Here is a 109098-nt window from a genome sequence, read left to right as displayed (position 1 = left end):
GCTTCATGCCGCTGCCTCTCCGCTCGGTGCCACCGGATCTCCACCGACGGCGAGGACGATCCGGCCGGAGGTGCGTTGCTCCTCCATGTCGCGATGCGCGTCCCGGACGGAGTCGAGCGGGATGGTCCGGTTGATGTCGACCGAGAGCTCGCCAGCGGCCACGAGCTCCATCACCTCGCCGAGCTCCGCATTGGAGCACGACTTCGTGCCCAGCAGACTGATCTCCTTCATGACCAGGTGGGCGATCCTGACCTCCGACGGCTTGCCGCTGACATTTCCGATGACGACGACGCGACCGCCGGTGCGCACCGCGTGCAACGACTGTGCGAGGGTGGGGTCACCGGCGACCTCGAGCACGAGATCGGCGCCGATGCCGCCCGTCAGCCCCTTCACCGCGTGGGCGAACTTCAGCTCGGGATCGGCGACGACCTCGTCCGCTCCATGCTCCAGAAGCATTCCGGTCTGGCCAGGACGGGAGGTGATCGCGATCACGCGTGCTCCGGCCTGTTTCACGACCGAGATCGCGTGCAGGCCGATCCCGCCGCTCGCGCCGGTGATGACGACATCCTGGCCCGCCGCCAGCCGCCCGCGTGTGTGCGCTGCGTGGTAGGCGGTGCCGAGGGTGCAGTTGACGACGGCGGCGACCTCGAGCGAGAGCGTGTCGGGCACGCGGATGAACGCGCGCGACGGGGCCCCCAGATATTCGGCGTACCCGCCGTCGAAGTCATCGCCCATGAATTGGGCGCGGACCGTCAGGCATACCGCCTGGTCGCCGGAGCGGCAGGCGGAGCAGTGCCCGCACCCCATGAAGATCGTCGACATGACGCGCGTTCCCGGCGCCCACGTCGCCGTCGGACCTGCCGCCACGACGGTGCCGCTCACCTGATGGCCCAGGGTGAGCGGGAGCGGCACGTTGGGGAAGGCGCCGGATCGTGTGAGGAGATCGTGGCGGCATACGCCGCAGTAGGCGACCTCGACGAGCACCTCGTCGCCGTCGACCGAGGGGACGGGCTCTCGACGGCGCTGGAGCACGTCGGGCGCGCCGAAGCCGTCGATCCGCCATGCGGTCATCGTGTCCGGGATCACATGTACCTCCCGCCGCCGATCTCGAGAACCGCACCCGTCATATAACTGGAAAGTTCGCTCGACAGGAACAACACGACCTTCGCCACCTCATCCGGCTCGCCGGCGCGACCCAGCGGGATCTCGGCGAGTTTCTGGTTCCAGATCTCCGGGGAGAGGGCTTCCGTCATGGCGGTACGGATCAGGCCGGGCTGAACCGCGTTGGCGCGCACGCCGAACCGGGCGTACTCCTTCGCCGTGACCTTGGTGAGCCCGATGAGACCGGACTTCGCCGTGCTGTAGTTGGCCTGCCCGAAGTTGCCGACCTTGCCCGATAGCGACGAGATGTTCACGATCGCCCCGCTCCGCTGCTCGCGCATGACCTCCGCCGCCGCCTTTGTCGCGAGGAACGCTCCCCGCAGATGCACGGACTGCACGAGGTCCCACTGCTCGATCGTCATCTTGCGGATCGACGCGTCGCGGGTGATGCCCGCGTTGTTCACGAGCACATCCAACGAGCCGGTGGCCTCGACCGTCGTCGACACCAGCCGCGCCACGTCATCGGGATCGCTGATGTCGGTGCGCACGGCGAGCGCCTCGCCGGAGAGTTCGCCGGCGACCGACTCGGCCGCCGCGAGGTCGAGATCGGCGATCACGACGCGTGCGCCCTCGGAAGCGAAGCGCGTGGCCATCGCCTGTCCAAGGCCTCCGGCGCCGCCCGTGATGACGACCGTCTTCCCGGGGAGGAGGAGTTCAGAGGGCATCGTCGGCCTTTCCGTCTGCGCGTTCCGAAGCGCGCGCGATCAATATGGGGCTGAGCGTTTCGAGCACCACGTCACCTCGTTGGTTGACGAGCTCGAGCCGGCGCGTGACGAGTCCGCGACCCGTGCTCGTGATCCGCAACTCGGCGACGGTGAACCGGCATCGCACGGTGTCGCCGACGAACAGGGGGTGCGGAAGCGCATCTCGTCGAAGCCGAGCAACGCCTCGACGGTCGTCGAGAACCATCCGGCCGAGAAGATCAGCCCACCCATGATCGCGAGCCCGCACACTCCGTGGACGACGCGCCGACCGAACACCGAGTCGCGGGCGAACTCCTCGTCCACGTGGATCGGGTTCCAATCGCCGGAGAGCATCGCGAACTGGACGAGGTCGGTCTCGGTCACCGTGCGGGCGCCCGACACGAGCTCCAGCCCGGTGGCGAGGTCCTCGAAGTGAAGGGGAACGGCCCTGTGCCCGCCGTGGTCATCGCACCGGGCCCTTTCCGGCGGTCCAGGCGGCCACGGCGGTCTCGACGACATGTGGCGCTTCGCCGACATAGGCGGCCGGGTCGATCGAATGCACGGCGTCGAGCTGATCTCGGGGAACGGTGCGTACGAGCGCGTCGAGCAGCCCGATGTTCTCGGAACGCGAGGTCTGGGCGGCCTCATACACCACGTCGTGCGCCCGCTCGCGGCCGAAGGCGGGCGCCAGACCGATCATGTACGCCTCGGCCATGATCAGCCCGTGGTCCAAGTCGAGATCCGCGCGCATCCGGTCGGCGTCGATCTGCATCCCGGTGACCAAGTCGACCATGCCGCTCAGCGAGGCACCCGCCAGCGACGCGAGCGTCGGCAGCACGAACCACTCCGCGTGCCACTCGCCGGCTGCGCGTTCATGACCCGGTTCCATGATGCGCGCGACGGCCGCGCTCAGCGCGCCTGCGATGATCGAGCACCCCACGATCGTCTCCGAAGTGATCGGGTTGCGCTTCTGCGGCATCGTGGAGGAGGCCCCGCGGTGATGACCCTGGCGCTCAGAGACCTCGGCGATCTCGTTCCGGGACAGGTCGATCACCTCGCGCGCGAATCGCGCCGCGGTGCCGATCGTGAGGATCCAGGACTGCGCCCATTCGGCAAGGCGTCCCCTCGAGACGTGCCAGGGCACGTCTCCGGCTTCGAGGCCGAGCTCGGCGGCGGCGAGTCGACGGATCTGCTGCGATTGCTCGCCGTACGCGGCCGATGTGCCTCCGGCGCCGTACAGAGAGATGGTCGCCACCCCGCGCCGGGTCTGGATCGCTCGCGCCCTGTGGTGGGTGAAGTCGTCGAGATACCCCGCGAGCTTCGCGCCGAAGGTGGTCGGGACCGCATGCATCGCATGGGTGCGGCCGGGCATGATGTCGCGGACATGCTCGACCGCCCGCTGCGCCAGCAGGTCGCCGATCCGGTCGAGCAGGCCGATGAGGTGGTCCGATGCGGCTGTCAGCTGCAGCACGAGCCCGGTGTCCATGACGTCCTGGGTGGTGGCGCCGAGATGCGTCGTGCCGCGAGAGGCCGGTGGCAACAGCGCGTCGAGCTGCCGGACGAGGGGAGGATCGGGTAGCCGACGACGCGGGTCTCGTCCCACAGCCGCTCCCGGTCGATCCGATCGGCGTCGGCGGCCGCCGCGAGGGCGTCACGTACGTGGCGGGGCAGGATGCCGAGTTCGGCCTGAGCGGAGGCCAGCGCCACCTCGGTGCGAAGCCACCCGTCGATCACCGCGCGCTCGGAGAAGATCGCCTGGATCTCGGAGTCCCCCGCGATCTGCGACAGCAGATCGAAGGGTGCAGGGGCCTGTCCCAGGTCATGACGAACTCCTCGTACAGTTTCGGTTGTCTCAGGAATCCACGCGGAAGTGTGCGAGCTTGTCCTCGTCGATCTCGACCCCGTTGCCGGCGACGGTCGGATCGACGTGCACCCGACCGGCCCGGATCACGGGTGCGCTCGTCACGATCTGGTCGCCGAGCCCGAGGAAGTAGTCCAGCTCGGCCGGCTCCCTGGCGGTCCACTCGAACGCGGCGCCGAAGGTGGCGGAGGTGATGGTGCCGATGGCCGAATCACCCTGACTGCCGATGATGGCCCTCGCGTGGAGCCCGCGCGCCAGGCCGAGGATCCGCGAGCTGGTGGTGTAGCCGGTGCGAGCGGGCTTGATGCTCAGCGCACGCGCGGAGCCGGTCGTGAGCTGCACCGCGGCCGTCTCGAGAGTCGTCGCGCTCTCATCGGCCATGATGGCGACCCCACCCGCAGCGGCGATGCGCGCCTTGCCGACGAGATCGGTGGACGGCACGGGCTCTTCGACGAGGTGGACGCCGAGCTCGGCCAAGCGGCCGAGGGATGCGACCGTCTCCTCGGCGCTCAGGCTCTGGTTGGCGTCGATGTAGAGCAGGGCGTCATCGCCCAGCTCGCGACGCAGTGCGGCGAGCAGCGCAAGGCTCGAGCTCATCCGGGTGTCGACCTTGACCTTGAACGCGTCGATGCCCGAGTCCTGTCGGGCGGCGGCGGCCTCGGCCACGACATCGGCGACCGAGCCGGTGCCGAGCATGTGCGTCACCCGGAGCGAGGTCGACGCCGCGCCGAGCAGTCGCCAGGTGGACTCGCCGACAGCCTTACCACGCAGATCGTGGAGGGCGATGTCGATCGCCCCCTTGGTGGTGTCGTTGGCGACGACCGAGCGCAGCACCTTCTGCGCGCTCTCCACCTCGAACGGGTCGAGACCCGCGAGCGCGGGCGCGAACCACGATCTCACCGCCTCGACGATGGAGGCCTGCGATTCGCCGTAGATCATCGACCGCGACACCGCCTCGGCGACACCCATCGGCCCCTCGTCCGTCTCGATCCGGATGAGGACATGCGCGGCCTCGAGGACGGTGCCGCTCGCCATATGGAACGGACGACGGTACGGAAGCACGAAGGGGACGGCCGTCACGGCGGTGATCCTCATTCAACTCCCATCAATCGGTTGATTTAGTGACACTCTAACCGCACTTGATCGGTGAGCCCACCTAAAATCTGTGTGGCACCGTATCGTAAGGCGGGCCCATCGCTCACAACAATCATGGAAATCAATCCTTTGATTTCTCGGCACGGGCGGGTTAGGCTCCCCGACGTATCGGATGTCCTCGGCGGCTCATAGCGGCGTCGCGGGAACAGAGGAGATGTGCAATGAAGCGAGAAGGGCTCCGCGTCGCCGGCATCGGCCATGCAGCTGCGTGGGTGGGACTGACGTGACGGCGCTCCCGGAGACGTTGCCCGCGGGCGCGGCACCCGGCACGCAGCCGGCGGCCGGCAGATCCGATGGCAGCCGCTTCACGCTGTTCAGCGGCATCAGCCTCGCCCTTGCGATCGTCTTCATGCTCCTCGCGATGTACCCGATCCTGTCGGTGATCGCCGGGCTCTTCTTCACGGACGGCACGTTCAACCCCGGTGCGGTATTCAGCCATGTTCTCGGTCTGCCCGGTCTCTGGCAGATGCTTCTCAACACCCTCGTGATCGTGGTGGTCAGCGGCGCGATCGCGGTCGTCTGCGGCTCGGTGCTGGCGTGGCTCGTCGTTCGCACCGACGCGAGGATCCGCTGGCTTGGAGGGATCCTCCCGCTGCTCCCGTTCGTCCTGCCCGCGCTCGTCGGCACCATGGGGTGGGCCATGCTGCTCTCGCCCAAGACGGGCCTCGTCAACATCCTGATCCGCAACATCCTCAGCCCCCTCGGCGTCCATCTCGACCAGGGCCCGCTGGACGTCTACAGCTACGGCGGCATGATCTTCGTCTACACGATCTACATGATCCCGTTCACCTTCCTCCTCGTCTCGGCCGGCCTGGAGAACTCGGATGCTCAGCTCGAGGAGCAGTCCAGGGTGAGCGGCGGCGGGGTGCTCCGCACGCTCTTCCGGGTCACCATCCCGTCCGTCCGGCCGAGTCTCGGCGCCGCGATGCTGCTGACCGTGTTCTTCGGTTTCGCCTTCTTCGCGGGCCCGGCGGTGCTCAGCACGACGTCGGGAATCGACATCCTCTCGGTGCGCATCGCCAACATCCTGAGCTTCAGCTACCCGGCCGACACGGCGGGCGCAGTCGGCCTGAGCACCTTCATGCTCGTCGCAGTCGCGATCGTCTGGTGGATCCAGACGAGGGTGCTGCGCCGGTCCAACTACGCGACGATCAACGGACGGGGCAAGGCCACCGAGATCCACCTCGGCAAGCTGAGGTGGCTGGGGCGACTGGTCATCATCCTGTACGCCTTGATCGCGGTGGTGCTGCCATTCCTCGCGCTGCTGTGGGTGTCGTTCCGCGGGTTCTGGTCGTTCGACTGGGACTTCACCACGTTGTCGCTCACGCAGTACACGACAGTGCTGTTCGGCGATGCGTTCTCGAGCACCGCCCTCATAACCAGCCTGCTGCTCGCCCTTCTCGGCGCGACTGTCGGCATGTTCGTCGCTGCGATCATCGCCCGCTTCGTGCGGAGCTCGCCCGGCCGCGTCGGTCGCGCGGTCGACATCCTGATCAAGGTCGGTGCGCCCATTCCGGCGGTCGTCCTGGGTGTCGGCGTACTGCTCGCGTTCGGCGGCGCCCCGTGGCACCTCGGCGGGACATTTGGAATCCTCCTGCTTGCCTACCTCGTGCACTTCATGCCGCAGGCGACGGTGAACGCCGACGCCGCGGCGGCTCAGGTCGGTCCGCAGCTCATGGAGGCCTCGCACATCTCGGGAGGCGGCGACGGCAGGACGTTCCTGCGGATCAGCTTGCCGCTGATGCTCCCCGACCTGATCGCCGGGTGGTCGCTGCTGTTCCTGTGGATGCTCGGCGAGCTCAACGCCTCGATCATTCTGGCCGGGACCTCCAACCCCGTGCTGGGCGAGCAGATGTACTTGCTCTACTTCCAGGGCTACTTCGGCAAGCTCGCCGCGCTGGCGATCATCGTCACCATCATCAGCGTCATCGTCCTGCTCGGTGCCAACCTCCTCGCGCGACGGCTCCGGGGTGGGCGACTCCGTCCGGGAGCCGTGTGACCATGACCGCACCGATGGAGGGTGCCCGCTGATGTCAGATCAATTGCTGGTGGAGAGGAATTCGATGGCTGCAGAGACCGCGCAGGCGGCTGACGCTCCGATGGTGAAGGTGTCGAACCTCGTCAAGCACTTCCGTCGTGCCGACGGCACGACGGTGAACGCCGTCGATGACGTCTCCATCGAGGTCATGCCGGGGCAGTTCACCGTGCTGCTGGGCCCGAGCGGGTGCGGGAAGACCACCCTGCTGCGCTGCGTGGCCGGCCTGGAGCACCCCGTCGGTGGACGAGTGGAGATCCGTGGTCGCACCGTGTTCGATGCGGCGACGAAGGTGAACCTCGCTCCCGAGAAGCGCGGACTGAACATGATCTTCCAGTCCTATGCGCTCTGGCCGCACATGACGGTGGCGGCGAACATCGCCTACCCGCTCGTCTGCAAGAAGGTGAAGAAGAGCGAGCACGCCGGACGCGTGGCGCGTGCGCTGGAGATGGTGGGCATCCCCGAGCTCGGCAAGCAGTACCCCAGCCAGCTGAGCGGTGGCCAGCAGCAGCGCGTGGCGCTCGCCAGGGCACTCGTCTCCAACAGCGACCTCGTTCTCTTCGACGAGCCACTGTCCAACGTCGACGCCAAGGTGCGAGAGCAGCTCCGCTTCGAGCTGCTCTCGATGCAGCGCGAGCTCGGATTCGCCGCCCTCTACGTCACCCACGATCAGTCGGAGGCGATGGAGCTCGCGCATTCGATCGCCGTGTTGGAGAAGGGCAAGGTCGCCCAGTCCGGCGGCCCCCAGGAGATCTACCGGAAGCCGTCGTCGCGCTACGTCGGCGGCTTCGTCGGGACGCTCAACGAGATCGATGGCACGGTGAGGCGGATCGACCCCGACGGAACGGCGGTCGTCGACACCGAGGTGGGCGAACTCTCGGCCGGTTCCGTCGCCGATGGGGTGAAGCAGGGCGATCTCGTCGTCGTCTCCTGCCGCCCGGAACGCGTCGAGCTCAACCTGGTGGAGCCGAACGACATCGCGAACCGCTGGCAGGTCACGGTCACGGCGAGCGTCTTCAGCGGCTCTCGCACCGAGCATGTCGTGACCTTCGCGGACCGCGACTTTCGCCTCTGGCGATCGGACTCGGTGCTCTTCGAGACCGGGACCGCGGCGTGGGTCGGAGTCGCGACCGAGGACCTCCGGGTCCTTCCGTTCTGATCCGCAACATACTCGTTGATTCGACAGGAGAACACAATGGCGCTCGCCGACACCATGGCCGCTTTCGTCGCCGACCTCAGCCTCGACACCATTCCCAGCAGCATCCTCGACAGTGCTCGTGATCGCGTGCTCGACGCCGTCAGCACGGCGGTCGGCGGCCACGACATGCCGGTCACAAAGGCGATCCTGGCAACGGTGGCGGCGGGCGGCGACGCCGGCGGCAGCACCGTGCTGCCGACCGGAGGCACCGCGGCGCCGCGTGACGCCGCGCTCGTGAACGGCACGGCCGTCCACTCTCTGCTCTTCGAGGACTACAACGCCCCGAGCGGCGACCATCCCGGCGCGGCCGTCGTGCCCGCGGCTCTCGCGGCCGCGGAGTCCGGGACTGCGCTGCGCGGTCGTCCGGGCACGGTCGGCGACCTCCTCGTCGCGGTCGTGGCCGGCTACGAGATCCAGGTCCGGCTCGGATTCATGTCGGGCAAGCGCATCTGGCTCCGCGGGTTCCGCACGACCCCGGTCGTGGGCGCCGTGGCCGCGAGCGCCGCGTCGGCCAGCGCCTTCGGCCTGTCCGCGCAGCGCACCGCTGTCGCGCTCTCGATGGGTGCGAATCTCTCGTCGGGCTTCCTCGAGGGCTTCGGCCACGGGACCATGGAGCCCTACATCCACGGCGGCATCGCCGCGCAGAACGGCCTGCTCGCCGGGTGGATGGGCTACGGCGGCGTGGAGGCGGCATCGCCGACGTTCGAGGGCGGTTCCGGCTGGTTCTCGGTCTTCGGCGACGGGGACCTCGCTCGGGAGACGTTCCCCGACGACTGGGCGCTGCCCACGGTGATCGCCAAGACGTATCCCGCGGCGGGGGCAAGACCAACATGATGGAGAGCGCTGCGGCGGTCTTCGAGCAGGGCGTCGACCCGTCGCAGATCGACCACGTGCTGGTGCGCGAGCCGGCGGAGGTGCATGCGTTCCCGGGCGGCGACAACACGGGCCCGTTCGAGAACATGTACGAGGCACAGGACAGCACGCAGTTCCTGGTGGCCGCCGGCCTACTGGGGCGTCCGCTCACGTCGCTGGCGACGATGCGGAACTTCAACGACCCCGAGGTTCTCGAGCTCGCCCAACGGATCTCCTCGGTCGGTGAGGAGGGGCGCTATGCCACCGGCACCGCGGTCGCGACGATCGAGGTGACCCTGCGCGATGGGTCGACGATCGTGAGTGAGCGGGACAATCCAGCCGCGCACGCGCCATCGATCGCGACGATGTCCGCCAAGGTGCGCGAACTCGCCGACAGGACATGGTCGGCTGAGCGGATCGAGAAGGTCATCGGCTTGATCGTGGGCGACCCGCAGACCCCGATCACCGAGCTCAGCTCGGCCCTGCAGGGCGTGTAGGCCCGGCGCGGCACTGTCGCCGACTGCCGCTCATAATTCAATCGTTTGATTCTTCTCAACCGAAGAGCAAGCTACGGACGTGGAGGGACAGAGAACCTGGCCCACCCCGCTTCGAGGAAGGCCAATGGAAAGAACCTTGCGAACAACGCGACGCTCAAGTCAATCCATTGACATACCAAGGGCGAAGATCATACGCTCGAACCCGAGCCCGCAGTGTCTTATTGCCCACCGGAGTGCAGCAACACACCTAAGGAGAGATTCACATGACCCATCATTTGCATTGGGCAATCGCATTGCCGGTGATCGCCGTGATCGCCCTGGCAGGCTGTTCCGCGCCCGGCGGAACCACGCCGTCCAGCTCGTCAGGGTCGAAGGCGACCGGCGATCAGGGCGACATCACGGCCCTCGAGGCGGCGGCGAAGAAGGAGGGGAGCGTGGTCTGGTACACCGAGGAGCCCCGGCTCTCGATGATCAGACCGTGGCGGCCTTCAAGGCGAAATTCGGGATCAACGTGCAGTACGTCGCCCTCAACAGTGGCCCCCTGACGCAGCGATATGAGGCCGAAGCACAGTCGGGCAGCCCTGCCGCAGACGTCGTCACGATGTCCGCAGACACGGAATTCATGAACAAGATGGTGTCCAAGAACTATGCGATGAACTTGAGCTCGGCGAAGCTGCCGGTCTTCAAGCTGAATACCTACCCGAAGGCGTACAAGCAGGCGACCCCCGACGGCAAGGGCTTCGTCTCCGCCACCATGGGCATCGGCGCGTTCGAGATCATCTACGACACGAAGACGATCTCCGGGTCGATGATCCCGAAGACGTTCAAGGACCTCACGAAGTCGAAGTACAAGGGACTGCTCACACTGCCGGATCCGACGGCTTCGGCGACGATCATGTCGTTCTTCGTCAACCAGGCCAAGCAGTACGGCGACTCCGTGCTGACAGGAATCGCTGCCAACAAGCCGCAGTACTTCAACACGATCTCCGCCGCCGGCCAGGCCATGGTCGCCGGACAAGGGGGATCACCGTCCCGGCACTGCCGGCCGTGATGGCCGCTCTCAAGAGCTCGGGAGCGCCGGTGGACGGTGTCCTGCCTCCGATCACATCGGGTCCGGCGTTCAACGTCATGCTGACCGCCACCAAGAAGTCGCCGCACCCGAACGCGGGCAAGCTGTTCGCGAACTGGCTGCTCAGCAAATCCGGTCAGGACTCCTCGCAGGGCTCGATCGGCATTTCGGTCTACAGCCCGTCGATCCCGAAGGGCTACACCCCGGCGTGGACACCTACGGCGGCGGAAAGTGCGAAGGTCCTGAAGTTGCTGGGCCGCTCGGCCGGCTGATCTGTGCAGAGGCGGCGGGTTCGGCTCCTGGGAAGGGGTCGGGTCCGCTGCCCTCTTCGCCACGAACATCGACACGCCACCGAAGAGAAAGGCGCCGACATCAATGTCCCACCACACCGCTCAGCCAGGGTTCGTGATGATCGCCATCGACCCGGGGGATGACCTCGCTGCTCTGCGCCAGTGGTGCGCGACCGTCAGGACCCCGGCGGTGCTCGCCGTCCCAGGGGTATCGAGCGCGACCGAATGGGAGGTCGTGGTGTCGTTCAGGAACCGGGAGGGCGGCGGCAAGATCGCAGGCCCTCCGTACCCCGGCTACATCGTCCGTTACGAGCTCGAGGACATCGCCGTCGCGCACACCGATGCATTCCTCGATGCCGTCGGCCGCGGCTTCGGGCTGGAGATCGAGGTCAACGGCGCCCCCGTTGTCTTCGACCAGTTCATGCGGGTCACGGCGGTTCAGATCAGGGATCACGTGAACCCGGAGGCCGCCACCACCCCGGTCGGCGGGATGCTCGTGGTCTCCCACAGCCCTGAGCGGGAGTACATCGATCTCTACAACGACTGGATGGACGAGGAGCACGTTGACGAGCTCATGTCGTGCCCCGGCTACCTCCGCACCCGGCGTTTCAAGGCCGTGGACGGCATCCCGAACTTCTTCGCGATGTACGAGATCGACAGCCCCGATGCGCTGAACAGCCCGCGCATGCTGTCTTTCTCCACGCGCCGCGACGACCAGAAGCCTCCGCTGCATCAGAAGATCGCCAAGCACATGGTCGAGTCAATCTGCGACGTCTACCAGTTGCTCGCCTGATCGCAGACACCGAGAGAAAGGGCTGCACCCCGTGAACGACGCATCTCGCCGAATGGCGCTCACGCTCTACAACGCCCCGAGCGGCATCAGCATCGGGTCGTGGCGGCGCGACGACAGCACCTCCGATCGGGTCCTCACGCTCCGGCTGTTCGCGGACATCGCCATCCAGTGCGAGCGAGCCGGCATCGATGCCTTCTTCCTCGCCGACAACGTCTCAACCGGACCCGACGACTTCCGCCAGGCGCTCAACTACCCTCTCGAGCCCATGACGGTGCTCGGCGCACTGTCCGCGGTGACGAGCAAGATCGGGCTGATCGCGACCGGGTCGACCTCGTACATCGAGCCGTACAACCTCGCACGGTTCATGGCGTCGATCGATCATCTGAGCAATGGGCGCGCCGGGTGGAACATCGTGACCTCGGTGTCGGGAGCTCACAACTTCTCCGCGCCGAACCTCGACCACGACGAGAGGTACCGGCAGGCGCACGAGTACATGGACGTCGTCACCCAGCTCTGGGACAGTTGGCAGGACGACGCGATCGTCGACGACAAGGCGGCGGGGATGTGGGCGGACCCCGCCAGGATCCACCGGATCGATTTCGAGGGCGAGTACTACAAGGTCGCCGGACCTCAGAACATCCCCCGGTCGCCCCAGGGCTGGCCCGTGTTCGCGCAGGCCGGGTCCTCGCCGGCGGGGCTCGGCCTCGCCGTGAAGTGGGCCGACATCATCTTCACGCCACAGCCGACGCTCGACGGCGCGCAGCGGTTCTACGCCGACGTCCGCGAGAGGGCTGCCGCAGCCGGACGCGATCCGGACTCCGTGCGAGTGCTCCCGGGTTTCGTGCCGATCATCGGCGAGACCCAGCGCGAGGCGGAGCAGCTCGCGAGCGACCTTCTCGATCTGATCGACTACGACGCCGGACGGGCCGACCTCCAGCGGTTCCTCTCGCCGGTCGACATCAGCGACCTCGAATTGGACGAGCCGATCCCGACCGAACGCCTGCTGCCGCCGGACCAGGTGCAGACGGGGCGGACGAAGTACGCACAGTACTACGAGCCGGCGGCAGCTGGTGCGCCGCTGCGCGAGCTCATCCGCATCAAGTCGAGTCTCAATGACCACGCACACGTGACGGGCACCGTGGAGCAGGCCGCCGACCTCATGGAGGCCTACTTCACGCAAGGGGTAGCGACGGATTCATGCTGATCCCGCCCTACATGCCGGGCGGGCTCGATGCGATCACCGAGCGGCTGGTCCCAGAGCTGAAGGACCGTGGTCTGTTCGACACGGAGTACATCGGCACGACCTTCCGTGAGCATCTCGGACTGGCGCGCCCCCGCGGCCGAGCGAGCTGAACGTACGCCACGAAGGAAGGAAGGAGCACCCGGATGGCCGTGCGCCCCCGCCAGATGAACCTCGCCCTCTACAACGCCTCGGGCGGCCTCAGTGTCGGATCGTGGAGGCGAGCCGGCTCGACGTCGGAGCGGCTGCTCGGACTGCCGTTGCTGGCGGAGATCGCCCAGCAGTGCGAACGCGCCTGCATGGACGCGCTCTTCCTGGCCGACAACGTGTCGACGGGGCCGTCGGACTTCCGACAGGCCCTCAACTACCCGCAGGAGCCTATGACGGCCCTCGGGGCCCTCTCGGCGCTGACCGACCGGATCGGTCTGATCGCGACCGGATCGACGACCTTCACCCAGCCCTACAACCTCGCCAGGTACATGGCCTCCATCGACCATCTCAGCGGGGGAAGGGCGGGCTGGAACATCGTGACCTCCTTCCTCGGCGCGGACAACTTCTCGGCAGCGGCGATCGATCACGACGAGCGGTACCGGATGGCCGACGAGTACATGGCGGTCGTCACGCAGCTATGGGACAGCTGGCAGGACGACGCGATCGTCGACGACAAGTCGACGGGCATGTGGGCGGATCCCGCCCGGATCCACCCCATCGATTTCGCTGGTGAGTACTTCACGGTGCGCGGACCCCTCAACGTTCCGCGGCCGCCGCAGGGCTGGCCGGTCTTCGCGCAGGCCGGCTCCTCGGCTGCGGGACTCGCGTTCGCCTCGAAGTGGGCCGACCTCATCTTCACGCCCCAGCCCGCGCTCGAGGGCGCGCAGCGGTTCTACTCGGATGTGAAGAAGCGCGCCGTCGACGCCGGCCGCGACCCCGACGCCGTGCGTATCCTGCCCGCTCTCGTCGTGATCATCGGTGACACCGAGACAGAAGCGAAGCGAATCGCGGAGGAGCTGCTCGACCTCATCGACTTCGAGGCGGGGCGGGCCGACGTGCAGCGCTTCATCACGCCCGTCGACATCAGCGACCTCGACCTCGACGAGCCGATCCCGGCCGAGCGCCTGCTGCCGCCGGAGCAGGTGCAGGCGGCGCAGACCCGGTATCGGCAGATCTACGACCGCGCCATCACCGGGGCGACCGTGCGCGAGCTCATCCGCTTCAAAGCCGGGGTCTCCGACGCGCTCCGGCTCGTCGGAACCGCCGAGCAGGTCGCCGACGTCATGGAGTCCTTCTTCACGCACGGCGCGGCCGACGGGTTCATGTTCCAGCCGTCTTACATGCCGGGAGGCCTCGACGGAATCACCGACCGGCTGATCCCCGTGCTCCGGGAGCGCGGGCTGTTCCGCACCGAGTACACGGGCACGACGCTGCGCGAGAATCTCGGGCTGGAGCGCCCGGGTGCTGGGGCCTCATGATCACGGAGCAGCGCTCGGAGATGTCGGTCGGCACGGGCGGCAACGAGACGGCTCCGGTCGATCCCGGCTCGTACTACCGGCAGGTGATCGGCCACTACCCGACCGGGGTCTCCATCATCACCGCCGACGTCGATGGGGACCTCCTGGGGATGGTGGTCGGCTCCTTCAGCTCGGTCTCGGTCGATCCCCCGCTCGTCTCGTTCTTCGGGGACGACCGCTCGCAGACCTTCGCCACGCTGAGTCGCTCCGCGTCGTTCTGCGTCAACGTGCTGAGCCGCACCCAGGAGCCCTTGGTCCGCCAATTCGTGAAGAGCGGCGCGGATAGGTTCGCCGATGTCGAGTGGCGCCGGGCGGCGTCCGGGTCGCCGATCCTCGACGGTGTCGTCGCATGGATCGACTGCGACATCGAGTCGATCTCGCGCATCGGAGATCACCAGATGGTCGTCGGCCGTGTGCGCGAGCTCGGGACCGACGATCCCGCGCCGCCGCTCATCTTCCACCGCCGGGGCTACGGCGAGTTCAACCCCGGGCTCTCTACTCGTGGCCGGACCGCGATCTGCTCGACGCGCTCAAGCTCGTCGACCTCTCGCACGACGTCATCACCGACCTCACGGCCGAACTCGGGCTGGAGTGCACCGTCACGGCGGCGATCGGCGACGCCTCGGTGGTGCTCGCCAGGGTCGCCCCCAGTCGACGGAACTGGTCGGTTCGCCGGTCGGGTACCGCATCCCGCTCGTCCCGCCCATCGGGCCGGCCCTGATGGCGTGGGCCACGGAGTCCGAGCTCGCTGCGTGGTTTGCGCGTTCCCCGGCGCCGCTGACCGACGAGGTCCGCCAGGGCTACCTCGCGATGCTCGGCCGCCTGCGGGAGGACGGCTGGACGTGGTTCACCAAGGACACCGACTTCATGCGGATTCAGGATCTGCTCGACAGCGCGGCGAACGAGGCGATGCCCGGCGAGGAGGTGCTGCGGGGCGCGCAAGGGATCGTGGGCGACCCGGAGTTCAACTTCATGCCCATCCCGCTCCAGCCGGGCGGCCGGTATGAGGTGTACAGCGTCGTCGCGCCCGTGGTGCTCCCGGGCCGTGACACCGTCATCGGGATGAACGTGCTCGGCGGCGGGGCGGAGTTCACGGCTGAGGAGATCGCCCACATCGGCGAACGGCTCCGTGCGGCGGCCGACGCGGCTGCTCGGCGCGGGACCACGAGCCACACGTAGCCGGGCCCCCGATCGTGCCGCGCAGGCTGGCCGGATCGCAGGCGACGGCGCGAGGACAAGGGCGACAACACGACCGTGCACACCGTGACCAGAAGCAGCCGGCCGGTCGGTGCGCTCGGGTCCCCCTCGAACGGCTCCCCGACGACCGCCGCACCGGAGCGCGTAGCGTGATGACATGGCCACACGCGTCATGGTCACCTCGGCCGAAGGCGGCTCGGGCAAGTCGACGATCGCCGCCGGTCTGCTGGAGGCGTTGACGGGGACGGTCGGCTCGGTCGGCGTGTTCCGGCCGATCGGGCGCGGCGGCGTCGACTACGTGCTCGACATGCTGCGCTCCCATGCCGGCGCCTCGGAGGGCGACGGCGTCGGCGTCGACTATGCGGCCGTTCACGCCGACCGGGATGCGGCGCTCGCGCGCATCCTGGAGCGCTGCGCGGAGGCGGAGCGCGGTCACGATGCCGTGCTCATCGTCGGGTCCGATTACACCGACGTCGGCACGCCGACCGAGTTCGCGATGAACGCCCGGGTGGCCGCGACCCTCGCGGCCTCGGTCGTGCTCGTGCTGAACGCGCGGAACCCGGATGGCTCGCCGCGCACGGCCGACCAGATCGCGGAGATCGGCCTCACCGCGATGGCGGAGCTGCGGGCCGAGCACGCCCACCTCGTGGCACTCGTGGTCAACCGGGTCGATCCGGGCGAGCTGGATGCCGTCACCCGCGCGGTGCGGGAACGCTGCGGGATGCCCGCGTGGGGCGTTCCCGACGATGCCGCGCTCACGGCGCCGCTGCTCGGGTCCGTCCTCGCGGCGACCGATGCGGAGCTCGTCCGGGGACAGCAGGAGCTGCTGGACCGTCCGGTGTCGGGCACGGTCATCGCCGCCATGACCCTGGAGAACGTGCTGCCGCGCCTGCAGGAGGGCGCCGTCGTCATCGTCCCCGGGGATCGCGTCGACGTGCTGATCGGCAGCGTCATCGCCCATGCCTCGGCGACCTTCCCCACGGTCGCGGGCGTCATCCTGAACGGCGGGTTCGAACTCTCCGAGCCCGTCATGCGCCTGCTCGACGGGATGGGCACGTCGCTCCCGATCGCGCGTACCCGGCTGGGAACCTTCGACACCGCGATCCGCGCGACCCGGGCGCACAGCCGGCTGGCCGCGGACTCGCCCGCCCGGCACGCGAGAGCGGTCGGCCTCGTCGAGCGGCACGTCGACCTGCCGGAGCTGATCCGGCTCCTGCGCATCGAGGTCGACCCGACGATGACCCCGCTGCGGTTCGAGCAGACGCTCGTGGAGCGCGCCCGCGCGCACCGACGCCGGATCGTGCTGCCCGAGGCCGACGACGACCGGATCCTGCGCGCCGCCGCGATCGTGCTCCAACGCGGGATCGCCGACATCACGCTGCTCGGCGACGAGGTGCGCGTGCGCTCCCGCGCCGCCGAGCTCGGGCTGGACATCGACGCCGCGTCGGTCGTATCGCCCCGCGACCCCGAACTGGTGGCCCGGTTCGCGGCGGAGTACCGCAGCCGTCGGGCGCACAAGGGGTCTCCCTGGAGCGGGCGGCGGAGCTCGTGACCGACGTCGCCTATTTCGGCACGATGATGGTGCTGCTCGGCCTGGCGGACGGCATGGTGTCCGGTGCGACGCACACCACCGCGCACACCATCCGGCCGGCCTTCGAGGTGGTGAAGACGCGGCCGGGGGTCTCGGCCGTGTCGAGCGTCTTCCTGATGGCGCTCGCCGACCGGGTGCTCGTGTACGGCGACTGCGCGGTGATCCCGGAGCCGACCGTCGAGCAGCTGGCCGACATCGCCATCTCGTCCTCGGCGACGGCGCGGCTGTTCGGGATCGAGCCGCGGGTCGCGATGCTCAGCTACTCGACGGGCGAGTCCGGCACGGGGACCGAGGTCGATCGGGTGCGGGCCGCGACGGCGCTGGTGCGGCAGAGGGCTCCGGAGTTGCCGGTGGCGGGGCCGATCCAGTACGACGCCGCCGCCGACCCCGAGGTCGGGAAGGCCAAGCTGCCCGGTTCGGATGTCGCGGGCCGCGCGACGGTGTTCGTCTTCCCCGATCTGGATGCCGGCAACACCACGTACAAGGCCGTCCAGCGCAGTGCCGGTGCGGTCGCCATCGGGCCGATCCTGCAGGGCCTGGCGAAGCCGATCAACGACCTCTCGCGCGGGGCGCTGGTGCGCGACATCGTCAACACGATCGCCATCACCGCGATCCAGGCGCAGGGCGACGAGCCGGCATGACCTCACCGGAGGTCTTCGTCCTCAACACCGGGTCGTCCTCGGTCAAGTACCGGCTGCTGAACGCCGACTCCGGCCAGACGCGTGCGCAGGGCCTGGTGGAGCGCATCGGCCCCTCCGGGACGGACGCGCCGGATCACGCCCATGCCGTCGACGGCATACTCGCCGAACTGGGGGCCCCGGATCGACGCCGTCGGTCACCGCGTCGTGCACGGCGGCGATCGGTTCCGCGCGGCGACCATCATCGACGACGCGGTGGAGCAGGCGATCGAGGAGCTGTCGCCGCTGGCTCCGCTGCACAACCCCGCGGCGCTCGCCGGCATCCGGGCGGCGCGGCGCGCGTTGCCGGACGTGCCGCACGTCGCGGTCTTCGACACGGCCTTCCACCACACGCTCCCGCCCGCGGCGTTCACCTATGCGATCGATGCGGAGCTCGCGGCGGCGCACCACATCCGTCGCTACGGGTTCCACGGCACCTCGTACCGGATCGTCGGCGAGCGTGCGGCGCAGCTGCTCGAGCGCCCGCTCGCCGACCTGCGGATGGTCGTGCTGCATCTGGGGAACGGCGCCTCGGTCGCGGCCGTCTCCGGCGGGCGCTCCGTCGACACGTCCATGGGCCTGACCCCGCTCGAGGGGCTCGTGATGGGCACCCGGTCCGGCGACATCGATCCGGCCGTGCTCATCTACCTCGCCCGGAACGCGGGCATGACGACCGACGAGCTCGACGACCTCCTGAACCGCCGAAGCGGCCTCCTCGGGCTGGCCGGCCGAGCGGACATGCGGGAGCTGGTCGACGCCGCGGAGAGCGGCGACCCCGCCGCCCGCCTGGCTCTGGACGTCTACCTGCACCGCATCCGGCACTACATCGGCGCCTACGCCGCCGAGATGGGCGGGCTGGACGCGGTGGTGTTCACCGCCGGCGTCGGGGAGAACAGCGCGGTCGTGCGCGCCGGTTCCGTCGCGGGGCTGGAGTTCCTGGGCATCCGCCTGGACGCGGCTGCGAACCAGTCCCCGTCGCGCGCACCCCGCAGCGTCGCCGCGGCGGGCTCCCGCGTCGAGGTGCTGGTGGTTCCGACGGACGAGGAGCGTCAGATCGCCCGGGAGACGGTCGCCGCCATCCTGGTGGGCGCCTGACCCGGATCGCCGATCCCGACTGCGCGTCCTCTCAGGATCGCACCCCGCGGCGGCCCGGGCGCTGTACCGTCGGGACATGTCGATCGCCACCGCCGTCCGTGCCCGTGTCGGCGGACTCCGTGCTCCCCGTCCTGTTCCCCGGGCGCGCGAGGTCGTCGTCTCCCGTCTCGTCGCGGCGCCCCTCCCGGTCGTCCGCGAGTGCTGCTGGGACGCGGTGCGCCACCACGTCGTGCACGGTCTCGGCACCGCGAAGGTGCGCATGGACTCGGTGAGCGGCACGATCGCGATCGGCCCCTTCCGCCACGAGTACCGGGCGGCCCTGGCGGCAGGACCCGGTGCCTTCCGCTGGCGCGGCAGCGCGTCGAGCGGCGAGATCCGGTTCGCGCCGATCGATCAGGACCACACGCGTGTCGACGTGGTCCTCCGATGGACTCCGCGAGCGGCCTGGGCGCAGGCGGCGGTTCGCGTCGACCTGGACCGCCGGCAGATCGAGGCGGACCTGCATCGGTTGGCGTTGATCGCGGAGAGCCAGGCGGCCGAGGACCGCCTGGGCCCCATCGCCGTCTGACCCGATCGGCTCACGGCCGCTCGGGCGCGCCGAGCAGTTCGAGGACGCCGTCGAGCGCGGCCTCGAGCGGGGCGGTGCTGCGGCGCAGCTGAGCCAGCAGGAGCCCGCCCTCCAGGGCGGCGAGCACCGTCGTGGCCAGTCGGCCCGGTGCGCCGCCGGTCGCGAGCGCGCCGCGGCGCGCCATCGCCTCCAGCCCGCGGCGGAACCGGCGCTCCCACTCGTCGAACGTCACGCCGAGGGCGCGGCGCGCCCGGTCGTCGATGTCGGACAGCTCGCTCGCGAGCGAGCCGAGGGGCATCCGCCGACGCACGCCTGCGCCTCCTGGCCGGCCACGACCGCGTCGCGCCAGGCCCGCCAGGCCTCCCAGTCGTCGAGCCGCACGAGCTCGTCGCCGCCCAGGACGGACTCCGCGTGGTGCGCGATCACCGCCTCGACCAGCCGCGCCTTGTCGTCGAAGTAGTGATAGAGCTGCGACCGGCCCACGCGCGCCTCGGCGCCGACGTCGTCGAGCGTCGTGCGGGCGACGCCGTCGACGAGCATCAGCCGCGCCGCCGCCGAGACGATGCGCTCGCGCGTCGCGCGGCCCTTCGCGGTCGCCGGGAGCGCGGGGGCTGAGGTGCTCATTCGACGATTGTACTCGCCAGTACATTCTGTCGCGGCTGGGATGGAGCTCCGACCCCCTGGAGGAGACATGACCAGCACCCCCATCGCCGACGAGGTGAGCGCCCCGCACGCCGGCCGCCCGGAGAGCGCGTACTCCCGCGAGCAGGTCGCGCTGGCGATCCTGCCGCGGCCCGACCTCAGCGGTCGGATCGGGCAGCCCTTCCCCGACGCCGCCCTCCTCGACGTGCACCGCGAGCCGACCTCGCTCGCCGCCGCGGCCGCCGGCTCGCCGATCGTCGTGGTGCTGTACCGCGGCGCCTGGTGCCCATACTGCAACGTCGCGCTGCGGGTGTACCAGCAGCAGCTCGTCGAGCCGCTCGCCGCCCGGGGCATCCGGCTCGTCGCGATCAGCCCCCAGCACCCGGACGGCTCGCTCACGATGCAGGAGAAGCACGCGCTGACCTTCACGGTGCTCTCCGACCCGGGCAACCGGATCGCCGAGGATCTGGGCGTCGTGACCCAGCCCGGTGATGAGTCCCGCGCGCTGCAGCTCGAGAACGGGCTCGACGTGGCGGCCACCAACGCGGACGGCACACCGCGGCTGCCGATGCCGACGACGGCGATCCTGGATGCGGACGGCGTGCTGCGCTGGATCGAGGCGCGGCCGGATCACACGACCCGCACCGAGCCCGCGGAGGTGCTCGCGCAGCTGGACGCGCTCGGTCTCTGACCCGGCGGCGTCAGGCTCCGGCCGGCTCGCCGATCGCGCGGCTCGGCAGGTGGATGTCGAACCGGCTACCGCCGGCCACGTTGCTCGCCTCGATGCGGCCGTCGTGGGCGGACACGATGCCCCGGGCGATCGCGAGCCCGAGCCCGGCGCCGGCGCTGCGGCCGACCAGCGGCTCCGGCGTGCGCGAGGGATCGCCGCGCCAGCCGGCGTCGAAGATCCGCTCGAGCTGCTCGGCGGCGATGCCCCCGGCCGTGTCCTGCACGGTCAGGTGCGCGCGGCCGTCGTCGCGCCGTCGCGCGGTGACGCGCACCACGGAATCGTCGGGGGAGTGCTGCACGGCATTGACCACGAGGTTCGCGATCACGCGCGAGAGCAGACGCGCGTCGGCGACGATCTCGGCGTCGTCGGCGTCGACCTCGATCCGGATGCCACGGGGCAGGCCGATCGGGGCGAGTTCGGCGGCGGCCTGCGTCAGCAGCGCTCGCAGCGGAACCGGCGCCGCCGCCACGCGCAGCACACCGGCCTGGATCTGCGAGAGCTCGAACAGGTCGTCGACGAGCGCGCTCAAGCGGTCGACCTGGTCGCGCATCTGCCGGTAGTAGTTCGCCGGGTCGCGAGCGACCCCGTCCTCCAGCGCCTCGGACATCGCGCGGAGGCCGGCGAGCGGCGTGCGGAGGTCGTGCGAGATCCACGCCATGAGCTCGCGCCGCGAGGCATCGATCCGCGCGATCTCCTCCCGCGCGCTCGCGAGCCGCTCGCTCGTCGAGGTGAGCTCGGCGGCGAGTGCCGACAGCTCCGACCCCGACGACGACGCCACCGGCACCAGCTCCCCGTCGCCCACGGCGCGCACGGCGGTGCGCAGCCGTCCTGCCGAGCGGCGCAGCACGACGCCGAGCCCCGTGGCCATCGCGAGCGAGACGACGGCGGCGACGCCGCTGACCCAGAGCGAGACCAGCAGGTCGTGGGACGAGAGGTACATCGCCAGCGAGACGGTGGCGATCCCGGCGACCATCGCCACGACCCCCGCCGCCGAGACCACCTGCAGCTGCAGGGTGAGGGTGCGACGACGCAGCACCAGGAGGAGGAGATCGCGACCAGGCCGACGACGCCCGCCGCGGAGGCGGCCATGCCGACGATGGCCAGGATGTCGCCGATCGTCACGCGGCGACCTCCGAGACGAAGCGGTACCCGACGCCCCACACCGTCTGCAGCGTCGTCGGGTTCGAGGGATCGGCCTCGACCTTCTCCCGTAGCCGCCGCACGTGCACGGTCACGGTGGATCGGTCGCCGAATTCCCAGCCCCAGACGGCCCGCAGCAGCTGGTCGCGACTCAGCACCCGATCCGGGTGCTTCAGCAGGTACGCGAGCAGGTCGAACTCGCGCATCGACAGCACGAGCGGCTCGCCGTCGAGGGTCACGAGGTGGTTCGAGGCGTCGAGCCAGAAGCGGCCGAGCCGGAAGGGCGCCTCGGGTGTCGTGTCGTCGACGCTGCGGCGCAGCAGCGCCGAGACCCGCAGCACGAGCTCGCGCGGCGAGAACGGCTTGGGCAGGTAGTCGTCGATGCCGAGCTCGAGGCCGTCGATGCGCTGATCGGTCGCGCCGAGCGCGCTCAGCATCACGACGGGGATCGGGCCGACCTCGGCACGGAGCCGGCGATACACCTCGAGGCCGTCGATCCCGGGCAGCATCCGGTCGAGCACGATCGCGTCCGGCCGGGTGCGGCGCACCGCCTCGACCGCCGAGAACCCGTCGGCGGCGCGGTCGACGATGAGGCCCGCAGCGTCGAGGTAGTCGCACACCACGTCGCGCACCGCGGGGTCATCGTCGACGACCAGCACCCGGCGGTCGGTGATGTCGGCGGTCGCGGAATTCATGGTGACGCCATTCTCGCGCGCCCGGCCGGCGCCGAGCCGGTGGAGACGGCGCCGCAGGGCGTCCGTCTCCACTTCGTAAGGGTTCGGCGGCCCGCCCGCGCTGTGCCCTCCTTAGCGTGGCGGCGTGAGCGCCTGCGTGGATGTCGTCCTGCCCTGCCTCGACGAGGCGGCGGCACTGCCCGGCGTGCTCGCGGCGCTGCCGCGGGGATACCGGGCGATCGTCGTCGACAACGGCTCGCGCGACTCATCGGTCGAGGTGGCGGCGGCCGCCGGCGCGGTCGTGGTGCGGGAGGAGCGTCGCGGCTACGGCGCCGCCGTGCACGCCGGCCTGGTCGCGGCGACCGCCGAGGTCGTGGCCGTGCTCGATGCCGACGGCTCGCTCGACCCCGGGCTGCTGCCCGCCGCGGTCGCGTTGCTCGACACCGCCGATCTGGTTCTCGGTCGCCGCCGGCCCGTGTCCCGTGCCGCGTGGCCGGCACCGCAACGGCTCTCGAACGAGCTGCTCGCCTGGCGGCTGCGCCGCCGGCTCGGCATCGCCGTGCACGACGTGCCGCCGTTCCGAGTGTTCCGGCGGGAGCCGATGCTGGGCCTGGGCCTGACCGATCGGCGCAGCGGCTACCCGCTCGAGACACTGGTCGCGGCGACGCGCGCGGGGTGGCGGATCGCCGAGCTCGACGTGCCGTACCGTCCGCGGATCGGGCGCTCCAAGGTGTCGGGCGACCTGCGCGGGGCGATCAGCGCCGTGCGCGACATGACGGCCCAGCTGCGGGCGGCCGGCGCATGACCGCCGTGGTCGTCGTCGCCAAGCACCCGGCGCCGGGTCGCGTGAAGACGCGCCTGCATCCGCCCTCAGCCTCGCGGCCGCGGCCGCCGTCGCCGCGGCGAGCCTCGACGACACCCTGGCGGCTCTCGAGGGGTTCGGAAGCCGCCGGATCCTGTACAGCGACGCCGGGCATCCGCCGCCATCGGCGTCGGGCTGGGAGCTCTTGCGCCAGCCCGGGGAACGCTCGACGAGCGCCTCGCGGCTCTGCTCGACCGGCTCGACGAGCCCATGGTGCTGGTGGGGATGGACACCCCGCAGCTCGGCCCCGCCATCCGGCCGGTGCTGCGGCCGTGGCCGGACGACGTCGACGCGTGGTTCGGTCCGGCGCTTGACGGCGGGTTCTGGGCGCTCGGGGTGCGCCGACCGGACGGGTCGCTCGTGCGCGGCATCCCGATGTCGCGCAACGACACCGGTGAGCGCACCGTCGGTCGGTTGCGGAGCGCCGGTCTGCGGGTGCGGCCGCTGCCCACCCTGAGCGACATCGACGGCATCGCCGATCTGGTCGCCGTGGCGCGGGCGATCCCGGCCAGTCGCACGGCCGCCGCGTTCGCCGCGGCCGCGCGCTCCGCGGCGCCGGCCGCATCGTGATCCGGCACAGCGTCGTCGTCGGCGAGCGTCGCGAGCCGGCGGCGTTCGGGGGCGATCCGTACGAGGCGGCCCTCGAGCGGGGCGGCGGCCTGCTGCGGGTGCAGGTGCTGACCGGCGGTCGCGCCGACGCGCTGGAGGTGGGGCGGTGGATGCGGCACGACGACGTCGATGCGGCCCTCGTCCGCCGAACGTGCGGCTCGCTGCTCGACGTCGGATGCGGTCCGGGTCGCCTGGTGCGGGCCGCCGTGCTGGCGGGGCGCATCGCCCTCGGCGTCGACGTCTCGCCGGCCGCGGTCCGCCACGCGATCAGACAGGGCCTGCCCGTGCTGCGCCGCTCGGTGTTCGGCGCCGTGCCGCGCGACGGGGAATGGGGCGCGGTGCTGCTCGCCGACGGCAACATCGGCATCGGCGGCGACCCGTGCGCGCTGCTCCGGCGCTGCGGCGAGCTGATGGCCCCCGACGGGCGGATCCACGTCGAGACCCACGTCGATGCCGGCCGCAATCGGCGCTATCTGGCGCGATTGAGCGACGACACCGGACGCCGGGGTCCGGTGTTCCCGTGGGCGGAGCTGGGCGCGGCCCGGCTCGCGGCCGTGGCGGCGGAGGCGGGGCTGAGCCTCGACGAGCAGTGGACCCGGGGCGGACGCAGCTTCAGCGTGCTGCGAAGGAGCGCCGGCGCACGCGCAGCGTGATGAGCACGATGCCCGCCGCGCAGAGCACGGCGAGCAGCCCCCAGACCAGCAGCAGGCGCGGCCCGTAGTCGCCGGGCAGCACCGTCGGGTTGGCCGGTCCGAGGTGCTGAGCCCAGAGCTCGGGGATCACCGCGAGCGTCAGCAGGGCGCCGATCGCGAGTGCGCCGCTCACCAGCTGCACCGCCGCGGATGGAATCCCGATCCGGCGGCCCGCGGCGTCGCGCACCCGGCCGACCAGCGTGAGCGTCGGCACCAGGATCGCGTCGTGCAGCACGATCGCGCAGCCCAGCCACAGCACGATCCCGGTCAGCCGCGGTCCGGTCGGCCGCCCGAACAGGAGCACCGCTCCGGTCACCAGCAGCGCGACGCCGATCCCGTACAGCGTGAGCCGGATCGCCCAGAACGCCCCGGCGGACAGCTCCCGCGGCGCCGCGCTCACAGCGCCTCCAGGCGGGCCAGCCACTTGGTCTGCAGCACCCCGGGACGCCCGGGCGCGATGATGCGCGCGGGGTAGCCGTGGTCGAGGTCGAGGGCCTCGCCGTTCAGCTCGAGCGCGACGAGGGCCGTGGGATCGCGCGCGAATTCGGTCTCCATCGTCGTCACCCGGTACGCGCCGTGGGTCTCCAGACTGCGCACCCGGATGCCCCGCGGCGTCGTCGACCCGACGTGCGCGAACAGCTCGGCGAGCCGCACACCCCGCCAGTGCGCGGACGTGCTCCACCCCTCCACGCACGCGATCGGCAGCACGGCCTCCGTCTGCGGCAGGCGACGCAACTGGGCGCGGCTGAACGCGGCGGTGCGCCCGTCCGCCTCCACCTCGAGCCGCCAGCCGGGGTCGAGGGCGGCATCCCGCACGCCCGCCTTGCGCGCCGTCCGGTTGATCGGAAGGCTCTGCGGCCCGGCTCCGTACCGCCGCGGCGCGAAGAGGTTGAACCCGTCGAACGGTGCGAAGCTCTGGCCCGCGGTGAGCAGAACGAGGGCGCCGGATGCCGCCGCGATCGTCCCGAAGAACGCCCGGCGGGTCAGGAGGTCGCGCCGCGGTTCAGGCGCTGATGTCGGCATCCCGACCCTCCGTTCCGTGGCGCTCGATCGGCGGCCGGTCGGGCCGCGGGCGCTCGCGCCGCGACCAGTGCTGCACGATGATCGGCAGCTTCACGCCCACGTGCACCGCGAGCGCGCCCACGAGCACCCAGGCCAGGGCGAAGTGCGTCTGCCGGAACGGGAACGGCCACGGGTACCACTGGTACGTGTTGATCAGACCGATCGCCGGCTCGAGCAGGGCCGTCGCGACGAGCACGCCGACCAGTCCGCGCTCGATCAGGTGCAGCACCCCGCGCAGCGGCGGCCATTCGAACAGCCGGCCGTAGACCGACCAGAGCTTGCCGAGCAGCAGCGGCACGAGCGCCAGGCCGGCCGTGACGTGCACGCCCTGGGTGAGCTGGTAGATCCACGCCGGCCGGGTCGGGAACACCATGCCGGGCAGCGGATCCTGCAGGAAGTGGCTGTACAGCCCGGTCAGGAAGCAGATCAGGAACGCGGGCCCGAGCAGCCGGCCGAGCACGACCGCGGAGCGGGGCGGCGCACCGGGGAGCCGAGCCCGCCCTGCGCACGTCGCATCCGGGCCTCGAGGGCATCGCCCAGGCGCTCGGTCAGCTGCGTCACGAGTCGATGCTCGCCGGTGCCGGCCCGAGCGGGGCGCGGCAGTTCTTACGGTCCGCGAACGGATGCCGCGTTCGGGCCGGATGGCCGCGACCCGCAGGCGAGCATCGAGGGATGCGCGTGGTGCTGCCGATCGTGGGCGCCGCGGCGGCGCTCGCGGTGGCCGTCGCGGCGGTCGTCGTCGGGCACGCCTTCCAGCTGTTCGACCGCTCCGGCGCCTGGCCGCTGACGGCGGTCGGCGCCATCGCGCTCGCGGGGTTCGCGGTGGCCGTCACGCTGCTGTTCCGGGTGCGCGGGCGCGCCGCGCTCGTGCTCGTGGTCGTCGGCGCGGCGGTGCTGGGCGGTGCCGCGCTCGCGGGGCCCCCGCACCTGAGCACCGACTCGGCGCGCTACGCCTGGGACGGCATCGTGCAGGATGCCGGCGTCTCGCCCTACGAGCACGTGCCCGCCTCGTCGGCGCTGGCCGGGCTGCGGCCGGGGTGGTTGTACCCGGCGCCCGTGGACGGGCGCTGCGCCGGCCAGCGGATCATGAGCACCCGCGAGGAGCCCGGCGGCGCCCTGCTGTGCACCGCGCTGAACCGGCCCCGGGTGCCGACGATCTATCCCCCGGTGAGCGAGGCGTACTTCGCGGCGGTGCGCGCGCTGGTGCCGACGACCGCCGCGTACGCGCCGCTCCAGGTCGGCGGGCTCCTGCTGGTCGGCGCGGTCGGCGCGCTGCTCGCCCTCCTCCTGCGCCGCGGCGGGCGCGATCCGCGGTGGAGCGCCCTGTGGCTGTGGTGCCCGTTCGTGCTCGACCAGGCGGTGACCGACTCGCACGTCGACGTGCTGGGCGTGCTGTTCGCGGTCGCCGCCACCGGGGTGCTCGCGGTGCCGGTGCTCCGCCGTCGCCGTGCCGTCGTGGGCGGCGTGCTGCTCGGACTCGGCGTCGCGACGAAGTTCATCCCCGGTCTGGTCGCTCCACCCCTGCTGCGCCGGCGTCCGGTGGCGGTGGTGCTGGCCGCGGCGGGCGCCGTCGCCGCCGTCTACGCGCCCTACCTGCTGGCGAGCGGTCCGAAGGTGATCGGATACCTGCCGGGGTACTTCTCCGAGGAGGGGTACGAGTCGGGATCGCGCTCGGCCCTGCTCTCGCTCGTGCTGCCCGGATCGTGGTCGACCGTCGGCGCGGCGGTCCTGGTCGCGGTGGTGGCGGCGTTCGCGGTCTGGCGTGCCGATCCGGAGCGCCCGTGGGGCGTGCAGGCGGCGGTCGTCGGCGCGACGCTGCTGATCGTCACCCCCGCCTACCCCTGGTACGCGCTTCTGCTCGTGCCGTTCGCGGCGATGGCGGGCAGGCCGGAATGGCTCGTCGTGACCGTCGCGATGACGGTGCGGCAGCTGCATCCGGGCCTCGCGACCAGTCGCGCCGCCTTCGGAGCGGCCGTGATCGTGCTGCTGGTCGCGCTCGCCGTCCGGCACCGGGCCGAGATCCCGGCGGTCGTCTCCCGCCTTCGACTCCCGTTCGGCGCCCGCGCGCCCCTGCCCGAGAGGACCTCCCGATGAGCGCCACCGCGTCCGTCGCCATCGCCGTGATCGGCGGTTCCGGACTGTACCGGCTGTTCGACGATCCGGAGCGGATCGACCTGCAGACGCCGTACGGGTCGCCGTCGGATGCCGTCACGATCGGCGAGCTGGCCGGCCGGCGGGTCGCGTTCCTGCCCCGGCACGGGGAGGGCACCGGCTCGCGCCGCATCGCATCAACGCCCGCGCCAACATCTGGGCGCTCGCCCGCCTGGGTGTGCGGGCCATCGTGTCGTCGTCGGCGGTCGGCGCCGTGGATCCGGCGCTGCGCCCCGGCGACCTGGTGCTCCCGTCGCAGCTCATCGACCGCACCTGGGGGCGTGCCGACACCTACTTCGACGACGACGTGCAGCACCTGCCGGCGGCCGATCCGTTCGATCCGGAGCTCCGGCGCCTCGCCGCGGCGGCCCTGCGCGCCGCGGGGAGAGCCCGGTCGACGGCGTCACGAGCGTCGTCGTGCAGGGTCCGAGGTTCTCCACACGCGCCGAGTCCCGCTGGTTCCGTGCGGCCGGCGCGCAGATCGTCAACATGACCCAGTACCCGGAGGCCGTGCTCGCGGCCGAGCTCGGCGTCGGCCTCGTCGCGCTCTCGTTCGTGACCGACATCGATGCCGACATCGATGCCGAACGCGACGGCGCGGCGACGGGCGACGGCGCCGACGCGGAGCTCGTGCTGCGCCGGATGGCCCAGGCGGCTCCGCGCATCCGCGCCGCGATCGCGGCGATCGTGGCGGCGATCCCCGACGACTACGCGGGTCGCCGCCTGCTGCCGGCCGCCGCGATCGATGCGGTGCTCGCCCGATGAGCCGCATCCTGGTGACCGGCGGCCTCGGGTTCATCGGATCGCACGTCGTCGAGCGGGCGATCCGGAGCGGGCACACGGTGCGCGTGCTCGATCGCGCGATCGGCCGGGTGCCGGCCGGCGTGGAGCTGATGCACGACGACCTGACCCGTCCGGGCGCCGCCGACTCCGCGCTGCGCGGGATGGACGCGGTCGTGCACCTCGCGGCGAAGGTCGGGCTCGGGGTCGACTTCGACGACGCGCCCGAGTACACGAGCGTCAACGTCACGGGAATGGCGCTGCTGCTGGCGGCGATGGCGCGCGCGGAGGTGCGCCGGCTGGTGCTGTCGTCGTCGATGGTCGTCTACGGCGAGGGCGCGTACCGCGACGCCCGCGGCCCGGTCGCGGTGCCCCCGCGATCCGTCGCGGATCTGGAGGCGGGGCGCTTCGACCCGATCGGCGACGACGGGCACGCTCTCGTGCCGCAGGTCGTCGACGAGTCGGCCGTGCCGGATCCCCGCAACGTGTACGCCGTCAGCAAGCTGTCGCAGGAGCAGCTCGCGAGCGCGTGGGCGCGGGCGGTCGACGGACGCGTAGCGGCCCTGCGCTATCACAATGTCTACGGCCCCCGGATGCCACGCGACACCCCCTATGCCGGTGTCGCCGCGCTGTTCCGGTCAGAGCTGGCGCACGGCCGGGCGCCGCGGGTCTTCGAGGACGGCGGTCAGCGCCGCGACTTCGTGCACGTGCGCGACGTGGCGGCCGCGAACCTGGCCGCCCTCGACTGGGCATCCGCGATCGCCGATCCGGGGCTGCGCGCGTTCAACATCGGCAGCGGTGTCGTGCGAACGGTGGGCGAGCTGGCATCGTCGCTGGCGGCGGCCGTCGGGGGCCCGCGCCCGTGGTGACCGGGCAGTACCGCCTGGGCGACGTGCGACACATCACCGCGTCGTCCGATCGGGCGCGACGGGAGCTCGGCTGGAGCGCGGTCGTCGCCTTCGAGGACGGCATGCGGGAGTTCGCCGCCGAGGCGGCCGCGTGACGACCCTCGTCGCGGTGCCGGTCGACGCGCCCCCGGCATCCCGGCGGCCCGCGATCGCCGCGGCCTGCGGTGTCGGCGTGGTCGGCGCCGCCGTCGCGCTCGCCGGCGCCGGCATCCCGTCGCTGTGGGGCGACGAGGTGGTCAGCATCATGTCGGCGCGGCGCTCCTGGGGGTCGCTCGCGGACGAGCTCGGCTCGATCGACGCCGTGCACGGGCTGTACTACGCGATCCTGCACGTCTGGGTCGTCGTCACGGGCTCCGACGCCGTCGCGGTGCGCGCCCTCTCGGCGCTCGCCGTCGCGCTCGCGGCCGCGGGCATGGTGCCCCTGGTGCGCTCGCTCGGCGGCGGACTCCGTCCGGCGCTCGTCGCCGGCCTCGTGTTCGCGGTGCTGCCCCGCGTCGCGTACGCGGGCAGCGACGCGCGGTCCGCGGCGCTCGAGATGGCGGGCGTGGTCGCCCTGAGCCTGCTCCTGGCGCGCGGCGCCGTCGCGCGGCCCGGATGGCGCTGGCTCGGCTACGGAGTCGGGCTCGGCGTGCTCGTCACGCTCTTCCTCGACACGGCGCTCGTCGTCGCGGCTCATCTCGTGCTCGTCGTGCTGCTCACCCGGGCCCCCGAGCGCCGCGCCGCGCTGCGCCGGTTCGCCGCGGCCGTGGGGATCGCCCTCGTCCTGAGCGCGCCCGTCGTGATCGCGGGATGGCGTCAGCGCTCCCAGGTCGGCTTCCTCGCCGACCGCGCCCCGACGCCGCGCACAGTGCTCGTGACGCCGTGGTTCGGCGACGCCGCGCTCGCGATCGCGGCGGGCGGGTCCCTGCTGCTCGCCGTCGTCGCAGTCCTCAGGCGGGCGCCGCTCGCCCGGGCGGGGATCGTGGCACTGGTGGGCGCGCTCGTGCCGTCGGTCGTGATCCTGACCCTCGGCGCGGCGCTCGGCGGGTTCTACGCCGCGCGCTACGTCGGCTTCACCGCTCCGTGGGTCGCGCTCCTGCTCGCCGTCGGGGTCGAGGAGGCCGTGCGCCGGCTCCCGGCGGTCGGACGGGCACCGGCCTCGGCGGTCGCGATCGCGCTCGTGGCGGCCCTGGCCGCGCCGACGGTCGTGTCGCAGCGCGCACCGACCGCGCGCAACGCCGGCACGGACTGGAACGAGGTCGCCGCGCTGATCGCGGCCCGATCGCACCCCGGCGACGGGATCGCGTTCGACGACGGCGTGCGGCACTCCCGTCGTCCGCGCCTCGCCCTGCACGCCTACCCCGACGCGTTCCGCGGGGTCACCGACCTCGGACTCGTCACGCCGTACGAGCGCACCGATGGCCTCTGGGACCTCACCCGACCGCTCACCCCGGGGCTCATCGGTCGTTCCGACCGGGTCTGGCTGGTCACCCGCAGCCGGCACGGCGCCGCGCAGGTCGAGGCCCTGCGTCTGGCGGGGCTGCATCCCGAGCGTGCGTGGTCCCTGGATGCGGACGTCGTCACGCTCTGGGGGCGGCCGTGACCCGCGGCGAACGCGACGGGACATCGACGGCTACGCTGCACGCATGCCGGAGGCCGCGAGCAGCGCGCCGGTCGAGATGCTCGCGCGCGCCGGGATCGATCTGCACCTGGAGCTCCGGGGCTCGCGAATCCGGGCGTCGCTGACCGACGCGCTCCGCGAGGCGATCCGCACCGGCCGGCTCGCGCCCGGGACGCGGCTGCCGGCCTCGCGGGCGCTCGCCGCGGACCTCGGCATCGCGCGCGCGACGGTGACGGACTGCTACGCCGACCTCGTCGAGGAGGGCTGGCTGACGGCCCGGCACGGATCGGCGACGCACGTCGCCGATCGGGTCCCGTGGTCGGCCGAACCGGATCCGGCGCCCCCGGCGGCACCGGCGCCCTCGCGAACCCTCAGCCCCGGTGCCGCCGACTTCGCGGACTTCCCGCACGGTCCGTGGCTGGCCGCCGCCCGTCGGGCACTGCCCGCAGCCCCCTACAGCGCCTTCGGCTACGGTGACCCCCTCGGGAGCAGGGAACTGCGCACGACGTTGGCCGAGTACCTCGGGCGCGCTCGCGGCGTGATCGCCCGGCCCGAGACGGTCGTGATCACCTCCGGGTTCCATCACGGACTGACGCTCCTGGCGCGAGGGCTGGCCCGCTCCGGAACCGGAGCCATCGCCGTCGAGGGCTACGGCCTCGACATCTACCGCCTCACCCTCAACGACGAGGGACTGACCACGCCGCCGCTCACGGTGGATGACGAGGGCGCGCGGATCGGGGAACTGGACGCCCGCCCCGACATCGGCGGCGTGCTCCTGACCCCGGCGCACCAGTTCCCGCTGGGCGTCGCGCTCTCCGCGGAGCGGCGGATCGCCGCGCTCGAGTGGGCGCGCAGGACGGGCGGGCTGATCCTCGAGGACGACTACGACGGCGAGTTCCGCTACGACCGCAAGCCGATCGGCGCGATGCAGGGCCGGGATCCCGATCACGTCGTCTACCTGGGCACGGCCAGCAAATCGCTGGGTCCGGCACTGCGCCTGGCCTGGATGGTCGTGCCCGAACGCTTGATCGCCATGGTCGGCGAGGGCAAGGGCCGGGTCGAGACCGTGAGCGTCACCGATCAGCTCACCCTGGCCGAGTTCATCCGGTCGGGAGCATTCGACCGCCACGTGCGGGCGCGGCGGCAGAAGTACCGGCGCCGCCGGGAGGAGCTGATCCAGGCGCTCGCACGGTCGGCGCCGCGCGTCCGCGTGCTCGGGATGAGCGCCGGCCTCCAGGTGGTGCTGGAGCTTCCGCCGGGCGGGGAGGCCGCGACCGTGCGGGCGGCGGAGGCCCGGGGCCTCGTCGTGAGCGGGATGGCCGAGTTCCGCCATCCCGACCAGTCCGCGTCGGTGCCGCTCGACGCGCTCGTGGTCAACTTCTCGGCGCTCTCGGACAGCGCCTGGCCCGCCGCGCTGGAGTCGCTCTGCGAGGTCGTGGGGGACAGCCCGATCCTGACACCGGAAGTGGTCTGTAATCCCGGCGAGTGAGTGGTCCGTAAATCCAGTCCACATCTGACTAGCTTGGCAGTCGTCGGCACGAAATCCCTCGGTGTCGTCGTCCACGTCGAGGAGTCCCGATGACCTCCGCATCTTCCGCTCGGTTCCTGCCCGCGGGTGTCGCCACGGCCGGTTCGGCGGTCGCCTTCTCCAGCCTCTATCTCGGCGCGGGGGCCCTGACGCCGCTGCTCGTGGCCTATCAGACGCGATGGGACTTCCCGCCCGCGATGCTGAACGTCGCCTTCGCCGTCTACGCGGTCGGCTTCCTCGTCGCCGCGCTGACGCTGGGCTCCCTCTCGGATCACGTCGGCCGTCGACCCGTGCTCGCCGGTGCGCTTGTCGTGCAGCTCGCATCCGACGTGCTGTTCCTGGTCGGCACCGACATCGGCTGGGTCATCGCCGGCCGCGTGGTGCAGGGCGTCGCGAGCGGGGCCGCGACGTCGGCCTTCACCGCAGCGCTCGTTGAGCTCGCGCCGCGGGGCCGGAAGAACCTCGGCGCCGTCCTCGGCAACGTCAGCCTGACGGGAGGGCTCGCGCTCGGCTCGCTGCTCGCCGGCCTCGCGCTCCAGTTCAGTCCCGACGCGAACGAGATCGTCTTCGTCGTCCTCATCGTGCTCACCGTCGTCGGCGGCGTCGCCGTGATCGCCTCGCCCGAGACCGCCGGCGGGCAGGGCGGCACGGCGCGGTCCCTCGTCCCTCGCGTCACCGTTCCCGCCCCGGCGCGCGCCCAGTTCGCGGCGCTCGCGCCCGTGATCGCCGCAGTCTGGATGCTGGCCGGCCTCTCCGGCGGGCTGGCGCCCGCCATGGTCCGGAGCGTCTTCGCGCTCGACAGCGGCTTCGTCAACGGCTTCACGGGATTCGTGGCTCCAGCCGTGGCGACGCTCGTCGCGCTGCTGTTAACGCGCATGAGCGCCGGACGGGCGACGGGGATCGGCATCGCCGCGTCCCTGATCGGCTCCCTCGGCATCGTCGCGGGCATCTCCGCGGACAGCCTGGCGATCGTGCTCGCGGGTCAGGCGATCGCGGGTCTCGCGTTCGGCGCGTCGTTCAGCGGTGCGATCCGGCTCATCCTGCCGCTCGCCCCCGCGCATCAGCGTGCGGCCGTGGTCGCGGCCGTCTATGTCGTCTCGTACCTCGCGTTCGGCGTGCCGATCGTGGTCGAGGGCGTCCTCGCCACCCCGTTCGGGACCGTGCCCGCGGTGGTCGGCTACACGATCGTCACCATCCTCCTCACGCTCGTCAGCCTCCTGGCGCAGCTGCGACTCCGGCGCACCGTGTGAGCCGGTCCGTGATCCATCCAGAAGAGAGCAGGTACCCCCGAATGTCCAGAATCTTCCTTGCCGGAGCCTCCGGTGTGATCGGCCGCCGGCTGATCCCGCTGCTCGTCGAGGGCGGACACACCGTCGCCGGGATGACGCGGTCCTCGAGCAACGCGGCGCTTCTCGCCGACCTCGGCGCCGAACCCGTCGTGGTCGACGTCTTCGATCGCGACGCGCTGATCGAGGCGGTCGCCGCCTTCCGGCCGGACGTGGTCCTGAACGAGCTCACCGACCTCCCCGACGACGTGACGCGGATTCCCGAGCACGCCGAACGCAACGCCCGGATCCGGACGGTCGGCAACCGGAACATCATCGACGCGGCCCGCGCGAGCGGGTCGCCGAAGATCCTCGCCCAGACAGTGGCCTGGCAGCTTCCGGACGGCCCGGATGCGCTGGCCGTCCGGGAGCTGGAGTCGAGCGTGCTCGCGGAGGGCGGCGTGCTCCTCAGCTACGGGCAGTTCTACGGTCCCGGCACCTACAACGAGGCGCAGCTCCCGGCCGCGCCCCGCGTGCAGATCGACACGGCGGCGGAGAAGACCGTCGCCCTGCTGGATGCGCCGAGCGGGGTCGTCGTCGTCACCGACGAGCCGGTCGCGGCGGCCTAGTCCCCGTCCCTGATCCGGCGCAGGAACGCGCCGACGTGCTCCCGCAGCGCGTCGATCCGGCGCAGGCGCTCGGCCTCCCGGTCGAACCCCGGGTAGGCGAGCACCGGCATCCGGCGCACGTTGCGCGAGCACTCGAAGCCGGCGCAGGCGAGCGTGCCGACCGTGTCGCCGCGACGCCCGGCGTGCCCGGCGCGCCGGGCGCTGAAGAAGGCGACGTCGTTGGGCAGCTGCACGTCGTCGCACCACGAGCACTGCGCCCGGGCGCGTGGTGCGCGTTCCGCCTGCCGGAGCAGCACGCCCGCCGGCTCGTCGTCGACCAGCGCGACGACGTAGCCGGTGAGCGGCTGCTTCGGATCGCGCCAGCCGAGGTAGTCGAGGTCGGGCCAGGGCAGCTCGGCGAATCCGGGCGGGAGCGCGAGCGCCGTGTGCTCGCGCAGGCTCGCGTTGAGAAGGGACGCGCGGACGGCGTCCTCGGAGAGGGCGTGCATGAAGGGATGTCCTGTCGAGAGAAGAAGAAAAAGGGAACGCGGGTCGACAGGACCTACCTCGGGTCGGCGCAGGCGCCGAGGACCTCCATCCGGATCGCGTTCACCCCTCGATCGTACGACTCGGCCGGGGCCGGACGTCAGGACCGGCGCCGGCGTGGCCCGACGAGGGCGTCCCGGTTCACGGCGATCGTGCGGACCCCCGCCCGATGCGCAGCGCCATCCCGAGCGGCGTCCGCAGCGGCCGCGACGAGATGTGCAGGGCCAGCCCCGGCTCGTAGCGCACGCGCGAGCCGCGGGGCAGCGCGAAGCTCAGGTCGAGATCGTCGTGGACGCGCGGGTCGGTGCGATGCACGCGCGAGCGGGCCGACGCCCAGACGTCCCGCGTCATTGCGAAGTTCGAGCCGAACAGCGCAGGGCGACCGAGCAGCACGACCGACAGCGCGAAGTACGACCGCATGTACAGCAGCGTCGCGATCGGCCGGAGCAGCCGCGGCACGGAGTCCAGCCGGCCCGGGCCGGTGATCGCGTCCAGGCCGGGCTCCGCGTCCCAGGCGGCGTGGATGCGAGCTGTCCAGCCGGGCGGCGGCACGGAGTCGGCGTCGAGCCGCGCGATGATCTCGCCGGAGGCCGCGTCGTACCCGGCGGACGCGGCGGGCGGGATCCCGAGCATCGGCTCCTCGAGAAGCCGCACCCGCCGGCGCCGCGCGATGGTCGGCGTGCGGTCGCTGCTCCGGTTGTCGACCACGACGATCTCGTCGGGCGCGACGGTCTGCCGGTCGAGCGCCTCGAGGCAGCGCTCGAGGAAGTCGGCGTCGTCGCGGACCGGGATGACGACCGACACCGTGCGCCGCACGCCCTCGGAGCTCATCCGGCATTCAACCGCGTCGAGCGCCCTGGTAGGCGGCGCGCTGCGTCTCCTCGTCGGCGACCCGCACGCCGTACCGGTACGCCAGCTCTCCGCCCAGGAACCCCGAGACGCCCAACAGCACCACGGCGATGATGTCGAGCGTCAGCGGGCCGGCGATGCCGTCGGTGTTCACGCGCACGATGAGGTTCACGATGAACAGCACCACCACGACGAGGTTGATGGTCATGTGGATCAGTGCGACGCGCTGCGCCCGGGTGCCCGAGCGGAGCCGGCTGAGGTCCATGAGGCCGAGGACGGCGGCCAGCACCGCGCCGATCAGGCCGATCAGGATCAACCAGCCGGCGGCGTCCCGGTACCCGTGGTCGGCACCCGCCGCCCTGGCGATATCGAAGATGAGCGCCCCGATCCAGGTGCCGATCGGCACCGTGACCAGGAGCGAGTGGAACGGATGGCCGTAGGGCCCGGCGAGCGGGGTCAGCGGTCGCTTCGCGCGGCGGAGGGCTTCGTCGTTCATCTGTTGTCCTTCAGAGCCGGACATCGTGGCATCTCCCTTTCGTTGGATGCGCTCCACTCTGTCCCCGCTGCCCGCGCGATCGCAGAGGCTTGCGGAATCACCGGCCGTGCGCAAGACGGTCGGCGTACACTGGACGTCATAGCCTGCGCGGTCCGGTCCGCGGGGTGAACCGGATGGCCCGAGGGTGCGCTGTTCCCCGAGAGATACCGTTCGGTAGACGTCTCGCATCTTCCGATCACGACATCGTCGTCTCGGAACGAGTGAGAGGTCCATCGTGACCGGATTCAGCTTCCTCAGCACCTATCCCCCGACGCGATGCGGCCTTGCGACCTTCACCGAGGCGCTCGCGATGGCGATCACGCGCGACGGCGAGCCGGACGCACGGATCGTGCGCATGATGGATGAGCTCGCGCAGCCGGCGGTCGCGGCGATCCGGACCCGCTCGCGGATCGTGGCGGAACTCGCGTCCGTGGGAGCCGCCGATGAGTCGGCGATCCGTGCCGCGGCGCGGGCGCTGAGCGCGAGCGATGTGGCCATCGTCCAGCACGAGTACGGCATCTTCGGCGGCGAGGACGGATCGGATGCCGTGCGGGTGCTCGAGCTGCTGACCGTGCCGAGCATCGTCGTCCTGCACACGGTGCTCGATGCGCCCACGGCCGGCCAGCGCGCGGTCCTCGAGCGGGTCGCGGGGTCGGCGAGCGCCCTGGTCGTGATGACCGCGGCGGCGCTCAGCCGGCTCCGCGAGCACTACGCGATCGACCTCCGCAAGGTCAGCGTGATCCCTCACGGCGTCCCCGCATGGGCGGCGGCACCGCGTGAAGCGGGCGACCATCGTTCCGTCTTGACCTGGGGCCTCATCGGACCCGGCAAGGGCATCGAGCACGGCATCCGCGCGATCGCCGCGCTGGCCGGCAGTGAGCCCGACGTTCGCTACATCGTGTCGGGTCAGACCCATCCGAAGGTCGTCGCGCACGAGGGCGAGACATACCGCGAGAGCCTGCATGCCCTCGTGGCCGAGCTGGGACTGGAGGATCGGGTCGTCCTCGAGGACCGCTACCTGGATGCCGCACAACTCGCGGCGCGGGTGGGCTCCGCAGACCTGGTGCTGCTTCCCTACGACTCCCGCACGCAGGTCACATCCGGCGTCCTGGTCGAGGCGATCGCCGCGGGCAAGCCCGTGGTGGCCACCGCCTTCCCCCATGCGGTGGAGCTTCTCGGCGACGGCGTCGGCACCGTCGTGCCCCATGAGGATCCGGCTGCCATCGCGGACGGCGTGCGGGCGGCGCTGGGCCGGCTCGATTCTCCGAATCGGTCGGTCGCCGCCGCGATCACCGGGACGAGTTGGGCGGACATCGCGCCGAGGTATCGCACTCTCGCCGACGACCTCATCGCACACGCCGCCGTGCTCACCGCATGATCGCACTCGATGAACGTCGTCTCGTCGAACAGACCACCGAGCTGCCCCTGACGCATCTGGCGTCCATGAGCGACCACCTGGGCCTCTTCGAGCACGCCGATCACTCGACGCCTCGCCGGGAGCACGGCTACTGCCTCGACGATGTCGCCCGGGGGTTGATGGTGGTGGTCGGCTCGAAGGATGATTCCGCCACGGCGGCCGACCTCCTGGAGACCTACCTGCGATTCAGTGAGGCCGCCATCGCCTTCAACGGACGGGCGCACAACCGGCTGAGCCGGATGGGCGCCTGGACCGATGAGCAGGGCCTCGGCGACTGGTGGGGGCGTGCGATCCGAGCCCTCGGCGTCACGGCCGCCTCCGCGGTCGATCCTTCCGTGCGACAGCGCGCGCGGGTGGCGTTCGAGCGGGCCGCCCGACAGCGATCCCCCATCTGCGCGCCATGGCGTCGGCCGTGATCGGTGCGGCGTCGGTGCTGGCGATCGATCCGCGCTCGGAGACGGCACGACGGCTGCTGATCGACGGCGTCGCGGCGATCCCGGAGTCCGAGGATGCGACCTGGCCGTGGCCGGAGCCCCGCCTGCGCTACGGCAACGGCACGATCCCGCACGCGCTGCTCGTCGCGGGCGCGGCACTCGGCGACCGGCGCCTGACCGAGCGCGGACTCGCGGCGCTCTCCTTCCTGGTGCTCGTGCAGACCCGTCGAGGACACCTTTCCGTCACGGGCGCGCTCGGCCGGGGGCGCGGCGACGACGGCCCGCAGTTCGACCAGCAGCCGATCGAGGCCGGCGACATCGCCGATGCGGCCGCATGCGCTCATCGCCTGGGACATGGGGAACGGTGGGCGGACACGGTGCGGATGGCGTGGGCCTGGTTCCTCGGCGACAACGATGCCGGGGTCGCCATGATCGATCCCGCCGTGGGGGCGGGATTCGACGGGCTGCAACCCGCCGGCCGCAACCGGAACCGCGGAGCCGAGTCGACGCTCGCCGCTCTCAGCACGTCTCAGCACATGCGGTCGTTGACCGACCACCGGACCCTGTGATGGGCGCGCTCGATCTGACCGACGCAGGCGCCGGGCTGCACGCCGACCCGGCGCGGGTGACCGCGAGGCTCTTCCTGCCGGGCGAGGGGCCGACCCGGGTTCGCTCTCGCGCCGGCGAGATCGTCGACCGCGTCCTGGCCCTCCCTCCGATCACTCTCCGGCAGAGCGCCGAGGCCATCGTCCGCGACTTCGGCGAACGACACGACGGGCTCATCGACCTGCTGACGCGCCATGCCGAGACGGTCGCGTCCGCGGGTTCCGGATCGCGTCCCGCGCAGCTCACCCCGGAGCAGACCATCGTGCTGGGCGCTGTCTTCACGATGGAGTACGCGGTGGAAGGCGCCGCGTTGTGCAACCCCAGCGCGACGCCGCACCCCGACCAGAGCGGGCTGGCCCCCGGAGAGCTTCGCGTCGCGGTCGCGCTGCGGGCGATCGGCGAGGGCCACGTGTCGTCCATCGGGTTCGCCTCGGCCGTGATCGGCTCCGCCGGCTGGGTCTTCGAGCATCGGGACCTCCCGCTGTCGAGCGCGACCATCAGCGAGGGCGACTGGACGCGTGACCACTTCCGTGAGGCGCTCGAGCAGGAGACGCGGCTCAATGAGCTCTCCGCCGCGATCGTCCGCGGGCTGCCGGCCTCCTTTCGCAGCGGGCAGATCGAGGACGCCATTCGCGAGCTCCCGGTCGACCTCGCCCAGCGCCGCGACCTTCACGGCGATCTCGAGGTCGTGCGGGCCATGGCCTGGTCGGCCTACCACGCCCGCTTCGCCGACTCCAGCGACCTGACGCAGCGAGTGCTGCTGCCCTTCTCGTCCGAGGAGAGCCACGGTATGGAAGATGCGCGCTTCGTCCAGGTCGAGAACGACGACGGCAGCCGCGAGTACCGCGCGACGTACACGGCCTACGACGGGCGCACGATCGCCCCCGCTTGATCGTCTCGGCCGACCTACGGCATTTCCGCATCCATCGTCTGTCCGGCGCCGCTGCGGTCAACAAGGGGATGGCTTTGTTCCCGCGCAGCGTCGGCGGCCGGCAGCTCGCACTGACCCGCACCGATGGCGAGAACCTCGCGCTGGCTCATTCGCAGGACGGCCTGGTCTGGACGGACGACGGCATCGTGCATGCCCCGAGCCGCCTCTGGGATGTCGTCCAGAGCGGCAATTGCGGCTCGCCGATCGAGACGGACCGAGGTTGGCTGGTGCTGATCCACGGCGTCGGACCGATGCGCACCTACAGCCTCGGCATGGTGCTGCTCGATCTGGACGATCCGAGCCGCGTCATCGCCCAGCTGGACGACCCGCTCCTGTATCCCCACGGTCTGCTCCGCGACGGCTACGTGCCCAACGTCGTCTACTCCTGCGGGGCGCTGCTGCACGACGGGACGCTGTGGCTGCCGTACGGCGTGGGCGATGCGCACATCCGCGTCGGCTCGGTCGGATTGGACGAGCTGCTGGCTGCGCTGACACCGGTCGCCGCATGAGGATCGGCATCCTGGCTCCCGTCGCCTGGCGCACCCCGCCGCGCCACTACGGGCCGTGGGAGCGCGTGGCCGGCCTGCTCGCGGAGGGCCTGGTCGCCGCCGGCGAGGAGGTGACCCTGTTCGCGACCGCGGACTCGGTCACGAGCGCCACTCTGGATGCCGTCGTGCCCTACGGCTACGCCGAGGACGACGAGCTCGACGGCCGGGTGCAGGAGGCGCTGCACGTCGGCCACGCGATCGCGCGCTCCGGCGACTTCGACCTGATCCACAGTCATCTCGACTGGCTTCCGCTCGCCCTCTCCCGGTCGTGGCGCGCGCCCGTCGTCACGACCATCCACGGATTCTCCGGACCGCGGATTCTGCCGGCTTATCGAGCGGCCCAGCAGGTGCCGAGCGCGGCCCACTACGTCGCGATCTCGGACTCCGATCGCAGCCCGGAGCTGAGCTACGCCGCAACCATCCACCATGGCATCGACCTCTCCGAGTTGACGGCGAGCGCGCACGCGGGCGACGCCCTGATGACGCTCGGACGGATCCATCCCGACAAGGGCACGGCGGATGCGATCGAGATCGCCCGGCGCAACGGACGGCCGCTGATCATCGCGGGCATCATCCACGACCAGCGCTACTTCGACGAGGAGGTCGCCCCGCACCTCGACGGCGAGCACGTCCGGTATCTCGGGTCGATCGGCCCCGAGGAGCGGTCGCGACTTCTCGGTTCGGCCGCCGTCTTGCTGCACCCGATCCATTTCGACGAACCCTTCGGCCTGTCGGTCGTCGAGGCGATGGCCTGCGGCACGCCCGTCATCGCCTACCGGCGGGGATCGATGCGCGAGATCATCGACCAGGGCGTCACCGGCTACGTCGTCGATGACCTCGACGCCGCGAACGCCGTCGTCGAGCCCGCGGCCCGGCTCGATCGCATCCGGATCCGGGGCACGGCCGAGCGCCGCTTCGCCGTGGACCGGATGGTGCGCGACTATCTGGAGGTCTACCGGCGCGCGGTGTCGCGGGTGCCCGCCGGACCAGCATTTCGCGACCGGACGGGTGCAGGCCTCTCCTCCGGGGCGGAGCGCACCCACCGGGCGCCCGAGCGTTGACTGTGCGATGCGGATCGCGTTCCGTCCTGCGCCTACCGTCAATGGATGCTGATCCTGGTCATCGTGCTGCTGGTGCTCTGGGCGATCCTGTCGGTGGTCGGCTTCGCCATCAAGGGTCTTCTGTGGCTGGCGATCATCGGCGTGATCCTGTTCGTCGCGACCCTCGTCATCGGCCTGATCCGGCGAGCCGCCGTCCGCCGACGCACCAAGGCATGATCGGCACGACCGAGGCCCTGCCATCGACCGGATGCGGCGGTCGCCGCTCGAGCCGGACGGCAATCCGTCGCCCGGGCACGGACGTTGACGCCCCCGATCCGGTGTGAAATCATAACCGAACGGCAGGTCAGTAAATCGGAGGCAGCGTGGCCGACGCATTCCTGGTGGGCGGCGTGCGGACCCCGTCGGCCGCCACGGCGGCGCGCTTGCGGGCGTGCGGCCCGACGACCTGGCCGCGCTCGTCGTCGGCGAGGCCGTGCGACGGGCGGGCGTCGATCCGGCCGCGATCGACGAGGTGGTGCTCGGCGCCGCGAACCAGGCGGGGAGGACAACCGCAACGTCGCCCGGATGAGCGTGCTGCTCGCCGGCCTGCCCGATGCGGTGCCCGCGTACACGGTCAACCGGCTGTGCGCCTCGGGGATGACGGCGATCGTGCAGGCCGCGCAGGCGATCCGCGCGGGCGACGCCGACGTCGTGATCGCCGGCGGCGTCGAGTCGATGACGCGCGCCCCGTGGGTGCAGGCCAAGCCGGCGAAGCCGTGGGGCGGGCCGGGGAGTCCTTCGACACGTCGATCGGATGGCGGTTCGCCAACCCGCGACTGCTCGCCCGCGACAAAGCGACGTATTCGATGACCGAGACCGCGGAGGAGGTGGCGCGGCTCGACGGCATCCGCCGCGACGAGGCCGACGCGTTCGCCCTGCGCTCGCACCGGCGCGCGGTCGCCGCGATGGAGGCCGGGCGCTTCACCGCCGAGATCGTCGACGTCGAGACCGCGACCGGGGTCGTCGCGGTCGACGAGGGACCGCGCCGCGATACGAGCCTCGAGAGACTCGCGGCGCTGCGCCCGGTGGTACGGGGCGGCCGCGTCGTGACGGCCGGCAACTCGAGCGGGCTGAATGACGGCGCCTCCGCGATCGTCGTCGCGAGCGGCGCGGCCGTCGAGCGGTACGGGCTGCGGCCGAGGGCGCGGGTCGTCGGCTCGGCGGCGGCCGGGATCGCCCCCGAGATCATGGGCCTCGGGCCGGTCCCCGCCACGCAGAAGGCGCTCGCCCGCGCTGGGCTCACGGTGGGCGACCTCGGCGCGATCGAGCTCAACGAGGCGTTCGCCACGCAGTCGCTCGCCTCGATCCGGCGGCTCGGCCTCGACGAGGAGCTCGTCAACGCCGACGGCGGCGCCATCGCCCTCGGCCATCCGCTCGGCTCCAGCGGCTCGCGGATCGTCGTGACGCTCCTCGGCCGCCTGGAGCGCGAGGACGCGCGGTACGGTCTCGCCACCATGTGCGTCGGCGTCGGCCAGGGGCAGTCCCTGATCCTGGAGCGGGCGTGAGCGAGGTCCGGATCACCGCGGCCGCCGATCGCGTCGAGGTCGTGCTCGACCGCCCCGACGTGCGCAACGCGATCTCCCGCGCGATGGTCGACGAGCTGCACGCCGTCTGCGCGGAGCTCGAGACGGATCCGCGCATCCTGATCCTCGCCGGATCGACCGCGGCATTCGCCTCCGGCGCCGACATCGCCGAGCTGCGTGAGCGGAGGGCCGCCGATGCGCTCGCCGGCATCAACGCGCGGATCTTCGACCGGATCGCGCGCCTGCCGATGCCGGTGATCGCCGCGATCGACGGCTGGACGCTGGGCGGGGAGCCGAGCTCGCCTACGCCGCCGACATCCGGATCGCCGGCGAGGGCCTGCGCATCGGCAACCCCGAGACCGGGCTGGGCATCATCGCCGCGGCCGGCGCGATGTGGCGCCTGCCCGAGATCGTGGGCCGATCGCTCGCGACCGAGCTGTTGCTCACCGGCCGCATCCTGGACGCGGCCGAGGCGCTCGCCGCCGGCCTGGTCAGCCGGGTCGTCCCGTCGGCGGAGCTCATCGCGACGGCGCACGAGCTCGCCGACCGCATCGGGCGCAACGACCCGCTCGCGACGCGGATGACCAAGTCGGTGCTCGCCGCCCCGCGCGAGGAGCATCCCGGGGTCGACGAGGAGGCCCAGGCGGTGCTCTTCGAGTCGCCGGAGAAGCGGCGGCGCATGACCGAGTTCCTGCAGCGGCGGAGCCGGCCGTGAGCGTGCCCGCGCGCGTCGGCGTGCTCGGCGGCGGCCGGATGGGCGGCGGCATCGCCCACGCGTTCCTCCTCGCGGGGGCGCAGGTCGTGGTGGTCGACCGGCCGGAGGTGCTCGACCGCGCGCGGGACGGCATCCGGGTCTCGGTCGATCGCAGCCTCGAGCGCCACGGAGCCTCGCGCCCGCGCGACGAGCTGCTCGGCGCGCTCGAGGTCGTCGCCGACCGGCGCGCGCTCGCCGACCGCGAGCTCGTCATCGAGGCGGTGCCCGAGCTGCCCGAGCTCAAGGCGGAGGCCCTCGGCGGCGTCGAGGCGCTGCTCGCCCCGGATGCCGTGCTCGCCTCCAACACCTCCTCGCTGTCGATCGACGGCCTCGCCACCGGCCTTCGCCGTCCACAGCGCTTCCTCGGCCTGCACTTCTTCAACCCGGTGCCGGCGTCGTCGCTCGTCGAGGTGGTGCGCGGCGCCGCGACCGAGCCGTCGATCGTCGCCGCGGCGCAGTCCTGGGTGCGCGAGCTCGGCAAGGCCCCCGTGACGGTCGCCGACGCGCCCGGCTTCGCGTCGTCGCGCCTCGGCGTCGCGCTCGCGCTGGAGGCGATCCGGATGCTCGAGGCCGGCGTCGCGAGCGCCGACGACATCGACGCCGCGATGACGCTCGGCTACCGCCACCAGACCGGCCCGCTGCGCACGACCGACATCGTCGGGCTCGACGTGCGGCTCGACATCGCCGAGCATCTCGCCGCGGAGCTCGGCGACCGGTTCGAGCCGCCCGCGCTGCTGCGACGCATGGTCGCCGAGGGCCGGCTCGGCCGCAAGTCCGGTGCCGGGTTCTTCGACTGGCCCGATCCCGAGAAAGGCGCCCGATGACCACGATCCTGCCCAGCTACGTCGAGGACGCCTGGTGGATGCCCGCCGACGAGGCCGACGCCACGCCGGTGCGCGACGCCTCCACCGGCGAGCTCGTCACCTCGATCAGCACCCGTGGGCTGGACCTCGCCGCCGTCCTCGAGCACGCCCGCACCATCGGTCAGGCATCGCTCGGCGCCCTGACCTTCCACCAGCGCGCACTGCTGCTCAAGCAGTTCGCGCTCGCCCTCACCGAGCGCAAGGAGGAACTGTACGAGCTGTCGGCACGCACCGGGGCCACCCGGCGCGACGCGGCGATCGATGTCGACGGCGGCATCGGCGTGCTCTTCACCTACGGGTCGAAGGGGCGGCGCGAGCTGCCGAACGCGACGGTCTACGTCGACGGACCGCCCGAGGCGCTCTCGGCCGACGGGTCCTTCCTCGGGCAGCACGTCTACACGCGCCTGCCCGGTGTCGCGGTGCAGATCAACGCGTTCAACTTCCCGGTGTGGGGGCCGCTGGAGAAGTTCGCGCCGGCGTTCCTGGCCGGGGTGCCGACGCTCGTGAAGCCGGCGACGCCGACCGCGTACCTCACGGAGGGCTGGGTGCGGATCCTCGTCGACTCGGGCCTGCTGCCGGCGGGCACGCTCTCGCTGGTCTCCGGCGCCGTGCCGGAGCTGTTCGAGCACCTGCGGCTCGGCGACCTCGTCGCGTTCACCGGGTCGGCGAGCACGGCGGACCGCCTGCGGTCCCACGACGCGGTGCAGACCGGCGGCGTGCGCTTCACGTCGGAGACCGACTCGCTGAACGCGTCCGTGCTGGGGCCCGACGCCGTCGCCGGCACGCCCGAGTTCGACGCCTACGTCGCGCAGCTCGTCACCGAGCTGACGGCCAAGGCGGGGCAGAAGTGCACGGCGATCCGGCGCGCGATCGTGCCGATCGACCGGGTGGATGCCGTGGTCGAGGCCGTGCGCGCCCGGCTCGACGCGCGCGTGGTGCTCGGCGATCCGCGCACCGAGGGCGTCACGCTGGGACCGCTCGCCTCGCTCGCCCAGCGCGACGAGGTGCGCCGCCAGGTGGCGGCGCTGCAGGCGGCCGGCGGCCGGATCGCGATCGGCGATGTCGGCGATCCGGTGGGTGCGCGGGCGGAGGGGGCGTTCCTCGCCCCGATCGTGCTGACCTTCGACGACCCCGACGCGTCCGCGGCGCACGACGTCGAGGCGTTCGGACCGGTGGCGAGCGTGCTCGGCTACGACGGGCTCGCCGACGCCGCCCGCCTGGTCGCCCGCGGCGGCGGCTCACTCGTGACGAGCCTCGCGACGCACGACCCGGCGGTCGCCGTGGCGCTCGCGGCCGCCATCGCGCCCTACAACGGCCGGCTGCTCGTGCTCGACCGCGACGACGCCCGCACGTCGACGGGCCACGGCTCGCCCGTGCCGCATCTCGTGCACGGCGGACCCGGACGCGCGGGCGGAGGCGAGGAGCTCGGCGGCATCCGGGCGGTGCTGCACCACATGCAGCGCACGGCGATCCAGGGCTCGCCCACGATGCTCACGGCGCTGACCGGGGTGTGGCATCCGGGGGCGCCAACCGACGCCGGGCGGCACCCGTTCCGCAAGAGCCTCGCCGAGCTGCGCCTCGGCGACCGGGTCGCGTCGGGCTCGCGCACGGTGAGCCTCGACGATATCGAGACGTTCGCCGCCTTCACCGGCGACACCTTCTACGCGCACATGGACGAGGAGGCCGCCGCCGCGAACCCGTTCTTCCCGGGGCGGGTGGCGCACGGGTACCTGCTCGTCTCGTGGGCGGCGGGACTGTTCGTCGACCCGGAGCCCGGTCCGGTGCTCGCGAACTCGGGGCTGGAGAACCTGCGGTTCGTGACCCCGGTGTCGCCGGGCGACGCGATCCGGGTGGAGCTGACCGCGAAGCAGATCACCCCGCGCGAGACCGACGACTACGGCGAGGTGCGCTGGGATGCCGTGCTCCGCAACCAGCGCGACGAGGTCGTCGCGACCTACGACGTGCTCACCCTCGTCGCGAAGCAGCCCGTGACGGCGTAGCCGACTTTGCCAAAAACGCCCAGTGCGCCCACCGGCGCACTGGGCGTTTTTGGCAAGTTGCGCGGGGGCTAGCGGCGGAGGCCCTCGAGCGCGAGCCGCAGCACGTCGTCGGCGAGCGCCTCGACATCCTCCGGTCCGCCGGGGCGGTACCACTCGACGATCGAGTTGATCATGCCGAACAGCAGCCGCTCGGCCACCCGCGGGTCGATGTCGTCGCGCAGCGTGCCCTCGTCGCGGGCCGCATCCATCAGCTCCGTGACGGCGCGGTCGAATCGCCGCCGCCGGGCGAGCGCCGCCCGCTCCACCTCGGTGTTGCCGCGCAACCGCAGCAGCAGCGTGACGCTGGGCAGTTCGGCGACGAGCACGCGCACGGCGCCGCGCAGCACGTGGGTGAGCCGGTCGGCGGCCGCGCCGTCCCGCGCACCCGGCTCCGTGAGCACGCCCTCGAGCGCCCCGAGGGCCTGGTCGAGCGCAAGCCGCAGCAGCTCCTCCTTCGACCCGACGTGGTGGTAGATGGCCGCCTTCGACAGGCCGAGGCGCTTCGCGATGAGAGCGATCGACGTCGCGTCGTAGCCGTGCTCCGTGAACTCGGCGACGGCTCCGCGCAGGATGCCGGCGAGGTCGTACCCGGGGCGACCCCGGCGCGCGGGCGTCTCCGGCATCCGGACCGCGCTCGCCGCCATGTGCTCCCTCTCCCTTGTCAGGACTCCGCGTGACCAGTGTGGCGCGAGCGGGGTACCGCGCCGCGCGCCGCGCTCCTATACTAAGTGAACGTCCGGTCAGTAAAGGAGATCGTGATGGCGCAGAGCCCGACGGCACAGGTGCCGACGACCGAGATCGACGACGACCCCGACGGCCGCGCCCGCTTCGACGAACTGATCGCCGCCGACTCCCGGATCGAACCGCGCGACTGGATGCCCGCGGCGTACCGCAAGAACCTGGTGCGCCAGATCTCCCAGCACGCGCACTCCGAGATCATCGGCATGCAGCCGGAGGCCAACTGGATCAGCCGCGCACCGAGCCTCAAGCGCAAGGCGATCCTCATGGCCAAGGTGCAGGACGAGGCCGGTCACGGCCTCTACCTCTACTCCGCCGCGCAGACGCTCGGCACCCCGCGCGACGAGATGTTCCAGGCGCTCGTCGACGGCCGGGCGCGCTACTCGTCGATCTTCAACTACCCGACCCTCGGCTGGGCCGACATGGGCGCGATCGGCTGGCTCGTCGACGGGGCAGCGATCTGCAACCAGGTGCCGCTGTGCCGCGCGAGCTACGGCCCGTACGCCCGCGCGATGGTGCGCATCTGCAAGGAGGAGTCGTTCCATCAGCGGCAGGGTTTCGAGATTCTGCTCGAGCTCATGCACGGCACTCCGGCGCAGCGCGCGATGGCGCAGGATGCCGTCGACCGCTGGTACGCACCCAGTCTCATGATGTTCGGACCGCCCGACGAGGAGAGCGTCAACTCCCAGCAGTCGATGGCCTGGAACATCAAGCGCTTCAGCAACGACGACCTGCGTCAGCGATTCGTCGACATGCTCGTGCCGCAGGCCGAGGCGCTCGGTGTGACGCTGCCCGACCCGGACCTGCGCTTCGACGAGGCGACCGGGCACTGGGCGTACGGCGAGCTCGACTGGCACGAGTTCCAGGAGGTGCTCGGCGGTCGCGGACCCTGCAACACCCAGCGTCTCGCGCACCGCCGCGCCGCGTTCGAGGACGGCGCGTGGGTGCGGGAGGCCGCCGCGGCCTACGCGCGCAAGCAGGCCGACGCCGCGGAGCAGGCAGCATGACGACGCCCGGCGCCGCGGACGCGCGCGAGATCTGGCCCCTCTGGGAGGTCTTCGTGCGGGCCAACCGCGGACTCTCGCACGTGCACGCCGGGTCGCTGCACGCGCCCGACGCGACCATGGCGATCCAGAACGCCCGCGACCTCTACACCCGCCGGGGCGAGGGCGTGTCGATCTGGGTCGTGCCGGCCGAGTCGATCACGACCTCCGACCCGGATGCCCGGGGCGCCTGGTTCGAATCCCCCGCGGGCAAGAACTACCGCCACGCCGTCTACTACACGAAGTCGGAGGGGGTGCCGCACCTGTGACCCGGGCCGACCCGCACGGCGAGGTGATCGTCGACCGCCTGTCGCTCGCCGACGAGATCGTCGGAGGCGGCGAGGAGGCGGCGACGGCCGATGCGGCCGAGTACGCGCTCTGGCTGGGCGACGACGCGCTCGTGCTCGCGCAGTGCCTGGGGTGGTGGATCTCGCGCGGCCCCGAGCTCGAGGAGGACATGGCGCTGGCCAACATCGCCCTCGATCTGCTCGGCCACGCGCGCTCGCTGCTGAGCCACGCCGGAACCGCCGACGGGCGCACCGAGGACGACCTCGCGTACTGGCGGGACGAGCGCGAGTTCCGCTGCGCGCAGCTCGCCGAGCTGCCGAACGGCGACTACGCGCACACCCTCGTGCGGCAGCTGGCGTTCGCGGTCTTCCAGGTCGAGCTCTACGACCGGCTGCAGGAGTCCTCCGATGCGACCCTCGCCGCGATCGCCGCGAAGGCCGCCAAGGAGGTCGCCTACCATCGCGAGCACAGCACGGAGTGGTTCCGCCGCCTCGCACTCGGCACCGACGATTCCCGCCGCCGCCTGCTCACCGCGCTCGAGCATGTCTGGCCGTACGTCGGCGACCTGTTCCGCGACGAGCCGCTGCTCGACCGGCTCGAGGGCGTCGCCGTGCGGCCCTCGACGCTGCGGGCGCCGTTCGATCAGGCGATGGGCGCGCTCGCCGCCGAGACCGGAATCGAGCTGCCCGACCCCGACCTGGCTCGCGGCGGCGGCCGGCACGGCATCCACACCGAGCACCTCGGCCTGCTGCTGGCCGAGCTGCAGGTGCTCGCCCGTGCGCATCCGGGAGCGACCTGGTGAGCGCCGTGACCGCGACGCTCGACCGGGAGGCGGCCTGGCGCCTGGCCGCGACGGTCGTCGACCCCGAGATCCCGGTGCTCACGATCGAGGACCTCGGCATCCTGCGCGCGGTCGAGGTCGCCGACGGCGTCGCACGGGTCACGATCACGCCGACCTACTCGGGGTGCCCGGCGATGGACGCGATCCGCGACGACCTGGGCCGTGCATTCCATCATGCGTTCGGCGCTGGGCGCGTCGAGGTGCGCACGGTCCTGCACCCGGCCTGGACCACCGACTGGATGAGCGAGGCCGGCCGCCGCAAGCTCGCCGAGTTCGGCATCGCGCCGCCCTCCGGTCGCGCCGGGCACGCGGGCGGTCCCGTGCGGCTGACCCTCGCCACCCGCTGCCCGCGGTGCGGCTCCGCCGACACCGTCGAGGTCTCGCGGTTCGGCTCGACCTCGTGCAAGGCGCTCTACGAGTGCCGCTCGTGCCTCGAGCCGTTCGACTACTTCAGGGTGCTCTGAGCGTGGCCGCGCAGAACCTCGCGACCCGGCGCCGCGCACGGTTCCACCCGCTCGCGGTGCGCGAGGTGCGCCCGCTCACCCCGGACAGCATCGAGGTGGCGTTCGCGGTGCCGCCCGGGCTGCACGGCGACTACGACTACGCCCCGGGGCAGTACGTCGCGCTGCGCACCCGGCTCGCGAGCCCGGACGGGCTCGAACTGCGCCGCAGCTACTCCATCTGCCAGCCGCCGGAGCCCGGCGAGCTGCGCATCGCGATCAAGCGCGACGTCGGCGGCCGGTTCTCGACCTGGGCGCTCGAGCAGCTCGCGCCCGGCATGACGCTCGACGTCATGAGCCCGCAGGGCACCTTCACGACCGACCTCGCGGCGGCGGAGGGCCGGCACTTCGCCGCGATCGCGGCCGGCTCCGGCGTGACCCCGGTGATGGCGCTCGTGCGCGCCGTGCTGGGCGGCACCGAGCGTGCGCGGTTCAGCCTCGTCTACACGAATCGCACCTCGCTCGAGGTGATGTTCCTCGAGGAGCTCGCGGACCTCAAGGACCGGTACCGGCAGCGGTTGGCCCTGCACCACGTGCTCACCCGCGAGGAGCGCACGTCACGGCTGCTCTCCGGCCGCATCGACGCGGAGCGGCTCGACGGCATCCTGGCCGCGCTCGTGCGCCCCGCGGATGTCGACGAGTGGTTCCTGTGCGGGCCGCTGGACCTCGTGGAGCTGTGCCGCGCGCGTCTGACCGGGGCCGGCGTGGCGCGGGAGGCCATCCGTTTCGAGCTGTTCACGACGGGGCGGCCCGAGCATCCGATGCCGGCCGTCGCCGGACGTGCGCCGGACCCGGCCGTCGGCGTCGACGCGGCGACGGTGCGGTTCACCCTCGACGGCCGCACCTCCACCGTCGTCATGCCGCAGCCCGCGGTCGAGAGCGTGCTCAACGCGGCGCTGCGGGTGCGCGCCGACGTGCCGTTCGCCTGCACGGGCGGCGTCTGCGGCACCTGCCGCGCGCGGCTGCGCGAGGGGTCGGTGCGGATGGCGGAGAACTTCGCGCTCGAACCCGACGAGCTGGAGGCGGGCTACGTGCTCACCTGCCAGTCGCATCCGACCTCGCCGGCGATCGTCGTCGACTACGACGCCTGAAGGGCACGACCATGCCGCACCTCGACCTCGACGACGGCGTCGCCATCATCACCCTCGACCGCCCCGAGAAGCTCAACGCCCTCGACGAGGGCGCGATCGCCGATCTCGACGACGCATACCGGGGGCCGAGGCGGCGGGCGTGCGTGCGCTCGTGCTGCGCGGGGAGGGGCGCGCGTTCTGCGCCGGCCGCGACATCCAGGGCGTCGATCCGGCCGACGACGACGTGCTCGGGTACCTCGGCGGGCTCGTGCAGCCGCTGCTGCAGCGGATGAGCGCGTTCCCCGCGCCGACGTTCGCCGCGGCGCAGGGCGCGGCGCTCGGCGTCGGGCTCGGGCTGCTCATCGCGACCGACGTGGTCTACGTCGCCGAGTCGGCCCGGATCGGCTCGCCGTTCGCGAACCTCGGCGCGACCCTCGACTCGGGCGGGCATGCGCTGTTCGTCGAGCGGCTCGGCGCGCACAAGACGCTCGACCTGGTCTACAGCGGGCGGCTCATGACGGGCGACGAGGCGGTGCGGGCGGGCCTGTTCAGCCAGGTCGTGCCGGATGCCGACCTCGAGCAGGCGACGTTCGCGGCGGCCCGGCGCGCGGCATCCGGGGCCACCCGCGCGTTCCTGGCCAGCAAGCGGCTCGTCGCCCGGCTGCGCGACGAGCGGCTCGGGCTCTGGGCGAGCATGACCGAGGAGAACGCGGCGCAGGCCGAGCTGTGCGCGACCGCCGATTACCGCGAGGGGTTCGCGGCGTTCCAGCAGAAGCGGACGCCGGACTTCACCGGGCGCTGACCGCCGCCTCGTCGAGCGGCTCGAGGTCTTCGAAGATGAGCGAGGTGCGGGTCGTGCGCACCTCGGGGATGGCCTGCAGCTCCTCGAGCACGACCCGGCGCAGCTCGCGGTTGTCGCGCGCCCGCACGAGCAGGATCACGTCGAACTCGCCGCCGATGAGCGCGATGTGGGCGACGGCGTCGATCCGCAGCAGCTGCTCGCGCACCTGCTGCCACGACTCCTGCCGGATCGACAGCTCGACGTAGGCCGAGGAGTGCTGCCCGGCGCGCACGGGGTCGATGCGCACGCCGAAGCCGGTGATGACCCCCGCCTCGATCATCCGGTTGACGCGCGCGTAGGCGTTCGCGCGCGAGATGTGCACGGCCTGGGCGACGACGCTCATCGCCGCGCGGCCGTCGCGGCGCAGCTCGGCCATGATCTGCCGGTCGGTCTCGTCGAGCTGCATCGCACGTCCCGTCTTGCGCCGCTGGACAGATCGTACCCAACGGGGCGCCGACGTGGACGGAAATCCACGATCCATCGGAATCCCTGGCACACGGCGTCACCTCGGCCGAGGATTTGTATACAGACCGTCCAGGCGAAGATGCCGGAAGGGGGCACCGTGGCCCACGAGGACTCCGAGCTGCTGCCGGGCGAGACGCCCGTGCGCTTCCTCGACCAGGACGGCCGCGCGCTGGACGAGACGCGGTACCCGATGCCGCCGCTGAGCGAGCTGCAGGCCGCCTACCGGGCGCTCGTGGTCGCGCGGCGGATCAACGAGCAGTGCTCCGCGCTCGTGCGGCAGGGCCGGCTCGCCGTGTACCCCTCCTCGCACGGCCAGGAGGCGTGCGAGGTCGCCGCGGCCCTCCCGCTGGCGGAGCGGGATTGGCTGTTCCCCACCTACCGCGACGCGGTCGCCGTGATCGGGCGCGGCGTTCCGCCCGCCGAGGCGATGGTGCTGCTGCAGGGCGACTGGCACAGCGGGTACGACCCGCGGGAGCACGGCGTCGCCCCGCAGGCGACCCCGCTCGCCACCCAGCTGCTGCACGCGGCGGGTTTCGCGCACGCGGCGAAGCTGCGCGGCGAGGACACCGTGGTCGTCGCCATGTGCGGCGACGGCGCGACCAGCGAGGGCGACTTCCACGAGGCGCTGAACCTCGCCGCGGTGTTCGGGCTCGCGGTGGTCTTCCTCGTGCAGAACAACGGCTTCGCGATCTCGGTGCCGCTGTCGCGGCAGACGGCGGCGGCATCCCTCGCGCACAAGGCCATCGGCTACGGGATGCCGGGCGTGCGCGTCGACGGCAACGACGCCGCGGCGCTCCTGGCCGTCATGCACGCCGCCGTCGACCGGGCGCGCGCGGGAGGCGGCCCGACCCTCGTCGAGGCCCACACCTACCGCATCCAGGCGCACACCAACGCGGACGACGACACCCGCTACCGCGATCGCGCCGAGGTGCAGGAGTGGGTGGCCCGCGATCCGCTCATCCGGCTGCGGTCCTACCTGCGCGTCTGCGACGCCCTGAGCGCGGCGGCGGAGGACGAGATCACGGCGGAGGCCGAGGCGGTCGCGGCCGAGCTGCGCGACGCGTTGCAGGCCGAGCACGTGCCCGACCCGGAGGACCTGTTCCGGCACGTGTACGCCGAACGCACGCCGCGGCTCGAGGAGCAGTGGGCGATGCTCGCGGACGAGCTCGCCCGCGACGCCGAGTCCGAGCATGCCGAGTCCGAGCACGCCGAGCACGAGGAGGCCCGATGACGCTCACCCACGAGGCGCCCGCGACGACCGCGGCGACGGTCGAGTCCCTCACCCTGGCCGGCGCCGTCAACCACGCCCTCGCCGACGCCCTCGCGGCCGACCCCTCGGTCGTCGTCTTCGGCGAGGACGTCGGCGTGCTGGGCGGCGTGTTCCGCGTGACCGACGGGCTGGCGGCCCGGTTCGGCGAGGCGCGGGTGTTCGACACGCCACTGGCCGAGTCGGGCATCGTCGGCGCCGCGGTCGGCATGGCGATGAACGGGATGCGGCCGGTCGTCGAGCTGCAGTTCGACGCCTTCGCCTACCCCGCCTTCGAGCAGGTCGTGAGCCACGTCGCCAAGATGGGCAACCGCACGCGCGGCGCCCTGCGCATGTCGATGGTGATCCGCATCCCGTACGGCGGCGGGATCGGCGGGGTCGAGCACCACTGCGACTCGTCCGAGGCGTACTACGCGCACACCCCCGGCCTGACGGTGATCGCGCCCTCGACCCCGCAGGACGCGTACTCGATGCTGCGCGCCGCGATCGAGTCGCCCGATCCGGTCGTGTTCCTCGAGCACAAGAAGCTGTACTGGGCGAAGGGCCCCGTCGACTCCGTGCGGCGCGTCGGGCTCGGGCGGGCCGTGGTCGCCCGGGAGGGGACCGACGCGACGCTCGTGGCCTACGGCGCGTCGGTGCTGACCGCGTTGGAGGCCGCGGAGGTCGCCGCCGCGGAGGGACGCAGCCTGCAGGTGGTCGACATCCGGTCGCTCGCGCCGCTCGACGACGCGACGATCGAGGCCGCGGTCCGCTCGACCGGGCGCGCGGTCGTGATCGCCGAGGCGCCCGGCTCGGTGAGCGTCGCGGCGGAGCTCGCGGCGCGGATCGGCGAGCGCTGCTTCGAGTACCTCGAGGCGCCGGTGCGGCGGGTGACCGGATTCGACGTGCCGTTCGCGCCGCCGAAGCTCGAGCGCTACTACCTGCCCGACGTCGACCGGATCCTCGACGCCGTCGACTCGCTCAACTGGGACGACCGGTGAGCCGCGCGTTCACGCTGCCCGACCTCGGCGAGGGCCTCACCGAGGCGGCGATCGTGCGCTGGCTCGTCGCGCCGGGCGACGAGATCCGGATCGATCAGCCGGTCGTCGAGGTGGAGACCGCGAAGAGCGTGGTCGAGGTGCCCTCGCCGTTCGCGGGCACGGTGGCGGAGATCCGGGGCGCGGAGGGCGACGTTCTCCCGGTCGGGGCGCCGCTGCTGATCGTGGAGACTGCCGCGGTCGACCCCGAGCCGGTGCGGTCCGAGCCGGTGGCGCGCGAGCCGGTCGCGTCTGAGCCGGCCGAGGCGCGGTCCGCCGAGGCGCCGGATGCCCACGCCGCCTATCGCGCCGAGGAGCACGCGGGCGGGGCCTCCGGCAACGTTCTCGTCGGCTACGGAACGAGCGGGCACCGGTCCGCCGGTCGCCGGCGCCGGCCGCGTGCCGCCGCCACGACGTCCGCCCCCGCCGACACGGTCGTCGCGCCCGGTCCGGTCGCCGTGCGCTCCCCGATCGTGCGCCGGATCGCACGCGAGAGCGGTGTCGATCTGCGCAGCATCCCGGCCAGCGGCGTCGACGGAGCGGTCACCCGCGGCGACGTGCTGCGCGCCGCCTCCGTCCTGCCGCCGACGGGCGAGGTCGACGCGGCATCCGGCCTCCGCGTGCGCCGCCGCGAGCCGCTGGGGATGCTGCGCCGCACGGTCGCCGCCCGGATGACGCGCAGCCGCGCCGAGATCCCCGAGGCCACGGTGTGGGTCGATGCCGATGCGACCGAGCTGTGGGACGTCCGCCGCGCGATGTCCACCCCCGCGGTCCCGGCGCCGTCGCTCACCGCCTTCCTCGCCCGCTTCGCGATCCTGGCGCTCGACGAGCGGCCGGCACTCGCCGGCCGGCTGAGCGACGACGGCACCGAGCTGATCGAGTTCGACGGCGTCCACCTCGGGGTCGCCGTGAACACGCCGCGCGGGCTGCTGGTGCCGGTCGTGCGCGACGCCCACCGGCTCGACGTCGCGGGGCTGGATGCCGAGGTGCGCCGCGTGAGCGCGACCGCCCGCGAGGGCACGGCCTCCCCGCACGAGCTGACCGGGTCGACGTTCACCCTGAACAACTACGGCTCGCTCGGCGTCGACGGCTCTGCCGCGATCATCAACCACCCGGAGGTCGCGCTGCTCGGCGTCGGACGCGCGCTCGAGCGCCCGTGGGTGGTCGACGGCGCGATCGTGCCGCGCCGCATCCTGCAGCTCTCCTCGTCTTCGACCACCGCGTGTGCGACGGCGGGTACGCCGCGGGATTCCTCCGGGCGGTCGTCGACGCGATCGAGAAGCCGGTGGCGCTGCTGGCGCGGCTCTAGGCGAGTCGCAGTTTGCCGCGTTCGGGCCGGACGTTCAGCGCACCGACCGGATGAGGACCACCGGCACGACCGCCGCCGTCGCGAACACGAGGCTCGTGACCAGCAGCGCCGGATACCCGCCCCAGCCGATCGCGAGCGCCCCGACGGCCGGCGCCACGGCCTGCCCGATGCTCGTCGCGACGGTGATGACGCCGAGCCCGGTGGCGGCACCCTCGACCTGGTTCGGCAGCACCTGCGAGCCGAGGGCCCGGCCGCAGGAGATCGAGAGGCCCAGCCCGACGCCGAAGACGGCCGCCGTGGCGAGAACCGACGGCACGGAGGGGAGGCGAGCAGGAGCAGATCGCCGAGCAGCAGCGCCGCGCTGCCGATCAGCAGGAAGAGCCGTCGCCGGCGCAGCCGGTCGCTCAGCCAGCCGCCGAGCAGCACGCCGACCAGGGCGGCGGCGCCGCCGAGCACCGTCGCCAGCCCGATCAGCCGGCCCGCGTCGCCCGTCGGCACCCCGACGAGGTCGGTGATGAGGTACAGCAGGTAGCCGAAGACCGCGCCGTAGGCGATCGAGAACGCGACCCGCCACAGCAGGAGTTTCACGAAGTCCGGGTGGGCCGAGACGGCGGCGACGACCGCGCGCGCTCGCGCACCCGGAGGCCGGCGGGGTCGTCGCAGGACCGGGGTCGCCCGGTCGTGGACGAGCGATGCGAACGCGATGACGGAGACCGCCACCAGCGCCGCGAGCGTCCACGACACGACCGAGGGGAGCCGGCCAGCGACCCCGAGAAGACGGCGCCGACGCCCGCGCCCACGACGACCGCGATGCCCGCGATCCCCGCCGCGCGTCCGCGGCGGTCCTCCGGGAACACATCGACCAGATAGGCGTCGACGGCCACCTGAACCCCGTGCAGAGCCGACTGCGCGATCACCCACAGGATCCCGATCAGGATCACCGACGGCGCCCCGCCGACCAGCCCGATCGCGAGACCCCCGACCAGCGCGCCCGCAGCCGCCCACGGCAGCCGGCGTCCGAACCGGGTGCGCGTGCGGTCGCTCAACGCCCCCACGATCGGCAGAGCGACCGCGGAGACCACGAACGAGATCGAGAGGATCGCCGCGAGATACCCGACCTTGCCGTGCGGGTCGAGCTCCGCGATCCGCGCCGGCAGGAGCACCGAGACCGCGGCGGCGAACGTCGCGAACAGCGCGACGTCGACCGCGATCTGGCCGCCGAGCACCCGGACCCGGCGCGAGCGGTCCGGGAAGGTCTCGGCGCTCACCGGTCGAGCCTGCCAGGTGCGCTCGGCGCGCCGAGGTGCGGCACGCCCGTTCCTGGACGCCAGCTATAAAGTCGGTGGGGAGTCGTCGTGCTGGGGAGAAAGGCGACCCGTCCGTCCCTGTGACCACCGCGAGGTGGAGATGAGCGAGCGAGCCCTGTTCGGTGTGCCGCGAATCCCCGACGGCATGCTGACGCGTCCGGCGCTGCGCGATGGGGTCGGCCGCACGCCGCTGACGGTGGTCCGCGGCCCCGGCGGCAGCGGCAAGACGGTGCTTCTCTCCCAGTGGGCGGCCGGCACCGCGCCCGGAGTCTGGGTCACGGTGGAGCCCGACCGAAGCGACCGGCTCGCGTTCTGGAGTGCGGTCGCCGAGGCCGGCGCGCACGCGGGACTGGAGCTCCGGATGCCGCCACCGCCCGCCGCGCGAGCCGACCCCGGGGCGATCCGGTCGGCCCTCGTACGGGCCTTCCGCGACCATGCGGGTCGGTTCGCCCTCGTCGTCGACGACGCCCACGAGCTGCGCGGCCCGCTCGTGCTCGAAGACCTCCTCGAGATCCTGCACGCGTGCCCGGAGGTCGTGGTGGCCGTCGGCACCCGGACGCAGAGCGCGCTCGAAGCACCGAGCCGGGCCCTCACCCTCGATATCGCGGTGATCGCGCCCGACGACCTGACCTTCTCGGCGGGGGACATCGAGCAGCTGGCCGGTGGCGGTGCCGAACGGGCGACCGAGCTTCTGGAGGCATCCGGCGGCAACGCCCTGCTCCTGCGCGCGATCCTGGCGTCGGGCGCGCAGAGGTCGGCGAGCGCCGTCGTCCGTGACCTGCTCACCGCGACGCTGGATCGGCAGGCGCCGGAACTCGCGGCGTTCGCCTCGTCGGTGGCGATCCCCGACGACGTCGACGCGGCCCTCGCCGAGCAGCTCAGCGGCGCCGATGCGCAGGAGGCGTCGGCGATGCTCGCCGCCCTCGAATCGGGCGGCCTGCTCGTGGGCCGCCAGGACCCGGAGGGTCCGAGGTACCGGCTGCACCCTCTCGTGCGCGACGAGCTGCGCGACGACCTGCGTCGCCGGTATCCGGAGCGGTATCGACGCCTGAGCCTCGTGGCGAGTGCGGCCGCGGAGGCACAGGGGCGGTATCTTCCGGCGCTGCGGCACGCCGTCGACGCCGAGGACTACGCCCGTGCCTCCGACATCTGCCTGCACGGGGGCTCACCCTGCTGCGTGCGACGGGAGCCGGCGCGATCCTGCAGCGGGTTCCGCTGCGCTACGTCGCCCGGCTGCCGTTCATCGCCATCGTGCTCGCGCTCACCGCGAACGCGCGAGGCGAGCGATGGAAGGCGCTCGAGCTCATGACGCTCGCTCTCGGAGCGAGCCGGGCGTCGCGCGGCCGTCAGCGGGTCGCCGAGCGGGCCGGGCTCGCCCTCATCGAGAGCGTGGTGCTGCGCATCACCGGGCGCGCTGCGGACTCCGTCGTGGCCGCGCGACGGATGAGCACGCTGCTCGATGAGGCGCCGCCCGCCGACCTCGAGGAGATCGCCGACCAGATCGACGGCTACCGGCTGCAGGGCGCGCTCAGCCTCTTCCGCGGTGGGGCGCTCTCCGCGGCCCGCGTCGCGGCCGAGCGTGCCGGGTCCTCCGCCTTCGCGTTGAGTTCGGGCCGGCCCGAGGCGCTGGGGGCCGCGTCGGTGGTCGGGGCCGTTCAGGCGATCCTCGGCGAATGCCGCGATGCCGACAAGACGCTCGCCCGGATCGATGCGAGCGACTACCCGGACACGCTGCGCGACGGCTACGTGGGATCGCTCAGCCACCTCGCGCGCGGAATCCTGGCGCTGGAGCGCAACGACCCCGACGCCGCCGAGCGCGCCGTCGGGCTGCTGCGCGATCACGACAACATCGAGCACGGCATGCTCTTCACCGTGCTCGGCGCGCTCGCGTGGCTGTGGCGCGGGCGGCCCCAGATCGGTCTGCAGCTGCTGGACGAGCGGGAGGCGGTCGACCGCCCTCGGGACCGGACGTCGCAGGAGGATCGCCGGGCGCTGGCCGCCGGTCGCATGCTGCTGCACTCGGCGCTCGGCGAGTACGGCGCGGCGCGCGGCGCCCTGCGCGCGTTCGAGCGCAACGATCCGGTCGCCGGTGTGCTGGAGGCGAGCGTGCTGCTGCTCGAGCAGCGCCCGGACCTCGTGGTCGAGCGCCTGGGCCGCATCCGCGACCTGCCCGGTTCCCGGCTGCAGGCGGCCGCCGACCTGCTCGTGGCGTGCGCCGCGCAGGTCGCCGGCGATGACGGCGTGACGGAGACGGCGATGCGCCGGTTCGTCGCGCTGGTCGCGGTGCACGACGTCGTGAGCCCGTTCGTGCTGATCCCCGAGGAGCACCGCGCGGCGCTCCTCGTGATCGCCGAGCGGGTCGGTGCGGACGCCGCGACGCTCGCCCGGCTCCGTGACCTGCCGGCGCCGTTCCGGGCGACGGGCACGCGCGTGGCCCTGACCAGGCGCGAGACGGAGGTGCTGGAGAAGTTGAGCACGAACGCGAGCCAGGCCGACATCGCGCGGGCGCTGAGCGTGTCGACCAACACCGTGAAGTCGCAGGTGCGCAGCCTCTATCGCAAGCTCGGGGCATCGCAGCGTGACGAGGCGCTCCGGGCGGCGTATCTGCAGGGGCTGCTCGAGGGCCCCGCGCCGCGGCACGACGACCCGGGCCGACGCCCCCGAACGAGGGGTGATGAAACCGGGGTGAAATCCGGATGCCGCCCCCGGCTCGCATCCGGCCCCTGAAAGCCTGACTCCGGCACGTGCGTCCAGGGGGCGTCGTCGCCAGGGGGACTCGCCATGAACCTGCGCTTGCGCATCGCCCGGATCGTGGTCGCCACCGCGGCCGTACTGGGACTCGCCGTGTCGGGCGTCGTCCTGTCGGGGCCCGCGTACGCCGCGGGCGACTCGGTGACGATCACCCCGACGTCGAAGACCACGCCGAGCAACACGCTCGTGACCTACACGCTCGCGGCCACCTGCAGCACGACGTGCGACGCCGCCACGACGGTCACGATCCCGACCGGCACCGTCACGAACGACGGGACGACCACCGACTTCGGCACCTGGCTCACGACGCCGCGCACGTGCTCGCTCGCGAGCAACACCGGCGGGCTCATGACGTTCGCCTTCCCGACCCTGGGCAACGGCAGCGCCAGCTGCACCTTCAGCCTGCGCGCCCCGAACAAGACGACACGCAACGGCGCGGTGGCGACGATCACGCCGACGATCAACACCGCCGGCGGGTCGACGCCCGCCGCGACGCCGGCGGTCCTCACGCTGGCGAGCGCGAGCTCGGGCCACAACGACTCGCTGGGGGCGAGCGTGAACGGCAACCCTGTCGCCAACGTCTTCTCCGGCGCCCCGATGACATTCGCGTTCGTCTTCAACTGCGGCACCGGCAGCGGCGACCTCGGCCTGTCGCCGAACCTGAACATCTCCGATCACCTGCCCGCCAACTTCACCTTCAGCGGCCTGACCACCTCGCCGCTCGCCACGAACCTCCAGGGCACGATCACGACGCCCGCCGTGGGGTCCTCCGGCGGCACCATCACCTACACCGGCGACGGATCGGACTGCGACAACCCCGCCAACAACCGCATCATGTTCACCGTCAGCGGCACCGCGTCGACCAACGGGACACCGGATGCCGTCGGCGGCCCGCAGATCTGCAACAGCGGCATCACCGCCGACTTCACCTACGTCGACGGCTTCGCGGTCAGCGGGGCGGTGCCGTCGGTCACTCCGTGCGCCACCGTGGTCGACATCGACTTCACCGGCAACAAGGGCACAGCAGCCGGCACCTATTTCAACGGCGGCCCGCAGTATCTCGCGCTCGACGGCTCCGCCCAGTCGCGGTACACGTTCCCGGGCGACTGGGACGCCACGGGCGGTGACACGACGTTCACCATCGCATTCTCGTCCAGGCCGGCCGTCAGCAACGCAGGTCTCAGCTACGCGATCCAGGACCCGCTGCCGTGCGCCGACACGGCCAGCGGCGCCTCGAACGCCTATTACGTGAGCAAGGCCCCCGGAGCGACCTGCGCCACACCGGCCTTCGCCCCGAAGGTGATCACGGCGAGCGGGTTCACGCCGGCCGCCGGGGCGACGATCACCCTGCGCTACTCGAACGGCACGACCACCACGGTCGGCTACGTGGCGGGGACGGGCTGGACGATGCCGGCATCGCCCCTGGCGGTCTCGGAGGTCGACTTCCCGGCCTTCCCGCAGGAGGGCACGAACTCCGCGGCGACCATGAGCTTCACGATGGCGGGCTTCGTGCCGGCATCGATCACCCCGGTCACGTCCTGACCAACACCGCCACGACGTCCGCCTACTTCTCCGGCACCACGAATCAGGTGAAGACGGCGCAGATTCACAGCGCCAACATCCTCGTGGCGGACCCGGCGCAGACCGTCGGCGGGGTGCCCACGAGCGGCACGGTCGCCTACCCCAGCCTCACCGCGCAGCAGGCCGGCACGACCTGCAGCGAGAACGTCTCGTTCAACAGCACCACGAACGGCACCCTGTCCAATCAGATGGAGTTCGCCCAGGCGCAGTCTGCACCGGTGTACTTCGACTACCTGGCGCCCTCGGGCGTCACCGCGGCCGACATCACCGGGACGACGACGACCTTCACATTCAACGGTCCCGGTGGGCATTCGTTCACGTCGCCGAGCATCGTGCCGGCGGCCACGGCCGACTACAACGGCAGCGGTCGCACCCTGCTGGAGTGGACGATCCCGGCCGGTGTCGTCACGACCCCGGGGAAGTACTCGATCCGGCCGTCCGCCAACACGTTCAGCGTGGCCCTCCCGCTCGGTTGCGCCGGCGCGTACCAGAACAACCTGTCGATCGGCTACGGGGCGCCCCTCACGGAATGCCTCTGGGACAACTACGTGAGCGCGCTGTACCAGCGGGCGCCCATGCAGCCGCCGACCGGCGACACGACGCTGGGCAACCTCAGTGCGCCCGCCAACTACTGCGCGTACAACGCGCCTCTCTCGATCGCCCCGATCCTCCCGGGCTATACCGTCAACAAGACGGTGCAGGGCGACCTGGACGCCGCACCGGTCGGTGGCATCGGGAAAGTGAGCCCCAGCAACGGCAGCGCGACCTATACGGTCACCTTCCGCAACAACGGCCAGGCCAACCTGCACGATCCGGTGATGTACGACATCCTGCCGACCGCGAGCGATGACACCGAGGCGACGACGACCACGACCCGCGGTTCGCAGTTCCCGGTAGTGTTCGCGGGCGTGATCACCACGGGACCGCTCGCCATCCCCGCCGGCATGACGGTGCAGTACTCGACCTCGTCCAACCCGTGCCGCCCCGAGGTGCTCCCCGACGCGTCGAACCCCGGTTGCACGGACACCTGGTCGGCGACACCCCGGCCCAGCTGTCGGACGTCACCGCCCTCCGGTTCTTCTACGACGGCACCGTCGGAGTCCCCGGATCCACCGTGTACCCGACGAGCTTCTCGGTGTCGTACTCGGTCACCACGACCGCCGCGACCAACGGGGCCATCGCCTGGAACTCCGTCGGAACCAGCGTGCACAAGGGCGACACCGGTCCCGCGACCGCCACGGACGACCTGATGGCCGCGGCCGAATCGCCGCGCACCGGCCTGACGGTGTCGAACGACGTTCCGCAGATCGTCAAGGCGACCTCGACGCCGACGTTCACCCAGGTGGGCGATCAGGTGCAATACACCTTCGACGTGACCAACAACGCCGGAGCGGACCTGCCGAGCGTGACGGTCGCCGACGCGTTCACCGACGCGCCCGCTGGTGCCACACCCCCGACCGTCACGTGCGACTCGGTCTCGGGTGAGGGGTCGTGCACCGGCGCGACGACCGCCGCGATCCCCTCGGGCGAGACCGCGCACTTCGTCGCGACCTACGTCGTGACCCAGGCCGACCTCGACCACGGATCCCTCATCGATGTCGCCACGGCCACGGGTACCACGGCGGGCGGCGGCACCATCAGCAACACCTCGAACGCGGTCACGGTGAGCGCCGCGGCCGTGCACGACTTCACGCTGCAGAAGATCGCGACACCCACGGTCGTCAGCGACACGTCGACGCCGATCACCTACTCGTTCCTGCTCGAGAACAACGGCAATCAGGCCCTGCACGGGGTGACGGTCACCGACCCGATGCTGGGTGCGGCGGTGACCTGCCCGAGCGCCACCATCGCGGCGGGTGCCTCCGAGACCTGTACGGGCACCTACACGCCGACGCAGGCGGACCTCGATGCGGGCTCGATCGACAACTCCGCGACCGCCGGTGCCCTCGACCCCGCCAACGGGGCGGTGGGCGACACGTCGAGCTTCACGGTGGCCGTGACGCAGAATCCCAGCCTGACGCTCACCAAGACCGCCACGCCCATCTCGGTCGGAGCCGTGGGCGACTCCGTGGGCTACGCCTTCCACGTGGTGAACGACGGCAACGTGACGATGAGCGCCGTCACGGTCACGGAGTCCGCCTTCAGCGGCAGCGGCACGGCTCCCACGGTGGACTGCCCGGCGGGCCCGATCACGCTCGCGCCCGGTGACGCCGAGGACTGCACCGCGAGCTACCTCGTGACCCAGGCGGATCTCGACGCCGGCTCGATCACCAACACCGCGACCGTGGATGGCACCGACCCGAGCGGCGCGACGCTGACCGCCCCGCCGACGTCGAGCGCAGCGGTCAGCGTCGTGCAGACCGCGGCGCTGACGCTCACGGAGACCGTCGATGCGCCGAAGGCGACCGCCGCGGGACAGGTGCTGCACTACACGTTCCATGTGGAGAACACCGGCAACGTGTCGATCACCGGGCTGACCGTGCAGGAGACCGGCTTCACCGGCACGGGCGGTGCACCGACCGTGACCTGCCCGACGACCGCGCTCGCACCGGGTGACTCGACGGACTGCACCGCGAGCTACACGGTCCAGACCGCCGACCTGAAGCTGGCGCGGATCGACAACCCGGCCTCGGCGACCGGTGTGACGGCGGGCGGATCGGTGGCCCCGGCGACCTCGACCACCCAGGTGATCGTCGACCCGCCGGTCATCCCGCCGGTCGCGTCGGCCCTCGCCGCCACCGGCCTGGTCGCCGACGCGGCGTACGGGATCGCGTCGGGGCTCGGTCTGCTGGGTCTCGGCCTGGTGCTGCTGATCCTCCGTCGACGGCGGAGTGCCTGACGGCGTGCGCCGCATGAGGCTGCTCGGCAGCGGGCTGGTCGCGATCGCCCTGGCGGTCGCGCTGGTCGGCTGCACGGGCGGCCCCGCGGCCACCCGCTCGCCATCCCCCACGCCGACATCCGCGGCGGTGCCGAGCTCGATCCCGAACGACCCGGCACTGCGCGCGGATGTCCGGATGCGGTCGTGCGCGGCCGTCGAGGGCGGGTGGGCCGCGGCCGGACGGATCGCCAACACCTCCGGTGAGCGCCACGACTACCGGATCACGGTTCTGTTCACGTCGAAGAACGCCACGGTGATCGGCGTCGGGGCCACCACCGTCCCGGTGAAGGCGGGAGCGCAGCGGAACTGGCGCATCCGGTCGTCCTTCGTGGCGGCGTCGCCGACGCTCTGCGTGCTCTCCGGCGTCGCCGACCACTGAGACAATGTGGACAGCGTCCACATCGTGTGCGACGCTCGGGACATGACGATGGCAGACGACCTTCGGCTCTTTGCGGTCCTCATCTACGCCCATGACTCGGCTCACGCGCTGGATGCCACCCCCGCCGAGCTCGCCGAGCCGAACGGCCACGCCGACGAGCTCAAAGCCGCCGGCGCCATGACCGCGGCGTACGCGTTCACGCCCCGCGAACTCGCGGTCTCCATCCGCGAGGGCGGCGTCACCCCGGGTCCCTTCATCGATGCGCCGGCGATCGTCGTCGGCGTGTACGTGATCGAGGCGCCGGACCTCGATGCGGCGCTGGAGATCGCCGCGACCAATCCCGCGATCCGCGGCGTCGGCGGGGTCGAGGTGCGCCCCATCCACAGCGGCGGCGTCGTCGAGCGCTGACGGGGAGGGGCGGGTCCCGTCAGCATTCGAGCCGGGCACGAGAGCGCATTCGCGGCGTGCTCTTGATGCGCGCCGCTCGGCAGGGCACGCTCAGTGCCATGGGACGTCTTATCTACGGGGCACGCGGGATGCACATCGAGATCGAGGATCGGCTCCTCGCCCACGTGCAGGCGGTGGTGTTCGCCAAGCTGCGCCGCCGGGAGCCGTTCCCGATCACCTGGCTGGAGCCGGTGCGCGAGGGGAGCGGGCGTCGCTCGATCTGGATCAACGAGTCGCTCGAGCTGGCGTTCGAGTTCAACGGGTCGCGGCAGGTCGAACTCGACCGCGAGCTGCTCGAGCAGATGACCCAGCGCGCCAACTCGACCGCGGGGATGAACCTCGCCGACCATGCCCACAATCCGAAGCCGGCCGCCAAGGTGACCCCGGTCAGCTGATCCGGCGTCGGCCGACCTCGCGCCGTCCGACCCGATATCAGAGGTCGAGGTCGAGGTCGAGCAGGTCGCTCTCGGCCGGCGGTCGCCACTGCAGTCCGTCGATGCGCCGCTCGATCTCGGCGAGCAGCTCGGTCGGGTCGGGAAGCTCGCCGAGGTGGTCCGCCGGCTCGACGAGGAGCTGGCTGGCCGGTCCCACCAGCAGTTCGTAGTCGTCGACGCGGCCCTCGTCGTCGAGCCCCGGAACCCGCAGGCCCGCCGCGCGGTCGACGTTGGCCAGTGCGGCCGCGTAGCGCATCAGCGCCCCGGCCTCGCGATCTCCCGTCACGAACGTCCCACCCGCGTATCGCACTCGCCGCATCGCTCCACGATGGGGGATTCTGCGCCCGAGGCCGTGCTCTCCCAGGAGGAATGAGGGTTCGGGCAGCGCCGCGCCGCGGACCCTCTTGCGGGCGCGCTATTCAGCGCTACTATGTACTGGTACTCAGCGTCGCTGAATACCAGCGCTGCTGAGTAGCAGCGAGGTTCCGCAGTGGAGAGAGAGGGTCCATGGGCAAGCAGGAGACCGAGATGCTCAAGGGCACGCTCGAGGGGATCGTGCTCGCCATCCTCGCCAGTCGTGCCGCCTACGGGTACGAGATCACGGCGTGGCTGCGCGAGCAGGGGTTCGCCGACATCGCGGAGGGCACGATCTACGCGCTCCTCGTGCGGCTCGAGCAGCGCGACCTCGTCGACGTGCAGAAGGTGCCGTCCGAGAAGGGCCCGCCGCGCAAGGTGTACTCACTCAACGCCGCCGGTCGCGCGTACCTCGGCGACTTCTGGAGGACCTGGAGCTTCCTCGCCGAGCGGCTCGAACAGCTCCGCACGACCACCATCACCGAAGGGGAATGACCATGACCAGGAACATCATCGAGCTCGTCGTCGGCGATTTGTCCGACAAGAAGAAGTGGCGCGAGTACAAGGCGCGCGTCAAGGCCCTGCCCGGCGGCTACCGCACCGCGGTCGAGGGCATCGAGAAGTACCTCATGTACTCGGGCGGCATCACGAGCGGACCGCAGATCGTCGCGATGGTGAACGACCTCGCCGACCTGTTCGAGCGGGCGGCGGCGGACGGCACGCCCATCCGGAGCATCGTCGGGAGCGATCCCGTCGAGTTCGTCGACGCATTCGTCGCGAACTACTCCGACGGCGGCTGGCTGGCCAAGCACCAGCAGAAGCTGAACGAGGCGATCGACAAGGCCGCGGGGGAGCAGGACGGATGAGCGCCGCCATCCAGGTGCGCGGGCTCGAGAAGTCGTTCAAGGACCTGCACGTTCTGCGCGGCGTCGACTTCGAGGTCGAACGGGGCAGCATCTTCGCTCTGCTCGGCTCGAACGGCGCGGGCAAGACGACGGCGATCCGGATCCTCTCCACCCTGCTGCGCGCCGACGCGGGCTCCGCCGTCGTCGACGGTCACGATGTCGCGATCCACCCCGACCAGGTGCGGGCCGCGATCAGCCTCACCGGGCAGTTCGCGGCCGTCGACGACAAGCTGACGGGGCGCGAGAACCTCGTGCTGGTGGCGCGCCTGCGGCATCAGCCGGAAGCCGGCCGCATCGCCGACGAGCTGCTCGAGCGCTTCGCGCTCACCGAGGCGGCCTCGCGCAGGGTGGTGACCTACTCGGGTGGCATGCGCCGCCGGCTCGACATCGCGATGAGCCTCATCGGCGCCCCGTCGGTGATCTTCCTCGACGAGCCGACCACGGGCCTCGACCCCGAGGCGCGCAACGAGGTCTGGGCCACGATCGAGAAGCTCGCCGAGCACGGCACGACCGTGCTGCTCACCACCCAGTACCTCGACGAGGCCGAGCAGCTCGCCGACCGGGTCGCGATCCTGCACCACGGCCGGACCATCGTGAACGGCACCCTCGCCGAGCTGCGCGCCCTGCTGCCCGCGGCGACGAAGGAGTACGTCGAGAAGCAGCCCACCCTCGAGGAGGTCTTCTTCGCCCTCACGGGGGAGAAGCACGAGAAGGAAGGACAGGAGACATGACCACGCGCTTCCTGCGGGACACCGCGACGCTCACCGGCCGGTCGCTCACGCACATCCTGCGCAGCCCGGACACCATCATCACGACGGCGATCATGCCGATCGCGTTCCTGCTGCTGTTCGTCTACGTGTTCGGCGGGGCGATCGACACCGGGTCCGGCGTCGGGCAGGGCAGCTACGTCACCTACCTGCTGCCGGGCATCCTGCTCATCACGATCGCATCGGGGATCTCGTACACGGCCTACCGGCTGTTCCTCGACCTGCAGGGCGGCATCTTCGAACGGTTCCAGTCGATGCCGATCGCGCGGTCCTCGGTGCTCTGGGCGCACGTCGTCACCTCGGTCGTGTCGATCCTGGTCTCGCTCGTCCTGGTGGTCGGGGTTGCGCTCCTGATGGGGTTCCGCTCGGGCGCCGGCGTGCTCGAGTGGCTCGCCGTGCTGGGCATCGTCGTGCTGTTCACGCTCGCGCTGACCTGGCTCGCCGTCATCCCGGGTCTCACGGCGAAGTCGGTCGACGGCGCGAGCGCGTTCTCCTACCCGCTGATCTTCCTGCCGTTCATCAGCTCGGCGTTCGTGCCGACGTCGTCGATGCCGGGGCCGGTGCGGGTGTTCGCCGAGTACCAGCCAGTCACCTCGATCGTGAACACCATCCGGGCCCTGTTCGCCGGCGCGCCGGTGGGTCCGGACATCGGGGTCGCCATGGCGTGGACGGTCGGCGTGCTGGTGGCGGCCTACGCGATCGCGATGGTGGTCTACCGCCGCAGGATCTCCTGAGCCCGGGACTCTCCAACCCGCAGGCGACGTCCAGCTTGCCGGGATCACGGGGCGGGGAGGGCCGGTACCGGCCCCCTGCCGCACCCGAAGCGGCCCTCATCCCCGGTGGATGAGGGCCGCCTCATCGTGCCGACATAACGTCGACGTGACGGGGGACAGCCAAGGAGGATCCGTCATGAACAAGGGGCGACAGAGGTGAGCACCGACCCGCAACGCACCCGGCGCGACGTACCGCTGAGCCGGCGCCGCGAGGTCGCGATCATCACCATCGGGTACCTGGCGGCGGCCGCAGCGGTCGCGAGCACGGTGCTGGCGAGATGAGGAGGACCACGCGCGGTGCGGGTGGCGACGTGATCCTGATCGTCGTGACCTCGGTCTTCGCGCTCCTCGCGATCGGCGTCGCCCTGCTCGGGCTCCGCTTCCTGCTGGGCTCCTAGGGCACCTCGGCCACCGGCGCCGCCGTCTGCGTGACGTGCGCCTCGCTGCCGAGCACCTCGAACCCGTACTGGGTGACGAGCGCCGGCAGCTCGGCGAGGCCCGCCGCGACGGCGCCCTCCAACTCCGCCCGCTCGTCGCCCTCGCGCACACCCGCGGCGGCGGCGAGGTCGTGCACGGCCTGGGCGTCGCCGACCCGGACGGTGATCGTCGCCGTCACGGTGAAGATCTCATCGCTCATGGGCGAACGTTAGGGCCTGCCGGGGCCCGCGCCCATGGGTCACGGCGGATCAGCAGGTGCCGGATGTCACATTCCGCCGGGCTGCGTCGTCTTCCTTGGTGTGAGAGGGATTTCGATCACCGGGCGGCTCGAGACCGCGATCGGCCGCACCCGGGCGGGACGCCGCGCCGCGGACGTCGTGAGCGAACTGAAGGAACGGGTCGTGCCGACGCACTGGTCCAGCCTGTTCGGCGTGGTCACCGGGGCGAGTCTCGCGACCGTGTTCATCAGCGGCATCGTGCTCATGTTCTTCTACGTGCCGAGTTCGCAGCTCGTGACGTATCACGGGGCATACGCCCCGCTCGACGGCGCCACGATGTCCACCGCGTACCGCTCGGTGCTCGACCTGTCGCTCGGCACGCCGGGCGGGCTGCTGCTGCGGCAAGTGCATCACTGGTCGGCCCTGCTGCTGCCCGTCGCCGTCACCGCCCAGCTGCTCGCGACGTTCTTCACGGGCGGGTTCCGCCGTCCGCGGCAGTGGGCATGGCTGGTGCTCGTCCTGGTCTTCGTCGTGACGCTTGCGGCCGGATGGTCGGGGTACGGGCTGCCCGACGACCTGCTGGCCGGCACCGGCCTGCGCATCGTGCAGGGGATCGTCGTCGCGATCCCGGTGCTCGGCGCCTGGGCCTCGTCGGTGCTGTTCGGCGGCGGATTCCCGGGCACGATCATCGAGCACCTCTACCCGATCCACCTCGTCGCCTCGGCGGCGCTGCTCGCGCTGGTCGTCGTGCGGGCCCGGATGGCGTGGCGGCACGGTCCGACGCAGTTCGCCGGCCCGGGCCGCAGCGACGACGTCGTGGTGGGCGTGCCGATCCTGCCGACGGGGGCGGCTCGCGCGGCGGCTCTCGGCGCGGCGGTCGCGGCCGTGCTCGTGCTGGTCGGCGCCACGTTCACGATCGCGCCGATCTGGGTCTACGGCCCGTCGTCGCCGAGCGACGCCTCGGCCGGCAGCCAGCCGGACTGGTACACCGGCTTCCTCGACGGTGCCCTGCGGCTGGTGCCGCCCGGGTGGGAGTTCGAGGTCGGCGGCTACACCGTCAGTCTCGCCGTGCTCGTGCCGCTCGCGGTGGTCGGGCTGTTCCTGCTGCTGCTCGCCGTGTACCCGTTCCTCGAGCTGTGGGCGGTGGGCGATCGCCGCGAGCACCGCCTGCTGGAGCGGCCGCGCAGCACGCCCGTCCGCACCGGGATCGGCGTCGCCGGCATGGCCTTCTACGGCGCCCTGTGGGGCGCGGCGAGCGCCGACATCGTCGCCGTGCGGTTCGGCATGAGTCTCGAGACCGTGGTGCATCTCTTCCAGGTGCTTCTCCTGGCGGGACCGGTGGTCGGCTTCGTGCTGGCGGAGCGGATCTGCATCGCCCTGCAGAAGCGCGACCGCGAGGTCGCGCTGCACGGCTTCGAGACGGGACGGATCGTGCGGATGCCGGGCGGCCGCTACGTCGAGCTGCACCGCAGCGTCGATCGCTACGAGCGCTTCCGGCTCCTCGCGGTCGAGCCGGCGCCCGACGTGCCGGTGCGTCCGGATCGGCGCGGCCGGCTGCATCCGTCGCTCCGGCTGCGCGCGGCGCTCGTGCACGTGCTCTTCCAGGACCGCCTCGCGCCGCCGACCCGCGACGAGCTCGCAGCGATCGAGCAGGACGAACGCGTGGAGGAGCTCTCGGCCGCCTGACCGGGCGCGAAACCGCGCGCCGCCGACCCCTACGCTGGAAGACGAACCAGCGACCACGCGCGAGCCGACGGGAGGCGGGCATGTCCGGGACCTCGACCGCGCTGCCGGTCCGGGTGGGGCTGCGCGAGGAGCGGATCGCCGTCGACGATCCGTTCGCCACCTTCGTCGCGTTGCGTTCGCGCTTCGGCGAGCGCGAGGTCGCACTGTTCGAGTCGCTCGGCGGGCCGGACATCGACAACCGGGCCGCGCTCATCCAGGTCGGGCGCCTCGTCGAGATCTCGGTGCGGGATCGTCGCGTGGAGCTCGACGGCGACGCCGCGATCTCCGCCCACGTGCGCGAGCGGCTCGTCGCGGCCGGGCTGGTCGGCGAGGAGGGCGACGCGCTGCCGATCGGCGCCGGGGTCACGGTGTGGGATGTCGCCCGCACCTGCGAGGCCGCCTTCGCGCTCGAGGACGCCGCCTCCGATCGTTTCGACTTCGGCTTCAGCGTCGTGCTCGGCTACGAGGTCGCCGCGGAGATCGAGAACCTCCGGTTCGAGCATCCGGGCAGTGACGATCTGCCCGACGTCGTGCTCACCGCCTACGCGAGCACCGTCTCGTTCGACCTCGTCCACGCGACGGCGACGGTCATCGCGACCGAGTCCCCGCTCTGGGGCTCGCGCTACGACGAGGTCGCCGACGCGCTGCGCGATGCGGCGGCTGCGCCGGTCGTGCTGCCCGCCGATCCCGCGGCGCCCGGCACCGACGTCTCCGACTCGCTCGGTGAAGCCGAGTACCTCGAGATGGCCGAGGTCGCGCTCGAGCACATCCGTGCCGGCGACATCTACCAGGTGCAGCTCGGTCACGAGATCCGGGTGCGCGGCGCGCGCGACGACCTGGCGGTCTACGCCCGGATGCGGCGCGACAACCCCTCGCCGTACATGGCCTTCATTCCGGTCGGGGAATACGCGGTGCTGAGCGCCAGTCCGGAGCTGCACGTGCGCGTCTCCGGTGACGAGCTGCTCATGCGCCCGATCGCCGGCACGGCGCGCCGCGGCGCCGACGAGGAGCAGAACGCGCGCAACCGCGAGTGGCTGCTCGCCGACGACAAGGAGGCCGCCGAGCACGTCATGCTCGTCGACCTGTGCCGCAACGATCTCGGCCGCGTCGCGGTGACCGGATCGGTGACCGTCGACCAGCTGATGACGGTCGAGACCTACTCGCACGTCTTCCATCTCGTGAGCACGGTGTCGGCGACGCTGCGGTCCGGGCGCGACGTCTGGGACGTCGTGTGCGCGACGTTCCCCGCCGGCACGATGACGGGCGCGCCCAAGATCCGCGCGATCCAGATCATCGAGGAGCTCGAGAACTCGCGTCGCGGGTTCTATGCGGGGGTCTTCGGCCTCGTCGGCGTCGGCGGGTTCGCCAATCTCGCCCTCAGCATCCGCACGGTCGTCGCCGGTCCCGACGGGTACTCGCTGCGCGCCTCGGCGGGTGTCGTGATCGACTCGTCGCCGCAGTCGGAGTGGAACGAGACCCTCGCCAAGATGGGCGCCCCGGCGCGCGCGACGACCGGGAGGGACCTGCTGTGAGGGCTCTGCTCGTCGACGCGTTCGACAGCTTCGCGCACATCATCTACCAGTACCTCGAGGTCGCCGGCGTCGAGACGGAGGTCGTGCGCAGCGGCGAGCTGACACCCGAGCAGGTGCGCGACGGCGCGCACGACTTCGTGCTGCTGGGGCCGGGGCCCGGAACCCCGGAGGACTCCGGCCACGTCGAGCTCGTCCAGGCGCTCGCGGGGGTGAAGCCCGTGCTCGGCGTCTGCCTCGGCCATCAGGCCATCGCCGTCGCGTTCGGCGGCATCGTGGATCGTGCGGCCCGCCCGATGCACGGCAAGACCAGCGCGATCGAGCACGACGCCCGCGGCGTGTTCACCGGTCGCGTCGCGTCGTTCCCGGCCACCCGCTATCACTCGCTCGCCGTCGTGGAGGGGTCGCTGCCGAGCGAGCTCGAGGTCTCGGCCCGCGCCGCCAACGACGGCGCCGTCATGGGGCTGCGGCACACGTCGCTGCCGATCGAGGGCGTGCAGTTCCACCCGGAGTCGGTGCTGACCGAGGCGGGCCTCGCGCTGTTCCGCTCCTTCATCGCCACGGTGCCCGCGCCGGTCGACTGAGAACCTCTTCAGCCGGCGCCGCGCAGATCCCCGGTCGGCCGGGGCGGACTCCCGGATCGCCCGGGAGCATGGGTCAGTGCCGCGAACGAACGACGACGCCGTCCGCGTGCCGCAGCCGACCGTCCTGTTCTGGGTCATCAAGCTCCTGAGCACCGGGGCGGGGGAGGCGATCTCCGATTTCTTCGTGAAGACGTTCGACCCCGTGCCGGTGGTGCTGATCGCGGGCGTGGTCTTCGCGGCCTGCTTCGCGATCCAGATCACCGCCCGGCGGTACGTGCCGTGGCGGTACTGGCTCTTCGTGAGCCTCGTCGCGGTGTTCGGCACGATGGTGGCCGATGCGACGCACATCGTCGTCGGGGTGCCCTACCCGATCTCGACGGGCGCGTTCGCCATCGCGCTCGCGGTCGTGCTGATCGCGTGGCGGCTCGCCGAGGGTACCGTGTCGATCCACTCGATCACGACGGGCCGGCGCGAGCTCTTCTACTGGGTCACCGTGCTCGTCACCTTCGCGCTCGGCACGGCGCTCGGCGACCTCACCGCGACGAGCTTCGGGCTGGGCTGGCTCGGATCGGGCGTGCTGTTCGTGGCTCTGTTCGCGATGCCCGGGATCGCCTTCCTCCTGCGCGCTCCGGCCACCCTCGCGTTCTGGTGGGCGTACGTGCTCACCCGGCCGCTCGGCGCCTCGTTCGCCGACTGGCTCGGCATGCCGCCGGATGCCGCCGGCCTCGGGTTCGGTCCGCTGCCGGTCGGCGCCGTGGGCGCGGCGCTGATCGTCGCCGGGGTGGCCCTTCTCCAGCGCCGGGGGCGCGCGATGCCGGTGCCCGCCGCGCCGTATCGTGGCGAGGGATGACGTTCACGCCGCCTTCCCCGTTCACCACCCGGCCCGAGCTGCACGGCACGTTCGGCATGGCCGCGACGACGCACTGGCTCGCGACGGCCAGCGCGCAGGCCGTGCTGGAGCGCGGCGGCACGGCGTTCGACGCGGCGATCGCGGCCGGGTTCGTGCTGCACGTCGTCGAGCCGCACCTGAACGGCGCGGGCGGTGACCTGGTCGGCCTCTACGCGACGGCCGGCGACCCGACCCCGCGCGTGCTCGAGGGGCAGGGCCCCGCGCCCGCCGCCGCGACGATCGAGCACTACCGCGCCGAGGGACTCGGCGGCGTCCCCGGGGCGGGCGTGCTCGCGCCCGCCGTGCCCGGTGCGGTGGCCGCCTGGCTGGCCCTGCACGAGCGGCACGGCACCTGGGAGCTGGGCGACCTGCTCGCCTTCGCGCTCGGGTACGCCCGCGACGGCCATCCGGTGCTCGGCCGGGTGGCGGCCACGATCGGCCGGATGCGCGAGGTCTTCGTCGAGCACTGGCCCACGTCGGCGCGGCGCTGGCTGGTCGAGGGCGCGCCGCCGGCCCCGGACTCGATCGCCCGCAATCCCGAGTACGCGCGCGTGCTCGAGGGCCTCGCCGCCGACGGGCTCGGCTACTGGCACGGCGAGGTGGCCGACGCGATCGGGGCATTCGCGGGCGAGCCGACGTGGCATCCGGTCGACGGCCGGGAGCACCGCGGCGTGCTCACCGCCGACGACCTGCGCGCGTTCCTGCCCGAGGTCGCCGGCACCGCGATGACGTACCAGTTCCGCGGCACGACGGTCGCGAAGGCCGGCCCGTGGTCGCAGGGCCCCGTGCAGCTGCTCATGCTCGCGATGCTCGACGGCCTGCCCGATGAGCGGCTCGACCCGTCGACGGCGCTCGGGGTGCACACGATCGCCGAGGTCGAGGCCCTCGCGATGGCGGACCGCGACGCGTGGTTCGGCGACGGGTGCGACATCCGGGGCCTGTTCGATCCCGGCTACCTCGCCGAGCGCCGAGCGCTCATCGGCGAGCGGGCCGCACGCGACTACCGGCCGGGCAGCCCGCAAGGGCGCACCCCGTGGATGCCGCCGCTCAGCACGGAGGGCGAGCTCGCGGGCAGGCCGCCGGGCACCGGGGAACCCACGGTCGACCTGCGGTCCAAGGGCGCCCCGCGCGGCGACACCTGCCACCTCGACGTGATCGACCGCTGGGGCAACATCGTGTCGGTCACGCCGTCGGGCGGCTGGCTGCAGTCGTCGCCGACGGTGCCGGAAATCGGCTTCGCACTCGGCACCCGGTTGCAGATGGCCTGGCTCGACCCGGCGTCGCCGACGGCGCTGCGACCGGGGATGCGTCCCCGCACGACGCTGAGCCCCACGCTCCTGCTGCGCGAGAGCCGCGCGGTGGAGGCGCTCGGCACGCCGGGGGCGACCAGCAGGACGAGTGGCAGCTCACCTACCTGCTGCGCCGGCTCGTCGGCGGCTGGCCCGCGCAGGCCGCGATCGACGGTCCCGGTGCGCACTCGACCGCGCACGTCGGCTCGTTCGAGCCGCGCACCTGGACCCCGGCCGGGCTCGCCGTGGAGGATCGCCTCGGCGACGACGTCATCGCCGACCTCGAGGCCCGCGGCCACGTGGTCACGCGCGAGGGCGACTGGTCGCTCGGGCGCATGTCGGCCGTGGGCGCGCACCCCGAGGGCGGGTACTTCGCCGCGGCGAACCCCCGTGGGTCGCAGGGCTACGCGGCCGGCCGCTGAGCCGTCTCGCGCCCGCTATCCGTTCTGGGGGAAGCCGAGGTTGATGCCGCCGTGGGAGGGGTCGAGCCAGCGTTGGGTGATCGCCTTCTCCTGGGTGAAGAAGTCGAAGCCGGCCGGGCCGTATGCCTTGCTCGCGCCGAACAGCGACTGCTTCCATCCGCCGAAGCTGAAGTAGCCGACCGGCACGGGGATCGGCACGTTGATGCCGATCATGCCGACCTGGATCTCGTTCTGGAAGCGCCTCGCGGCGCCGCCGTCGTTCGTGAAGATCGCGGTGCCGTTGCCGAACCGACCGGTGTTGATGAGCTCCACGCCCTCCTCGAAGGTGGCGACGCGCACGACCGACAGCACCGGTCCGAAGATCTCGTCGCTGTAGACCCGGGATGAGGTGGGCACGTTGTCGATGAGCGTGGGGCCGAGCCAGAACCCGTCCTGCGCGCCGTCGGCCTCCACGCCCCGGCCGTCGACGACGACGTCGGCGCCGTCCTCGAGCGCGAGGTCGATGTAGCCGGCGACCTTGTCGCGGTGCTCGCCCGTGACGAGCGGCCCCATGTCGGGGTTCCTGCGACCGTCGCCGACGCGCAGCCCCGCCATCCGCTCCCTGACCTTCGCGATGAGGGCGTCGGCGACGGGGTCGACGGCGACGACGACCGACACCGCCATGCACCGCTCGCCCGCGGAGCCGAAGCCCGCGTTGACCGCGGAGTCCGCGACCAGGTCGAGGTCGGCATCCGGCAGCACCAGCATGTGGTTCTTGGCGCCGCCGAGGGCCTGCACGCGCTTGCCGGTCTTCGCCGCGGTCTCGTAGATGTACTGCGCGATCGGCGTCGACCCCACGAACGAGATCGAACGCACCTCCGGATGGTTCAGCAGCGCGTCGACCGCGACCTTGTCGCCGTGCACGACGTTGAAGACGCCGTCGGGCAGGCCGGCCTCGGTCCAGAGCGCCGCGATCCAGTTGGCCGCCGACGGATCCTTCTCGCTGGGCTTCAGCACGACCGTGTTGCCGGCCGCGATCGCGACGGGGAAGAACCACATCGGCACCATCGCGGGGAAGTTGAAGGGCGAGATGATGCCCACGACGCCGAGCGGCTGCTTGATCGAGTACACGTCGACGTTGGTCGACACGTTCTCGGAGTGCTCGCCCTTGAGGAACTGCGGGAACCCGCAGGCCAGCTCGACGATCTCGAGCCCGCGGGCGATCTCGCCGGCCGCGTCGGAGAGCACCTTGCCGTGCTCCGAGGTGATGATCTCGGCCAGCTCGTCCCGGCGCTCGTTGAGCAGCTCGCGGAAGCGGAAGATGACGGCCTGCCGCTTCGCGATCGACGTGTCGCGCCATCCCGGGAACGCCGCGGCGGCCGAGAGCACGGCCGCGTCGACCTCCTCCTCGGAGGCGAGCGCGACCTGCTTGGTCACGGCGCCGAGCGCGGGGTCGTAGACGGGGGCGGTGCGACCCGAGGTCGAGGGTGCGGGGCCCCGTCGATCCAGTGGTCGACGGATGCCGTGCTCGTGCGGGAAAGGGTGTCGGTCATGGTCTCCTCCGGAGCGGTCAGAGCGCGCCGAGCGCGGTGTCGATGATGCCGAGGCCGCGGTCGACCTCGGCGGGAGTGATGACGAGCGGCGGCACGATGTGCAGCCGGTTGTCCTGGACGAACGGCAGGAGCCCGCCGTCGAGCAGCGCCTTCTTGAGGCGCCCCATATCGGGTGCCGGCAGCGGCGCCCGCGTCGCGCGGTCGGCGACGAGCTCGACCGCCCAGAACGCGCCGAGGCCGCGGACCTCGCCGATCACGTCGTGCGTGCGCTGCAACGTCGCGAGACCCGGGCCGAGATGATCGCGCCCGATCTGCGCGGCGTGGTCGACGATCCCCTCGTCCTCCATCGCGTCGAGCGTGGCGAGGATGCTGGCGGCCGCGAGCGGATGCCCCGAGTAGGTGAGCCCGCCCGGGAACACGCGCTCGTCGAAGTGGTGCGCGATCGGGTCGGAGATCATGACGCCGCCGACCGGCACGTACCCCGAGTTGACGCCCTTGGCGAAGGTGATGAGGTCGGGCACCACGCCGTCGTGGTCGAGCGCGAGCCAGTGCCCGGTGCGGCCGAAGCCCGCCATGACCTCGTCGAGGATCAGCACGATCCCGTACCGGTCGGCCAGCTCGCGCACGCCCGCGAGGTAGCCGGGCGGCGGCACCAGGATGCCCGCGGTGCCGGGCACGGTCTCGAGCAGGATGCCGGCGATGGTGTCGGCGCCCTCCGCCTGGATGACCCGCTCGAGATGGTGCAGCGCGCGCGCCGACTCCTCCTGGGGCGTCGTCGCCCAGAACTCGGAGCGGTAGAGGTAGGGCCCGAAGACGTGCACGTGGCCGCGCGCGTACTCGTTCGGCATCCGGCGCCAGTCGCCGGTCGCGACGATCGCGGCGCCCGTGTTGCCGTGGTAGCTGCGGTAGTGCGACACGATCTTGTCGCGGCCGGTGAACAGCCGCGCCATGCGCATCGCGTTCTCGTTGGCGTCGGCGCCGCCGTTGGTGAAGAAGATCTTCGAGAAGCCGGCGGGCGCGTGCTGCAGGATGCGGCGGGCCGCCTCCGAGCGGGTCGCGTTGGCGGTCGACGGGCCGATCGTGGTCAGGAGGTCGGCCTGCTCCTTGATGCCCGCCACCACCGCCGGATGCTGGTACCCGATATTGACGTTGACGAGCTGGCTGGAGAAGTCGAGCCAGCGGTTGCCGTCGAAGTCCCAGACCTCGCAGCCGCGGCCGCCTGCGATGACCATCGGGTCGAGCGCGCCCTGCGCCGACCACGAGTGGAAGACGTGCGCGCGGTCGAGCGCCTTCACCTCGGCGTTGGTGCTCACGTCGCGGATCACGTCGGTCACGGGTGCCTCCTCGGGGCGTCGTCGCGCTTCGATCATCCTCCGCCGGTCGGCTGCGCCGGTATGCCGATCTGGCTAACGTGGGCATAATCCTCGACGAACTGGCAAAGGGGTGCCCATGGCCGCGACGCTGCGCACGCTGCTGGACACCGCGCGCTTCCACCTGCGGCTCATCGTGCCGCCGATCGATGCCGCCGTGCTCGACGAGCCGCTGGCCTGGGCCCACAGCTCCGACCTGCCCGACCCCACCCCGTGGCTCGAGCCCGGCCAGCTGCTGCTGACCGACGGCGGATACTTCCGGCGGCATCCGGGGCGGGATGCCGCCGACGCCTACGTCGAGCGCCTCGCCGGCGCGTCGGTGCGCGCGCTGGGGTTCGCGACCTCCGTCATCCACGACGAGGTGCCGCCGGCGCTCGTCGACGCGGCGCGCCGACGGGACTTCCCGCTGATCGAGGTCGCCGATCGCACGCCGTTCATGGCGATCATCCGGCATGTCGCCGACACGATCGCCGCCGACCAGCGTGAGCGGCTCGACTGGCTGCTCGACGCGCAACGGGCGATCGCGCGGGCCGCGCTGCGCGTCGACGGGCTGAGCGCGATCCTGCACGAGCTCGAGGATCGCCTCGACGGGTGGGTGGCGCTGTTCGACGCCGCGGGGGAGCGGGTCGCGATCCCGACCGAGCGGCGCATCCCGGAGGAGCTGGGCGGTGCCGTGGAGCACGCGGTGCGGCGGGCGCTCAGCACCGGAACCCGGCGCGGCGGGCGGATCTCGACGGCCGGCGGGGAGGTCACGCTGCAGACCCTCGGCCGTCGCGACCGGTTGCGCGGCGTGCTCGCGATCGGCAACCCCGCGCCGCTCGACGAGGCCGGCGCCGACCTCGTCGCGAGCGTCATCGCGCTCGCCTCGATCGCGCTCGAGCAGAGCCGCGCCCTCGAGGACGCGCGCCGCAGCCTGCGCGCGGGCGTGCTCGACCTGCTGCTCGCGGGAAGCGTCGACGTCGCGGCGCGCAGCGCCCAGCTGCTCGGCAGCCCTCTGCCCGCCGAGCCGGTGCGGGTCGTCGTCGCCCCTGCCGGCGCCGCACGGCGGCTGCTCGTGGAGGAGCTCGAACTCGACGCCGAACGCGGGCGAGGCCCGTTCTTCGCGCTCGACGGGGATCGGCTCGTGCTGCTCGTCCCCGACGCGCGGCTCGATGCCCTGGCCGCCGTCCTGCGCCGGCACCGCACCATCGCAGGCGCGTCCGGTCCGGCGGGATGGGGCGAGCTGCGAGCGGCGCTGGCCGAGGCCGAGCGCGCGGCCGCCGCGGTCGCCGATGGGGGTCCGGCGCGCTCCAGCGCTTCGACCAGCTGGCCGCCGACGGGATGATCGGACTGCTCGCCCGCTCGGGCGGCCGCGAGGCCTCCCGGCGGCTGCTCGAACCGCTGCGCGATCGGCCGGCGGGCGACGTCGACGAGCTGCTGGGCGCTGCGCGCGTGTGGCTGGGCCACAACGGGGCGTGGGATCCGGCGGCGAAGGAGCTCGGCATCCACCGGCACACCCTGCGGGCGCGCATGGCCGGGCTGGGGTCGGCGATCGGACTCGACCTCGACGATTTCGCGGGGCGGGCCGAGCTGTGGGCGGCGTTGCAGCTCTCGTGACCGAGTCTCGCCTCGCCCGAGCGTTGACTGTGGGATGACGCGTGCTCGCCGGTGCCGTGGCTACCGTGCAGGAATGCTGATCCTGGTCATTGTGCTGCTGGTGCTCTGGGCGATCCTGTCTGTGGTCGGGTTCGCGATCAAGGGCCTCGTCTGGCTGGCCATCATCGGCATCATCCTGTTCGTCGCCACCCTCGTCATCGGCCTGCTCCGGCGAGCGGTCACGCGTCGGCGCAGCAAGGTGTAACCGCAGAGATACCGGCGAACGGCGCCCCCGTTCGGGGAGATCGCTAGGGAATCGGCCGCTTGGCGTGTATACCTCGGAATAAGGGAAGGTAGAACGGGGGTTCTACCCTTTCGCGCTGGAGTTCGTCGCAGCCCATGCGAGATGAGGCCGTCATGGCCGCAGGAAACTCCACGTCCATACTCCGTATCGCCGCGCTGGCGGTGCCGCTCGCCGCGGCCCTGGCGTTGGTCACCGGGGTCGGCTCGGCCATGGCGGCCGAGGCTCCCGTCGGGATGCTGACGAACGAGCAGGTTGCCGTGCTGGCGGGCTCCACCGTCACCAACACGGGGCCCACGATCGTCTCGGGTGATCTCGATCTCAGCCCCGGCTCATCGGTCACGGGCTTCGGACCCGGCACCGTCACGGCGGGCACGACGCACGTCGCGGATCCCGTCGCGGTCCAGGCTCAGGCAGATCTGACCACCGCCACCGGCGACGCGTCCAGCCGCGCCTCCACCGGCAACGTGCCGGTGGATCTCGCCGGGCTGACGCTCGTGCCGGGCGTCTACGACGGCGCCGCGCTCTCCCTGTCCGGCACGCTGGTGTTGAACGGCGACGCCGACTCCGTCTTCATCCTCCGAGCCGCGAGCACGCTGATCACCGGCAGCAGCAGCGTCGTCTCGATGATCGGTGGTGCCACCTCGTGCAATGTGTGGTGGGTGGTGCCGAGCTCAGCGACGCTCGGCAGCGATTCGACCTTCGTCGGAACGATCCTCGCCGGGGCCACGATCACCGCCGACACCGACGCCACCATCGCCGGACGCCTGCTGGCCAGCACCGGCGCGGTGAATCTTCACTCCAACCTCGTCACCCGTCCGGCCGGATGCACGAACACCACGGGAGGATCCTCGAGCGACGGTGGCGGTACCGACGGCACGGGCGGGAGCGGAGGCACCGGCGGTTCGGCGACGGGCGGATCGTCGACGACAGGCGGCCCATCGTCGTCGCCCACTCAGACCGGGACGCTCGCAGCGACGGGAGTGAGCACGGTGCCGGCGGGTCTTGCGCTCGGCCTGCTCGCGAGCGGCATCGTGCTCACCGTCCTGCGTCGACGCATTCTCCAGGCGCGCCACTGAGGTTCGTCGGGCGGGATGGCCTTCGGGGGCGTGCGGAGCGCCCCGCGATGTGCGTCGGCCGGTCGCCAGGCCGCCGCCGACGCCGCTGAGAGGCGGCTGCGATGGTGACCCGGCAGCGCACCCGCGGGCGAATGCTCGGAGCATGGGCAGAGGTGTGGCGGTGGTGACGGGCGGCAGCGCGGGACTCGGGCGGGCGATCGTGCGGGAGCTCGCGGGCCGGGGCTGGGATGTCGCGGTGCTCGCCCGCGGAGCGGACGGCGTCGAGGCCGCGGCCTCCGAGGCGCGCGAACGCGGCGTGCGGGCGATCGGCGTCACCGTCGATGTCGCCGACACGGATGCCGTGGAGGCGGCCGCCGACCGCGTCGAGGCCGAACTCGGCCCGATCGAGCTCTGGGTCAACGACGCGATGGTGTCGGTCTTCGGCCCGTTCGACCAGATCGAGCCGGCCGACTTCGAGCGGGTCATCCGGGTGGTGTTCCTCGGGTTCGCGAACGGCACGCGCGCGGCCGTGCGGCGCATGGAGCCGCGGGGAGCGGACACGTGATCCAGGTGGGGTCGGCGCTGGCGCACCGCGGCATCCCGCTGCAGTCGGCGTACTGCGCGTCGAAGCACGCGATCAAGAGCCTCAGCGAGTCGGTGATGGTCGAGCTGGAGCACCGGGGGTCCGACGTGCGGATCTCGCAGGTCGACATGCCCGCGATGAACACCGTGCAGTTCAACTGGGTGAAGAACCTGCTGCGGCACCACCCGCAGCCGGTGCCGCCGATCCTGCAGCCGGAGGTGTGCGCCGCGATCCTCGCCGACGTCGCCGACCGACCGCGCCGGCGCACCTGGGTGGGCGAGGCGACGGTCGCGACGATCCTCGGCACGCGCCTCTCGGCGCGGCTCGCCGACCGGCTCGCGCTGAAGTCCGGGTTCGCGCAGGAGGACCCGTCGCTGCACGAGCCGATGCTGCCGCCGAATCTGTGGGAGCCGGTGCCCGGCGACCACGGCGCGCACGGCGCCTTCGACGATCGGGCCAAGGCCCTCACCCCGCAGACCTGGGCGCAGCAGCACCGCGGGCTCGCCGCCGCGATCGGCGCCGCGGGGGCCGTGGTCGCCGCCACCGCCCTTGCGTCCGGCATGCGCGCCGCGCGACGCTAGAGGCGATGACACACTCGATCGACTGGACGCCCGTCACGCCGGACCACGTCCGCACCGCGCTCGCCGACTACGACCGCCTCGGCGCGGAGGAGTTCCTGCGCACGGCCGGCTTCGGGCCGACCACGACCTACGACCTCGTCGTCGACGACCGCACCTACCCGCCCAAGGCGATCCTGGGGGCCGCCTACGCGGACGCCACCGGCACCCGCCTGGAGCCCGGCGACTTCGAGGGCGGCCGCTCGGGTGCCGTGCGCGTCCTGACGGCGCTCGGCTTCGACGTGCGCGAACGGGCACACTGACCCCGGATGACGCGTGCGCTCCCGCGGCGTAGCGTCGTCGCGTGGTCCCGATCGCCTACAGCCAGCTCGCGCCTCGGATCGTCTTCGATGTGCTGGTCGGGTTGCTCGCGCTGGGCGAGGTCGTCATCCGGATCCGCTCGTCGATCAACTCCGCCGGGTCGGGCACGCGACCCGAGCGCGGCAGCCTGATCCTGCTCGTCGTCGCGCTGGTGCTCGGCCTCGGCGGGGGAGCCGTCGTCGCCGGTCGCGTCACCACGCTCACCCTGCCCGGGCAGCTGCCGCTGTTCGTGATCGGCGCCGCCCTCATGGCGGCGGGACTCGCCCTGCGCTGGTGGTCGGTGGTTGTGCTCGGCCGGTCGTTCACCGTCGAGGTGCGCGTGCGCGACGAGCAGCAGGTCGTGGATCGCGGGCCCTATGCGGTCGTGCGGCATCCGTCCTACACGGGGCTGGCGCTCGTCTTCGTCGGGTTCGGCCTGATGCTGGGCAACGGTCTCGCCCTCGCGCTCGCGGTCGGGATCCCGCTCGCCGGACTCGTCAACCGCATCCGCGTGGAGGAGCGGATGCTGGCCGACGGCATCGGCGAGCCGTACCGGCGCTACCTCGCGAGAATCCGGTACCGCCTGGTGCCGTTCGTCTGGTGAGGGCGTGGAGCAGGCTAGGCGTGTCGGGCGTCGCCGAGGCGTCTCGAGAGGGTGTGCGCCGCCTCGAGCAGCAGCACGCCCAGCTGCGCGGTGCGCTCGCCCGCGAGCCGTGACTCCACGCCGTTGAGGCTGATCGCCCACGCGGGCGCGCCGTCGTGGTCGAAGACGGCGGCGCCGAGGCCCCAGCTGCCCGCGACGATGAGGCCCGGATTGACCGCGTAGCCCAGTCGCCGGGTCTGGGCGATGCGCGCCAGCAGGGGCCGGATCGCGTGCGCGGCCCCGTAGGACGCTTCGAGCCGCGGCCCCTCGCGGCGGGTGTACGCGTCCGACTCGGCCGGCGGCAGGTGGGCGAGGATCGCGAGGCCGGCGGAGGCCACCCCGAGGGGGAACCGGATGCCCTCGTGCAGCACGTGCGAGCGCAGCGGGAAGCTGCCCTCCTGGGCGATCAGGCAGACCGTCTCGTCGCCGCGCCGGGCGGAGAGGAAGGCGCTCTCGCCGGTGCGCTCGGACAGGGCCCGCACGACGGGGCGCGCGGTGGCGGTGACGTCGTAGCGCTCGGCGGCGACCGCGCCGAGCAGGAACATCTCCGGGCCGAGGTACCAGCGGCCGCGCGCCGTGTCGCGGTCGACGAACCCGTCAGCGGCCAGGGCCGCGAGCACGCGCTGCGCCGTCGAGCGCGGAAGCCCGGTCGCGGCCGCGACCTCCGACGTGCTCACGCCGGCGGACGCGCTCGCTCCGACCTGCCGCAGGATCGCGGTCGTGCGGCCGATGAGCTGGGTCCCCGCCATGCTCATATTGTGAGCACACACTGCCCAGTCGCGCCATCGCGCGGGCGAACCGGAGCCGGGTGCGGCCGGCGGGGTTAGCGTCGAGTCGTCGGCCCGAAGGAGTGCGATGACGAAGCTGGTCCCCGCGCCGCGGACGCCATCCAGGCGATCGCGCGCGACGGCATGACGGTCGCGGTCGGCGGTTTCGGCCTCTCGGGCAACCCGAGCACGCTGATCCGGGCGCTCGTCGAGACGGGCGTGCGCGACCTGACCGTGGTGAGCAACAACATGGGCGTCGACGGCAAGGGGCTCGGCCTGCTGCTGGAGAACAAGCAGGTCGCCAAGGTGCTCTCGTCGTACGTCGGCGAGAACCGGCTGTTCGCGCAGCAGTACCTCGACGGCGAGCTCGAGGTCGAGTTCGTGCCGCAGGGCACGCTCGCCGAGCGGCTGCGGGCGGGGGCGCGGGCATCCCGGCGTTCTACACGCCGACCGGGGTGGGCACGCCGATCGCGCAGGGCAAGCCGGAGGCCGAGTTCGACGGGGTGCGGGCGATCCTCGAGCGCGGGATCGTCGCCGACCTCGCGCTCGTGCGGGCGCATCGCGCCGACCTCGAGGGGAACCTCCGCTACCGGCTCACGGCGCGCAACTTCAACCCGCTCGTCGCGACCGCCGGGCGGGTGACGGTCGCGGAGGCCGACGAGGTGCTGCCGGAGGGGAGTACCTGGGGCCGGACGACATCCACACCCCCGGCATCTACGTGCAGCACATCGTCGCGGCCGATCCCGCCGACAAGCAGATCGAGCAGAGGACCCTTCGTGTGGAGTCGTGACGAGATGGCGGCGATCGCCGCCCAGGAGCTCGCGGACGGCCAGTACGTGAACCTCGGGATCGGCATCCCGACCCTGGTGGCGAACCACCTGCCGCCGGGGGTGCGGGTCACGCTGCAGAGCGAGAACGGGATCCTCGGCACCGGACCGTTCCCGGTCGAGGGCGACGAGGATCCCGACCTCATCAACGCGGGCAAGCAGACCGTCACGCTGCTGCCGGGCGCCTCGATCTTCGACTCGGCGACGTCGTTCGGCATGATCCGCGGCGGGCACGTGCAGATCGCGATCCTCGGCGCGCTGCAGGTGGCGGCCAACGGCGACCTCGCCAACTGGCAGATCCCCGGCAAGCTCGTGAAGGGCATGGGCGGCGCGATGGACCTGGTCGCCGGCACCCCGCGCGTCGTCGTCATCACGGAGCACGTCGCCAAGGACGGCACGCCGAAGATCGTCGAGACCTGCACCCTGCCCCTGACCGGCGTCGGCGTCGTGAACCGGATCATCACCGATCGCGCCGTCTTCGACGTCGCCCCCGGCGGCCTCGTGCTCCGCCGACTCGCCCCCGATCAGACCGCCGCCGAGCTCCGCACGCTCACCGGCGCACCCTTCCAGGAGGACCTCGCATGACCGCCGCCGTCATCACCGGGTACGCCCGCACCCCGTTCGCGAAGTACACGGGCGCGTTCGCCAAGGTGCCCGCGACCGAGCTCGGCGCGCACGCCGTGAAGGCGGCGCTGGCGCGGTCCGGAGTGGCTCCGGATGCCGTGCAGCGCGTCATCGGCGGCCAGGTGCTGCAGGGCCTCGCCGGCCAGAACCCCGCGCGCCAGGCCGGCGTCGGCGCCGGCGTGCCGTTCGACGTGCCTGCCATGACGCTCAACGTCGTCTGCCTCTCGGGGCTGGAGGCCGTCATCGCGGCCGCGCACCTCATCGAGCGCGGCGACGCCGACGTCGTGGTCGCCCTCGGCATGGAGTCGATGTCGCTGGCCCCGCACGCCTTCCCGGGCCGGGCCGGCACCCGCTACGGCGCCATCGAGCTCGTCGACACGCTCCACCACGACGGGCTCACCGACGCGTTCGAGAAGGTCTCGATGGGCGCGTCGACCGAGGCCGGCAACGACAGGTTGCACCTCGACCGCGCCGCCCAGGATGCCTGGGCCGCCCGCTCGCACCAGCGGGCCACCGCCTCCCGCGAGTTCCTCGCCGGCGAGATCGAGCCGTGGTCCAACCTCGCCGAGGACGACGGCGTGCGCCCCGACACCACCCCCGAGACGCTCGCCCGGCTCCGCCCCGCGTTCCGCCCCGAGGGCACGATCACGGCGGGCAACGCGTCGCAGGTGACCGACGGCGCTGCGGCGCTCGTGCTCATGAGCGAGGATGCCGCGGCGGCGGCGGGCGCCACGCCGATCGCGCGCGTGCTGGGCTCCGCGCTCGTGGCGGGGCCCGACATCCAGCTGCATCACCAGCCCTCGAACGCGATCGTGGCCGCGCTGACGAAGCTCGGCGCCGACGCCTCGGAGCTCGGCCGTGTGGAGATCAACGAGGCGTTCGCGTCGGTCGCACTGGCCTCCGTGGATGCGCTCGCGATCGATCCCGACATCGTCAACGTGCACGGCGGCGCGATCGCGCTGGGGCATCCGATCGGGGCGTCCGGAGCGCGGCTCGCGGGCACCCTGGCGCGCCAGCTGCACGAGCCGGGGCCTCCGGCATCGGCGCGGCGGCTCTCTGCGGCGGCGGCGGGCAGGGCTCGGCACTGATCCTCGAGGCGGTCTGAGCCGATCAGGAGCCGAAGCCGGCCCGACCGGCCACCGCCCTAGGGGTGCAGCACGACCTTGACGCAGCCGTCCTCCTTGTCGCGGAAGGTGAGGTAGAGCTCCGGCGCCTCGTCGAGCGAGCCGTGATGGGTCACGAGGTCCGTGACGCCGAGAGGGTCGGCCGGGTCCTCGACGAGCGGCCACAGCTGCGGGATCCAGCGCTGCACGTTGCACTGGCCCATGTGGATCGAGATCTGCTTGTCGAACAGGTTGAGCATCGGCAGCGGGTCGCCGACACCGCCGTACACGCCGCTGATGGACACCGTGCCGCCGCGTTGCACGATGTCGAACGCGGTCATCATCGCGGCCAGCCGATCGGCGCCGACCGTCTTCATGAGCTTCTTGGCCATGGCATCCGGCAGCATGCCGGCGGCGTGCTGGCTGAACGCGGCGACCAGGTTGCCGTGCGCCTCCATGCCGACCGCGTCGACGACGCCGTGCGGTCCGCGGCCGTCGGTGCGATCCAGGATCTCGTCGCGCAGCCGGTCGCCGAGGTCGAGGGTCGCGACGCCGTGCCGCTCGGCCATGGCCCGTCGCTCCGGCACCGGGTCCACCGCGATCACGTCGTAGCCGAGGTGGCGGCCGACGCGGGAGACCAGCTGCCCGACGGGGCCGAGGCCGAGCACGGCGAGCGAGCCGCCCTCCGGAACGTTCGCGTACTGCACCCCTGCCACGCGGTGGGCAGGATGTCGCTCAGGAACAGGTAGCGCTCGTCGGGGAGGTCGGTCGTGATCCGCATCGCGTTCGCGTCGGCGAGCCGCACCCGCAGGTACTCCGCCTGCCCGCCCGGCACGCTGCCGTACAGCTCCGTGTAGCCGTACAGCGATGCGCCGGTGTCCTGACCCGGCGTGCGGGTCCTCTCGCACTGGGTCGTGAAGCCGCGCCGGCACTGGTAGCACTCCCCGCAGGCGATCACGAACGGGATGACGACCCGGTCGCCGATGGAGATCTTCGACACCGCGCTGCCGGTCTCGACCACGACGCCCATGGGCTCGTGCCCGAGCACGTCGCCCTTGTGGAGGAACGGTCCGAGCACATCGAGCAGATGCAGATCGGAGCCGCAGATCGCCGTCGACGTGATCCGGACGATCGCGTCGGTCGGCTCCAGGATCTCGGGGTCCGGAACGTCGATCGTGCGGACGGAGCGGGGGCCTGCCAGGTGAGCGCCTTCATGAGCCCAGTGCACCGCAGCGCCGGCGACCGCTCGCGGGTTCCCCGGAGGCGCCCAGCCTGCCGGGGGTCAGTCCGGCGGGGCGATCGCCCTCGTCGTGAAGATCGAGTCGCCGTGCAGCTCGTCGGGCTCGACACGACCCGACTCGACGAAGCCGAGCTTCGCGAGGACGCGGCGCGACGCGGTGTTCCACTCGCGGACCGTGGCCCACAGCCGCCGGTGCCCGGATGCCTGTGCCCAGCCGATCACGCCGCGGGCGGCCTCCGTCGCATATCCATGGCCCCATGCCCGCCGCAAGAGCTCGTACGCCAGCTCCGGCTCGTCATCCTGCCCGTACGCGTTGGCGATGAGGCCGCAGTATCCGATCGCGCCCTGGAGGCCTCTGCGTTCCACCGCCAGTATGCCGAGCGACGGCGGCGGCTGGTCGCGCCGGGTCCGCTCCTCGAGTTCTTCCTGGGTCGGGTGACCATCCGAGGTGATCCGCCGGTGAGCGGGAACACGGGGATCGCGCTCTCCCCAGAGCTCGTGCTCCACGGGCGCGTCGCCCACCCGCCACCTCCGCAGAAGCAGGCGCTCCGTTCTCACGAGCAGACCGTCACCGGGCGCTCGATCGGTGTCCATCGCCCGCAGGCTAGCAAGCGCACCGGACGCTCCCGCTCGACACCTCGGCGTCTACGCCTCGCCGTCGGACTCGTCACCGGCGACCGGGAGCAGCGCGATGCCGACGCCGGGCGCGATCAGGAGCTGCGCCGGCGCCATCGAGCCCTCGCCGTAGTTGACCTCGATCCATCCGCTGCCGCGGCTCAGGATCTGATCGATCTCGGCGCGCAGGTCGGCGAGCGCACGCCCGCCGACGCTGTAGTGGCGGCCGCCGTAATAGATGTCGATGCGCTTCACGTCACCTCGTCGGAGTCGGGGCGGTGCGGCGGTTCGGGCACGAGGTGCAGCCCGGCTGCCGAGTTCGCGGTGGCCATCAGGTCGTCGACCCACGCCCGGTTGATCGCCGGGCTCCGTCCTCCGAAGAACTTGTAGACCATCGAGACGCGGGGGTGGATCCAGATGATCGTGCGGCCGTCGCCGATGGACGCCTCATCGCGCCAGCTGAAGTGGAACGACTCCCCCGGCGCATCTTGTTGCCGATGACCAGCTGGAGGTGGGCGAGGACCCGATCGTCGAAATCGACGGCGATGGTGCCGTCGTAGGTCAACCTGCCCATGGCGGACCTCCTTCGGCGACCGGCGCAACGATCCTCGTTCCTCGCCGTGCGGCAACCCGGCCGGAACGACGCCCAGCAATCGCGCATCTTCGCGAAGCTGCGTGTCAGCGCAAGGACGCGTCCTCCCGGCCCGGATGCGCGCACCGTGGAGGCATGACCCATATGACGTTCGAGGTGGCGTCCGGCCACCGGCTCGGCATCAGCGGCCTGGGCGAGCCCGCGTCGACCAAAGTCGCGGTGCTGTGCCATGCGGCTCCCGGCACCGGCGCGATCGATCCGGATCCACTCGCGAGCAACCGCAGCGGGTTGCGCATCATCGGCATCGACCGGCCCGGCTACGGCGCGAGCGATCGCTACGAGGGCGAACCGGATCTCGACGTCTGGCTCGCCGACGTGCGCGACTACCTGAGCCGCCTGGATCCCACCTCGCGGGAGGCGTCGGGGCTCGACATCGAGTTCGCCGGCGTGATCGGCATCGGCTACGGCGCCTTCTACGCGGCGGCGCTCGCCGCGACCGTTGCGGACTGCCCGCGCCTCGTGCTGCTGGAGCCCTCGGCGCCCCTGTTCCGCAGCGAGGCGCTCGACGACCCGTCGCAGTGGGATGCCGAGGGCGTCGACCCGATGTCCGGTGCGGTCGACCGCCAGAGGCCCGCCCTCGATGCAGCGGATTCCTACGGCGCCGCCGCCGACCACCTGCTCCTCGCCGACCTGGGCTGGACGCGCCGGGTGCGCGACGTGCATGTGGACTCCACCGTGATCGGCGTGCCCGACGATGCGGGAACGGCGTGGTGGAGCCGCCACCTGCACCACCCGAGGACGATCGACCTGCCGGAGGGCGGCCTCCCGGGTCTCGGCTTCGGGTGGGGCACGGCTCTCACCGTGCTCGGCGGAGCCGCCTGACCCGGATCAGGGGTGAAGCAGGCGTTCGGCCTGCCGGGCCGCGAGCGCCATGATCGTGAGAGCCGGGTTGGCGCTGCCCTGGGTCGGCAGGATGCTGCCGTCGCTGATCATGAGGTTGCGCACCGCGAAGCTGCGGCCGTCGCGATCGACGACGCCGTCGCGCTCGGTGGCGCCCATGCGCGCGCCGCCGACCAGGTGCGCGAAGCGCTGGATGGTCATCGTCTCGGTCGCGCCGGCCCCCTCGAGGATCCGCTCCATGACCTCCTGCGCGGCCGCCAGCAGCTGCCGGTCGTTGTCGCACTGGTCGTAGTGGAAGTCGGCCACGGGCATCCCGAACCGGTCGGTCATCGACGCCAGGGTCACGCGGTTGCCGGGCAGCGGGAGGAACTCGCACAGCGACCCCAGCACCGCCCAGTGCGGGTAGTCGCTCATGTAGCGCCGCAGGTCGGCGCCCCAATGGCCCTGCGCCGCCACGTGCTCGGCCCAGGTGATCGGCAGCGGCGAGACGGTCTGCACCGAGAAGCCGCGCTGGTACGGCTTCGACGGATCGGTCTCGTAGAACTGCTCGGTGCTGACCTCGGGAGGCGGCGCCTTCCACATGCGGATCTCCTCGGAGAACCGGCCGGCGGTCTGCGGGGCGCCCTGCACCATGACGTACCGCCCGACGAGGTCGTGGTCGTTGAGGAGCCCATCGGGGAACCGCGGCGAGGTCGAGTTCAGCAGCAGGCGCGGCGTCTCGATCGAGTAGCCGGCGATCGCCACCAGCGCCGCGCGCTGGAACCGCTCCACCCCGTCGCGCACGTAGTGCACGCCCGTCGCGAGGCCGGTGCGCTCGTCGTAGCCGATCCGCGTCACCATCGAGTCGGCGCGCACCTCGGCGCCGTGCGCGAGGGCGTCGGGCAGGTGCGTGATGAGCGGCGACGCCTTCGCGTTGACCTTGCAGCCCTGCAGGCAGAAGCCGCGGTAGATGCAGTGCGGCCGGTGGCCGAAGCGGCCGTTCGGGATCGCCACGGGTCCGACCCGCACGTCGATTCCGGCCGCGAGACCGCCGCGCTGCATGACCTCGCCGTTGCCGCCGACCGGATGCGGTCGGTGCGGATAGCCGTGCGGATCGCCCCACGGCCAGTGCTCACCCGCGACCGGCAGCTCGGCCTCGATCCGCTCGTAGTAGGGGCGCAGCTCGGCGTAGTCGAGCGGCCAGTCGGCTCCCACCCCGTCGACCGACGCGGTGCGGAAGTCGCTCGGGTGGAACCGCGGCGCGTAGCCCGCGAAGTGCACCATCGATCCGCCGACACCGCGCCCCGAGTTGTTGGAGCCGAGCGGCACGGGGCTCGAGCCGCTGATGACGCGCGGGTCGGTCCAGTACAGCGTGTGCGATCCCGCCTCGTCGCTCACCCAGTCGGCGTCCGGATCCCAGAACGGCCCGGCGTCGAAGGCGACCCCCGCCATCCGGCACGGGCGAGTCGCTGCAGCAGGGTCGAGCCGCCCGCGCCGGCGCCGACGATCGCGATGTCGACCTCGTCGGCGTCGTCGAACCGCCGCATGTCGCGGCGCAGCCCGTGCGGCAGGGCGCCGCGCTCGTCGAGCAACCAGGCGGAATCGTTGCGCTCGCGCACGGCGGCCTCCGCGGTCCAGGTGGTCATGCGCCCACCGGGTCCTCGTCGGCGCGCGTGTCGGCGACCTCGAAGGGCTCCCGTTTGCCGATGCCGATGTTCTTGTAGCCGCGCGGGTAGGCGGGCCCCGAGAAGCCGATCTCGTCCCACGCCCACGGATGCGCGTAGAAGGCGGTGGCGGCGTACCGGGTCCAGAGGCCCCAGATGTGCGTCGCGGGCATCGCGTGCCACGGGCTCATCCGGAGGTCCTGCACGGCGCCGAGCACGGCGCGCTGCTGTGCCACCGTGGCCTCGGCGAAGTCCGCGTTGGCGATGAGCCGGGCGTCGTCGTCGAGACCGGCCATCGACCGGCGCCACGCCTCGGCGTCGATCGGCATGTCGTCGTAGTGCCAGCCGTCGGTCTCCTCCGCGGCCAGCCGCTGGCCGATCATGACCTCGACCTGGATGCGCGGCTCGCCGTCCTGCGCGAGCAGCCGGTCGACCAGGGCGCGGCACGTCGCGAGCTCGTGGTCGTCGAAGAAGCCTACGCGCCGGGGCGGATCGAGCCGGCGCTGCACGGTCCGGCGCGTCACGGCATCCCAGTGCGGCCCCTGATCGAGGGTGCGGAACCCGGGGTAGCGGCCGCCGCCGTCCTGCTCCGGAAGGGGCAGCGCGCTCACTTCTCGCGCCGCAGCACGGCGGCCAGGATCGCCATCCCGCCCACCATGGTGACCAGCAGCGGGGCGAGCAGGGGCGGCCCCATCTCGAGGTTGTACCGGAGGTTGTGGAACCCGCCGGGCTTCTGGTGGATGCCGCGCGCGTGCAGGTAGACGCCCTGCAGCCCGTTCGCCACGATCGCCGCCCCCGCGATCGGCAGCGCGATCTTGGCGGCCCGCCGGCTCGCGACCCCGGCGACGCCCGCGACGGCGCCGACGGGTCCGAGCGCGACCGGCACCCACATCCACGGGTTGCCGAAGCTCGCCTTGTCGTGCTCGAAGTAGATCTCGCCCGCCGTGACGAGCGCGCCGGCGGCGGTCAGCGCGGCGAGCGAGCGCTCGAACCGGCCGTGCCGGACATCCTCGACGAGACGGACGGCCTCGCGCGTGCCGCTCCGGGACCACGATCTTCTCCGCACGCTCCCACGTTAGGAAGGCCGTTCGACGGCCGCGACGGCATCGGGCGAGTTCCCAGGTCGTTTCGTGGCTGAAGGTTTTCCGCGACCCCGCTCGATGGGCACGAGACGGGCGCAGGCTGGGGAAATGGCACGCATCGCATCCGAAGTCCTCATCGAGCGCCTGTCCGAGTGGGGGTCGACACCGTGTTCGGCCTTCCCGGCGACGGCATCAACGGGATCATGGAGGGGCTGCGGAGGTCGAAGACGATCCGGTTCGTGCTCGTGCACCACGAGGAGGCCGCGGCCTTCATGGCCGCGGCGCACGCGAAGGCGACGGGGCGGATCGGCGTGTGCCTGGCGACGTCGGGGCCGGGCGGCATCCACCTGTTGAACGGCCTGTACGACGCGAAGCTCGACCACCAGCCCGTGCTCGCGATCACCGGCTCGCAGGAGACCAGCGTGCTCGGCACCGGCTATCAGCAGGAGGTCGGCCTCGAGCACCTCTACGAGGACGTCGCCGAGTACAACCTCGTCGTCGACAACCCCGCGCAGCTGCCGGGCGTCGTCGACATCGCCATCCGCACGGCGTACGCCCGCCGCGGTGTCGCGCACCTGACGGTGCCGAACGACGTGCAGGTCGCCGATGCGGATGCCGACCCGTATCAGCACGTCGCCCCCGCGACGCCGCCGGCCACGTCGGCCACACGCGCGTATCCGATCGGCATCCCGCGCGAGCAGGATCTCCGCGCGGCGGCCGAGGTGCTCTCCGCCGCGGAGCGGCCCGCGATCCTCGCGGGCGCCGGATCTCTGCACGCGCGAGAGGAGCTGCTCGCCGTCGCCGACCTGCTGGGCGCCCCGATCGTCAAGACGCTGCCGGGCAAGGCGGCGATCCCCGACGACAGCGAGTTCGCGGTCGGCGGCATCGGGCTGCTCGGCACGAAGCCGGGCGCCGAGCTCATGGACGACTGCGACGTGCTGTTCATGGTCGGCACGAACTTCCCGTACACCAAGCACCTGCCCGCGCCCGACGCGGTCAAGGTCGTGCAGGTGGATGCCGATCCCGCGCGGATCGGCGCGCGCCTCCCGATCAAGGCCGGCCTCGTCGGCGACGCGAAGGAGACCCTGGCCGCGCTCGCTCCGATGCTGACCCGGCGGGACGACCGCGCGCACCTGGAGAAGTACCAGAAGGCGATGGGCGACTGGCGCTCCAACATGGAGGCGCTGGAGAACAAGGACCGCTCCCCGATCGCGCCGCAGTACCTCATGGGTGTCATCGACGACGCTGCCACGGACGACGCGGTGCTGACCTGCGACTCCGGCACGATCGCCACCTGGGCCGCGCGGCACTGGACGATCCGCGGCGGGCGCGAGTTCTACCTCTCCGGCAACCTCGCGACGATGGCGCCGGGGCTGCCCTACGCCAACGCCGTCCAGCACGCCTTCCCGAAGCGGCAGGTGATCGCGTTCGTCGGCGACGGCGGGTTCGCGATGCTCATGGCCGAGTTCCTCACCGCCGCCCAACACGGCTGGCCGATCACCGTCGTCGTCAACAACAACAACTCGCTCGGGCAGATCCTCTGGGAGCAGATGGTGCTCGGCTATCCCGAGCACGGGGTGCGGTTCGAGAAGCCGGAGGGGAACTTCGCGGCCTGGGCGGAGGCGTGCGGCGGGTTCGGCCGGAAGGTGACCGACGCGGGCGAACTGGAGGCGGCGATCCGGGGCGCGCTGGCCTTCGACGGTCCCGCGCTCGTCGACGTCGACGTCGATCCGAACGAGCCGCCGCTGCCCGGCACGATCGCGTACGAGCAGGCCAAGAAGTTCGCGACGGCGTTCCTGCGCGGGCAGCCGCACAAGGTGGCGATCGCGACGACGCTGTTCAAGGACAAGATCTCGCAGCTCGGCTGAGCCGATGACGGTCTCTGTGCTGACCCGCGTCTTCCGGGTGCCCACCGAGCGGCCGGAGGCCGATGGCACCTTCGCCTGGGATTCGACCACGGTCGTCGTGGTGCAGTGCGAGAGCGAGGGGATGGTCGGCACCGGCTGGACGTACGGTGCCGCGGCGGCCGGCGCGCTCATCGAGGAGGTGCTCGCGCCCGTGCTCGACGATCCCGACCCGGTGGCGGCCGCCGAGGCGATGGGGCGGGCGCTGCGCAATGTCGGGCGGCCGGGCGTGGGCGCGACCGCCCTCTCCGCGGTCGACCTCGCCCTATGGGATCTCGCGGCGCGACGTGACGGCATCCCGCTCGTCGCCGCACTCGGCGGACCGGTGCGCGACGCGGTGCCGGTGTACGGCAGCGGCGGGTTCACGACGTTCGACGAGTCCGAGCTCGACGCGCAGCTCGACGACTGGATGGCGCGGGGCATGCGCGCCGTCAAGATCAAGATCGGGCAGGATCGCGGCACCCGGGTCGAGCGCGACCTCGCCCGGGTCGATCAGGTCGTCGCCCGCGTGGGTGACCGGGCGGCGGTGTTCGTGGATGCCAACGGCGGCTACGACGTCGACCAGGCGATCGAGGTGGCCGGCGCGCTCGCGGCGCGCGGGGTCGCCTGGTTCGAGGAGCCCGTGAGCTCCGACGACCCGGCCGGACTCGCGCGGGTGCGTGCGGCGACCCCGATCGACGTCGCGGCGGGGGAGTACGTGTGGCGCCGGTGCGACGCCGAGGCGCTGCTCGACGCCGGCGCCGTCGACTGCCTCCAGCTGGATGTGACGCGTTGCGGCGGCCCGACCGCCTGGCGCGAGCTCGCCGCGTTCGCCGCGGATGCCGGCGTCGACGTCTCCGCGCACTGCGCCCCGCAGCTGTCGGTGCACGTCGGTGCCGTCACACCGGGGCTCCGCCACCTCGAGTGGTTCAGTGATCACGAGCGGGTCGAGGCGGCGCTCTTCGACGGCACCCTGCCCGTACGCGACGGGGCGGTGCGACCGGGCGACGCACCGGGGCACGGGATGACGCTCAGCACGCGCGGGAGCCGGTTCCGTGTCGCGTGACCCGCGCGTCGTGATCGTGCCGGGCCTGGATCGGCCTCGGCATCCGGCCGGCTCTGCGGCTGCCGCTGGAACGGGTGATGCCGCACGTCGCGGCCGACCGACGCGTACCGCCGCTTCATCGCCGAGCGGCTCGCCCCCGGGCGCCCCGGTGTTCGTGGTGGACGACGCCTCCGACTGGCCGGTGACCCGGGTGGGGAGCGGCACGTGTTCCCACTCGGCGGCCGCGGCGGGCTGACACCCGAGCAGTACCTGCAACGCTCGCACGCGACCACGGCCGACGACCGGGGCGCGGCGACGGGCGCGGCGCGAGCGCGCGGCACCGAGGCGCGCGGCGGCACGCTCAGGCGGCCCGCGCCGTCGCGCCCCTTTCCATCGGGCGCGCCCGATGCGTCTCCACTGCTGTTCCGGGTCGACCCAAGGCGGTGCCAGCAGTTGCGGCAGTCCCTCGAGCATGCGCAGGCGGAAGTCGCCCTCGTGCACGAGATGGTGGTGGTACGCGCAGAGAAGGACGCCGTTGTCGACGTCCGTCGCACCCCCGTGCTGCCACTCCACGACGTGATGTGCGTGAGTCCAGGACGGGGGAGCGGTGCACTGCGGCATGGCGCATCCGCCGTCGCGCACCGCCAGTGCCCTTCGCTGGGCGGCGGTGAAGTATCGCTGTCGTCGTCCCTGGCGCAGCGGGCGTCCGTGGTCGTCGACGACCGTCACCGCGATGCCCCCGTCGCAGCCGATCTCCGCGGCGGTGCGTGCCGACACGGGCTCGGTGACATCGTCGAGCCAGGCGAGACCCGATCCGCCCTCGAGGTCGGCCTCCGTGACGACCACCTGCACGGTCGCCACCCCGTGGAGGCTGGTCGCGACATCCCGGTCGACACGCACGCCCGCGGTGAGCAGGCCCATCAGCACGTCGTAGGCGCGCTGCTCCCGGGAGCGTTCGTCCCGGATCGGGAGCGGGTCGGCGCCGCGTTCGACAGCGGGTTCGTCGTCGGCCACGAACCGCGGCGTGCGCGACGGCGCCGTCCGCTCGGCAATGGCGGCGCGCAGCAGGGCCGCGCCCACCGGATCAGCGAGCCCGTGGAACGGAGTCATGCCGTCGACCTCCCGCCCGATGCGGAATGTCCGACGTCGTCGCAGCTCGGCCTCGCGCGGTTCGGCGCCATCGGCGTCGAGGGCCTGCCCCATGATCTGCGCCTGGACGGCGACGAGATCGGGCAAGCCGGTGCGCGCCTCGGAGACCAGATGGCGCTCCGCCTCGGCCAGCATCTCGGGTGCGATACGGTCCGCCGCCCCGGCGAGCGGGCGCACAATGGCGGCCACAGCATCCACGCCGATCTCGCCCGCCCGCAGCGCTTCGGCTACGGCGGGGAATGGCGGCTCGATGACCGCGCTGAACGGGGTGATACGAGGTGAGACGAGCGTGCCCAGCCGGATGCGCCGCGTCGCCTCCCGCTGAGAGACTCGCGCCGCGCGTTCCAGCACCTGCGCCGCGCTCACCACCCCCAGCCGTCGAGTCAGTCGCGGCGTCGCGGAGCCGTCGGAGACATGGTCGGCGCGCACCGCGAGCTCGGCAGCGGCCTGCAGCCGGAGCGCATCCACCAGCCTGCCGAGCCGTTCGACGTCGGACGCACGGCGGTAGACCCCTCGTCGGGGAGCACCGCGAGCGGCTCCGCCGCTGTTCCCGCGAGCACCCGGATCGCCTCCGAGATCGCCGCCTCTGCCTCCATGCTTCGACTATGGCAGGGGCCACCGACATCCCGAATTGCCTGGTCAGGAGAGCTTTCGGCTGTGGATCAATCGCCGGATGCCGCCCTGTGGAGGAGAGACTCAGGGCGGCGTCCGGCTCCCGCGCGCTCAGTGCGCCCCGGTGTCGCGGGGGATCGTGGTGTCGGGCGGCGCCTCGACCGCGCCCCCGTCGTCGGGACCGCCGGTGCCGGGAAGCGTCTGCACCGCATCCGGATCGACGTCGTCGGTCGCCGGGCTGTCGGCAGGATCGCGCTGCAGCTCCTCGGTCTCCCGACCGCTCGCCGGGGAGTAGCTGCGATCCTTCAACAGCTGGTCGTCGTCATCCAGCGGTGCGTCACCCGTGTCGCCCACCGCGCGGTCGCTCACTCGGGCTCCTCCGCAGCGCCGCCGGAGACCGTGTCCTCCTCGGTGTCGGCATCGTGGTGCTGCTCCTCCGATCGCGCCTCGTCCTGCGGGGTGTTCTCGGCGCTGCGTTCTGTCGGCCAGTCCGTGCTGTCGCTCATGTCGCCATCATCGAGCGCGCGCGCCGCGACGTCGCCGGAGTTTGACACGATGCACAGGCGCCCGTAACGTCGAACCCCCGAGCGACGATTTCCGCGCCGGTGGAGGGGATCCCTCTCCACGAAAGGCACGTCATGTCCCTCCCGTCCGCGCCCTCCCTGCGCGCCTCGCGCGACTTCCGGCTGCTGCTCGCCGGCCAGACCACGAGTCAGTTCGGCAGCCAGATCGGCGGGGTGGCGATCCCGCTGCTCGCGGTCGTGTCGCTGCACGCGACCGCCTTCGAGGTCGGCCTGATCGCGGCCGCCTCGACGATCGCGTTCGCCCTCATCGGCCTGCCCGCCGGCGCGTGGCTCGACCGCGCCCGCCGCCGTCCGGTGCTCGTGGCGAGCGACCTCGCGCGCGCCGTGCTCTACGCGACGATCCCGGTCGCATCGTGGCTCGGCATCCTGACCATCGCGCAGCTCGTCGTGGTCTCGCTCCTGGTCGGCCTGGCGCGGGTCTTCTTCGACGTGGGATACCAGAGCTACGTGCCGGTGGTCGTCGGCCGCGACCGGGTGCTCGCCGGCAACTCGGCGATGGAGTTCCTCCGCTCGAGCGGCCAGGTCGCCGGCCCCGGGCTCGGCGGCCTCCTCGTGACACTGATCGGAGCGGCGTCGGTGGTGCTCGCGCAGGCGATCACCTTCGCGGTGTCGGCGGCCACCCTGCTCGGCATCCGGGTGCACGAGCCCGCGCCGGAGCCCGAGGCCCCGCGGCACCTGGGCCACCGGATCGCCGAGGGCGTCCGCTACGTCGCCCGCGACCGCACCCTCCGCGCCCTCGCGCTCGCGAGCGCCGCGAGCAACCTGTCGTTCGCGATCGCGTCGGCCGTGACCGTCGTCTTCCTCGTGCGCGACCTGCATCAGCCGGCCTGGGTCGTCGGCCTCGTGGTGGCGGGCGGCGCACTCGCGGCGATGGCGGGGGCGGCGCTCACCCCCGGGCGAGCCGCACCCTCGGCCCGGTCCGCGTGATCTGGGTCTCGCTCGCGGTGACCGGACCGCTCGCGCTCCTGATCGTGCTCGCGACCCCGGGCTGGGGGCTCGCGTTCGCCGTCGCCGGCATGGCGGCGGGCGAACTCGGCCAGATCGTCTACGCGATCACGAGCGTGAGCCTGCGCCAGCGCATCTGCCCCGACCGGATCCTGTCCCGCGTCAACGCGACCATGCGGGTCGCGATCATGGGGCTGTTCCCGCTGGGCGCCCTGCTGGGCGGGGTGCTCGGCGAGGCGATCGGCGCCCGCGGGACGCTGCTCGTCGCGGGGGCGGTGGTGCTCATCGCGCCGGTGCTGCTGGTCGTGGGGCTGCCCCGCACCCCCGAGCGGGTCGAGTAGCGGCGCGCGGCGCCGACCCGCTCTAGAGGGCGAGCACCGCGCCGTCGGCCGCGAGCGTCTCGCGCAGGGTGCCCACGTCGATCCGGTCGGGTGCGACGTCCGCGGCGATCGCGAGCGCCGCCGCCGTGCCCGCCGCCTGACCGAGCATCTGGTACTGCACCTCCATGCGGATCGACGAGAACGCGACGTGCGACGCCGAGACGCAGGTGGACACGAGGAGGTTGGTCGCGACCCCGTCGGGCGGCAGCAGCGCCGCGTACGGGATGCCGTAGACCGGCACCGGCACGGAGTAGTACCCCTCGCTCACCACCTGCGCGATCGGGCGCGGGTGCTCGTACACCCAGCGCCACGCGCGCTGCACCTCGCGCACATCGAGGTGGTACGAGCCGAGCGCGATCGTGTCGTCGGAGACCGTGCCGCCGAGCAGATCGTGCTCGGTCAGGATGCGACGCCCCTGCATCCGCCGCGCCTCGCGCACGTAGAGCTGGTGCGGCAGGTGGCCGGTGTCGGCGAACTCGTCGGCGGCGAGGCCCCAGCGGTCGATCTCGCTGCGCACGTCCGGCGGCACCGCGGGGTCGGTGCGCAGGAAGTGCAGCAGGCCGAGGGCGTGCCGGCGATGGTGCTCCCGGATGCCGTCCCGCTCGGGCTGGTCGGCATCCGGATACCGCCACGCGCTGCCGTCGAGCACGCTGAGCGAGAACGGTCCGAGCGAGTTGCCGTCCGCCTTGCCACCGGGCAGGTTCGGCTCGAGACCGACCATCCGGCCGGCCGGGCGCTCGACGCCGCGCGCCCGCTCGGCGGCGAGGATGCGGCGGCCGAGCTCCCAGCGCGCCGGGTCATAACCGGCCGGCTCGTCGAACGGGATGCGGTCGGATGCCGTCGACAGGCACAGCCGGTACCCGTACGACATCACGCCGCCGTCGCCCGCGCCCACGTCGGCCATCGGTTCGGCGCGCACCTGCGGCAGCAGCACGCCGGGCTCGAGCCCGGCGGCGTCGTCGCGGAACGGGGAGACGCCGTCGGGCATCGAATGCATGCCGGGCACGACCTCGCGCCGGCCGGCGAAGCGCTCACCGTGCAGCGCGCGGTCCTCGCGGCCGACCCGGTACGGCACGCCGGCCGCCGCGAGCAGATCGCCCTCGTAGCCGGCGTCGATCCAGACACCCGCCTCGACCGTCAGGTCGCGGAACGACGCCGAGGCGATCGCGTCGCCGCGCATCGCGACACCCGTGAGGAGCGCGCCGGTGACCAGCTCCACCCCTGCGGCGTCGAGCCACGCGAGCAGGATCGCCTCGGCGACCTGCGGCTCGGGGCCCGCGTAGCGGCCCGGAGCGACGCCGTAGTGCTCGGCGACCGCGTTCCGGAACCGTGCGGCCGCGCCGCCGAGCACCCGCAGATCCCCGACGTCGGTGTAGCCGAGGCCGCCGCTCGTCATGCCGCCGACGTGGGCGCCGGGCTCGAGCAGCAGCACGCGTGCGCCGTGCTCCGCCGCGGCGACCGCGGCGCAGACTCCGCCCGCCGTGGCGCCGAAGACGGCCACCTCCGCCTGCCGCACGCGCGTCATCCGGGCCCCCGCTACCGCGCGACCGCTGCCGCTCCGAGGTGTTCCACCGGCGCGACGACCCGCTCCCGCGCCGACGCGTAGGCGGCGAGGATGATGCCGAGCACCTCGGTGCCCTCGACGTGGGTGTGCAGGGGACGCGATCCGGTCCGGATGCTGTGGGCGAAGTGCGCGATCTCCGCCGCGAACTCGTGCACGGGCTCGAATTCGATGCGTACCGGGTCCTCCCCCGCAGCCGGTACTCGAGCACGGTGCCGTCGCTCCACAGCGAGCCCTTCTCGGCGACGACCGAGAACTTCTCCGTGTTGCCGCTGGGCTGGTAGGCCCAGCTCGTCGCGAGGCTGCCGACGACGCCGTTGTCGAAGCGCACGAGGAGCTGCGCCGAGTCCTCGCCCTCCATGAAGTCGAGCCGGTGCCGGCTCAGCACGGCCGCCACGTCGACGGGCGAACCGCCGGCCAGGTGCAGCAGCAGGTACGTCGGGTGGTAACCGGTGTCGATGAGCTCGCCGCCGCCGCTCGTCGCGGCGTGTGCGCGCCATCCCATGCTCTCGGGCGTGAACTCGTTGACGAAGCTGTCGGTCGTGCGCACCTCGTACACGGTGCCGAACAGCCCCTCGTCGAGCAGGCGCCGCGCCTCGGCGACCGCGGGAAGGAAGAGCTGATTGTGCGCGCACATGACGGTGACGCCGTTGGCCTGCACGGCCGCCGCGATGTCGCCGGCCTCCTCGGGGTCAGGCACAGCGGCTTCTCGCAGAGCACGTGCTTGCCCGCCTCGGCGGCGGCCACGATGGCGTCGCGGTGCAGGTGGTGGGGCAGGCAGATGTCGACGGCGTCGATCGGCGCGCGGGCGAGCATCTCGCGGTAGTCGGCGTAGATCTCCGCTTCGGTGTCGCCACGGCGTCGCTCCGCGTTCTCGCGCACCGGGTCGGCCACCGCGGCGAACACCACGGAGTCCGGATTGCGCAGGTAGCCGGCGACGTGCGCGCCGGCGATGCCGCCCGCTCCGATGAGGCCGATGCGGACGGGGGCGGTCGGGGTCATGGGGTTCCCTTCGGGGCGATTCCGGTCAGAGGGCGGCGGTGTTGGCGCGGACGACCACGCGGGTGAGCTCGAGCGCGGCGCGCTGATTGGCCTCGACCTCGGCGGCCGCGGCGCCGCGCATCGCGCGCACCCACAGAGCGAACGGCGCCTCGCCCGGCTCGGGCAGCGCCACCGCCGTCCACGCGTCGCCACCCAGCCGCGGACCCTTGCCGAGGAGCACCTCGCTGCCGAACCCCGAGAGGAGACTTCCTCGGTGCCGCGCAGCTCGAACGTCGCCGCGCCGGGGGTCGTCACGAAGCTCGCCTCGGCGACGCCGATCGCGCCGTCCGGGTAGCGCATCGTCACGACCGCGTTGTCCTCCACCCCGCGCCCGGTCACGCGGGCGTAGCTGGCGTCGACGCGCTCGGGCTCGGCGCCGAGGAACCGCTGCACGAGATAGACCGGGTGGCAGCCGAGGTCGGCGAGCGCGCCGCCGATCGCGGTCGCCGGATCGCCGAACCGCTCGGGGAGCCAGCCGCCGATCCAGCCGTCGTGCGCCATCCGGAACCGGGCGTAGGTCAGGCGCCCCAGCGCGCCCTCGTCGAGGAGCCGCGCGGCGGCGAGCGTGGTCGGCTCGGCGAGCCGGGGAGCGACACCACGAGCGCCGCCCCCTGTGCAGCGGCACGCTTGAGAAGGTCCGCGGCCTCCTGCTCGGTTCCGGCGAGGAGCTTCTCGGTGAAGACGTGGACGCCGGCGTCCAGGGCCGCTGCGATGACCTCCGGATGCTCGCTCGTCGCCGTCGTCACGCTCACGCCGTCGACGTCGTCGCGCGCGAGCACCGCGGCGAGCTCGGGCTCGTAGGGCACGCCGAGGCGGGCGGCGCCCTCCCGCCCGCGCTCCGGGTCGGGGTCCCAGGCCGCGACCAGGCGAGTGCCGGGGTGTTCGGCCGCCTCCTGGGCGTACCCGTCGGCGTGCACATGCCAGAAGCCGAGGATCGCGACCCCGAGGGGGCCGTCCGACGCCGATGTGGGATCGTTGCCAGCCATCGTGCGGCAGCCTAGCTCAGCTGCGGCGCGGCGCCGCCATCGAGCCTCGTGCCATCACCTGGGCGTCGACCACCTCGGTCTGCGGCGGCAGCCCCGGTCGCCGAGCCGCTCGAGCAGCCGGCCCACCGCCGCACGGCCCACCGCAACGGCATCCTGCGCGACCGCCGTGATGCCGGGAGTGACCATGCTCATCCAGCGCGAGTCGTCGAACGACACCAGGCTCAGGTCCTCCGGGATCCGCAGCCCGAGGTCGCTCGCGGCGCGCCAGACGCCCTCCGCGAGCAGGTTGTTCACGGCGAAGATCGCGGTCGGATGGTCGCGGCGCGCGAGCACGTCGATCGCCGCCGTCCGTGCCAGCGCAGCATCCCACCCGGCCTGCACGACGAACGCGTCGTCCCAGGCGACGCCGCCGTGGGTGAGGGCCTCGCGGAATCCCTCGGACCGCGCGTTGCCGGTGGTCCAGGCGGTCTCGTCGACGAAGAGCGCGATGCGGCGGTGCCCGAGCTCGAGCAGATGCTCCGTCATGCGCCGCGCGGCTCCCGCGTTGTCGATGACGACCGCGTCGCAGCGTCCCGCCGCGAACTGCCGATCCGCCTCCACGACCGCAACGTGCTGGCGCAGCAGGTACTCGACGACGTCTCCGGAGAGCGCCGTGAGGATGACGCCCGCGACCCGCGTCGCGACGAAGGCCTGCGCGGCGTGCATCTCCGCCTCCGCCGAGCCCTGGTCGTCGGTGAGCATCATGGTGTAGCCGGCCCGCCGCGCCGCGTCGGCGATCCCCGCGGCCAGGTCGGCGTAGAACGGGTTCTGCAGGTCGGAGACCAGCACGCCGATCGTCTGGCTGTCCTGCTTGCGCAGGCTGCGGGCCATGGCGTGCGGAACGTAGCCCAGCGTCTCGGCTGCGGCGAGCACCCGCTCGCGCACGTCGGCGCCCGCATAGCCCTCACCGCTCAGCGCGCGGGAGGTCGTCGACTGCGACACCCCGGCGAGCTGTGCGACGTCACGGAGCGTCGCGCGGCGCGGCGGCTGATCGCCGACGGTCGACGACATCTCGTCTCCTCGAGTCACTCCGGCGCCCGCTCGGGGCGGGCCTCGCTCACCCTAGCGCCGGGATGCAGGCGCTTGCCGCAAACCGCCCGGGAGCGCAAGCGTCTTGCGTCCCCGCCGGTCGGCCGCTTAGGCTCCCGCCATGTGGCAACGTTGCCACACTTCGAGCCACACACCGATGTGAGGGGGTGCGCCATGAGCGCCACCACCGCGGATACCACCTCCGCGCCGACCGCGGACCCGGATGCCGAGCCGCGTCGCTACCGGCACCGCAAGTACGACCGGCGCGAGGCGATCGCGGGCTACCTCTTCATCTCGCCCTGGATCGTCGGGTTCCTCGTGTTCACCCTCGGGGCGATGATCTACAGCCTCGTGATCTCGTTCACGCACTACAACCTCGCGACCGGCGTCGCCAATCCGGCCGGCTTCGACAACTACACGCAGCTGCTGAACGACCCCAAGGTCGCGACCTCGCTGTCGAACACGCTGTTCTACGCCGTCATGGCGGTGCCGGCCGAGATCGTCTTCGCCCTGTTCCTGGCCATGCTGCTCAACCGGGTCGGTCGCGGCGCGGGCATCTTCCGCACGATCTACTACCTTCCCAAGATGACGCCGGCGGTGGCGACGGCCTCGGTCTTCCTGCTGCTGCTCAATGGCAACACGGGCGCCATCAACAAGGCGCTCGCGCTCATCGGCATCGAGGGCCCGCAGTGGCTCATCGACCCGAACTGGGTGAAGCCCTCGATCGTGATCATGACGCTCTGGGGCGTCAGCGGCACCATGGTCATCTTCCTGGCCGCGCTGAAGAACGTGCCGCAGGATCTCTACGAGGTCTCCTCGATCGACGGAGCCGGTCCGGTCCGGCAGTTCTTCAACATCACCCTGCCGATGATCTCGCCGGCGGTGTTCTTCAACGTCATCGTCCTGACGATCGCCGCATTGCAGGTCTTCGACCAGGCCTATCTGCTGTTCTGGCGCGATCAGACGAACTACTCGCCCGACTCGTCGCTGTTCTACGGCGTCTACCTGTTCCAGCAGGCGTTCCAGCAGTTCAACTTCGGATTCGCCGCCGCCATGGCCTGGCTGCTCTTCGTGATCATCATGATCATCAGCCTGATCCAGGTGAAGGTGAGCAACCGGCTGGTCTACTACGAGAGCGAGAACTGATGTCCGTCACCACGACCCGCGTTCCGGCCGTCACCGCCCTCGAGGGCGGCACCCGTCGATCCAGCACCCTGCGGCCGAGTCGGTGGTACCGGCCGCGCACGGTGATCGGCAAGGTGATCCTCTGGATCGTCCTGCTCGGCTTCATGTGCCTGTTCCTCTATCCGTTCGTCTGGCTGCTCGCCGCGAGCTTCAAGCCGCGCGGCGAGGTCTTCGACAACGCGCTCATCCCGAAGACGTGGGTGCCGCAGAACTACGTCGAGGTCTGGAATCAGCTGCCGCTCATCAACTGGGCGGTCAACAGCATCCTGATCGCGCTCATCGCTGCCACGCTCGTGGCGGTGTCGAGCTCGGTCGTGGCGTTCGGCTTCGCGTACTTCAAGTTCCCGGGGCGCACCCTGCTGTTCGGGCTCGTGCTCGCCACGATGATGCTGCCGGGCGCCGTCACGATGGTGCCGCAGTACCTGATCTGGAAGGGTCTTGGGCTGGTCGGCACGTGGGTGCCGCTGTTCGGCATGAACCTCTTCGGATCGGCGTTCTACATCTTCCTGCAGCGCCAGTTCTTCCTCGGGCTGCCGCGTGAGCTCTTCGAGGCGGCGCGGCTCGACGGAGCGAGCTACTGGCGGATGTTCTGGCGGATCGCGATGCCGCTGGCGGTGCCGTCGTTCGTCATCGTGTTCCTGTTCGAGTTCCAGGCGGCCTGGAACAACCTGCAGGCGAGCCTCATCTACCTGAACGGCGGGACGCCCGACCAGTTCACGGTTCCGCTCGGCATCGCCTACGCCATGACGAAGTTCTCGCCCACCAACGGCGGCCACGGCGATTACCAGTACGTGATGGTGGCGAGTCTGCTCGTGACGCTGCCGATGCTCGCGCTGTTCGCGTTCGGTCAGCGGTACTTCATCGAGGGCGTCGCGACCCAGGGCCGTAAGGGCTGACGGGCTCCGGCGGCATCGCGGGGCGCGCGTGCTGGTATCGATTCCATATCGATGCCGGACCCGCGCGCGCGCCCGCGCCGCCGCCGCGGGCGTGCGCGCGGCTGGGCACTCGGTTGGAGGCCCGTCAAACGCTTGTGCGGCGGGCTGACCTCCGCTACCTTCCGATGTGGGAAGGATTCCACATCCGGATCCCCCGACAGTGCGGTCGGTCCCGTCCTGCCGCACTCATCCACCTGAAAGGGACATTCGATGAAGAAGAGGCAGGCGGTTCTGGTCGCCGCGGCGCTCGCCACGTCGGCGACGCTGCTGGTCGGCTGCTCGGGCGGAGGCTCCGGCTCCGGCGGTGACAAGGGCTCGTTCAGCACCAAGCCCAGCGGCACGCTCAACGCGTGGGGCTTCAACAACCCCGACGACGTCGGTCAGTCGCGGCTCGACTACGCCAAGAAGCAGCTCAAGGGCGTCACCATCAAGATCGACGAGACCGCCTTCGACGCCCAGAAGTTCACCACCCGCGTCGCGGGCGGCAACGTGCCCGACGTCGTGCAGATGGACCAGAACTTCGTCGCCACGTACGCCGCGCAGGGCTCATCCAGCCGCTGGACAAGTGCTTCTCGGCACACAACGTGAACCCGACGTCGTACTACTACAAGTCGGTCATGGACTACGTCACGTACAAGGGCGCGATCTACGCGGTGCCGCAGTTCTACCAGCCGCCGGCCATCATCACGAACGAGCGGGTCATGAAGGCGGCGGGAGTCACCGACGCCGACATCGACACCTCGAACCCCGACAAGCTGCTCGCCGCGATCAAGAAGATGTACACCGAGTCGGGCGGCAAGCCGACCCGGCTGGGCTTCGACCCGGTCGCGGGCGGCCAGGCGCTGCTGTGGGTGCTCGGTGAGGGCGGACAGCTGGCCGACGGCAACGGCAAGCCCACCCTCGACGACCCGCGCAACGAGAAGGGCCTCGAGGTGCTCAAGCAGATCACCGACGCCCAGGGCGGCTACGCCAAGGTGAAGAGCTTCAGCGACACCTTCGACACCTTCGGCGACAACAACCAGTTCGTGAAGGACCAGGTCGGCGCGCAGGTCAACGCCCAGTGGTACGTCAACGTGCTGACGCCCTACGTCGACAAGGTCGACATCGGCGCCGTGCCGTTCAAGGGCCCCGACGGCAAGCCGTTCACGGCATCCAGCGGCACCGCCTTCGTGATCCCGGCCAACGCCAAGAACAAGGACGCCGCGTGCGCGTGGGCGCTCGACCTGACGAGCATGGCCGGATGGCAGGCCGCCGGCGAGGCGCGCAAGGCCACGCTCGCCAAGAAGCCGGGCGCGATCAACACCGGCCTGTTCACGGGCTCGCCCGTCGCCGACAAGAAGCTCCACGAGGAGTTCACGCCGGCGCCGGACAACCCCGGCTTCGCCAAGGCGATCTCGACCTACTACGACATCGTGGGCAACGGCCACTCCTTCGGGGCGTCGCCGGCCGGTCAGCAGATCCAGACCGAGGTGAACAACGCGGTGCAGAGCGTGCTGCTGGGCAACAAGACGCCGAAGCAGGCGCTCGCCGATGCGCAGAAGGCCGCGATGGTCGCCTACGACCAGGTGAAGAACAACAAGTAGGACCCGTGAGCGGGCTGGGCGGCGCCGGTGGCGTCGCTCGGCCCGCTCGCTGTTCGCATGAGCGCTCTCTCCCGCATCCTGCTCGTGGGCCACACGCACCACGACGTCGGCTACACCAACAGCCCCCGCCTCATCGACGGCGCGCACGCCCGGATCGTCGGCGAGGTCCTGGATCTCGCCGACGCGCACCCGGGCGCCGGACCGGATGCCCCGGACCGGTTCCGCTGGACCTTCGAGGTCGCCCGGCCGGTGCTGAACTTCCTCGCCGCCGCGAGCGATCCCGACGTCGAGCGCCTCCGGGCGCGGGTCGCCGCGGGCGACGTCGCGGTGACCGGGGGCTACCTCAACATGACGCAGCTGCCGGACGGCGCGGAGTTCGCCGCCGCCTACCGCGCGCTCGACGCGTTCCGGCGGGTCGGCATCCCGGTGCGCACCGAGCAGCACGGCGACGTCAACGGGATCGCGTGGGGCGCCGCCGACCAGATGCTCGACGCCGGCATCGACCGCCTCGTCATGGCGCTCAACCCCGACCACGGACGCGCACCGCTCGAGCAGCCGAGCCTGTTCCGCTGGGAGACGCCGTCGGGCCGGCTGCTGACCGTGTTCCTCTCGACCCACTACGGAGTGGGCGAGGAGTGGGGCGTGGTCGACGGCGACCTCGCGCGGTCGGAGGCGGCCATCCGGGGCTTCGTCGACCGGCTCACCGGGCGCGACGACTACCCGTTCGGCACCGCGGTGGTGCATGCGGCCAACGACAACCGCTGGCCCGGGATCGCGTTCCTCGACGTCGTGCGGCACTGGAACGCCCGGCATCCGGAGCTTCCGATGGCGACGGCCACGATCGATCAGGCGCTC

At 72.1% G+C, this 109098-nt stretch carries 116 protein-coding genes and 18 pseudogenes (2 of these 134 running past the window's edge); 86 read left to right on the top strand and 48 right to left on the bottom strand.

Translation table 11 applies throughout. From position 1 onward, the window contains the following. From QQK35_RS07165 to QQK35_RS07135, 8 genes and pseudogenes are all read right to left on the bottom strand, one after another. Positions 1 to 7: the 5' portion of a CaiB/BaiF CoA transferase family protein gene (locus QQK35_RS07165; RefSeq protein ID WP_284253555.1), read on the bottom strand. 1178 nt of this gene lie to the left of the window's left edge; 7 of the gene's 1185 nt are visible here — the first part of the coding sequence; its start codon is at positions 5 to 7; the stop codon falls past the left edge of the window. Next, on the bottom strand, positions 4 to 1071 hold the full coding sequence (locus QQK35_RS07160) for an alcohol dehydrogenase catalytic domain-containing protein (protein WP_284253554.1): 1068 nt from the start codon (positions 1069 to 1071) through the stop codon (positions 4 to 6). The genes QQK35_RS07165 and QQK35_RS07160 overlap by 4 nt, the downstream gene beginning before the upstream one ends. 11 nt (positions 1072 to 1082) lie before the next feature. Beyond that, positions 1083 to 1826, bottom strand: a complete 744-nt coding sequence (gene fabG / locus QQK35_RS07155; RefSeq protein ID WP_284253553.1) for a 3-oxoacyl-ACP reductase FabG — start codon at positions 1824 to 1826, stop codon at positions 1083 to 1085. 39 nt (positions 1827 to 1865) lie between these two features. Further along, positions 1866 to 2198, bottom strand: coding sequence for a MaoC/PaaZ C-terminal domain-containing protein (locus tag QQK35_RS20340; protein ID WP_431311838.1), 333 nt, complete (start codon positions 2196 to 2198; stop codon positions 1866 to 1868). Between the two features lie 109 nt (positions 2199 to 2307). Beyond that, positions 2308 to 2823 carry a lyase family protein gene (locus tag QQK35_RS07145; protein WP_284253551.1) on the bottom strand — a complete coding sequence of 172 codons (516 nt, stop codon included), beginning with the start codon at positions 2821 to 2823 and terminating at the stop codon, positions 2308 to 2310. A gap of 12 nt (positions 2824 to 2835) precedes the next feature. Further along, positions 2836 to 3330 (bottom strand): annotated as a pseudogene (locus QQK35_RS20335) (lyase family protein); the annotation flags it as partial. After that, the gene (locus QQK35_RS20330) at positions 3303 to 3578 is read right to left on the bottom strand and encodes a hypothetical protein (RefSeq protein ID WP_431311799.1); all 276 of its coding nucleotides are present in this window, start codon (positions 3576 to 3578) and stop codon (positions 3303 to 3305) included. The gene QQK35_RS20330 and the pseudogene QQK35_RS20335, both read right to left, overlap by 28 nt. Positions 3579 to 3696: 118 nt before the next feature. After that, on the bottom strand, positions 3697 to 4785 hold the full coding sequence (locus QQK35_RS07135; protein ID WP_284253549.1) for a mandelate racemase/muconate lactonizing enzyme family protein: 1089 nt from the start codon (positions 4783 to 4785) through the stop codon (positions 3697 to 3699). Between the two features lie 298 nt (positions 4786 to 5083). Between QQK35_RS07135 and QQK35_RS07130 the strand changes: the two genes are divergently transcribed. The 15 genes and pseudogenes from QQK35_RS07130 (at position 5084) to QQK35_RS07060 (ending at position 19470) form a co-directional block, all read left to right on the top strand. Further along, complete coding sequence (locus QQK35_RS07130; RefSeq protein ID WP_284253548.1) at positions 5084 to 6859, top strand: ABC transporter permease; 1776 nt, start codon at positions 5084 to 5086, stop codon at positions 6857 to 6859. 64 nt (positions 6860 to 6923) lie between these two features. After that, positions 6924 to 8054, top strand: coding sequence for an ABC transporter ATP-binding protein (locus QQK35_RS07125; protein ID WP_284253547.1), 1131 nt, complete (start codon positions 6924 to 6926; stop codon positions 8052 to 8054). A 36-nt stretch (positions 8055 to 8090) separates the two neighbouring features. Further along, the gene (locus QQK35_RS07120; protein ID WP_284253546.1) at positions 8091 to 8927 is read left to right on the top strand and encodes an MmgE/PrpD family protein; all 837 of its coding nucleotides are present in this window, start codon (positions 8091 to 8093) and stop codon (positions 8925 to 8927) included. Continuing rightward, the gene (locus QQK35_RS07115) at positions 8924 to 9442 is read left to right on the top strand and encodes a hypothetical protein (protein WP_284253545.1); all 519 of its coding nucleotides are present in this window, start codon (positions 8924 to 8926) and stop codon (positions 9440 to 9442) included. Before QQK35_RS07120 ends, QQK35_RS07115 begins: the two co-directional genes overlap by 4 nt. Positions 9443 to 9920: 478 nt before the next feature. Continuing rightward, positions 9921 to 10493, top strand: a complete 573-nt coding sequence (locus QQK35_RS07110; protein WP_284253544.1) for an ABC transporter substrate-binding protein — start codon at positions 9921 to 9923, stop codon at positions 10491 to 10493. Continuing rightward, positions 10490 to 10783 (top strand): hypothetical protein, encoded by a 294-nt coding sequence (locus QQK35_RS07105; RefSeq protein ID WP_284253543.1) that lies wholly within the window; start codon positions 10490 to 10492, stop codon positions 10781 to 10783. The genes QQK35_RS07110 and QQK35_RS07105 overlap by 4 nt, the downstream gene beginning before the upstream one ends. A 133-nt stretch (positions 10784 to 10916) precedes the next feature. Next, positions 10917 to 11594 carry a DUF4286 family protein gene (locus QQK35_RS07100; protein WP_284253542.1) on the top strand — a complete coding sequence of 226 codons (678 nt, stop codon included), beginning with the start codon at positions 10917 to 10919 and terminating at the stop codon, positions 11592 to 11594. A gap of 31 nt (positions 11595 to 11625) precedes the next feature. Continuing rightward, positions 11626 to 12798 carry an NtaA/DmoA family FMN-dependent monooxygenase gene (locus QQK35_RS07095; protein ID WP_284253541.1) on the top strand — a complete coding sequence of 391 codons (1173 nt, stop codon included), beginning with the start codon at positions 11626 to 11628 and terminating at the stop codon, positions 12796 to 12798. Next, complete coding sequence (locus QQK35_RS07090; protein WP_284253539.1) at positions 12792 to 12947, top strand: hypothetical protein; 156 nt, start codon at positions 12792 to 12794, stop codon at positions 12945 to 12947. Before QQK35_RS07095 ends, QQK35_RS07090 begins: the two co-directional genes overlap by 7 nt. Positions 12948 to 12980: 33 nt before the next feature. Beyond that, positions 12981 to 14303 carry an NtaA/DmoA family FMN-dependent monooxygenase gene (locus QQK35_RS07085; protein ID WP_284253538.1) on the top strand — a complete coding sequence of 441 codons (1323 nt, stop codon included), beginning with the start codon at positions 12981 to 12983 and terminating at the stop codon, positions 14301 to 14303. Then, positions 14300 to 14761 (top strand): annotated as a pseudogene (locus QQK35_RS20325) (flavin reductase family protein); the annotation flags it as partial. The gene QQK35_RS07085 and the pseudogene QQK35_RS20325, both read left to right, overlap by 4 nt. 301 nt (positions 14762 to 15062) lie before the next feature. Continuing rightward, the gene (locus tag QQK35_RS07075; protein WP_284253536.1) at positions 15063 to 15521 is read left to right on the top strand and encodes a hypothetical protein; all 459 of its coding nucleotides are present in this window, start codon (positions 15063 to 15065) and stop codon (positions 15519 to 15521) included. Positions 15522 to 15696: 175 nt separating this feature from the next. Continuing rightward, positions 15697 to 17771: pseudogene (gene pta, locus QQK35_RS07070) on the top strand (phosphate acetyltransferase). After that, positions 17768 to 18902 (top strand): annotated as a pseudogene (locus tag QQK35_RS07065) (acetate/propionate family kinase). The pseudogenes pta and QQK35_RS07065 overlap by 4 nt, the downstream one beginning before the upstream one ends. Before the next feature lie 76 nt (positions 18903 to 18978). Beyond that, positions 18979 to 19470 (top strand): SRPBCC family protein, encoded by a 492-nt coding sequence (locus QQK35_RS07060; RefSeq protein ID WP_284253535.1) that lies wholly within the window; start codon positions 18979 to 18981, stop codon positions 19468 to 19470. Between the two features lie 10 nt (positions 19471 to 19480). Here QQK35_RS07060 and QQK35_RS07055 read toward each other — a convergent pair whose 3' ends face one another. Continuing rightward, positions 19481 to 19768: an LmrA/YxaF family transcription factor gene (locus QQK35_RS07055; protein WP_431311798.1), complete on the bottom strand. Its 288-nt coding sequence runs from the start codon at positions 19766 to 19768 to the stop codon at positions 19481 to 19483. Next, positions 19699 to 20094, bottom strand: coding sequence for a TetR/AcrR family transcriptional regulator (locus QQK35_RS07050; protein ID WP_284253533.1), 396 nt, complete (start codon positions 20092 to 20094; stop codon positions 19699 to 19701). The genes QQK35_RS07055 and QQK35_RS07050 overlap by 70 nt, the downstream gene beginning before the upstream one ends. A 67-nt stretch (positions 20095 to 20161) precedes the next feature. On the opposite strand from QQK35_RS07050, the gene QQK35_RS07045 reads away from it, so the two are divergent. Beyond that, positions 20162 to 20803, top strand: a complete 642-nt coding sequence (locus QQK35_RS07045) for a peroxiredoxin-like family protein (RefSeq protein WP_284253532.1) — start codon at positions 20162 to 20164, stop codon at positions 20801 to 20803. Positions 20804 to 20813: 10 nt separating this feature from the next. Here the strand turns inward: QQK35_RS07045 and QQK35_RS07040 are convergent, their stop codons facing one another. Both QQK35_RS07040 and QQK35_RS07035 read right to left on the bottom strand, forming a co-directional pair. After that, entirely contained in the window at positions 20814 to 21878 is a 1065-nt protein-coding gene (locus tag QQK35_RS07040) for a sensor histidine kinase (RefSeq protein WP_284253531.1), read from the bottom strand. A gap of 82 nt (positions 21879 to 21960) precedes the next feature. Continuing rightward, the gene (locus tag QQK35_RS07035; RefSeq protein ID WP_284253530.1) at positions 21961 to 22677 is read right to left on the bottom strand and encodes a response regulator transcription factor; all 717 of its coding nucleotides are present in this window, start codon (positions 22675 to 22677) and stop codon (positions 21961 to 21963) included. A 124-nt stretch (positions 22678 to 22801) separates the two neighbouring features. Here QQK35_RS07035 and QQK35_RS07030 point away from each other — a divergent pair, with 124 nt between their 5' ends. Genes QQK35_RS07030 through QQK35_RS07020 form a run of 3 tightly spaced genes read left to right on the top strand, consistent with a single transcriptional unit; the run spans position 22802 to position 24780 of the window. Beyond that, positions 22802 to 23461, top strand: coding sequence for a glycosyltransferase family 2 protein (locus QQK35_RS07030; protein ID WP_284253529.1), 660 nt, complete (start codon positions 22802 to 22804; stop codon positions 23459 to 23461). Between the two features lie 57 nt (positions 23462 to 23518). Continuing rightward, positions 23519 to 24088, top strand: a complete 570-nt coding sequence (locus QQK35_RS07025; protein WP_348535001.1) for a TIGR04282 family arsenosugar biosynthesis glycosyltransferase — start codon at positions 23519 to 23521, stop codon at positions 24086 to 24088. Next, complete coding sequence (locus QQK35_RS07020) at positions 24085 to 24780, top strand: class I SAM-dependent methyltransferase (RefSeq protein ID WP_284253528.1); 696 nt, start codon at positions 24085 to 24087, stop codon at positions 24778 to 24780. The genes QQK35_RS07025 and QQK35_RS07020 overlap by 4 nt, the downstream gene beginning before the upstream one ends. On the opposite strand, the gene QQK35_RS07015 is transcribed toward QQK35_RS07020, so the two are convergent. From QQK35_RS07015 to QQK35_RS07000, 4 genes are read right to left on the bottom strand one after another with little or no spacing between them, the layout of a single operon-like run. Continuing rightward, positions 24740 to 25219, bottom strand: a complete 480-nt coding sequence (locus QQK35_RS07015; RefSeq protein WP_284253527.1) for a hypothetical protein — start codon at positions 25217 to 25219, stop codon at positions 24740 to 24742. The two genes, QQK35_RS07020 and QQK35_RS07015, sit on opposite strands and share 41 nt — an antisense overlap. Then, positions 25216 to 25842, bottom strand: coding sequence for a molybdopterin-dependent oxidoreductase (locus QQK35_RS07010; RefSeq protein WP_284253526.1), 627 nt, complete (start codon positions 25840 to 25842; stop codon positions 25216 to 25218). The genes QQK35_RS07015 and QQK35_RS07010 overlap by 4 nt, the downstream gene beginning before the upstream one ends. Continuing rightward, a complete protein-coding gene (locus QQK35_RS07005) occupies positions 25823 to 26341 on the bottom strand; it encodes a hypothetical protein (RefSeq protein ID WP_284253525.1) in 519 nt (172 codons plus the stop codon). Before QQK35_RS07005 ends, QQK35_RS07010 begins: the two co-directional genes overlap by 20 nt. Beyond that, entirely contained in the window at positions 26308 to 26442 is a 135-nt protein-coding gene (locus QQK35_RS07000; protein ID WP_284253524.1) for a hypothetical protein, read from the bottom strand. Before QQK35_RS07000 ends, QQK35_RS07005 begins: the two co-directional genes overlap by 34 nt. A 111-nt stretch (positions 26443 to 26553) precedes the next feature. Between QQK35_RS07000 and QQK35_RS06995 the strand changes: the two genes are divergently transcribed. From QQK35_RS06995 to QQK35_RS06960, 8 genes are all read left to right on the top strand, one after another. After that, positions 26554 to 27975 carry a glycosyltransferase 87 family protein gene (locus QQK35_RS06995; protein ID WP_284253523.1) on the top strand — a complete coding sequence of 474 codons (1422 nt, stop codon included), beginning with the start codon at positions 26554 to 26556 and terminating at the stop codon, positions 27973 to 27975. A 193-nt stretch (positions 27976 to 28168) separates the two neighbouring features. Continuing rightward, on the top strand, positions 28169 to 28525 hold the full coding sequence (locus QQK35_RS06990; RefSeq protein ID WP_348535000.1) for a phosphorylase family protein: 357 nt from the start codon (positions 28169 to 28171) through the stop codon (positions 28523 to 28525). After that, a complete protein-coding gene (locus QQK35_RS06985) occupies positions 28450 to 28797 on the top strand; it encodes a phosphorylase family protein (RefSeq protein WP_284253521.1) in 348 nt (115 codons plus the stop codon). Before QQK35_RS06990 ends, QQK35_RS06985 begins: the two co-directional genes overlap by 76 nt. After that, a complete protein-coding gene (locus tag QQK35_RS06980) occupies positions 28794 to 29681 on the top strand; it encodes an NAD-dependent epimerase/dehydratase family protein (RefSeq protein WP_348534901.1) in 888 nt (295 codons plus the stop codon). Before QQK35_RS06985 ends, QQK35_RS06980 begins: the two co-directional genes overlap by 4 nt. A 130-nt stretch (positions 29682 to 29811) precedes the next feature. Further along, a complete protein-coding gene (locus tag QQK35_RS06975; protein WP_284253520.1) occupies positions 29812 to 31302 on the top strand; it encodes a hypothetical protein in 1491 nt (496 codons plus the stop codon). 43 nt (positions 31303 to 31345) lie between these two features. Continuing rightward, complete coding sequence (gene pdxR / locus QQK35_RS06970; protein ID WP_284253518.1) at positions 31346 to 32809, top strand: MocR-like pyridoxine biosynthesis transcription factor PdxR; 1464 nt, start codon at positions 31346 to 31348, stop codon at positions 32807 to 32809. A gap of 89 nt (positions 32810 to 32898) precedes the next feature. Continuing rightward, positions 32899 to 34098, top strand: coding sequence for an MFS transporter (locus QQK35_RS06965; RefSeq protein WP_284253517.1), 1200 nt, complete (start codon positions 32899 to 32901; stop codon positions 34096 to 34098). A 41-nt stretch (positions 34099 to 34139) separates the two neighbouring features. Further along, on the top strand, positions 34140 to 34742 hold the full coding sequence (locus QQK35_RS06960; protein ID WP_284253516.1) for an NAD-dependent epimerase/dehydratase family protein: 603 nt from the start codon (positions 34140 to 34142) through the stop codon (positions 34740 to 34742). Here the strand turns inward: QQK35_RS06960 and QQK35_RS06955 are convergent. The 3 genes from QQK35_RS06955 to QQK35_RS06945 form a co-directional block, all read right to left on the bottom strand. Further along, positions 34739 to 35230, bottom strand: coding sequence for an FBP domain-containing protein (locus QQK35_RS06955; protein ID WP_284253515.1), 492 nt, complete (start codon positions 35228 to 35230; stop codon positions 34739 to 34741). The genes QQK35_RS06960 and QQK35_RS06955 overlap by 4 nt on opposite strands. A 178-nt stretch (positions 35231 to 35408) precedes the next feature. Next, positions 35409 to 36098 (bottom strand): glycosyltransferase family 2 protein, encoded by a 690-nt coding sequence (locus QQK35_RS06950; protein WP_284253514.1) that lies wholly within the window; start codon positions 36096 to 36098, stop codon positions 35409 to 35411. Between the two features lie 7 nt (positions 36099 to 36105). Continuing rightward, complete coding sequence (locus QQK35_RS06945; protein WP_284253513.1) at positions 36106 to 36612, bottom strand: DUF2231 domain-containing protein; 507 nt, start codon at positions 36610 to 36612, stop codon at positions 36106 to 36108. A gap of 274 nt (positions 36613 to 36886) precedes the next feature. Here QQK35_RS06945 and QQK35_RS06940 point away from each other — a divergent pair, with 274 nt between their 5' ends. The 11 genes and pseudogenes from QQK35_RS06940 to paaZ all read left to right on the top strand — a co-directional run bounded on the left by QQK35_RS06940 (position 36887) and on the right by paaZ (position 46827). Then, a complete protein-coding gene (locus tag QQK35_RS06940; RefSeq protein ID WP_284253512.1) occupies positions 36887 to 38029 on the top strand; it encodes a glycosyltransferase in 1143 nt (380 codons plus the stop codon). After that, positions 38026 to 38484, top strand: coding sequence for a hypothetical protein (locus QQK35_RS06935; RefSeq protein ID WP_284253511.1), 459 nt, complete (start codon positions 38026 to 38028; stop codon positions 38482 to 38484). Before QQK35_RS06940 ends, QQK35_RS06935 begins: the two co-directional genes overlap by 4 nt. Next, positions 38469 to 39071 (top strand): hypothetical protein, encoded by a 603-nt coding sequence (locus tag QQK35_RS06930; protein WP_284253510.1) that lies wholly within the window; start codon positions 38469 to 38471, stop codon positions 39069 to 39071. Before QQK35_RS06935 ends, QQK35_RS06930 begins: the two co-directional genes overlap by 16 nt. Further along, positions 39071 to 40000 carry a glycoside hydrolase family protein gene (locus QQK35_RS06925; RefSeq protein ID WP_284253509.1) on the top strand — a complete coding sequence of 310 codons (930 nt, stop codon included), beginning with the start codon at positions 39071 to 39073 and terminating at the stop codon, positions 39998 to 40000. The genes QQK35_RS06930 and QQK35_RS06925 overlap by 1 nt, the downstream gene beginning before the upstream one ends. Then, positions 39997 to 40548, top strand: a complete 552-nt coding sequence (locus QQK35_RS06920) for a glycoside hydrolase family 130 protein (RefSeq protein ID WP_284253508.1) — start codon at positions 39997 to 39999, stop codon at positions 40546 to 40548. Before QQK35_RS06925 ends, QQK35_RS06920 begins: the two co-directional genes overlap by 4 nt. Further along, positions 40545 to 41648 (top strand): glycosyltransferase family 4 protein, encoded by a 1104-nt coding sequence (locus tag QQK35_RS06915; RefSeq protein ID WP_284253507.1) that lies wholly within the window; start codon positions 40545 to 40547, stop codon positions 41646 to 41648. Before QQK35_RS06920 ends, QQK35_RS06915 begins: the two co-directional genes overlap by 4 nt. Before the next feature lie 45 nt (positions 41649 to 41693). Continuing rightward, on the top strand, positions 41694 to 41864 hold the full coding sequence (locus QQK35_RS06910; protein WP_284253506.1) for a hypothetical protein: 171 nt from the start codon (positions 41694 to 41696) through the stop codon (positions 41862 to 41864). A gap of 146 nt (positions 41865 to 42010) precedes the next feature. Then, positions 42011 to 43192 (top strand): annotated as a pseudogene (locus QQK35_RS06905) (thiolase family protein). Beyond that, positions 43189 to 43925, top strand: a pseudogene (locus QQK35_RS06900) (enoyl-CoA hydratase/isomerase family protein). Before QQK35_RS06905 ends, QQK35_RS06900 begins: the two co-directional pseudogenes overlap by 4 nt. Next, on the top strand, positions 43922 to 44788 hold the full coding sequence (locus QQK35_RS06895; protein ID WP_284253505.1) for a 3-hydroxyacyl-CoA dehydrogenase family protein: 867 nt from the start codon (positions 43922 to 43924) through the stop codon (positions 44786 to 44788). Before QQK35_RS06900 ends, QQK35_RS06895 begins: the two are co-directional and overlap by 4 nt. After that, on the top strand, positions 44785 to 46827 hold the full coding sequence (gene paaZ / locus QQK35_RS06890) for a phenylacetic acid degradation bifunctional protein PaaZ (RefSeq protein ID WP_284253504.1): 2043 nt from the start codon (positions 44785 to 44787) through the stop codon (positions 46825 to 46827). Before QQK35_RS06895 ends, paaZ begins: the two co-directional genes overlap by 4 nt. A 68-nt stretch (positions 46828 to 46895) precedes the next feature. Here the strand turns inward: paaZ and QQK35_RS06885 are convergent, their stop codons facing one another. Beyond that, positions 46896 to 47510, bottom strand: coding sequence for a TetR/AcrR family transcriptional regulator (locus QQK35_RS06885; protein ID WP_284253503.1), 615 nt, complete (start codon positions 47508 to 47510; stop codon positions 46896 to 46898). Positions 47511 to 47624: 114 nt separating this feature from the next. Here QQK35_RS06885 and paaA point away from each other — a divergent pair, with 114 nt between their 5' ends. The 6 genes and pseudogenes from paaA to QQK35_RS06855 all read left to right on the top strand — a co-directional run bounded on the left by paaA (position 47625) and on the right by QQK35_RS06855 (position 52148). After that, a complete protein-coding gene (gene paaA / locus QQK35_RS06880) occupies positions 47625 to 48611 on the top strand; it encodes a 1,2-phenylacetyl-CoA epoxidase subunit PaaA (protein WP_284253502.1) in 987 nt (328 codons plus the stop codon). Next, positions 48608 to 48916 (top strand): 1,2-phenylacetyl-CoA epoxidase subunit PaaB, encoded by a 309-nt coding sequence (gene paaB, locus QQK35_RS06875; RefSeq protein WP_284253501.1) that lies wholly within the window; start codon positions 48608 to 48610, stop codon positions 48914 to 48916. Before paaA ends, paaB begins: the two co-directional genes overlap by 4 nt. After that, positions 48913 to 49737, top strand: coding sequence for a 1,2-phenylacetyl-CoA epoxidase subunit PaaC (gene paaC / locus QQK35_RS06870; protein ID WP_284253500.1), 825 nt, complete (start codon positions 48913 to 48915; stop codon positions 49735 to 49737). The genes paaB and paaC overlap by 4 nt, the downstream gene beginning before the upstream one ends. A gap of 5 nt (positions 49738 to 49742) precedes the next feature. Next, entirely contained in the window at positions 49743 to 50240 is a 498-nt protein-coding gene (gene paaD, locus QQK35_RS06865; protein ID WP_284255629.1) for a 1,2-phenylacetyl-CoA epoxidase subunit PaaD, read from the top strand. 2 nt (positions 50241 to 50242) lie between these two features. Then, a complete protein-coding gene (gene paaE, locus QQK35_RS06860) occupies positions 50243 to 51367 on the top strand; it encodes a 1,2-phenylacetyl-CoA epoxidase subunit PaaE (RefSeq protein ID WP_284253499.1) in 1125 nt (374 codons plus the stop codon). Between the two features lie 11 nt (positions 51368 to 51378). After that, a pseudogene (locus tag QQK35_RS06855) lies at positions 51379 to 52148 on the top strand (enoyl-CoA hydratase/isomerase family protein). Here the strand turns inward: QQK35_RS06855 and QQK35_RS06850 are convergent. Next, positions 52135 to 52593 (bottom strand): Lrp/AsnC family transcriptional regulator, encoded by a 459-nt coding sequence (locus QQK35_RS06850; protein ID WP_284253498.1) that lies wholly within the window; start codon positions 52591 to 52593, stop codon positions 52135 to 52137. The pseudogene QQK35_RS06855 and the gene QQK35_RS06850 overlap by 14 nt on opposite strands. Before the next feature lie 138 nt (positions 52594 to 52731). On the opposite strand from QQK35_RS06850, the gene pdhA reads away from it, so the two are divergent. From pdhA to QQK35_RS20320, 3 genes and pseudogenes are all read left to right on the top strand, one after another. Beyond that, on the top strand, positions 52732 to 53883 hold the full coding sequence (gene pdhA, locus QQK35_RS06845) for a pyruvate dehydrogenase (acetyl-transferring) E1 component subunit alpha (protein WP_284253496.1): 1152 nt from the start codon (positions 52732 to 52734) through the stop codon (positions 53881 to 53883). Beyond that, on the top strand, positions 53880 to 54899 hold the full coding sequence (locus tag QQK35_RS06840) for an alpha-ketoacid dehydrogenase subunit beta (protein WP_284253495.1): 1020 nt from the start codon (positions 53880 to 53882) through the stop codon (positions 54897 to 54899). Before pdhA ends, QQK35_RS06840 begins: the two co-directional genes overlap by 4 nt. Further along, positions 54896 to 56086 (top strand): annotated as a pseudogene (locus QQK35_RS20320) (dihydrolipoamide acetyltransferase family protein); the annotation flags it as partial. The gene QQK35_RS06840 and the pseudogene QQK35_RS20320, both read left to right, overlap by 4 nt. On the opposite strand, the gene QQK35_RS20315 reads toward QQK35_RS20320, so the two are convergent. Then, positions 56002 to 56964 (bottom strand): MFS transporter, encoded by a 963-nt coding sequence (locus QQK35_RS20315; protein ID WP_431311837.1) that lies wholly within the window; start codon positions 56962 to 56964, stop codon positions 56002 to 56004. The pseudogene QQK35_RS20320 and the gene QQK35_RS20315 overlap by 85 nt on opposite strands. Before the next feature lie 41 nt (positions 56965 to 57005). Next, positions 57006 to 57470, bottom strand: a pseudogene (locus QQK35_RS06825) (MFS transporter); the annotation flags it as partial. A 181-nt stretch (positions 57471 to 57651) separates the two neighbouring features. On the opposite strand from QQK35_RS06825, the gene QQK35_RS06820 reads away from it, so the two are divergent. The 8 genes from QQK35_RS06820 to QQK35_RS06785 all read left to right on the top strand — a co-directional run bounded on the left by QQK35_RS06820 (position 57652) and on the right by QQK35_RS06785 (position 65982). Beyond that, positions 57652 to 58860, top strand: a complete 1209-nt coding sequence (locus tag QQK35_RS06820) for a winged helix-turn-helix domain-containing protein (RefSeq protein WP_284253492.1) — start codon at positions 57652 to 57654, stop codon at positions 58858 to 58860. Continuing rightward, positions 58803 to 60278 (top strand): LuxR family transcriptional regulator, encoded by a 1476-nt coding sequence (locus QQK35_RS06815; RefSeq protein ID WP_284253491.1) that lies wholly within the window; start codon positions 58803 to 58805, stop codon positions 60276 to 60278. Before QQK35_RS06820 ends, QQK35_RS06815 begins: the two co-directional genes overlap by 58 nt. 54 nt (positions 60279 to 60332) lie before the next feature. Further along, complete coding sequence (locus QQK35_RS06810) at positions 60333 to 61844, top strand: hypothetical protein (RefSeq protein ID WP_284253490.1); 1512 nt, start codon at positions 60333 to 60335, stop codon at positions 61842 to 61844. Between the two features lie 47 nt (positions 61845 to 61891). Then, positions 61892 to 63133: a hypothetical protein gene (locus QQK35_RS06805; RefSeq protein WP_284253489.1), complete on the top strand. Its 1242-nt coding sequence runs from the start codon at positions 61892 to 61894 to the stop codon at positions 63131 to 63133. Then, complete coding sequence (locus tag QQK35_RS19690) at positions 63133 to 64722, top strand: DUF7507 domain-containing protein (protein WP_348534999.1); 1590 nt, start codon at positions 63133 to 63135, stop codon at positions 64720 to 64722. The genes QQK35_RS06805 and QQK35_RS19690 overlap by 1 nt, the downstream gene beginning before the upstream one ends. 13 nt (positions 64723 to 64735) lie before the next feature. Beyond that, positions 64736 to 65140 (top strand): hypothetical protein, encoded by a 405-nt coding sequence (locus QQK35_RS06795; RefSeq protein WP_284253488.1) that lies wholly within the window; start codon positions 64736 to 64738, stop codon positions 65138 to 65140. A gap of 42 nt (positions 65141 to 65182) precedes the next feature. After that, positions 65183 to 65548 (top strand): YciI family protein, encoded by a 366-nt coding sequence (locus QQK35_RS06790; RefSeq protein ID WP_284253487.1) that lies wholly within the window; start codon positions 65183 to 65185, stop codon positions 65546 to 65548. Positions 65549 to 65646: 98 nt separating this feature from the next. Then, a complete protein-coding gene (locus QQK35_RS06785; RefSeq protein WP_284253486.1) occupies positions 65647 to 65982 on the top strand; it encodes a DUF7882 family protein in 336 nt (111 codons plus the stop codon). A 37-nt stretch (positions 65983 to 66019) separates the two neighbouring features. On the opposite strand, the gene QQK35_RS06780 is transcribed toward QQK35_RS06785, so the two are convergent. Beyond that, positions 66020 to 66340 carry a hypothetical protein gene (locus QQK35_RS06780; RefSeq protein ID WP_284253484.1) on the bottom strand — a complete coding sequence of 107 codons (321 nt, stop codon included), beginning with the start codon at positions 66338 to 66340 and terminating at the stop codon, positions 66020 to 66022. Between the two features lie 188 nt (positions 66341 to 66528). Between QQK35_RS06780 and QQK35_RS06775 the strand changes: the two genes are divergently transcribed. The 5 genes from QQK35_RS06775 (at position 66529) to QQK35_RS06755 (ending at position 69102) form a co-directional block, all read left to right on the top strand. Beyond that, the gene (locus tag QQK35_RS06775) at positions 66529 to 66870 is read left to right on the top strand and encodes a PadR family transcriptional regulator (RefSeq protein WP_284253483.1); all 342 of its coding nucleotides are present in this window, start codon (positions 66529 to 66531) and stop codon (positions 66868 to 66870) included. Between the two features lie 2 nt (positions 66871 to 66872). Continuing rightward, complete coding sequence (locus QQK35_RS06770) at positions 66873 to 67241, top strand: DUF1048 domain-containing protein (RefSeq protein ID WP_284253482.1); 369 nt, start codon at positions 66873 to 66875, stop codon at positions 67239 to 67241. Continuing rightward, positions 67238 to 68011: an ABC transporter ATP-binding protein gene (locus tag QQK35_RS06765; RefSeq protein ID WP_284253481.1), complete on the top strand. Its 774-nt coding sequence runs from the start codon at positions 67238 to 67240 to the stop codon at positions 68009 to 68011. The genes QQK35_RS06770 and QQK35_RS06765 overlap by 4 nt, the downstream gene beginning before the upstream one ends. Then, positions 68008 to 68781: an ABC transporter permease gene (locus QQK35_RS06760; protein ID WP_284253480.1), complete on the top strand. Its 774-nt coding sequence runs from the start codon at positions 68008 to 68010 to the stop codon at positions 68779 to 68781. Before QQK35_RS06765 ends, QQK35_RS06760 begins: the two co-directional genes overlap by 4 nt. A 195-nt stretch (positions 68782 to 68976) precedes the next feature. After that, on the top strand, positions 68977 to 69102 hold the full coding sequence (locus tag QQK35_RS06755; RefSeq protein WP_284253479.1) for a hypothetical protein: 126 nt from the start codon (positions 68977 to 68979) through the stop codon (positions 69100 to 69102). 112 nt (positions 69103 to 69214) lie between these two features. Here QQK35_RS06755 and QQK35_RS06750 read toward each other — a convergent pair whose 3' ends face one another. After that, the gene (locus QQK35_RS06750; RefSeq protein ID WP_284253478.1) at positions 69215 to 69457 is read right to left on the bottom strand and encodes a hypothetical protein; all 243 of its coding nucleotides are present in this window, start codon (positions 69455 to 69457) and stop codon (positions 69215 to 69217) included. A gap of 100 nt (positions 69458 to 69557) precedes the next feature. Between QQK35_RS06750 and qcrB the strand changes: the two genes are divergently transcribed. The 5 genes and pseudogenes from qcrB to QQK35_RS06725 all read left to right on the top strand — a co-directional run. Beyond that, the gene (gene qcrB / locus QQK35_RS06745; RefSeq protein ID WP_284253477.1) at positions 69558 to 71162 is read left to right on the top strand and encodes a cytochrome bc1 complex cytochrome b subunit; all 1605 of its coding nucleotides are present in this window, start codon (positions 69558 to 69560) and stop codon (positions 71160 to 71162) included. An 80-nt stretch (positions 71163 to 71242) separates the two neighbouring features. Continuing rightward, complete coding sequence (locus tag QQK35_RS06740) at positions 71243 to 72733, top strand: anthranilate synthase component I family protein (protein WP_284253476.1); 1491 nt, start codon at positions 71243 to 71245, stop codon at positions 72731 to 72733. Continuing rightward, positions 72730 to 73314 carry an anthranilate synthase component II gene (locus QQK35_RS06735; RefSeq protein ID WP_284253475.1) on the top strand — a complete coding sequence of 195 codons (585 nt, stop codon included), beginning with the start codon at positions 72730 to 72732 and terminating at the stop codon, positions 73312 to 73314. Before QQK35_RS06740 ends, QQK35_RS06735 begins: the two co-directional genes overlap by 4 nt. A gap of 76 nt (positions 73315 to 73390) precedes the next feature. Next, on the top strand, positions 73391 to 74164 hold the full coding sequence (locus QQK35_RS06730) for a COG4705 family protein (RefSeq protein WP_284253474.1): 774 nt from the start codon (positions 73391 to 73393) through the stop codon (positions 74162 to 74164). Continuing rightward, positions 74161 to 75842: pseudogene (locus tag QQK35_RS06725) on the top strand (gamma-glutamyltransferase family protein); the annotation flags it as partial. The gene QQK35_RS06730 and the pseudogene QQK35_RS06725, both read left to right, overlap by 4 nt. A gap of 87 nt (positions 75843 to 75929) precedes the next feature. Here the strand turns inward: QQK35_RS06725 and QQK35_RS06720 are convergent. Together QQK35_RS06720 and QQK35_RS06715 are read right to left on the bottom strand one after the other, a co-directional pair. Beyond that, positions 75930 to 77446 (bottom strand): annotated as a pseudogene (locus QQK35_RS06720) (CoA-acylating methylmalonate-semialdehyde dehydrogenase). Between the two features lie 17 nt (positions 77447 to 77463). Then, positions 77464 to 78771 carry an aspartate aminotransferase family protein gene (locus tag QQK35_RS06715; RefSeq protein ID WP_425564955.1) on the bottom strand — a complete coding sequence of 436 codons (1308 nt, stop codon included), beginning with the start codon at positions 78769 to 78771 and terminating at the stop codon, positions 77464 to 77466. A gap of 124 nt (positions 78772 to 78895) precedes the next feature. On the opposite strand from QQK35_RS06715, the gene QQK35_RS06710 reads away from it, so the two are divergent. From QQK35_RS06710 to QQK35_RS06675, 8 genes are all read left to right on the top strand, one after another. Then, complete coding sequence (locus QQK35_RS06710) at positions 78896 to 80140, top strand: PucR family transcriptional regulator ligand-binding domain-containing protein (protein ID WP_284253472.1); 1245 nt, start codon at positions 78896 to 78898, stop codon at positions 80138 to 80140. Further along, positions 80137 to 80412: a helix-turn-helix domain-containing protein gene (locus QQK35_RS06705; protein WP_284253471.1), complete on the top strand. Its 276-nt coding sequence runs from the start codon at positions 80137 to 80139 to the stop codon at positions 80410 to 80412. Before QQK35_RS06710 ends, QQK35_RS06705 begins: the two co-directional genes overlap by 4 nt. Positions 80413 to 80485: 73 nt before the next feature. After that, positions 80486 to 80656 carry a hypothetical protein gene (locus QQK35_RS06700; RefSeq protein ID WP_284253470.1) on the top strand — a complete coding sequence of 57 codons (171 nt, stop codon included), beginning with the start codon at positions 80486 to 80488 and terminating at the stop codon, positions 80654 to 80656. 152 nt (positions 80657 to 80808) lie between these two features. Then, positions 80809 to 81771 (top strand): ice-binding family protein, encoded by a 963-nt coding sequence (locus QQK35_RS06695; protein WP_284253469.1) that lies wholly within the window; start codon positions 80809 to 80811, stop codon positions 81769 to 81771. Between the two features lie 142 nt (positions 81772 to 81913). Then, positions 81914 to 82315 carry an SDR family NAD(P)-dependent oxidoreductase gene (locus tag QQK35_RS06690; RefSeq protein WP_284253468.1) on the top strand — a complete coding sequence of 134 codons (402 nt, stop codon included), beginning with the start codon at positions 81914 to 81916 and terminating at the stop codon, positions 82313 to 82315. After that, positions 82312 to 82914: an SDR family NAD(P)-dependent oxidoreductase gene (locus QQK35_RS06685; protein WP_284253467.1), complete on the top strand. Its 603-nt coding sequence runs from the start codon at positions 82312 to 82314 to the stop codon at positions 82912 to 82914. Before QQK35_RS06690 ends, QQK35_RS06685 begins: the two co-directional genes overlap by 4 nt. A gap of 5 nt (positions 82915 to 82919) precedes the next feature. Beyond that, complete coding sequence (locus QQK35_RS06680; protein ID WP_284253466.1) at positions 82920 to 83213, top strand: ScoMcrA-related endonuclease; 294 nt, start codon at positions 82920 to 82922, stop codon at positions 83211 to 83213. 41 nt (positions 83214 to 83254) lie between these two features. Further along, on the top strand, positions 83255 to 83854 hold the full coding sequence (locus tag QQK35_RS06675; RefSeq protein WP_284253465.1) for a methyltransferase family protein: 600 nt from the start codon (positions 83255 to 83257) through the stop codon (positions 83852 to 83854). A 14-nt stretch (positions 83855 to 83868) separates the two neighbouring features. On the opposite strand, the gene QQK35_RS06670 is transcribed toward QQK35_RS06675, so the two are convergent. Continuing rightward, a complete protein-coding gene (locus QQK35_RS06670) occupies positions 83869 to 84642 on the bottom strand; it encodes an IclR family transcriptional regulator (RefSeq protein ID WP_284253464.1) in 774 nt (257 codons plus the stop codon). 162 nt (positions 84643 to 84804) lie between these two features. Between QQK35_RS06670 and QQK35_RS06665 the strand changes: the two are divergent. The 3 genes and pseudogenes from QQK35_RS06665 (at position 84805) to QQK35_RS06655 (ending at position 87199) form a co-directional block, all read left to right on the top strand. Then, positions 84805 to 85450: pseudogene (locus QQK35_RS06665) on the top strand (CoA transferase subunit A). A gap of 4 nt (positions 85451 to 85454) precedes the next feature. Next, the gene (locus tag QQK35_RS06660; RefSeq protein WP_284255627.1) at positions 85455 to 86072 is read left to right on the top strand and encodes a 3-oxoacid CoA-transferase subunit B; all 618 of its coding nucleotides are present in this window, start codon (positions 85455 to 85457) and stop codon (positions 86070 to 86072) included. Continuing rightward, positions 86069 to 87199 carry an acetyl-CoA C-acyltransferase gene (locus QQK35_RS06655; protein WP_431311797.1) on the top strand — a complete coding sequence of 377 codons (1131 nt, stop codon included), beginning with the start codon at positions 86069 to 86071 and terminating at the stop codon, positions 87197 to 87199. The genes QQK35_RS06660 and QQK35_RS06655 overlap by 4 nt, the downstream gene beginning before the upstream one ends. 56 nt (positions 87200 to 87255) lie before the next feature. On the opposite strand, the pseudogene QQK35_RS06650 reads toward QQK35_RS06655, so the two are convergent. From QQK35_RS06650 to QQK35_RS06635, 4 genes and pseudogenes are all read right to left on the bottom strand, one after another. After that, positions 87256 to 88429, bottom strand: a pseudogene (locus QQK35_RS06650) (alcohol dehydrogenase catalytic domain-containing protein). A gap of 67 nt (positions 88430 to 88496) precedes the next feature. Beyond that, positions 88497 to 89048, bottom strand: coding sequence for a GNAT family N-acetyltransferase (locus QQK35_RS06645; RefSeq protein WP_284253462.1), 552 nt, complete (start codon positions 89046 to 89048; stop codon positions 88497 to 88499). Positions 89049 to 89099: 51 nt separating this feature from the next. Continuing rightward, on the bottom strand, positions 89100 to 89324 hold the full coding sequence (locus QQK35_RS06640) for a hypothetical protein (protein ID WP_284253460.1): 225 nt from the start codon (positions 89322 to 89324) through the stop codon (positions 89100 to 89102). Further along, positions 89321 to 89643, bottom strand: a pseudogene (locus QQK35_RS06635) (DUF7882 family protein). The gene QQK35_RS06640 and the pseudogene QQK35_RS06635 overlap by 4 nt, the downstream one beginning before the upstream one ends. A gap of 153 nt (positions 89644 to 89796) precedes the next feature. Here QQK35_RS06635 and QQK35_RS06630 point away from each other — a divergent pair. Further along, positions 89797 to 90543 carry an alpha/beta fold hydrolase gene (locus tag QQK35_RS06630; RefSeq protein ID WP_284253459.1) on the top strand — a complete coding sequence of 249 codons (747 nt, stop codon included), beginning with the start codon at positions 89797 to 89799 and terminating at the stop codon, positions 90541 to 90543. A gap of 6 nt (positions 90544 to 90549) precedes the next feature. Here QQK35_RS06630 and QQK35_RS06625 read toward each other — a convergent pair whose 3' ends face one another. The 4 genes from QQK35_RS06625 to QQK35_RS06610 are packed head-to-tail and all read right to left on the bottom strand — an operon-like array spanning position 90550 to position 93270. After that, positions 90550 to 91992: a GMC family oxidoreductase gene (locus QQK35_RS06625; RefSeq protein ID WP_284253458.1), complete on the bottom strand. Its 1443-nt coding sequence runs from the start codon at positions 91990 to 91992 to the stop codon at positions 90550 to 90552. Continuing rightward, positions 91935 to 92186: a hypothetical protein gene (locus QQK35_RS06620; protein WP_284253457.1), complete on the bottom strand. Its 252-nt coding sequence runs from the start codon at positions 92184 to 92186 to the stop codon at positions 91935 to 91937. The genes QQK35_RS06625 and QQK35_RS06620 overlap by 58 nt, the downstream gene beginning before the upstream one ends. After that, positions 92183 to 92815 (bottom strand): gluconate 2-dehydrogenase subunit 3 family protein, encoded by a 633-nt coding sequence (locus QQK35_RS06615; protein ID WP_284253456.1) that lies wholly within the window; start codon positions 92813 to 92815, stop codon positions 92183 to 92185. The genes QQK35_RS06620 and QQK35_RS06615 overlap by 4 nt, the downstream gene beginning before the upstream one ends. Then, positions 92812 to 93270 carry a hypothetical protein gene (locus tag QQK35_RS06610; protein ID WP_284253455.1) on the bottom strand — a complete coding sequence of 153 codons (459 nt, stop codon included), beginning with the start codon at positions 93268 to 93270 and terminating at the stop codon, positions 92812 to 92814. Before QQK35_RS06610 ends, QQK35_RS06615 begins: the two co-directional genes overlap by 4 nt. A gap of 168 nt (positions 93271 to 93438) precedes the next feature. On the opposite strand from QQK35_RS06610, the gene QQK35_RS06605 reads away from it, so the two are divergent. Together QQK35_RS06605 and QQK35_RS06600 are read left to right on the top strand one after the other, a co-directional pair. Continuing rightward, positions 93439 to 95154: a thiamine pyrophosphate-dependent enzyme gene (locus tag QQK35_RS06605; protein ID WP_284253454.1), complete on the top strand. Its 1716-nt coding sequence runs from the start codon at positions 93439 to 93441 to the stop codon at positions 95152 to 95154. 4 nt (positions 95155 to 95158) lie between these two features. Further along, positions 95159 to 96235 (top strand): enolase C-terminal domain-like protein, encoded by a 1077-nt coding sequence (locus QQK35_RS06600; protein ID WP_284253453.1) that lies wholly within the window; start codon positions 95159 to 95161, stop codon positions 96233 to 96235. Positions 96236 to 96769: 534 nt separating this feature from the next. Here the strand turns inward: QQK35_RS06600 and QQK35_RS20310 are convergent. The 4 genes and pseudogenes from QQK35_RS20310 to QQK35_RS06580 form a co-directional block, all read right to left on the bottom strand. Next, a pseudogene (locus QQK35_RS20310) lies at positions 96770 to 97792 on the bottom strand (HNH endonuclease signature motif containing protein); the annotation flags it as partial. Next, positions 97747 to 97959 (bottom strand): hypothetical protein, encoded by a 213-nt coding sequence (locus QQK35_RS06590; RefSeq protein WP_284253451.1) that lies wholly within the window; start codon positions 97957 to 97959, stop codon positions 97747 to 97749. The gene QQK35_RS06590 and the pseudogene QQK35_RS20310, both read right to left, overlap by 46 nt. A 127-nt stretch (positions 97960 to 98086) precedes the next feature. Then, the gene (locus QQK35_RS06585; RefSeq protein ID WP_284253450.1) at positions 98087 to 98344 is read right to left on the bottom strand and encodes a hypothetical protein; all 258 of its coding nucleotides are present in this window, start codon (positions 98342 to 98344) and stop codon (positions 98087 to 98089) included. Further along, entirely contained in the window at positions 98341 to 98481 is a 141-nt protein-coding gene (locus tag QQK35_RS06580; protein WP_284253449.1) for a hypothetical protein, read from the bottom strand. The genes QQK35_RS06585 and QQK35_RS06580 overlap by 4 nt, the downstream gene beginning before the upstream one ends. 132 nt (positions 98482 to 98613) lie before the next feature. Here QQK35_RS06580 and QQK35_RS06575 point away from each other — a divergent pair, with 132 nt between their 5' ends. Together QQK35_RS06575 and QQK35_RS06570 are read left to right on the top strand one after the other, a co-directional pair. Beyond that, a complete protein-coding gene (locus QQK35_RS06575) occupies positions 98614 to 99486 on the top strand; it encodes an MFS transporter (protein WP_284253448.1) in 873 nt (290 codons plus the stop codon). Next, entirely contained in the window at positions 99483 to 99845 is a 363-nt protein-coding gene (locus QQK35_RS06570; protein WP_284253447.1) for an MFS transporter, read from the top strand. Before QQK35_RS06575 ends, QQK35_RS06570 begins: the two co-directional genes overlap by 4 nt. Positions 99846 to 99867: 22 nt before the next feature. Here the strand turns inward: QQK35_RS06570 and QQK35_RS06565 are convergent, their stop codons facing one another. The 8 genes and pseudogenes from QQK35_RS06565 to QQK35_RS06530 all read right to left on the bottom strand — a co-directional run bounded on the left by QQK35_RS06565 (position 99868) and on the right by QQK35_RS06530 (position 104522). Next, a complete protein-coding gene (locus tag QQK35_RS06565) occupies positions 99868 to 101409 on the bottom strand; it encodes an FAD-dependent oxidoreductase (RefSeq protein ID WP_284253446.1) in 1542 nt (513 codons plus the stop codon). An 11-nt stretch (positions 101410 to 101420) separates the two neighbouring features. Further along, on the bottom strand, positions 101421 to 101603 hold the full coding sequence (locus tag QQK35_RS06560; RefSeq protein WP_284253445.1) for a hypothetical protein: 183 nt from the start codon (positions 101601 to 101603) through the stop codon (positions 101421 to 101423). Positions 101604 to 101701: 98 nt separating this feature from the next. Then, a pseudogene (locus QQK35_RS06555) lies at positions 101702 to 102082 on the bottom strand (Gfo/Idh/MocA family protein); the annotation flags it as partial. A 107-nt stretch (positions 102083 to 102189) separates the two neighbouring features. Next, positions 102190 to 102447 (bottom strand): annotated as a pseudogene (locus QQK35_RS06550) (Gfo/Idh/MocA family oxidoreductase); the annotation flags it as partial. Positions 102448 to 102472: 25 nt separating this feature from the next. After that, complete coding sequence (locus QQK35_RS06545; RefSeq protein WP_284255781.1) at positions 102473 to 102667, bottom strand: hypothetical protein; 195 nt, start codon at positions 102665 to 102667, stop codon at positions 102473 to 102475. A gap of 89 nt (positions 102668 to 102756) precedes the next feature. Beyond that, a pseudogene (locus QQK35_RS06540) lies at positions 102757 to 103008 on the bottom strand (Gfo/Idh/MocA family protein); the annotation flags it as partial. Continuing rightward, positions 103005 to 103472, bottom strand: coding sequence for a Gfo/Idh/MocA family protein (locus QQK35_RS06535; RefSeq protein WP_284253444.1), 468 nt, complete (start codon positions 103470 to 103472; stop codon positions 103005 to 103007). The pseudogene QQK35_RS06540 and the gene QQK35_RS06535, both read right to left, overlap by 4 nt. 54 nt (positions 103473 to 103526) lie before the next feature. Continuing rightward, entirely contained in the window at positions 103527 to 104522 is a 996-nt protein-coding gene (locus tag QQK35_RS06530) for a LacI family DNA-binding transcriptional regulator (protein WP_284253443.1), read from the bottom strand. A gap of 192 nt (positions 104523 to 104714) precedes the next feature. On the opposite strand from QQK35_RS06530, the gene QQK35_RS06525 reads away from it, so the two are divergent. The 5 genes from QQK35_RS06525 to QQK35_RS06505 all read left to right on the top strand — a co-directional run. Further along, positions 104715 to 105686: a carbohydrate ABC transporter permease gene (locus QQK35_RS06525; protein WP_284253442.1), complete on the top strand. Its 972-nt coding sequence runs from the start codon at positions 104715 to 104717 to the stop codon at positions 105684 to 105686. Then, a complete protein-coding gene (locus QQK35_RS06520) occupies positions 105686 to 106621 on the top strand; it encodes a carbohydrate ABC transporter permease (protein ID WP_284253441.1) in 936 nt (311 codons plus the stop codon). The genes QQK35_RS06525 and QQK35_RS06520 overlap by 1 nt, the downstream gene beginning before the upstream one ends. Positions 106622 to 106870: 249 nt before the next feature. After that, positions 106871 to 107248: a hypothetical protein gene (locus QQK35_RS06515; RefSeq protein ID WP_284253440.1), complete on the top strand. Its 378-nt coding sequence runs from the start codon at positions 106871 to 106873 to the stop codon at positions 107246 to 107248. Then, positions 107245 to 108243: a type 2 periplasmic-binding domain-containing protein gene (locus QQK35_RS06510; protein ID WP_284253439.1), complete on the top strand. Its 999-nt coding sequence runs from the start codon at positions 107245 to 107247 to the stop codon at positions 108241 to 108243. Before QQK35_RS06515 ends, QQK35_RS06510 begins: the two co-directional genes overlap by 4 nt. A gap of 57 nt (positions 108244 to 108300) precedes the next feature. Further along, positions 108301 to 109098: the start of a glycoside hydrolase family 38 N-terminal domain-containing protein gene (locus QQK35_RS06505; RefSeq protein ID WP_284253438.1), read on the top strand. 978 nt of this gene lie beyond the right edge of the window; only the first 798 of its 1776 coding nucleotides appear in the window; the start codon lies at positions 108301 to 108303; its stop codon lies beyond the right edge, outside the window.

The organism is Pseudolysinimonas kribbensis (assembly GCF_030161895.1).
Taxonomy (GTDB): domain Bacteria; phylum Actinomycetota; class Actinomycetes; order Actinomycetales; family Microbacteriaceae; genus Pseudolysinimonas; species Pseudolysinimonas kribbensis.
This window is presented reverse-complemented; position numbering and strand designations above follow the sequence as displayed.

What these genes read in the sequence shown, in the direction of transcription:
- QQK35_RS07160 (WP_284253554.1), bottom strand. Translation starts at nt 1,071, where the DNA reads ATGACCGCATGGCGGATCGACGGCTTCGGCGCGCCCGACGTGCTCCAG.
- fabG (WP_284253553.1), bottom strand. Translation starts at nt 1,826, where the DNA reads ATGCCCTCTGAACTCCTCCTCCCCGGGAAGACGGTCGTCATCACGGGC.
- QQK35_RS20340 (WP_431311838.1), bottom strand. Translation starts at nt 2,198, where the DNA reads ATGCTCTCCGGCGATTGGAACCCGATCCACGTGGACGAGGAGTTCGCC.
- QQK35_RS07145 (WP_284253551.1), bottom strand. Translation starts at nt 2,823, where the DNA reads ATGCCGCAGAAGCGCAACCCGATCACTTCGGAGACGATCGTGGGGTGC.
- QQK35_RS07125 (WP_284253547.1), top strand. Translation starts at nt 6,924, where the DNA reads ATGGCTGCAGAGACCGCGCAGGCGGCTGACGCTCCGATGGTGAAGGTG.
- QQK35_RS07120 (WP_284253546.1), top strand. Translation starts at nt 8,091, where the DNA reads ATGGCGCTCGCCGACACCATGGCCGCTTTCGTCGCCGACCTCAGCCTC.
- QQK35_RS07115 (WP_284253545.1), top strand. Translation starts at nt 8,924, where the DNA reads ATGATGGAGAGCGCTGCGGCGGTCTTCGAGCAGGGCGTCGACCCGTCG.
- QQK35_RS07090 (WP_284253539.1), top strand. Translation starts at nt 12,792, where the DNA reads ATGCTGATCCCGCCCTACATGCCGGGCGGGCTCGATGCGATCACCGAG.
- QQK35_RS07085 (WP_284253538.1), top strand. Translation starts at nt 12,981, where the DNA reads ATGGCCGTGCGCCCCCGCCAGATGAACCTCGCCCTCTACAACGCCTCG.
- QQK35_RS07075 (WP_284253536.1), top strand. Translation starts at nt 15,063, where the DNA reads ATGGCGTGGGCCACGGAGTCCGAGCTCGCTGCGTGGTTTGCGCGTTCC.
- QQK35_RS07060 (WP_284253535.1), top strand. Translation starts at nt 18,979, where the DNA reads ATGTCGATCGCCACCGCCGTCCGTGCCCGTGTCGGCGGACTCCGTGCT.
- QQK35_RS07055 (WP_431311798.1), bottom strand. Translation starts at nt 19,768, where the DNA reads ATGCCCCTCGGCTCGCTCGCGAGCGAGCTGTCCGACATCGACGACCGG.
- QQK35_RS07050 (WP_284253533.1), bottom strand. Translation starts at nt 20,094, where the DNA reads ATGAGCACCTCAGCCCCCGCGCTCCCGGCGACCGCGAAGGGCCGCGCG.
- QQK35_RS07045 (WP_284253532.1), top strand. Translation starts at nt 20,162, where the DNA reads ATGACCAGCACCCCCATCGCCGACGAGGTGAGCGCCCCGCACGCCGGC.
- QQK35_RS07035 (WP_284253530.1), bottom strand. Translation starts at nt 22,677, where the DNA reads ATGAATTCCGCGACCGCCGACATCACCGACCGCCGGGTGCTGGTCGTC.
- QQK35_RS07010 (WP_284253526.1), bottom strand. Translation starts at nt 25,842, where the DNA reads ATGCCGACATCAGCGCCTGAACCGCGGCGCGACCTCCTGACCCGCCGG.
- QQK35_RS06995 (WP_284253523.1), top strand. Translation starts at nt 26,554, where the DNA reads ATGCGCGTGGTGCTGCCGATCGTGGGCGCCGCGGCGGCGCTCGCGGTG.
- QQK35_RS06980 (WP_348534901.1), top strand. Translation starts at nt 28,794, where the DNA reads ATGAGCCGCATCCTGGTGACCGGCGGCCTCGGGTTCATCGGATCGCAC.
- pdxR (WP_284253518.1), top strand. Translation starts at nt 31,346, where the DNA reads ATGCCGGAGGCCGCGAGCAGCGCGCCGGTCGAGATGCTCGCGCGCGCC.
- QQK35_RS06965 (WP_284253517.1), top strand. Translation starts at nt 32,899, where the DNA reads ATGACCTCCGCATCTTCCGCTCGGTTCCTGCCCGCGGGTGTCGCCACG.
- QQK35_RS06960 (WP_284253516.1), top strand. Translation starts at nt 34,140, where the DNA reads ATGTCCAGAATCTTCCTTGCCGGAGCCTCCGGTGTGATCGGCCGCCGG.
- QQK35_RS06955 (WP_284253515.1), bottom strand. Translation starts at nt 35,230, where the DNA reads ATGCACGCCCTCTCCGAGGACGCCGTCCGCGCGTCCCTTCTCAACGCG.
- QQK35_RS06950 (WP_284253514.1), bottom strand. Translation starts at nt 36,098, where the DNA reads ATGAGCTCCGAGGGCGTGCGGCGCACGGTGTCGGTCGTCATCCCGGTC.
- QQK35_RS06945 (WP_284253513.1), bottom strand. Translation starts at nt 36,612, where the DNA reads ATGAACGACGAAGCCCTCCGCCGCGCGAAGCGACCGCTGACCCCGCTC.
- QQK35_RS06935 (WP_284253511.1), top strand. Translation starts at nt 38,026, where the DNA reads ATGATCGCACTCGATGAACGTCGTCTCGTCGAACAGACCACCGAGCTG.
- QQK35_RS06930 (WP_284253510.1), top strand. Translation starts at nt 38,469, where the DNA reads ATGGCGTCGGCCGTGATCGGTGCGGCGTCGGTGCTGGCGATCGATCCG.
- QQK35_RS06925 (WP_284253509.1), top strand. Translation starts at nt 39,071, where the DNA reads ATGGGCGCGCTCGATCTGACCGACGCAGGCGCCGGGCTGCACGCCGAC.
- QQK35_RS06915 (WP_284253507.1), top strand. Translation starts at nt 40,545, where the DNA reads ATGAGGATCGGCATCCTGGCTCCCGTCGCCTGGCGCACCCCGCCGCGC.
- QQK35_RS06910 (WP_284253506.1), top strand. Translation starts at nt 41,694, where the DNA reads ATGCTGATCCTGGTCATCGTGCTGCTGGTGCTCTGGGCGATCCTGTCG.
- paaZ (WP_284253504.1), top strand. Translation starts at nt 44,785, where the DNA reads ATGACCACGATCCTGCCCAGCTACGTCGAGGACGCCTGGTGGATGCCC.
- QQK35_RS06885 (WP_284253503.1), bottom strand. Translation starts at nt 47,510, where the DNA reads ATGGCGGCGAGCGCGGTCCGGATGCCGGAGACGCCCGCGCGCCGGGGT.
- paaA (WP_284253502.1), top strand. Translation starts at nt 47,625, where the DNA reads ATGGCGCAGAGCCCGACGGCACAGGTGCCGACGACCGAGATCGACGAC.
- paaB (WP_284253501.1), top strand. Translation starts at nt 48,608, where the DNA reads ATGACGACGCCCGGCGCCGCGGACGCGCGCGAGATCTGGCCCCTCTGG.
- QQK35_RS06850 (WP_284253498.1), bottom strand. Translation starts at nt 52,593, where the DNA reads ATGCAGCTCGACGAGACCGACCGGCAGATCATGGCCGAGCTGCGCCGC.
- pdhA (WP_284253496.1), top strand. Translation starts at nt 52,732, where the DNA reads ATGCCGGAAGGGGGCACCGTGGCCCACGAGGACTCCGAGCTGCTGCCG.
- QQK35_RS06840 (WP_284253495.1), top strand. Translation starts at nt 53,880, where the DNA reads ATGACGCTCACCCACGAGGCGCCCGCGACGACCGCGGCGACGGTCGAG.
- QQK35_RS06820 (WP_284253492.1), top strand. Translation starts at nt 57,652, where the DNA reads ATGAGCGAGCGAGCCCTGTTCGGTGTGCCGCGAATCCCCGACGGCATG.
- QQK35_RS06810 (WP_284253490.1), top strand. Translation starts at nt 60,333, where the DNA reads ATGAACCTGCGCTTGCGCATCGCCCGGATCGTGGTCGCCACCGCGGCC.
- QQK35_RS19690 (WP_348534999.1), top strand. Translation starts at nt 63,133, where the DNA reads ATGGCCGCGGCCGAATCGCCGCGCACCGGCCTGACGGTGTCGAACGAC.
- QQK35_RS06795 (WP_284253488.1), top strand. Translation starts at nt 64,736, where the DNA reads ATGAGGCTGCTCGGCAGCGGGCTGGTCGCGATCGCCCTGGCGGTCGCG.
- QQK35_RS06790 (WP_284253487.1), top strand. Translation starts at nt 65,183, where the DNA reads ATGACGATGGCAGACGACCTTCGGCTCTTTGCGGTCCTCATCTACGCC.
- QQK35_RS06785 (WP_284253486.1), top strand. Translation starts at nt 65,647, where the DNA reads ATGGGACGTCTTATCTACGGGGCACGCGGGATGCACATCGAGATCGAG.
- QQK35_RS06780 (WP_284253484.1), bottom strand. Translation starts at nt 66,340, where the DNA reads ATGCGGCGAGTGCGATACGCGGGTGGGACGTTCGTGACGGGAGATCGC.
- QQK35_RS06775 (WP_284253483.1), top strand. Translation starts at nt 66,529, where the DNA reads ATGGGCAAGCAGGAGACCGAGATGCTCAAGGGCACGCTCGAGGGGATC.
- QQK35_RS06770 (WP_284253482.1), top strand. Translation starts at nt 66,873, where the DNA reads ATGACCAGGAACATCATCGAGCTCGTCGTCGGCGATTTGTCCGACAAG.
- QQK35_RS06765 (WP_284253481.1), top strand. Translation starts at nt 67,238, where the DNA reads ATGAGCGCCGCCATCCAGGTGCGCGGGCTCGAGAAGTCGTTCAAGGAC.
- QQK35_RS06760 (WP_284253480.1), top strand. Translation starts at nt 68,008, where the DNA reads ATGACCACGCGCTTCCTGCGGGACACCGCGACGCTCACCGGCCGGTCG.
- QQK35_RS06750 (WP_284253478.1), bottom strand. Translation starts at nt 69,457, where the DNA reads ATGAGCGATGAGATCTTCACCGTGACGGCGACGATCACCGTCCGGGTC.
- QQK35_RS06740 (WP_284253476.1), top strand. Translation starts at nt 71,243, where the DNA reads ATGTCCGGGACCTCGACCGCGCTGCCGGTCCGGGTGGGGCTGCGCGAG.
- QQK35_RS06710 (WP_284253472.1), top strand. Translation starts at nt 78,896, where the DNA reads ATGGCCGCGACGCTGCGCACGCTGCTGGACACCGCGCGCTTCCACCTG.
- QQK35_RS06705 (WP_284253471.1), top strand. Translation starts at nt 80,137, where the DNA reads ATGATCGGACTGCTCGCCCGCTCGGGCGGCCGCGAGGCCTCCCGGCGG.
- QQK35_RS06700 (WP_284253470.1), top strand. Translation starts at nt 80,486, where the DNA reads ATGCTGATCCTGGTCATTGTGCTGCTGGTGCTCTGGGCGATCCTGTCT.
- QQK35_RS06695 (WP_284253469.1), top strand. Translation starts at nt 80,809, where the DNA reads ATGGCCGCAGGAAACTCCACGTCCATACTCCGTATCGCCGCGCTGGCG.
- QQK35_RS06690 (WP_284253468.1), top strand. Translation starts at nt 81,914, where the DNA reads ATGGGCAGAGGTGTGGCGGTGGTGACGGGCGGCAGCGCGGGACTCGGG.
- QQK35_RS06680 (WP_284253466.1), top strand. Translation starts at nt 82,920, where the DNA reads ATGACACACTCGATCGACTGGACGCCCGTCACGCCGGACCACGTCCGC.
- QQK35_RS06670 (WP_284253464.1), bottom strand. Translation starts at nt 84,642, where the DNA reads ATGGCGGGGACCCAGCTCATCGGCCGCACGACCGCGATCCTGCGGCAG.
- QQK35_RS06660 (WP_284255627.1), top strand. Translation starts at nt 85,455, where the DNA reads ATGGCGGCGATCGCCGCCCAGGAGCTCGCGGACGGCCAGTACGTGAAC.
- QQK35_RS06655 (WP_431311797.1), top strand. Translation starts at nt 86,069, where the DNA reads ATGACCGCCGCCGTCATCACCGGGTACGCCCGCACCCCGTTCGCGAAG.
- QQK35_RS06645 (WP_284253462.1), bottom strand. Translation starts at nt 89,048, where the DNA reads ATGGACACCGATCGAGCGCCCGGTGACGGTCTGCTCGTGAGAACGGAG.
- QQK35_RS06630 (WP_284253459.1), top strand. Translation starts at nt 89,797, where the DNA reads ATGACCCATATGACGTTCGAGGTGGCGTCCGGCCACCGGCTCGGCATC.
- QQK35_RS06625 (WP_284253458.1), bottom strand. Translation starts at nt 91,992, where the DNA reads ATGGCGGGGGTCGCCTTCGACGCCGGGCCGTTCTGGGATCCGGACGCC.
- QQK35_RS06620 (WP_284253457.1), bottom strand. Translation starts at nt 92,186, where the DNA reads ATGACCACCTGGACCGCGGAGGCCGCCGTGCGCGAGCGCAACGATTCC.
- QQK35_RS06600 (WP_284253453.1), top strand. Translation starts at nt 95,159, where the DNA reads ATGACGGTCTCTGTGCTGACCCGCGTCTTCCGGGTGCCCACCGAGCGG.
- QQK35_RS06590 (WP_284253451.1), bottom strand. Translation starts at nt 97,959, where the DNA reads ATGGAGGCAGAGGCGGCGATCTCGGAGGCGATCCGGGTGCTCGCGGGA.
- QQK35_RS06580 (WP_284253449.1), bottom strand. Translation starts at nt 98,481, where the DNA reads ATGAGCGACAGCACGGACTGGCCGACAGAACGCAGCGCCGAGAACACC.
- QQK35_RS06575 (WP_284253448.1), top strand. Translation starts at nt 98,614, where the DNA reads ATGTCCCTCCCGTCCGCGCCCTCCCTGCGCGCCTCGCGCGACTTCCGG.
- QQK35_RS06565 (WP_284253446.1), bottom strand. Translation starts at nt 101,409, where the DNA reads ATGACGCGCGTGCGGCAGGCGGAGGTGGCCGTCTTCGGCGCCACGGCG.
- QQK35_RS06535 (WP_284253444.1), bottom strand. Translation starts at nt 103,472, where the DNA reads ATGGCTGGCAACGATCCCACATCGGCGTCGGACGGCCCCCTCGGGGTC.
- QQK35_RS06530 (WP_284253443.1), bottom strand. Translation starts at nt 104,522, where the DNA reads ATGTCGTCGACCGTCGGCGATCAGCCGCCGCGCCGCGCGACGCTCCGT.
- QQK35_RS06525 (WP_284253442.1), top strand. Translation starts at nt 104,715, where the DNA reads ATGAGCGCCACCACCGCGGATACCACCTCCGCGCCGACCGCGGACCCG.
- QQK35_RS06520 (WP_284253441.1), top strand. Translation starts at nt 105,686, where the DNA reads ATGTCCGTCACCACGACCCGCGTTCCGGCCGTCACCGCCCTCGAGGGC.
- QQK35_RS06515 (WP_284253440.1), top strand. Translation starts at nt 106,871, where the DNA reads ATGAAGAAGAGGCAGGCGGTTCTGGTCGCCGCGGCGCTCGCCACGTCG.